This is a genomic window from Salegentibacter haimaensis, from assembly GCF_054121495.1.
In genome coordinates this window covers 114,633-209,089 of record NZ_JBSYGH010000003.1, presented here as the reverse complement: position 1 = coordinate 209,089, position 94,457 = coordinate 114,633, and the positions used below count along the sequence as shown (strand labels likewise).

At 39.9% G+C, this 94,457-nt stretch carries 78 protein-coding genes, 2 tRNA genes and 1 pseudogene (1 of these 81 only partly in view); 43 read left to right on the top strand and 38 right to left on the bottom strand.

Annotated elements, in window-relative coordinates; translation table 11 throughout:
- A pseudogene (locus ACW6QP_RS05445) lies at positions 1 to 183 on the top strand (IS110 family transposase); the annotation flags it as partial.
- Positions 184 to 500: 317 nt separating this feature from the next.
- Here the strand turns inward: ACW6QP_RS05445 and ACW6QP_RS05440 are convergent.
- The 11 genes from ACW6QP_RS05440 to ACW6QP_RS05390 all read right to left on the bottom strand — a co-directional run bounded on the left by ACW6QP_RS05440 (position 501) and on the right by ACW6QP_RS05390 (position 13,046).
- Positions 501 to 1,145, bottom strand: a complete 645-nt coding sequence (locus tag ACW6QP_RS05440; protein WP_457909841.1) for an alpha/beta hydrolase — start codon at positions 1,143 to 1,145, stop codon at positions 501 to 503.
- A gap of 479 nt (positions 1,146 to 1,624) precedes the next feature.
- Positions 1,625 to 3,007 (bottom strand): alpha/beta hydrolase family protein, encoded by a 1,383-nt coding sequence (locus ACW6QP_RS05435; protein ID WP_457909837.1) that lies wholly within the window; start codon positions 3,005 to 3,007, stop codon positions 1,625 to 1,627.
- A gap of 553 nt (positions 3,008 to 3,560) precedes the next feature.
- Complete coding sequence (locus ACW6QP_RS05430) at positions 3,561 to 3,731, bottom strand: hypothetical protein (protein ID WP_457909836.1); 171 nt, start codon at positions 3,729 to 3,731, stop codon at positions 3,561 to 3,563.
- A 172-nt stretch (positions 3,732 to 3,903) separates the two neighbouring features.
- A complete protein-coding gene (locus ACW6QP_RS05425; RefSeq protein WP_457909835.1) occupies positions 3,904 to 4,389 on the bottom strand; it encodes a hypothetical protein in 486 nt (161 codons plus the stop codon).
- Between the two features lie 145 nt (positions 4,390 to 4,534).
- Complete coding sequence (locus ACW6QP_RS05420) at positions 4,535 to 6,136, bottom strand: AAA family ATPase (RefSeq protein WP_457909834.1); 1,602 nt, start codon at positions 6,134 to 6,136, stop codon at positions 4,535 to 4,537.
- A 48-nt stretch (positions 6,137 to 6,184) separates the two neighbouring features.
- Positions 6,185 to 7,363, bottom strand: a complete 1,179-nt coding sequence (gene xerA, locus ACW6QP_RS05415) for a site-specific tyrosine recombinase/integron integrase (protein WP_457909833.1) — start codon at positions 7,361 to 7,363, stop codon at positions 6,185 to 6,187.
- Between the two features lie 212 nt (positions 7,364 to 7,575).
- The gene (locus ACW6QP_RS05410; protein WP_457909832.1) at positions 7,576 to 8,682 is read right to left on the bottom strand and encodes a ligand-binding sensor domain-containing protein; all 1,107 of its coding nucleotides are present in this window, start codon (positions 8,680 to 8,682) and stop codon (positions 7,576 to 7,578) included.
- A 136-nt stretch (positions 8,683 to 8,818) separates the two neighbouring features.
- A complete protein-coding gene (locus ACW6QP_RS05405) occupies positions 8,819 to 9,196 on the bottom strand; it encodes a VOC family protein (protein WP_457909831.1) in 378 nt (125 codons plus the stop codon).
- Positions 9,197 to 9,255: 59 nt separating this feature from the next.
- Positions 9,256 to 10,752, bottom strand: coding sequence for a glycoside hydrolase family 130 protein (locus ACW6QP_RS05400; protein ID WP_457909830.1), 1,497 nt, complete (start codon positions 10,750 to 10,752; stop codon positions 9,256 to 9,258).
- A 717-nt stretch (positions 10,753 to 11,469) separates the two neighbouring features.
- On the bottom strand, positions 11,470 to 11,634 hold the full coding sequence (locus tag ACW6QP_RS05395; RefSeq protein WP_457909829.1) for a hypothetical protein: 165 nt from the start codon (positions 11,632 to 11,634) through the stop codon (positions 11,470 to 11,472).
- Between the two features lie 1,040 nt (positions 11,635 to 12,674).
- Complete coding sequence (locus ACW6QP_RS05390) at positions 12,675 to 13,046, bottom strand: response regulator transcription factor (protein WP_457909828.1); 372 nt, start codon at positions 13,044 to 13,046, stop codon at positions 12,675 to 12,677.
- Between the two features lie 281 nt (positions 13,047 to 13,327).
- On the opposite strand from ACW6QP_RS05390, the gene ACW6QP_RS05385 reads away from it, so the two are divergent.
- The 5 genes from ACW6QP_RS05385 to ACW6QP_RS05365 all read left to right on the top strand — a co-directional run bounded on the left by ACW6QP_RS05385 (position 13,328) and on the right by ACW6QP_RS05365 (position 24,952).
- On the top strand, positions 13,328 to 19,261 hold the full coding sequence (locus ACW6QP_RS05385; RefSeq protein ID WP_457909827.1) for a HAMP domain-containing protein: 5,934 nt from the start codon (positions 13,328 to 13,330) through the stop codon (positions 19,259 to 19,261).
- Positions 19,262 to 20,266: 1,005 nt separating this feature from the next.
- The gene (locus ACW6QP_RS05380) at positions 20,267 to 20,575 is read left to right on the top strand and encodes a hypothetical protein (RefSeq protein ID WP_457909826.1); all 309 of its coding nucleotides are present in this window, start codon (positions 20,267 to 20,269) and stop codon (positions 20,573 to 20,575) included.
- Between the two features lie 242 nt (positions 20,576 to 20,817).
- On the top strand, positions 20,818 to 21,126 hold the full coding sequence (locus tag ACW6QP_RS05375; protein ID WP_457909825.1) for a hypothetical protein: 309 nt from the start codon (positions 20,818 to 20,820) through the stop codon (positions 21,124 to 21,126).
- Between the two features lie 20 nt (positions 21,127 to 21,146).
- Entirely contained in the window at positions 21,147 to 22,592 is a 1,446-nt protein-coding gene (locus ACW6QP_RS05370; RefSeq protein ID WP_457909824.1) for a proton-conducting transporter transmembrane domain-containing protein, read from the top strand.
- On the top strand, positions 22,589 to 24,952 hold the full coding sequence (locus tag ACW6QP_RS05365; protein WP_457909823.1) for a DUF2309 domain-containing protein: 2,364 nt from the start codon (positions 22,589 to 22,591) through the stop codon (positions 24,950 to 24,952). The genes ACW6QP_RS05370 and ACW6QP_RS05365 overlap by 4 nt, the downstream gene beginning before the upstream one ends.
- A gap of 127 nt (positions 24,953 to 25,079) precedes the next feature.
- On the opposite strand, the gene ACW6QP_RS05360 is transcribed toward ACW6QP_RS05365, so the two are convergent.
- Positions 25,080 to 26,018 (bottom strand): LysR family transcriptional regulator, encoded by a 939-nt coding sequence (locus ACW6QP_RS05360; protein ID WP_457909822.1) that lies wholly within the window; start codon positions 26,016 to 26,018, stop codon positions 25,080 to 25,082.
- A gap of 85 nt (positions 26,019 to 26,103) precedes the next feature.
- Here ACW6QP_RS05360 and ACW6QP_RS05355 point away from each other — a divergent pair, with 85 nt between their 5' ends.
- The 6 genes from ACW6QP_RS05355 to ACW6QP_RS05330 all read left to right on the top strand — a co-directional run bounded on the left by ACW6QP_RS05355 (position 26,104) and on the right by ACW6QP_RS05330 (position 31,299).
- Positions 26,104 to 26,418, top strand: a complete 315-nt coding sequence (locus ACW6QP_RS05355; RefSeq protein ID WP_457909821.1) for a hypothetical protein — start codon at positions 26,104 to 26,106, stop codon at positions 26,416 to 26,418.
- Between the two features lie 316 nt (positions 26,419 to 26,734).
- Positions 26,735 to 27,571: a DUF6671 family protein gene (locus ACW6QP_RS05350; protein ID WP_457909820.1), complete on the top strand. Its 837-nt coding sequence runs from the start codon at positions 26,735 to 26,737 to the stop codon at positions 27,569 to 27,571.
- 14 nt (positions 27,572 to 27,585) lie between these two features.
- Entirely contained in the window at positions 27,586 to 28,539 is a 954-nt protein-coding gene (locus ACW6QP_RS05345; RefSeq protein WP_457909819.1) for an L-threonylcarbamoyladenylate synthase, read from the top strand.
- 39 nt (positions 28,540 to 28,578) lie between these two features.
- On the top strand, positions 28,579 to 29,943 hold the full coding sequence (locus ACW6QP_RS05340; RefSeq protein WP_457909818.1) for a dihydroorotase: 1,365 nt from the start codon (positions 28,579 to 28,581) through the stop codon (positions 29,941 to 29,943).
- Between the two features lie 58 nt (positions 29,944 to 30,001).
- Positions 30,002 to 30,721, top strand: coding sequence for a sodium-dependent bicarbonate transport family permease (locus tag ACW6QP_RS05335; RefSeq protein ID WP_457909817.1), 720 nt, complete (start codon positions 30,002 to 30,004; stop codon positions 30,719 to 30,721).
- Between the two features lie 239 nt (positions 30,722 to 30,960).
- On the top strand, positions 30,961 to 31,299 hold the full coding sequence (locus ACW6QP_RS05330; RefSeq protein WP_457909816.1) for a hypothetical protein: 339 nt from the start codon (positions 30,961 to 30,963) through the stop codon (positions 31,297 to 31,299).
- 531 nt (positions 31,300 to 31,830) lie between these two features.
- Here ACW6QP_RS05330 and ACW6QP_RS05325 read toward each other — a convergent pair.
- From ACW6QP_RS05325 to ACW6QP_RS05310, 4 genes are all read right to left on the bottom strand, one after another.
- Positions 31,831 to 32,280: a hypothetical protein gene (locus ACW6QP_RS05325; protein ID WP_457909815.1), complete on the bottom strand. Its 450-nt coding sequence runs from the start codon at positions 32,278 to 32,280 to the stop codon at positions 31,831 to 31,833.
- Positions 32,281 to 33,223: 943 nt separating this feature from the next.
- Complete coding sequence (locus tag ACW6QP_RS05320; RefSeq protein ID WP_457909814.1) at positions 33,224 to 33,562, bottom strand: hypothetical protein; 339 nt, start codon at positions 33,560 to 33,562, stop codon at positions 33,224 to 33,226.
- On the bottom strand, positions 33,559 to 33,951 hold the full coding sequence (locus ACW6QP_RS05315) for a hypothetical protein (RefSeq protein ID WP_457909813.1): 393 nt from the start codon (positions 33,949 to 33,951) through the stop codon (positions 33,559 to 33,561). The genes ACW6QP_RS05320 and ACW6QP_RS05315 overlap by 4 nt, the downstream gene beginning before the upstream one ends.
- Before the next feature lie 6 nt (positions 33,952 to 33,957).
- On the bottom strand, positions 33,958 to 34,806 hold the full coding sequence (locus ACW6QP_RS05310; RefSeq protein WP_457909812.1) for a hypothetical protein: 849 nt from the start codon (positions 34,804 to 34,806) through the stop codon (positions 33,958 to 33,960).
- A gap of 254 nt (positions 34,807 to 35,060) precedes the next feature.
- On the opposite strand from ACW6QP_RS05310, the gene ACW6QP_RS05305 reads away from it, so the two are divergent.
- The 8 genes from ACW6QP_RS05305 to ACW6QP_RS05270 all read left to right on the top strand — a co-directional run bounded on the left by ACW6QP_RS05305 (position 35,061) and on the right by ACW6QP_RS05270 (position 45,504).
- Positions 35,061 to 35,447 carry a helix-turn-helix domain-containing protein gene (locus tag ACW6QP_RS05305; RefSeq protein WP_457909811.1) on the top strand — a complete coding sequence of 129 codons (387 nt, stop codon included), beginning with the start codon at positions 35,061 to 35,063 and terminating at the stop codon, positions 35,445 to 35,447.
- Positions 35,448 to 35,499: 52 nt separating this feature from the next.
- A complete protein-coding gene (locus ACW6QP_RS05300) occupies positions 35,500 to 35,787 on the top strand; it encodes a hypothetical protein (protein WP_457909810.1) in 288 nt (95 codons plus the stop codon).
- 87 nt (positions 35,788 to 35,874) lie between these two features.
- Positions 35,875 to 37,782 (top strand): ATP-dependent nuclease, encoded by a 1,908-nt coding sequence (locus ACW6QP_RS05295; protein ID WP_457909809.1) that lies wholly within the window; start codon positions 35,875 to 35,877, stop codon positions 37,780 to 37,782.
- 6 nt (positions 37,783 to 37,788) lie between these two features.
- The gene (locus tag ACW6QP_RS05290) at positions 37,789 to 38,814 is read left to right on the top strand and encodes a putative PDDEXK endonuclease (protein ID WP_457909808.1); all 1,026 of its coding nucleotides are present in this window, start codon (positions 37,789 to 37,791) and stop codon (positions 38,812 to 38,814) included.
- 69 nt (positions 38,815 to 38,883) lie between these two features.
- Positions 38,884 to 40,371 carry a DUF3375 domain-containing protein gene (locus ACW6QP_RS05285; protein WP_457909807.1) on the top strand — a complete coding sequence of 496 codons (1,488 nt, stop codon included), beginning with the start codon at positions 38,884 to 38,886 and terminating at the stop codon, positions 40,369 to 40,371.
- A gap of 5 nt (positions 40,372 to 40,376) precedes the next feature.
- The gene (locus tag ACW6QP_RS05280) at positions 40,377 to 40,955 is read left to right on the top strand and encodes a DUF4194 domain-containing protein (RefSeq protein WP_457909806.1); all 579 of its coding nucleotides are present in this window, start codon (positions 40,377 to 40,379) and stop codon (positions 40,953 to 40,955) included.
- The gene (locus ACW6QP_RS05275; protein ID WP_457909805.1) at positions 40,948 to 44,361 is read left to right on the top strand and encodes an ATP-binding protein; all 3,414 of its coding nucleotides are present in this window, start codon (positions 40,948 to 40,950) and stop codon (positions 44,359 to 44,361) included. The genes ACW6QP_RS05280 and ACW6QP_RS05275 overlap by 8 nt, the downstream gene beginning before the upstream one ends.
- A 3-nt stretch (positions 44,362 to 44,364) precedes the next feature.
- Positions 44,365 to 45,504: a Wadjet anti-phage system protein JetD domain-containing protein gene (locus ACW6QP_RS05270; RefSeq protein WP_457909804.1), complete on the top strand. Its 1,140-nt coding sequence runs from the start codon at positions 44,365 to 44,367 to the stop codon at positions 45,502 to 45,504.
- A 47-nt stretch (positions 45,505 to 45,551) separates the two neighbouring features.
- Here the strand turns inward: ACW6QP_RS05270 and ACW6QP_RS05265 are convergent, their stop codons facing one another.
- From ACW6QP_RS05265 to ACW6QP_RS05250, 4 genes are all read right to left on the bottom strand, one after another.
- Positions 45,552 to 46,760 (bottom strand): site-specific integrase, encoded by a 1,209-nt coding sequence (locus ACW6QP_RS05265; protein WP_457909803.1) that lies wholly within the window; start codon positions 46,758 to 46,760, stop codon positions 45,552 to 45,554.
- A 203-nt stretch (positions 46,761 to 46,963) separates the two neighbouring features.
- A tRNA-Pro gene (locus ACW6QP_RS05260) sits at positions 46,964 to 47,041 on the bottom strand.
- 332 nt (positions 47,042 to 47,373) lie between these two features.
- Positions 47,374 to 47,456, bottom strand: a tRNA-Ser gene (locus ACW6QP_RS05255).
- A gap of 148 nt (positions 47,457 to 47,604) precedes the next feature.
- Positions 47,605 to 48,840 (bottom strand): NAD(P)/FAD-dependent oxidoreductase, encoded by a 1,236-nt coding sequence (locus ACW6QP_RS05250; RefSeq protein ID WP_457909802.1) that lies wholly within the window; start codon positions 48,838 to 48,840, stop codon positions 47,605 to 47,607.
- Between the two features lie 378 nt (positions 48,841 to 49,218).
- On the opposite strand from ACW6QP_RS05250, the gene ACW6QP_RS05245 reads away from it, so the two are divergent.
- The 3 genes from ACW6QP_RS05245 to ACW6QP_RS05235 all read left to right on the top strand — a co-directional run bounded on the left by ACW6QP_RS05245 (position 49,219) and on the right by ACW6QP_RS05235 (position 53,091).
- A complete protein-coding gene (locus tag ACW6QP_RS05245; protein WP_457909801.1) occupies positions 49,219 to 50,760 on the top strand; it encodes an HAL/PAL/TAL family ammonia-lyase in 1,542 nt (513 codons plus the stop codon).
- 82 nt (positions 50,761 to 50,842) lie between these two features.
- Positions 50,843 to 51,757 (top strand): sterol desaturase family protein, encoded by a 915-nt coding sequence (locus tag ACW6QP_RS05240; RefSeq protein ID WP_457909800.1) that lies wholly within the window; start codon positions 50,843 to 50,845, stop codon positions 51,755 to 51,757.
- The gene (locus ACW6QP_RS05235) at positions 51,754 to 53,091 is read left to right on the top strand and encodes an MBL fold metallo-hydrolase (RefSeq protein WP_457909799.1); all 1,338 of its coding nucleotides are present in this window, start codon (positions 51,754 to 51,756) and stop codon (positions 53,089 to 53,091) included. The genes ACW6QP_RS05240 and ACW6QP_RS05235 overlap by 4 nt, the downstream gene beginning before the upstream one ends.
- Before the next feature lie 209 nt (positions 53,092 to 53,300).
- Here ACW6QP_RS05235 and ACW6QP_RS05230 read toward each other — a convergent pair whose 3' ends face one another.
- A complete protein-coding gene (locus ACW6QP_RS05230) occupies positions 53,301 to 53,723 on the bottom strand; it encodes a PepSY-like domain-containing protein (RefSeq protein ID WP_457909798.1) in 423 nt (140 codons plus the stop codon).
- A gap of 160 nt (positions 53,724 to 53,883) precedes the next feature.
- Between ACW6QP_RS05230 and ACW6QP_RS05225 the strand changes: the two genes are divergently transcribed.
- The 7 genes from ACW6QP_RS05225 to ACW6QP_RS05195 all read left to right on the top strand — a co-directional run bounded on the left by ACW6QP_RS05225 (position 53,884) and on the right by ACW6QP_RS05195 (position 59,641).
- Positions 53,884 to 54,369 (top strand): acetyl-CoA carboxylase biotin carboxyl carrier protein subunit, encoded by a 486-nt coding sequence (locus tag ACW6QP_RS05225; RefSeq protein ID WP_457909797.1) that lies wholly within the window; start codon positions 53,884 to 53,886, stop codon positions 54,367 to 54,369.
- A gap of 33 nt (positions 54,370 to 54,402) precedes the next feature.
- Positions 54,403 to 55,845 (top strand): acetyl-CoA carboxylase biotin carboxylase subunit, encoded by a 1,443-nt coding sequence (gene accC, locus ACW6QP_RS05220; RefSeq protein WP_457909796.1) that lies wholly within the window; start codon positions 54,403 to 54,405, stop codon positions 55,843 to 55,845.
- A 35-nt stretch (positions 55,846 to 55,880) separates the two neighbouring features.
- A complete protein-coding gene (locus ACW6QP_RS05215; protein ID WP_457909795.1) occupies positions 55,881 to 57,422 on the top strand; it encodes an acyl-CoA carboxylase subunit beta in 1,542 nt (513 codons plus the stop codon).
- A gap of 53 nt (positions 57,423 to 57,475) precedes the next feature.
- A complete protein-coding gene (locus ACW6QP_RS05210) occupies positions 57,476 to 57,619 on the top strand; it encodes a hypothetical protein (RefSeq protein WP_457909794.1) in 144 nt (47 codons plus the stop codon).
- 2 nt (positions 57,620 to 57,621) lie between these two features.
- Complete coding sequence (locus tag ACW6QP_RS05205; protein WP_457909793.1) at positions 57,622 to 58,524, top strand: NAD(P)-dependent oxidoreductase; 903 nt, start codon at positions 57,622 to 57,624, stop codon at positions 58,522 to 58,524.
- A 135-nt stretch (positions 58,525 to 58,659) separates the two neighbouring features.
- Complete coding sequence (locus ACW6QP_RS05200) at positions 58,660 to 59,217, top strand: YeeE/YedE family protein (protein WP_457909792.1); 558 nt, start codon at positions 58,660 to 58,662, stop codon at positions 59,215 to 59,217.
- 10 nt (positions 59,218 to 59,227) lie between these two features.
- Positions 59,228 to 59,641 (top strand): DUF6691 family protein, encoded by a 414-nt coding sequence (locus ACW6QP_RS05195; protein ID WP_457909791.1) that lies wholly within the window; start codon positions 59,228 to 59,230, stop codon positions 59,639 to 59,641.
- A gap of 15 nt (positions 59,642 to 59,656) precedes the next feature.
- Here ACW6QP_RS05195 and ACW6QP_RS05190 read toward each other — a convergent pair whose 3' ends face one another.
- Positions 59,657 to 60,292, bottom strand: a complete 636-nt coding sequence (locus ACW6QP_RS05190; RefSeq protein WP_457909790.1) for a trimeric intracellular cation channel family protein — start codon at positions 60,290 to 60,292, stop codon at positions 59,657 to 59,659.
- A gap of 171 nt (positions 60,293 to 60,463) precedes the next feature.
- Between ACW6QP_RS05190 and trxB the strand changes: the two genes are divergently transcribed.
- The 3 genes from trxB to ACW6QP_RS05175 all read left to right on the top strand — a co-directional run bounded on the left by trxB (position 60,464) and on the right by ACW6QP_RS05175 (position 62,093).
- A complete protein-coding gene (trxB, locus tag ACW6QP_RS05185; RefSeq protein WP_457909789.1) occupies positions 60,464 to 61,456 on the top strand; it encodes a thioredoxin-disulfide reductase in 993 nt (330 codons plus the stop codon).
- 164 nt (positions 61,457 to 61,620) lie between these two features.
- Positions 61,621 to 61,803: a hypothetical protein gene (locus ACW6QP_RS05180; protein WP_457909788.1), complete on the top strand. Its 183-nt coding sequence runs from the start codon at positions 61,621 to 61,623 to the stop codon at positions 61,801 to 61,803.
- A 110-nt stretch (positions 61,804 to 61,913) separates the two neighbouring features.
- Complete coding sequence (locus tag ACW6QP_RS05175; RefSeq protein ID WP_457909840.1) at positions 61,914 to 62,093, top strand: type II toxin-antitoxin system RelE/ParE family toxin; 180 nt, start codon at positions 61,914 to 61,916, stop codon at positions 62,091 to 62,093.
- A 204-nt stretch (positions 62,094 to 62,297) separates the two neighbouring features.
- On the opposite strand, the gene ACW6QP_RS05170 is transcribed toward ACW6QP_RS05175, so the two are convergent.
- The 9 genes from ACW6QP_RS05170 to ACW6QP_RS05130 all read right to left on the bottom strand — a co-directional run bounded on the left by ACW6QP_RS05170 (position 62,298) and on the right by ACW6QP_RS05130 (position 71,317).
- Entirely contained in the window at positions 62,298 to 63,278 is a 981-nt protein-coding gene (locus ACW6QP_RS05170) for a Gfo/Idh/MocA family protein (RefSeq protein ID WP_457909787.1), read from the bottom strand.
- A 1-nt stretch (position 63,279) separates the two neighbouring features.
- Positions 63,280 to 64,983 carry a sodium:solute symporter gene (locus ACW6QP_RS05165; protein WP_457909786.1) on the bottom strand — a complete coding sequence of 568 codons (1,704 nt, stop codon included), beginning with the start codon at positions 64,981 to 64,983 and terminating at the stop codon, positions 63,280 to 63,282.
- 110 nt (positions 64,984 to 65,093) lie between these two features.
- A complete protein-coding gene (locus tag ACW6QP_RS05160; protein ID WP_457909785.1) occupies positions 65,094 to 67,583 on the bottom strand; it encodes a PIG-L family deacetylase in 2,490 nt (829 codons plus the stop codon).
- A gap of 45 nt (positions 67,584 to 67,628) precedes the next feature.
- Positions 67,629 to 68,168, bottom strand: coding sequence for a mechanosensitive ion channel domain-containing protein (locus tag ACW6QP_RS05155; protein WP_457909784.1), 540 nt, complete (start codon positions 68,166 to 68,168; stop codon positions 67,629 to 67,631).
- Between the two features lie 51 nt (positions 68,169 to 68,219).
- The gene (locus ACW6QP_RS05150) at positions 68,220 to 68,810 is read right to left on the bottom strand and encodes a Maf-like protein (protein WP_457909783.1); all 591 of its coding nucleotides are present in this window, start codon (positions 68,808 to 68,810) and stop codon (positions 68,220 to 68,222) included.
- Between the two features lie 4 nt (positions 68,811 to 68,814).
- Positions 68,815 to 69,729, bottom strand: coding sequence for a geranylgeranylglycerol-phosphate geranylgeranyltransferase (locus ACW6QP_RS05145; RefSeq protein WP_457909782.1), 915 nt, complete (start codon positions 69,727 to 69,729; stop codon positions 68,815 to 68,817).
- Between the two features lie 4 nt (positions 69,730 to 69,733).
- On the bottom strand, positions 69,734 to 70,060 hold the full coding sequence (locus tag ACW6QP_RS05140) for a DMT family transporter (protein ID WP_457909781.1): 327 nt from the start codon (positions 70,058 to 70,060) through the stop codon (positions 69,734 to 69,736).
- On the bottom strand, positions 70,057 to 70,572 hold the full coding sequence (locus tag ACW6QP_RS05135; RefSeq protein ID WP_457909780.1) for a KdsC family phosphatase: 516 nt from the start codon (positions 70,570 to 70,572) through the stop codon (positions 70,057 to 70,059). The genes ACW6QP_RS05140 and ACW6QP_RS05135 overlap by 4 nt, the downstream gene beginning before the upstream one ends.
- A complete protein-coding gene (locus tag ACW6QP_RS05130) occupies positions 70,556 to 71,317 on the bottom strand; it encodes a Rossmann-like and DUF2520 domain-containing protein (protein ID WP_457909779.1) in 762 nt (253 codons plus the stop codon). The genes ACW6QP_RS05135 and ACW6QP_RS05130 overlap by 17 nt, the downstream gene beginning before the upstream one ends.
- 113 nt (positions 71,318 to 71,430) lie before the next feature.
- Between ACW6QP_RS05130 and ccsA the strand changes: the two genes are divergently transcribed.
- Positions 71,431 to 74,589, top strand: coding sequence for a cytochrome c biogenesis protein CcsA (gene ccsA / locus ACW6QP_RS05125; RefSeq protein WP_457909778.1), 3,159 nt, complete (start codon positions 71,431 to 71,433; stop codon positions 74,587 to 74,589).
- Between the two features lie 73 nt (positions 74,590 to 74,662).
- Here ccsA and fumC read toward each other — a convergent pair whose 3' ends face one another.
- Positions 74,663 to 76,063, bottom strand: coding sequence for a class II fumarate hydratase (fumC, locus tag ACW6QP_RS05120; RefSeq protein ID WP_457909777.1), 1,401 nt, complete (start codon positions 76,061 to 76,063; stop codon positions 74,663 to 74,665).
- 194 nt (positions 76,064 to 76,257) lie between these two features.
- On the opposite strand from fumC, the gene ACW6QP_RS05115 reads away from it, so the two are divergent.
- Positions 76,258 to 76,434 carry a hypothetical protein gene (locus ACW6QP_RS05115; RefSeq protein ID WP_457909776.1) on the top strand — a complete coding sequence of 59 codons (177 nt, stop codon included), beginning with the start codon at positions 76,258 to 76,260 and terminating at the stop codon, positions 76,432 to 76,434.
- Between the two features lie 161 nt (positions 76,435 to 76,595).
- Here ACW6QP_RS05115 and ACW6QP_RS05110 read toward each other — a convergent pair whose 3' ends face one another.
- The 4 genes from ACW6QP_RS05110 to prfB all read right to left on the bottom strand — a co-directional run bounded on the left by ACW6QP_RS05110 (position 76,596) and on the right by prfB (position 81,130).
- Complete coding sequence (locus tag ACW6QP_RS05110) at positions 76,596 to 79,127, bottom strand: TonB-dependent receptor domain-containing protein (protein ID WP_457909775.1); 2,532 nt, start codon at positions 79,125 to 79,127, stop codon at positions 76,596 to 76,598.
- A 107-nt stretch (positions 79,128 to 79,234) separates the two neighbouring features.
- A complete protein-coding gene (locus ACW6QP_RS05105; RefSeq protein ID WP_457909774.1) occupies positions 79,235 to 79,603 on the bottom strand; it encodes a hypothetical protein in 369 nt (122 codons plus the stop codon).
- A 25-nt stretch (positions 79,604 to 79,628) separates the two neighbouring features.
- Positions 79,629 to 79,970, bottom strand: coding sequence for an arsenate reductase (glutaredoxin) (arsC, locus tag ACW6QP_RS05100; protein WP_457909773.1), 342 nt, complete (start codon positions 79,968 to 79,970; stop codon positions 79,629 to 79,631).
- 61 nt (positions 79,971 to 80,031) lie between these two features.
- Positions 80,032 to 81,130 (bottom strand): peptide chain release factor 2 gene (prfB, locus tag ACW6QP_RS05095; protein WP_457909772.1). Its coding sequence is split into 2 segments (ribosomal slippage): positions 80,032 to 81,066 and positions 81,068 to 81,130, totalling 1,098 coding nucleotides; the frame shifts between segments, so codons are not numbered across the junction.
- 99 nt (positions 81,131 to 81,229) lie between these two features.
- Here prfB and ACW6QP_RS05090 point away from each other — a divergent pair.
- Both ACW6QP_RS05090 and ACW6QP_RS05085 read left to right on the top strand, forming a co-directional pair.
- Positions 81,230 to 83,635 (top strand): zinc-dependent metalloprotease, encoded by a 2,406-nt coding sequence (locus tag ACW6QP_RS05090; RefSeq protein WP_457909771.1) that lies wholly within the window; start codon positions 81,230 to 81,232, stop codon positions 83,633 to 83,635.
- 106 nt (positions 83,636 to 83,741) lie between these two features.
- The gene (locus ACW6QP_RS05085) at positions 83,742 to 84,770 is read left to right on the top strand and encodes a threonine aldolase family protein (RefSeq protein WP_457909770.1); all 1,029 of its coding nucleotides are present in this window, start codon (positions 83,742 to 83,744) and stop codon (positions 84,768 to 84,770) included.
- 35 nt (positions 84,771 to 84,805) lie between these two features.
- On the opposite strand, the gene ACW6QP_RS05080 is transcribed toward ACW6QP_RS05085, so the two are convergent.
- Positions 84,806 to 85,129 (bottom strand): YbaB/EbfC family nucleoid-associated protein, encoded by a 324-nt coding sequence (locus tag ACW6QP_RS05080; RefSeq protein WP_457909769.1) that lies wholly within the window; start codon positions 85,127 to 85,129, stop codon positions 84,806 to 84,808.
- 62 nt (positions 85,130 to 85,191) lie between these two features.
- Between ACW6QP_RS05080 and ACW6QP_RS05075 the strand changes: the two genes are divergently transcribed.
- From ACW6QP_RS05075 to ACW6QP_RS05065, 3 genes are all read left to right on the top strand, one after another.
- Positions 85,192 to 87,321 carry a S9 family peptidase gene (locus tag ACW6QP_RS05075; protein ID WP_457909768.1) on the top strand — a complete coding sequence of 710 codons (2,130 nt, stop codon included), beginning with the start codon at positions 85,192 to 85,194 and terminating at the stop codon, positions 87,319 to 87,321.
- 102 nt (positions 87,322 to 87,423) lie between these two features.
- A complete protein-coding gene (locus tag ACW6QP_RS05070) occupies positions 87,424 to 88,464 on the top strand; it encodes a PLP-dependent cysteine synthase family protein (RefSeq protein WP_457909767.1) in 1,041 nt (346 codons plus the stop codon).
- 137 nt (positions 88,465 to 88,601) lie between these two features.
- Positions 88,602 to 89,861 carry an aminotransferase class I/II-fold pyridoxal phosphate-dependent enzyme gene (locus ACW6QP_RS05065; RefSeq protein WP_457909766.1) on the top strand — a complete coding sequence of 420 codons (1,260 nt, stop codon included), beginning with the start codon at positions 88,602 to 88,604 and terminating at the stop codon, positions 89,859 to 89,861.
- A gap of 58 nt (positions 89,862 to 89,919) precedes the next feature.
- On the opposite strand, the gene ACW6QP_RS05060 is transcribed toward ACW6QP_RS05065, so the two are convergent.
- A complete protein-coding gene (locus ACW6QP_RS05060; RefSeq protein WP_457909765.1) occupies positions 89,920 to 90,873 on the bottom strand; it encodes a transporter in 954 nt (317 codons plus the stop codon).
- Positions 90,874 to 90,975: 102 nt separating this feature from the next.
- Here ACW6QP_RS05060 and ACW6QP_RS05055 point away from each other — a divergent pair, with 102 nt between their 5' ends.
- The 3 genes in view from ACW6QP_RS05055 to ACW6QP_RS05045 are tightly spaced (at most 27 nt apart) and all read left to right on the top strand, a layout consistent with a single transcriptional unit that may run on beyond the window.
- Positions 90,976 to 91,260 (top strand): DUF4834 family protein, encoded by a 285-nt coding sequence (locus tag ACW6QP_RS05055; protein ID WP_457909764.1) that lies wholly within the window; start codon positions 90,976 to 90,978, stop codon positions 91,258 to 91,260.
- Between the two features lie 27 nt (positions 91,261 to 91,287).
- Positions 91,288 to 93,729 (top strand): YfhO family protein, encoded by a 2,442-nt coding sequence (locus ACW6QP_RS05050; protein ID WP_457909763.1) that lies wholly within the window; start codon positions 91,288 to 91,290, stop codon positions 93,727 to 93,729.
- 6 nt (positions 93,730 to 93,735) lie between these two features.
- A protein-coding gene (locus tag ACW6QP_RS05045; RefSeq protein WP_457909762.1) for a glycosyltransferase family 4 protein crosses the window boundary here: on the top strand, positions 93,736 to 94,457 show its 5' portion. 562 nt of this gene lie beyond the right edge of the window; the window shows 722 of its 1,284 coding nt (coding positions 1-722); the start codon lies at positions 93,736 to 93,738; its stop codon lies off the right edge, out of view.

Below are 94,457 nucleotides of genomic sequence, written 5' to 3'. Positions count from 1 at the left end.
TCTTATTTTGTAGAAGCGGCCTGGCAGGCCATCAGGACCGACCCTGTTATTCAGGCGTATTATCGAAAACACCTGGGCAAGGATGTCAAGAAAATAATAGTAAAAGTGGCTCATAAATTACTGAGTAGAACTTTAGCAGTAATAAAAACAGAAACTCCATACCAAATAGGAGTGGTAGAATAGTACTAACAAATGACCAAGCTCAAAACAATAAAAAACCTGTACCACAAAACAACGTAGGTGGCCACTGCGGACCACATTTTGTTAGCAAGTGGACAGGCTTATATAACCAATCATAGAGATGCTGGTGGCGCTATAAAAGTGACCACAAATAGGATGCTGAGCAGGTTATTATAGCATTGAATTTTCACTGAAGCAAAGCTTCAATAAAAATTCAACGCGCTAAAAAATATAAACTATTGAAATAAAGAGAATTAAATATTAAATTTGGAAGAGAATCTGGTTATTGCTTTTCATAGGATATGTTGTTGCCCACAGTTTTACTTGAGTTCGTAATTCCCGTTCGCCCATTTTTTTGTCGGTTCAATCCATTCTTTTAGCGGCTTGAACAAAAATCCGTGTCCCAATCCTGTATTTAATTCCACTTCCTTAAAATGCTTGATTTTACAATTTGAATTTTCTTTTCTTTGAATTGCCGAAACTCCGAAAGGGTCTGAGGTTTCATAGATAGTTAAAATATTCCCGCAATAATTAATTTCAGGTATATTTTCTAAATCGGCATTTCTATAACTTGCCACAAACACAAAATTCAATTTAGGATTATTTGCAAAAGTTGAGATATATTGAGCTATATATCCACCCTTTGATGTTCCAACTATTGTAATTTTTCCAGGGTCAGTTCCACTCAAAATCAAACTATCTATTTGACTTACCATTTCGAGTGCATATTCGCGAGCATTCACATTACCGTTTCTTTTTTCACTGATGACTTTGAATCCGCTATTTTCAAATGCAGCTAAAATTTCTTTGTATTCGGTCCTCCCGAATTCTGGATGCAATTCATCCAGTCCGTGTTCTTCTAAAAAGCGGTTATGTAAAAAGAAAATAAATCGGTCATCGCTTGTTTGTCCGCACGCATAAAGTGTCGAACAAAAAAGAATTCCAGTTAATAAAATACCTTTCATTGAACGACGATTTTTTTTCAAATTGTGGGCAACGTTTTCGTATAAAAGCTTTTGCGCTTTCAAGTTAGTATTTTTTAGCAAAACCGAATCTTAATTTTTTATCGTACCGAATCAGTCGTAAAAATTTCGCCGCAATTGCTTTTATGCAGTGTTGCCTGCTTTTGCCCAACGCCCGGTCTGGCGAAAACCCGTCCGGGGCTTTGGAATTCTACTTTCATTACGGACTGCTATCCGCCGAACTAAAATCCGAATTTTGTCAGTTTTCGAGATCGCTTTTTAAAAGGTCAGGGGAGAAGCGATATCCTCTAATCAAATTCCGTGTCCGTCCGAATCGGTGCAATTGCTGGCAACGTCTCGTATAAAAACTGTGCGAGCGGGCGAGCGTGATTGTCCGCAGGGCAATCCGCTGAGCAAGCGAACACGGACTTTCGATTCGAGACAGGTTCAAGCATTGTTTTTTTATGTTGTTAGCCACCGTTTTATTTACGCTCGAGAATCCAGGTGGAGATAGTTTCTAATACTTTGGGAGAAATGGTTTGTTCTATCTCGGCGTATTCATTTGGTAAACCTGTCGAACTCTCTTGAAAAAGGTGATTTAAATTGTCAAAAACAATTATCTGCACTTCATCGTTTCCAGCTTTTTGCAATGATTCTTTAACAATTTTGGAATTTTCAACCGGAGGCACCTGAAAATCATTTTCACCAAATAAAGCGAGCACAGGAATACTTGTTTCTTCCAGAACTGGAGCAGGATCGTGTTTCAAATAAAATTTTATCCAAGGCGAGGTGATTTGTTGAACCAGGGTATGAATTTGATTTTCATTCAAACGGCCAGCAAACTGTTGCTGAAAATACTCTTTCAGTTTTGTTTCCAGTTCCTCTTCTTTTGAATTCCTAATAAGGTCATATGCGCCGCTAAAAATCTGCTGACCCTGATTTACTGTTAGTTCATCGATTCCGCTCTTTTGTTCTAATATTCTTTTTTGTAATAGTAGATTCTTGTCTCCCGGTAAGCCCTGGCCCGCGAGTAAAATTATAAAATCAACTTCTTTGGAGCTATTTGCAACCATTGGGGCTATAAGTCCGCCTTCACTGTGACCAAGAAGTCCGATTCTATTAAGTTGAATTTCTTGTCGAGATTTTAGAAATTCTACCGCTGCTTCCACATCATTGGCAAGATCTTTTGATGTAGCTTTAGATAAATCTCCTTCTGATTCGCCAACTCCTCTGTCGTCAAACCGTAAGACAGCAATTCCTTGTTTTGTAAGATGGTCTGCTAAAACAAGAAACGGTTTATGTCCAAAAACTTCAGAGTTCCTGTTTTGTGGTCCGCTACCGCTTATGAGGACTACTGCTGGATGTTTTCCTGATCCTGTAGGAATTGTTAAGGTGCCTGCAAGTTCTATACTATCCTTAGTGTTGGTAAAGGTTATTTCTTCTGAACGATAATTAAATGGGGCTTTTGGTTCTTGAGGGCGCAGAGGCGACGAATTCATTGCTTCATCTTTGTTCCTGGAGAGGTTTAACGGAAGATTCATCCCTCCTTGTTTAAAAGTTCCCTCAATTATTTCATCTGCAACATTGTAAGTTCCTTCATATGAAATACCTGCGCTTGGAAAAGCAATTTCTAAAACGGAATTTTCGAAGGCAGTGTGATCAGCCTTTATTCCAAATGCTCCCTGTTTCGGACTGTCCATTGAAGTTGAAAAAGTTGAGTCATTCTTCTCTATATGAAAAATTAGAGGAATCTCCATTCCAGAAACTTTCAATGCTCCGTGCCAATCACCGGCAATTTCTTGAGATTGAGCAAGATTAAAAAATAGAACTACTAAAGCAAAAAATCCAATTTTCATTTTCTTCATATCATTTATTTAAATGGTGGCTAACGTTTATGTATAAAAGCTGTTGCGCTTTCAAGTTAGTATTTTTTAGCAAAACCGAACTTTAATTCTTTTTCGGAACGATTCAGTCGTAAAAATGTCGCCGCAATTGCTTTTATACAGTGTTGCCTGCTTTTGCCAAACGCCCGGTCTGGTGAAACTCCGTCCGTGCCTTTGGAATTTTACTTTTGTTACGGACTGCGATCCGCCGAATCGAAACCCGAATTTTGTCAGTTTTCGAGATCGCTTTTTAAAAGGTCAGGGGAGAAGCAATATCCTTTAATCAAATTCCGTGTCCGTCCGAATCGTAGCAATTGCTGGCAACGTCTCGTATAAAAACTGTGCGAGCTGGCGCGCGTGATTGTCCGCAGGACAATCCGCTAAGCAAGCGAGCGCAGGGTTTCGATTCAAGAACAAATTAAGCATTGTTTTTATATGTTGTTACCTACTTTAGCGACACATCCGAGTAAGAACCTAAGTTACCGCATCCGTTCATAAGGTTTTTATTGCGCCAAATCGGTATTAAAGTCCGTTATCATTTTCTCTTAAATCTTCTCTCAGAATATTGCCCCAGCCAGTAGAAAGCTAAAAAGGCTACCAGTCCGAATTTTGCATATTCTTCCAATAGATCAAGTCGGTGTAAAGTCAGTAACAGGACGGCCATTAAAAGTATCATTAGAAGATCAAAATGTATTTTTTTCATCATATTTTGTTTTTTTTTGGAGCTATTGTAGGTAACGGTTTCGGTTACCGCAAGTTGGCGGAGTAGGGAACACGGACTTGTCGGCTTAGTATTCGTTTGTTGGTCAAGTTAATTATTTTCTTTCTAACGCTGCCGCTTATTTGCGGTGAACCGTTGTTGTAATGCGTTTGCATTCTCAATTTATCAATCGGAGATCAATCCATTTTCTCTTTTGAAAAGTCAGAATATTAATTATAAAAAGGAGATATAACACGAAACTAACTCCACCTATTATTTTAATTATTTCGTAATTATGTTTGAGAATAAAAGTCAGTGAAATGAGTGGAATTAAAGCTCCCGCATATTTTAAATATTTATTTTTAAAGCGATCTCCAGAAACTAATATTTCTTGATCAGATCTCAAATTACCTATAGCTAGCTTTTGGCTCCTTCCTGAATTAATTTTTGCTTCTAAATATTTAGCTTTTTCATTTATCTCAATTATTTTCTCTTCTCCATTTTTTAATCTTGTTATTTGTTCACTATCCACGAGGATTTTGTAATCAATATTTTGATTAAAAGTTTCTTTCTTTCGTTTAATTTTTATCCTTCGCATATGCATTACAACGTCTCGGCTATGGTTAGTACGGGAATTAAAAGTGGTAAACTTTCTATTAAGCACTTAGCCAAAGCTTTTTATTTTGTTTTATCTTTTTCTTTATAAAGCCAAATCAAAAGATTTGGCGGACTTTCTTAAAAGCACGAAACTTTCAGTTAAACACCAAAACCCGTATTAACTATAGCCATTGTTGGCATTTCGTACTTTTTTAATTAAATATTTCATTCTCCAATTCTTGATAAACGGCAGTGTCTTCAGTAACTAATGGTGTCATAGTATCTCTAACAAAAGCACACTTGTTATTTCCACATTGTGTAAGACCAAGAATTCTTTTTATTTCGGTGAAAATTTGTCCGCTAGCAGATTTAATGTCATCTGCTGGATTATTCCGTCCAATGCTGTCTTGAATTGCCTGAGCTTTTGCATCTAAGCAATCTTGTGTGAGTTCTGGTTTACCTACAGATTCACAGAGTTTTGTGATTAGTTCGTCATCAAAGAGGTAACTTTCAATGTGCCTTCTTCCTGAAGTTTTAATTCCCTTATCGGTGTTTTCTTGTACTTCCTGAGCACTTTTATCGTCTCTATCTACGAATTTTATTATAGCAGAAGATTTTAAAATGTTTGCAACAATTTTAACAGACTGATTTTCTATGTTTTCTAACTCAGAACTTGAGCCTACTGAAACGAACTTGGTATCATGATATTTTTGTTCGAAAATCTTACCATATATCTGTGCGTCAAAGTCTTTGTATTTTCTCCCTTGAGAAGTCCCTTCACAGAATACGATTCTATTTGGTGCAATTAATTGAGAAAAATCGGCAAAAGCCAAATCAAAGAATCTATCCCAAATCGCTCTGTTAATTTGAGCAGGTTTCATTACCTCAGTCAAATCGAAGTCTCTATTGTCAAAATCAAGAAATACTACTGTGTTTGGATTGGCTTTTTCAATTTCTTCTGCTTCTTTGAGCATACCAATCGAATGTGTTGAAATCCATAGTTGAGAGTTCTCTGGTGTTAACCTATAAAGTTCCTTTAATACCTTAGATTGTAATCGAGTATGCATATGAGCCTCAGGTTCATCAATGCATAAAATTGCTTCTGGGTAGTAATTTGACTTGATTATTATATCGAGAATAAGGTCAAAAACTGATTTTTCCCCTGCCGAAAGATTTTTATAGTGAAAGTCAGTTGAAACTCCTTTTTCAAAAAAGAAACTTCCGTTTGAAAGAGGGTCTCCGATAGACGTCATATTTAAATCTTCAAAAATATTGGATAACGAAGCTTTTATTTTCCCTATTAATTCATCTCTTAATTGTTCGACAGTTTTAGCGTCATTTCCTTGGTCGTATACTCCCGCTAAGGTTTGGGCAACAAGCCTTTGATAATTTTCGGAAACAGTTATATCATTCTGCATTAGATTTTTCAGTTTTACGGATTGAGAAGGATCATTCTGCTTATTAAGTCCGCTAACTGTAAAGTCAGACTCATTTCTATATGCTGTTCTGAAATAGAATTTGTCTTTTATTATATCTCGATTTAGTGTCGGGTTATCGTGGAAGGTGATTTTGACCTTGTTCTGATACCAACTATCATTCGATGCTCCCCCATCCTTTTTCTCTAAGTAATCCTTATCACCTGTATTTCTAAACCCTGTGAATTTATAGTAATGATATAATGCTTCAAAAATAGAGGTCTTTCCGCTACCATTTGGTCCTACTAAAACAACTAGTTTGGTGGTTTCCGGAATATCTGTCACGGTTAAATCTGTGAATCTCTTAAAGCGGTTTATTTTGATTTCTTGAATTTTCATCTGTTCTGTATGAATGCCAACGTGTTATATCCGCGACAATTTACACTTTTAATCGAAAATGTTGCGGGATAAACGCGGGTTTTCTTGCTTGTTATCGGTTTGAGCCAGCTCCCGTAAAGTAACATCAAGCGGGCTCCTTATCTTTACCAAATCTTTTTGGCTTACCTGGGTATAGATCATTGTGGTCTCTGGCTTCGAATGACCTAGCAACATTTGTATATGCCTTAAATCTATGCCGTTTTCCAACATATGTGTTGCATAAGTGTGCCGCAAGGTGTGTGGCGTTACTCTTTTCTTTATGCCGGCCCGGCGGCAGGATTCTTTTAAAAAACTTCTAACGCTCGAAGCTGAGTAAGCCTTGCCCTCAACCCCCTCAATAAATAAAGTTTTAGGCTCAAATGTGTTTATGTAATTCCATAATAACGGAATAAAACTTTCTGCCATCCCCACAACCCTGTCTTTTCTACCCTTGGCACGCCTTATTAAAATTTGCCTCCTGTCTATGTCAATATCATTTAACTTTAAACTTAGCACCTCTCCAATGCGAAGGCCAGAGGAATATAGCAAAGCTAATATCACCCGGTGTTTTAAATTTCGGGTAACCCGTAACAGGTCAATTATTTCTTCTTTAGAAAGTATAACCGGCAAAGCCCTGTCTTTTCTGGGCCGCTTAATCGTTTCAATACTTACTCCATCTATTCGGTGTAAATCTATAAAATGCTTTAAAGCACTCACCGCCTGCCTATGAGTACTTATAGCATAATCCTTCCCGGCAATTTCGGTTTCACAAAAAATCTCCAGATCCCTGTTGTTAATATTTCTAACTTCCTTGTTCAATTTCAATAAAAACTTCTGAATAAAATTAGTATAAGTCCTTATGGTACTCGGGCTATAGCGAATGCCGAATAGATACTTTTCATATTGCTTTAGCAAGGCCTTTTTTTCTGAAGTTAATACTGAAACCTGGCCTGAAGTACCTTTTTCCTGATGCGCTTTTATCGACCTGAATTCCGAAGAAATTTCCACAAGCAACCCACCGGTCCTTAAATGCTTTACAAGCTGCTGAAGTCTTTCAGCTGAAAAATTTACGTAAAAACACGTGTGGGTTTTCGTCCAGGTTACCCCGGGAAATTTCTTAACATGGGCCTTTATTTCTTCATCATAGCCAAATTTAATCGCTATTTGTGAGCCCCTGTGTCGTAAGCATTCGAGTATTACTTTTTTCATACCCGCCAACATAGCGACAAAATTTAATTTTAGCTATAGGTGAAATTCCCCGGCTTCAGTCCCAGATTTTGCAAACCAACTTTTCAGAAACTAAATAATTCAATTATCTGGCAACGTTTAGGCTTAGGTATAAGTATCTGGAATAGGGACGCCTCCCGACAGCTATCGGGATGTCGGCTTAGCGATTTCCTGCCAGGTGACAACAATTATTTTTAGTTTGTCCAGGGCTCTTTGTTTTTAGCATCCATAAATTTTTCTCCATCGAATATGGATAGTCCCTGCCAACTTCCAAACCAAACTCGTCCTTTTTTGTCCTCTAGAATACTTTGCGTGACATTAGATGTTAAGCCATCTTCAGTGGTGAATTGCTTGAAATTTTTGCCATCATATCGGTAAACACCATAAGATTCAGCCGTAAACCAAATATTCCCTTTGCTGTCTTCATAAAAATTGTACGTTTCTTCACCTTCAATAATTCCATCCTTAGTGAAGTTTGTGAAATTTTCACCATCAAACTTGCTTACACCACCATAAAAAGTTCCAATCCAAATATTTCCCTGGTTGTCTTCCAAAATATCAGCTACATTATTATCGACAAGTCCGTTTTTGGTTGTTAGATGGGTGAATTTTCCGTTGTTATATTTGAATATTCCGTTCCCATCAGTAGCAAACCAGAAAGTTCCATTCCTGTCTTCTTTAATTTTGAATACCAATTTGCTAGATAGCATAGGTTTTGCATTTTCAACTTTTGAATCTGGCAAGGTAAAAGGTATGAATCTCTCTCGGTCAAATTGCTTAACACCTCCTGTCGAACCAACCCAAATAAGACCGCTTTTGTCAATAGTTAAACCCCAAATCTCTTCATTCTGCAAGCCTTCTTTTTTTGAAAATGTTCTAAATTCAATTCCATTATATTTTATGAGACCTTCCGAAGTTCCAAACCATAAATTACCTGCATTGTCTTCTACAATCTCTAAAACTCTAAAAAGTGGATTGATTCCTGCAATAGTGATTTTTTCAAGAATTTGTCCATCATAACGTATAATCCCTTCACTATTTGTTCCAAACCAATAGTTCCCTTTTCTGTCCTGATGCATTGTCCTTACAAACTCTCTTACCATTCCATTTAAGTTGCTGTGAATTTGAGGGAATGTCGTTTTTTGGAGTAAAATCGGTGGTTGGTTTTTTATTTGATTTTCTTCTGTATCAGTAACAGATTTTTCATTTATATGCCCCGTACAGGATGTGAGCTGAATTGTCAGAAATGCTATAATTAAGATCTTTGCAATTAATTTCATCTTATCACTAATTTTCACCATAATATTAGTTTTATAATTGTGGCTTAGGGGTATGTTAACAAGCAATGGCTTTTCCAGGTTAATATTTCCCGGCAAGACTTTTTAAATATAATTCATAGCTCCAGTGTCCTGAGTCACAAAATTGAATATAATGCCATTACTTCTCAACGTGCTGGTCTATTAGAATCGCATTCCCGTCGGGATCCAGAAGCATAAAACTACCGGGCCCGCTTCCGTCTTCCTCCAATTCGCTCATGGGGCTAAGGCCTTTTTCCTTGATCTTTTTCTGAATTTTTCGCACATCGTCAAACTCTGCTAATTTTTCAGCATTTTCATTCCAGCCCGGATTAAAGGTGAGAATGTTATTTTCAAACATTCCGTGGAAAAGACCTATAAGCGCATTGCCGTTCTTCATAATGTAATAATTGCGATCTTCACCCCCGGCAAAAACCTCAAAGCCCAGTTTCTCGTAAAATTCGCGGGATAATTCCAGATCTTTTACACTAAGACTCACCGAAAAGGCACCTAATTTCATAGTTTGGTTTTTTAGTTTTAGTAAAGGTAGCTAAACTTTGAATGAAAATTCTGCCAATTTTAATGTCGTTCCCCCGGCCCGGTTAAGGCATATAATAATTCGCCCATATCCACCACCGCATAAGTAGAACTATAATCTGAAACCGCATAAGGCAAAATCAAATGGTTATTGTGAATTATCGCCCCGCATGAATATACCACATTGGGCACATAGCCCTCGCGTTCGCTCTCTAATGGCGCAATAAGCGGTTCTTTAAGCCTGCCAATTTCCTGCGACGGATCTCCCAGGTCAAAAAGCGAAGCCCCAATACAATACCGCCGCATTGGCCCAACCCCGTGCGTAAGTACCAACCAGCCCTGCTCGGTGTAAATAGGAGAGCCACAGTTGCCAATATGATTAAATTCCCAGGGATATTTAGGTTCCTGTATAAGCTGCGGGTCGTTCCATAAATTGCTTCGGTCACTGTACATCAAATAATTATTTAGCCCGTCTACCCGCGCCAGCATCGCATATTTTCCCTTAATTTTCTTCGGAAAAAGCGCCAGGTTCTTATTCCGTGCACCATTGCCGTGTAAAGGCATCACCCTAAAGGTGTAAAAATCTTCGGTATACATCAGTTTAGGCAAAATCGTATGACCGTTATAGGCCGTATAGGTGGCATAAATTCGGCAGGCCTTGCCATTTTCCTTAAAACAGGTAAAACGCGCATCCTCGATTCCCCGGCTTTCAGAATGTGAGATCGGAAAAATTACCCGCTCGGTGATATCGGCATCGTGATGAAACTTCAGGTCATAAAACGAATCTACCAGCCAGGTGATCTCCTCTAATGCCATTCGGCGCTCAACCCCAATGCTGTTGGTGGCCAGTAAATTTTCTACGGAATTTTTTAAGGCATAATACTCGAATTTCTCCGGAAGCCCCTGCATAATACTCGTCGAATATTTCTTCGGAATATGCATCTCGTGGAGCTTGGCCAGAAAACGGCCCTTGTCGTAGAGTTTTTTATGCGAAATCTCGGGCATATCTATATCGGTGCCCACCTTGCTCAACTGAAGCTCACAATTATGATCCAGCACGCCTCTTCTAAATACCACCGAAGAAATGTGTCCCTCTCCGGTAGCCCTGAAGCTAAACACCACCCGTTTATGCCCCGGCTGCAACATACTTTGATCGAAATCTTCCATCACCGACGGATTAAAAAATGCCGCCGATTCGATAGAATATTCCATCGTACAATAAGCCCCAATGAGCATTTTACATTCCTCGCTTAAAGCCGAAAAATCTACTTCCATCTTTTCAATGATCCATTGAATCTCGTTGCAATGCTTTAAAAAGATTCTTGAAATATTTCGGTGTCTGCTGGAGAATTCCCGTAAACACTGTTCCAGGGCGAGATGAACTTCGGCCTCACTAAGGTTTAAAACCCTAAAGATCAATTTTTGGGTTTTTTCCTCTCCACCCATAAAGAAGCGCGCCAAAATTCGGCTGGCATCGGGAAGAAATGAAATATCCTTGCGAATAACTCTAACACTCATAAGCCCAGGCACCTGATTCATTATAAATTTAAGCAGAAAGCCGGGCCCTAAAGCAAATTCCTACAAATAAATTTTTTCATACAGAAATGATCTGTTCTCAGTTTTCTGTTCTCTGTTCTCAGATTTAAGTTTCCTTGTCATTCCAACAGAGCGAGGTAGGAGGGTTAGAAGTTTAATTAACGACTAAAGACTCACGACTACCAACTGCTAACCTATAAGTTAGAGGTTAGAAGTTAGAAGTGAAAAGTCATTTTTAAAATTTACCTACAACCCGAACCAACCAATTCCCGAACCAACCAATTCCCAATCAACCAATCCCAAATCCACCAATCCCCAATCCACCAATCCCGAATCCACCAATCCCCAATCCACCAATCCCGAATCCCGAACTCCCTTAAACAGATAAAAATATAAGCTTACTCAGATGAGATTTCTCCCGTTGGTCGAAATGACAAATGCCTGTTCTTGTCATTCCGACAGAGCGAGGTACGAGCGACGAGGAATCTCATTGCACATTAGAATAAAAAGCTTGCAGGTTTTAGGTATGCCGTAAAAAAATCAGCGACAATCTGAAGAATCTGCGTCATCAGCGTTCTAAATGAAGCTAGAGGTTAGAAGTTAGAAGTGAAAAGTCATTTTTAAATTTTACCTACAACCCGAACCAACCAATTCCCGAACCAACCAATTCCCGAACCAACCAATTCCCAATCAACCAATCCCAAATCAACCAATCCCCAATTAACCAATCCCAAATCCACCAATCCCGAATCCACCAATCCCAAATCCACCAATCCCCAATCCACCAATCCCGAATCCCGAACTCCCGCAACCAGAGCCAACGAAAAGCTTACTCAGATTAGATTTCTCCCGTTGGTCGAAATGACAAATGCCTGTTCTTGTCATTCCGACAGAGCGAGGCACGAGCGACGAGGAATCTCATTGCGCATTAGAATAAAAAGTTTGCAGTTTTTAAATATGCAGTATGCAGTAAAACAAATCAGCGATAATCTGCTAAATCCGCGTCATCTGCGTTCCAGATGAAGTTAGAAGGTAGAGGTTAGAAGTATAAACCTGATTTTTAGAAAAATACGCGCAACCCGTAACGCGCAACTCGAACCAACGCCTCCCGCTTCCCCAACCAACGCCTCCCGGCTCCCGAACAACCGTCTCACGAATTAACGACTCCCTTAATAAAAATAAAAGCTTACTCAGATGAGATTTCTCCCGTTGGTCGAAATGACAAATGCCTGTTCTTGTCATTCCGACAGAGCGAGGTACGAGCGACGAGGAATCTCATTGTGTATCGATGCCAGGCCGGAACATAAAAGAAATTTAAACAACATCCAGAAAGTTCAAAAAAATTATTCGTGTATTCGTGGCAAAGAAAACAGCGATAATCTGCTAAATAAGCGTCATCAGTGTTCCAAATGAAGTTAGAGGGTAGAGGTTAGAAGTATAAACCTGAGTTTTAGAAAAATACACGCAACCCGAAAGGAAGTTAGAAGTTAGAAGTATAAACCTGATTTTTAGAAAAATACGCGCAACCCGTAACGCGAACCAACGCCTCCCGGCTCCCGAACAACCGTCTCACGAATTAACGACTCCTTTAAAGAGATAAAAATAAAAGCTTACTCAGATGAGATTTCTCCCGTTGGTCGAAATGACAAATGCCTGTTCTTGTAATTCCGACAGAGCGAGGCACGAGCAACAGTTAGGGGGTAGAGGTTAGAAGTTAGAAGTTAGAAGAGAAAAAGTTCCAAATGAAGTTAGAGGGTAGAGGTTAGAAGTATAAACCTGATTTTTAGAAAAATACGCGCAACACGCAACTCGCAACGCGCAACCCAAAATAACCAATCCCCAATCAACCAATCAACCAATCCCGAATCCCGAACTCCCGCAACGCGAACCAACGCCTCCCGGCTCCCGAACTAAGGTCTCACGAACTAAAGACTCCCGGTTTCAGAAATAGTAGTTTTGATACTTTCCAAAAATCCATCGACCTCGAAAGGCTTGGCGATAAAATTATTAGCCCCGGCTTCAAGGCAAATCTCCCTGGCACCATCAAACCCCGACATCATTAACACCCGGGTGTGAGCCACAGCTTCAGTATCTCTTATTTCTCTGCAAATTTCAGTGCCATCTATTCCGCTTAGCAACTTATCCATGATTACCAAATCAAAATTTTCTTCCTGCAATCTTTCCACAGTAAGCCTTGGAGACCTAAGCAGGCTCACTTCATAACCATTCATTTCCAACTGGTCGTTGAGAATAATTCCTAAATAATGATCGTCTTCGACAAGTAAAATTTTATTCATAAGAGTAGGTTTCCTGGATTCACAAATTTCGCTAAAAGTAATCATATTCAATTCCTAAAAGCCTCAATCTTTAGTTTTAATAAATTTTTAGGTTTTTAGAATCCTTTGCTAATTGCTTGCATTTGTTAGGATTTTTGCAAAATTCTACATTAAAACTGATTAAACATTTCACAAAATTTTCACAGTGCCTCTTATAATAAATTGCTTCTTTTACCGCCCATTATTTTGTTTAGTGATTTTTAACATTCATACTCAAAGCGATTTAATACCTACTTTTTAAAATGGCAAAAAAAACTACTACCCCAAAAACTACAAGCACCTCCCGCCGAACTGCGACCGCTAAGAAACCCATCGTAAAAAAATCGAAACGGGTTGCCGATAAAGATATGTTTAAAGACAGCGATTACGTGCACGATCAATTAGACCGGCTCATTTTCGCTCTTGAAGCCTTTAGGGAAGGAGATATTTCGGTGCGGCTCTCCAAAGAACGCAACGACAAATTCGCCGATGTGGCCGAAGCCTATAACACGATGGTTGAAATGATTGGAGGGGTAAGTACCGAGGTATCCCGTATCTCCCGCGTGGGTGGTATTGAAGGTAACCTCGATGCCCGTGCCGAATTCAAGGCTTCCAGCGGGGTATGGAAAGATATGATCGATAACATTAATATTCTTATCGAAGCGATTGCAAAACCGGTACTTGAGGTAAGCCGAATTCTAAATAGTATTGCCGCCGGGAAACTCGAAGATAAATTTAGCCTTACCGTAACCGGAGACTTCCGCGCGATGGCCGATGTAATCAACCGAACCCTGGGTAGTTTGAACATTTTTGCTGAACAGGTAACCCTGGTGGCCCGTGAGGTGGGGGTCGAAGGAAAACTGGGAGGGCAGGCCAGTGTACCTAACGTTTCAGGAACCTGGAAAGACCTTACCGACAATGTAAACCATATGGCCTCTAACCTTACCGAACAGGTACGGGAAATTGCCCGGGTTACCACCGCGGTGGCCGATGGTGACCTTTCCCGAAAAATTACTGAAGAAGGAAAAGGAGGCGAAGTACTTGGGCTTTCGACCACGATTAACCGAATGGTGGATTCCCTGAACATCTTTGCCGCCGAGGTAACCAACGTGGCCCGTGAGGTAGGGGTAGAAGGAAAACTGGGAGGCCAGGCCGATGTGCCCGATGTCGCCGGAACCTGGAAAGACCTCACCGTAAACGTAAACACCATGGCCTCAAACCTTACCGCCCAGGTACGGGAGATTGCCGGGGTAGCTACCTCGGTGGCCAATGGTGACCTTTCCAAGAAAATTTCGATTAATGTAAAAGGAGAAATCGCCGAACTTAAAGATACCATAAACCAGATGGTAGATTCCCTGAACATCTTCTCAGACGAGGTAACCCGTGTGGCCCGTGAGGTAGGTACCGAAGGAAAACTGGGAGGCCAGGCCGAAGTGCCCGATGTCGCCGGAACCTGGAAAGATCTTACCGATAATGTGAATACGATGGCAAGTAACCTTACCAACCAGGTACGGGAAATTGCCTCGGTAACCACTGCGGTGGCTCAGGGAGATCTTTCGCAAAAAATTACTGAACAGGGGAAAGGAGGGGAAGTATTGGTGCTTTCCAACACGATTAACAGCATGGTTGATTCCCTAACCTTATTTGCTGCCGAAGTAACCCGTGTGGCACGTGAGGTGGGAACCGAAGGAAAACTGGGAGGCCAGGCAATTGTACCCACCGCCGCCGGAACCTGGAAAGATCTTACCGATAATGTGAATATCATGGTTAGCAACGTAACCACCCAGGTACGGGAAATCGCCAACGTGGCAACTGCGGTGGCCGATGGGGATCTTTCCCAAAAGATTTCTATTGATGTAAAGGGAGAGATCGCAGAACTTAAGGATACCATTAACCAGATGGTAGACTCGCTAAACATTTTCTCTGATGAGGTAACCCGTGTGGCTCGTGAGGTGGGAACCGAAGGTATTCTTGGTGGCCAGGCGAAAGTACCCGATGTTGCCGGAACCTGGAAAGATCTTACCGATAACGTAAACTATATGGCATCTAACCTTACTACCCAGGTACGGGAGATCGCCAATGTGGCAACTGCCGTGGCCAAAGGAGATTTGGCCCAGAAAATTGCTATTGAAGCCAAGGGGGAAATTGCTGAACTTAAAGAAACCATCAACACGATGGTGGACTCGCTGAATATTTTCTCAGATGAAGTAACCCGTGTGGCCCGTGAGGTAGGAACCGAGGGTATTCTTGGGGGGCAGGCCGAAGTACCTAATGTGGGTGGTGCCTGGCTCGAACTTACCGAAAACGTAAACACCATGGCATCAAACCTTACCACTCAGGTGAGGGAGATCGCATCGGTAACCAAAGCGGTGGCCAACGGAGATTTATCCAAGAAAATTTCCGAAGAAGAAAAAGGGGGAGAAGTACTTGAACTTTCTACCATTATCAATACGATGGTAGACTCGCTGAATATCCTTTCCAACGAGGTGACCCGTGTGGCTCGCGAGGTGGGTACCGAAGGGATGCTGGGAGGGCAGGCTGAAGTGCCAAACGTGGCCGGGGCCTGGCTCGATCTAACCCGAAATGTAAATACGATGGCGAGTAACCTTACCAGCCAGGTAAGGGAGATCGCCAATGTAGCAACTGCGGTGGCCGATGGGGATCTTTCCCAAAAGATTTCTATCGATGTAAAAGGAGAGATCGCCGAACTAAAAGATACGATTAACCAGATGGTGGACTCGCTAAACGTATTTGCTGCCGAGGTAACCCGTGTGGCGCGTGAGGTGGGAACCGAAGGTAAACTGGGAGGTCAGGCTGAGGTGCCTAACGTTGCCGGAACCTGGAAAGGCCTTACCGATAATGTAAACACGATGGCATCAAACCTTACCACCCAGGTACGGGAAATTGCCTCGGTAACCACGGCAGTAGCCCACGGGGATCTTTCGCAAAAGATTTCTGAACAGGGTAAGGGTGGGGAAGTACTTGAACTTTCTACTACGATTAACATCATGGTAGATGCGCTAAACATCTTTGCCGATGAGGTAACCAACGTGGCACGTGAGGTGGGAACCGAAGGTATTCTGGGAGGTCAGGCCGAGGTGCCAAACGTGGCAGGATCCTGGAAAGACTTAACCGATAATGTAAACCAGATGGCAAGTAACCTTACCTCGCAGGTACGGGATATCGCGGGAGTATCAACCGCGCTTGCCCGGGGTGATTTCTCTCGAAAAATTGATGTGGAAGTTAAAGGGGAAGTTCAGGAACTGAAAAACAATATCAATGCGATGGTAGATTCCTTTACTACCATTGTAAAGGCTGCGAATACTATTGCTGAAGGAAACTTCGCTATCGAAATGCCGCTGCGTTCAGAAGATGACCAACTGGGAATCGCGCTGAACACGATGACCGAAAACCTGAAGCGAATTTCGGAAGAAAATGAAAACGAAGCCTGGATTAAAACAGGACAGGCCGGTCTTAACGACAGGATGCGTGGAGAGCAGGATCTTCTTACCCTGTCTAAAAATATCATCTCTTTCCTTACCAAATACCTGGGCGGCCAGGTTGGAGTTATTTACCTGGCTGAGAAAAACAAGGATAAGAGACAGTTAAGAATGACCGGTTCTTACGCCTTTACCAGACGAAAAACCTTAAAAACCACCTTCGATTTCGGGGAAGGACTGGTTGGGCAGGCCGCACTTGAGAAAGAAGTGATTGTGATTTCCGGAGTTCCCGCCGATTACATTAGCGTTTCTTCAGGTCTGGGAGATAAACATCCGCAGAATATTTTGGTGCAACCCTTCCTTATAGACGGGGAAGTAAAAGGGGTGATAGAAATTGGTTCGTTTAAATCCTTTAACGATCACCAGCTCGAGTTGATGCGATCGGTAGGAGAGAATATCGCGATTACCACTAACTCTGCCCTGGATAGGGAGAAAATGAAAGACCTGCTGGAAGAATCTCAGCGACAGTCTGAAGAATTGCTGAAACAACAGGAAAAACTGAAAATTCAGAGTACCGAGCTGCAAATGGCTAATGACGACCTGGAATCTAAAACCAAAGATTTGGAGATGCAGAAAGAAGACCTGCAGTCCAGCCGGGTTGAGGTTGAACGCAAAGCCCGGGAACTTGAACTTGCCAGTAAATATAAGTCTGAATTCCTGGCAAATATGTCTCACGAATTAAGAACCCCGCTAAACAGCCTGCTTATCTTATCTAAAGACCTGAGCGATAACAAAAAAGGAAACCTGTTCAAAGATCAGCAAAAATCGGCCAGTATTATTTATGAAGGCGGCTTAAACCTGCTGAATTTGATTAATGATATTCTGGATCTTTCTAAAGTAGAGGCAGGGAAACTCCAAATTCATCCTGAAGAAGTGCTGGTAGAAAGCGTGGTGAATAATCTTCAGAATCAATTTGAGCCTTTGGCAAAATCGAAAAAATTAAAATTCACCATTAAAACCAAAGCCAATGCTCCCGAGCGCATCATTACCGATGGGCAGCGACTGGAACAAATCGTGAAAAACCTTATTTCCAATGCGATTAAGTTTACAGAAAAAGGATCGGTAAGTGTGGCGATTGGTAAACCCGGTAAAAAAGTAGAATTCCGCGAGATTACGCTTCCGAAGTCACAAATTTTGGAAATTTCAGTAAAAGATACTGGAATTGGAATTCCGGAGGCCAAACGAATGATGATTTTTGAAGCTTTTCAACAGGCCGAAGGGGGAATAAGCCGCCAATATGGAGGTACAGGGCTGGGATTAACCATTTCCAGAGAACTTTCAAGATTGCTGGGTGGAGAAATTCATATAGAAAGCACCGAGGGTGAAGGCAGTATCTTTACGGTTTATGTGCCGGTAGATTTAACCACTGCGCCAATAAAGGAAAAGGAAGATGCCATGTCGTCTTACACCGATTCAAAAATATCTTTGCCCGAGCCTAAAAAGGAAAATCAAATATCCCGCTCAAAACCCGACGATCTTCCTGAAGCTTTTATTCCCGATGACAGGGACACCCTAAAGGTTTCAGAATATTCCATGTTGATCATCGATGACGATAAGTTTTTCGCCCAAACCGTTCGCAGACTGGTTCAGAAATATGGCTTTAAATTGCTTTTCGCCAAAGATGGAAAGGAGGGAATGAAGCTGGCTTCCCAGTTTCAGCCAAACGGAATTTTACTCAATGCCCAGCTGGCCGATATGAAAGGACTTAATGTACTCGATCACTTAAAATTCAATTTAAAAACCAGGCATATTCCGGTACATCTTACCGGGGAAGAGGATTTTAGCCGGGAGGCTCTTGGTAAAGGAGCAATGGGCTTTAGTCTGAAACCGGTATCATCTAAAGAGATCGATAATGCAATTCAGAAAATGGAGAAATTGCATAAGGCCCAGGTGAAAGAACTGCTAATTGTAGAAGATGATGAAGCCGGCTTAAAGGCCATAAAAAGCATACTTGAAAATAAAGGCGTAAAAATTACGGCGGTAACCACCGGAAAAGAGGCATTAAAACAATTAAAATCACGAACCTTTGATTGCATTATCTTAGACCTTAACCTTCCGGATATTTCGGGAGAGGAAATTCTGAAAAAACTGGAATCCGATAAAAAAACCAGTACGATGCCAGTAGTGGTTTATACCGGGAAAGAGCTTACTAAAACAGAGATGAAAGAATTGCAGAAATTTACCGACAGCATTCTTATCAAGGGAGCTTCTTCTCCCGAGATGCTTCTGGAAGAGGTTTCGCTGTTTATTCACTTCGATGAGAGCAAGCTTTCTTCTGAACAGAAAAAGATTATGGCCGATTTACACGACCCAAAACACGTGCTTAAAGATATAAAAGTGCTGTTGGTAGATGACGACAACCGTAATTCGTACGCACTTTCTAAAGCCCTGGTAGATGTGGGAATGGAAGTGGTGCTGGCCGAAAACGGGAAGGTGGCAATTGAAAAATTAGAAGAAGATGCTGATATCGAAATTGTATTGATGGATGTGATGATGCCGGTGATGGATGGTTATGAAGCCACCAGTAAAATAAGGCAAAATACGGCATTTAAGAATCTGCCTATTATTTCTTTAACCGCCAAGGCAATGCCAGAAGATAAGGCTAAAAGTCTTGAAGCCGGTGCCAACGATTACCTTACCAAGCCGGTAAATATCGAGAAACTGCTCAATATTTTGCAGCTGTGGTTACACCAGTAGTCTAAGACAATTAAAACTGCTAATAAATTAAAGGGAAACAATCGGGAGTTGCTCCAGGGGTTGTTTCCCTTTTTTATTGAAATGAATTTGGCCTGAAATTGAATTGATAAAGCAAAGGCTAGCTCACCTTTTAGATAGAACTATTCCGCGGAAATACCTGATTGGAGGGTTGCTAAAAACCCGCAGGCTATCGCCTGCCTGTTCTTTTTTGTTGGTCCTTCGGCTTGAAAGCGAGCTTTCACCTCGCACCAACAAAAAAGCCCCGCACTTCCGTGCAGGGCTTTATTTTGTCGGGGTGGCAGCCCCGTCCCGAATCATCGGGATCGAGGGGAACCTGCGTAACTCTTTGGTAATTTTTTTAAAAAAAAGCCTCACACTTTGCAATGTAAGGCTTCATTTTAATCGGAGCAGGATTACCTCCCTGTAGTCGGTGATCCTAAGTGGCGGGAAGCCAAAATAAACCCCGCAGGCTATCGCCTGTCTGGTCTTTTTAGTTGGTCCTTCGGCTTGAAAGCAAGCTTTCGCCTGGTACCAACAAAAAAGCCCCGCACTTCCGTGCAAGGCTTTATATTGTCGGGGTGGCAGAACGCACACTTATTCCCGTATACCTTGTTAACAGTGAGGTTTCAAAATTTCTATTTTAAAAGGTCACCGAATCGGATTCAAAATGTCATTTTAATTGATTAGAAAATATCAAATCACGCCGATGTAAAAATATTAATTTTTAAGATAAAAATCTATAATTCAAGAAAACTAAATATTCCTAGTTTTTCAATCGGTTAAAATACAATGTTCGAAAATTTTTCGCTTACTTAATATAAAACTCTACAGGTATATTCCATCAATCTTCTTAGAATATCACTTGCTCTTTCCCGCATTTTCCAAATTGACAAATAAGAAAATTCAATACATAAATAATATTAATGCTTATCATTATAAATATAAATAAAAATATATGAGATTGTCTTTTGATATTTGTCCCAATCTTTAAAAAAACATTTTAACATGAAAACAACAGAGAATCCAATTGCACAAACAGAAATGAAAAAAATTGAATTGGTAAGAGGAAGTTTCACAAACTCTGAAGCCGCTCATCTTCTGAGCACTCTATTAAATGAGAAAATTAATTTTTATAAAATCCAAAAATTACAATTGTGGGAAGGCAATCACTCATGTAATACTGAAAAATTCGATAATCGAATAGCAGAGTTGGAGCAATCCACAGTAACCATAAAAAAATGGTTAGCAGATCAAAAAAACAATGGAAGCAATATAAAGATAGAAGGACAACTAAAATTAACTATAGAAGACTAAATCCATTCTTTTCAAAATACTAAATTCTATGAATTTCTTAAAAAATAATTTCCTACCAGTCCTCGGCATGCTTGTCTTACTCGTTTCCCTGGGTTTATCATATACTTTGGGCAACCTGTTTTTCGATAAACTTATGACATGTAGTATTATACTTTCTATGATATTTCTACTTCGTATTGATGCTAAACCTGAGGATAAGAAGGATAACAATGCAACTACTCCAAAACTTCAAATTATTAGAAATGACAGAAAAGTTTAAATTCATACAAGGCAGTTTCAGCCCTCCAGAAGCTGCAGATTTACTCCTCTCCCTGGTGAATTATAAAATTAAATTTCATTCCCTTAAATGTTTGAACATCCAAAATGATGAGAAAAATGTTCATAACTCGGAGATAAGGCTGGCAGAACTAGGCAATTTTAAGCAAGTGGTAGAACGTATGGTAATAGACGCCCATCAAAACAATATGGATGTAAGGATAAAGGGGAATATTGAAGTAGAACTGGTAGATCCAGACCGAAATAATCTCAACATTAATTCCTCTAAAGAATAAACATACAAATGCAAAATGTGATGATGAAAAACAAATTAGTAACAACTTCAGCTAGCAGGCCTTTTAAAACCATCCCTTTTCTTTACTGGTTAATCTTCTTTGCTAACCTGATGTTTATTGTAATCAACTACCCGGATATTCCTAACTATGAATCAGATTTATTCAGATTCAATGGGTTTTCCGCTTTAATCTGGTTATCTGTGAGTTTTTTTAGTGCTGTAATCAGTAGTTACTCATTCAATTACTTAAAGGGATTTGAATATTACAGATCCTATTTTAGAAATTCGGCGTGCTTTACCTTTTCTGTTCTCGTTTTAGTGATCTCTAACAGTATATGGCTATTTATTGCTGCATGGTTTGGAATGGGATTCTTTATGGCAAATCTCATTGGAATAAATAAAAAATGGGGGGAAGCCAGACAGGCTTTTAAATATACTTCCCGTAAATTCCTTCTAAGTAACTTACTTCTGGGCTTTGGTTTACTTTTACTGGCATATATAAACGATTCTTATACCCTTAGTGGGATTTTCAGAAGCCTGGATCAGAATCCCTTTTGGCTGTTATTAATCGCTGCATTATTTATTATTTCTGCAGCCTTAATTCAATCTGCAATTTTTCCTTTTCATAAATGGCTACTATCAGCTATGACAGCTCCAACCCCAGCCTCTGCATTAATGCATGCGGGATTTGTTAATGGATCGGGAATACTGCTCACAATTTGTGCGGTGCTCATATTTTATTCGAACACTTACGACCTTTTATTCATAATAGGAGGTATAACGGCTATCATTGCGCAATTCACTAAACTTTTACAGGTAAAGGTTAAACATAAGCTCGCCTGCTCCACTATTGCCCAAATGGGTTTTATGATCATGCAATGCGGATTAGGTTTCTTTAATGCAGCTATCGCACATTTAATTTTACATGGTTTTTATAAAGCATATCTGTTCCTCTCGGCAGGAGAAGAAGTTAAACATTCCTATCCCTCAAATCCTCTCAAGATCAGAATCAAACCTATCCAGGCTCTTCTGGTAATCGTATTTAGCTTGCTGGGGGCGGGAATGTTTGCGTTCCTCACAGGAAAGGGTTTTAACACGGACAGTGGTATTTTTTTAACGCTCATTGTCGCCATTACAGTTGGCCAAGCCACGTATAATATTGTAAAAGAGAAGTCATGGACCTATTTGCAGCGTATAGGTTTTTCAGGACTACTTTTTATTATAGGGGTTGGGCTGTATTCATTAATTTTTAACTGGACGACCGTAATGATGAGTGATATGCGCATGATTCAGGTTCCAAGAGAACTATCTCCGGTGGAAATCAGTTTCGGCCTTTTGTTTTTCCTTGGTTTTTTTCTGATGAAATTAGGAACGTACAGGAAAATTCCGTGGTTATATGTCAAACTCTTGAATGCATCCCAGCCTTCTTCGAAAACGATTCACAAATACAAAACTAAAGAAATATGAAAATACACTCTATAAATGAAAAAATAGAACAGGCTTCTAAGGTAATAGGCCAGACTTGGCCATTATATTCTTTTGTAACCTCAAATCCTCTTTCTGGCTACGAGAGTCTACCATTTGACGACGCTTTAAAACATGCTGAAATGTTACTAGGGGCAAATGTTTATCCTGATGGGGCTGTCCTAAGTTATGCTTGGACAAACGGACAGATTAAGGAGAGAATTTTACAAAAGCAAATACTTGCCTATGGGATAGATAAAAACATAGAGGATTGTCTTGAAATCCTGCTTGAACCAAAAAAATCATCCATCCAAAACGTTCATGAGGAGCTAGACCGGCAAATGTCGAAATGGCTCGCTAATTTTATGGATGAAGGACAGGCAGAATGGTCTATGCCTTACAGGGAAGAAGGGTTTTATACTTCCTGGAAAAACCTGATAGTATATGATAAGAATCTAGCTGGTATTTTGGGTGAAATTCCTAAAACCAGCCTATTGGCCATTCAAAGAGTTATGGAGAACTACAAAGTGGAGGATCACCTCGATATATTTATCCATCATTTGGCAGCCCTACCTGGTTGGGTGGGTTATATTAAACACAGATTGCATACAGATTCCGAATGGAATAAAAAATTCCCAATAAATCTTCAGGACTACCTAGCAGTGCGGTTGTTACTCGCCGAAGCCATGGACCTGCCAATAAAGAACAGCAATGATCCACATCACCAAACAGAAGAATTACATAAAATAAGTCTGGCTTTTTTGAAAAGCTGGGAATACAGTTTTCAGGAATCATTAATAGGAAATTTGAAAATTAAGAATGACAAGAAAAATGAAGAAAAAGTAAAAAGACCAGATGCACAATTCGTTTTTTGTATAGATACCAGATCCGAACAGATTCGGAAGCATGTGGAAGCTATAGGGAATTACGAAACCTTTGGGTATGCAGGCTTCTTCGGAATAGCTATGGACTATTTGGATGATGAGACTGGAATTAAGAAAAAAAGCTGTCCGCCTATAGTTCCTTCTGCTTACCATGTTAGTGAGATCGCCAGTGAAAACAGAGAGAAAGAATATGAGGAACGACAATTTTCCTTTCGCAAAAGAAAATTCAGAAACCATTTTCTGACGCGTATGAAAAATATGCTTCCCTCCGCTTTTGGATTTGTTGAAGGTGCTGGAATTGCATATGGAACTGCTTTATTAAGCCGAACCCTCTCTCCAGGTATACTCTATAGAAGAAAAAAATCTAATGAAAAACTTCATGAATCTTATTGCGATCCAGAACTATATAATGCTGGTAGTAACCAACAAGAGCAGATACCGGTTATGGACCAGGTATTGATCCTTAAAAATGCATTCGACCTGCTTGGATGGAAAAGTTTTGCCCCACTTGTAATATTCGCTGGCCACGGCAGCCATACCGCCAATAATGCTTTTGGTTCCAGCCTTGACTGTGGGGCATGTGCCGCCAACCCGGGCAGACATAATGCCCGAATGTTGGCCCGTATAGCAAACAATAAAGAGGTACGAGAAATTCTTTCAGTGAAATTTGATATACAAATTCCAAGAGATACTATTTTCTTTGCAGCCGAGCATAATACGACCACGGATGAAATCGTCTTGTTCGAGAATAATAGTTTGCATTCTCACTCCAAAAAGCTTGAGTCATTAAAAAGCGATCTTAAGGAGGTACAAAAAAATGCCACCGCCAGTCGACTTAATATTAGTTCCGGATCGGTTTCCTTAGCCGAATCCAAAGCGAATGATTGGAGTGACACACGCCCGGAATGGGGTCTGGCGAGAAATGCAGGCTTCATAATTGGCCCAAGATCACTTACAGCACATCGCGATTTGGAAAGCCGCTGTTTTTTACATTCATATGACTGGCGAAATGATAAGACCGGAGATGCACTTGAAGCCATAATGCAGGGACCGATGACTGTAACCCAGTGGATCAATAACCATTATTATTTTTCAACTGTTGATAATGACAAATTTGGAGGTAGCACAAAGATTTTTCATAATATAACTGGGCGCTTCGGAGTGGTGGAAGGTAACGGAGGAGACTTAAAAATAGGATTACCCTTACAGTCTGTAAAAATGACCGATGAAAAAATATATCATGAACCTTTAAGGCTCTCAGTGGTCATTCAATCTCCCCTTTCTAGAGTTCAGGAAATATTAAAAAATAATGAAAATTTGATGAAACTTATAAACAACAAATGGATCCATCTTTTGGTTTTGGACCCATTAAAGAATAATAACGTATTTCGATTTAGGGATAAATACACTTGGCAGAATATGTCTGGCAATAAATTAGAAAAAGAAGTTCTTTTATCAGTGTCCGAATTAGCCGATTAATTCCTGATATCATGGGTAATAGTGACCGCTTAAATAAGTAAGTTTAAGCGGTCACTTACTTTCATGGCATGGAATATACTGTAGGTTTTACACAGTTCTTTAAGATTTAATAGTTATAAAAATTTTTTCATGAAAAAGATTTATAAAATTCATTAATCCAGTTAAAACTTTCTTTGATAATTAAATCCTTGTTTTTATCCAGATATTCCAAATAAGCCAGTGCAACAGGGGAAAGGTTTTTTGATTTTACCCATACCAGGTTCCAGTCGGTATGAATAGGTAATCCTCGAACAGGTATTATCTGTAAACTCCCATTTTTCAGTTCATTTTTGATTCCAATTAGCGGCATTATAGACAGCCCCAATCCTGCCACTACGGCTTGTTTTACCGCTTCATTAGACATTAGTTCGATTTTCTTTCGAACAGAATACTGGTTATTAGAAATAAAATTTTCCATAGCATTACGTGTAGCTGAGCCATGCTCTCTATAAATAAGTGGATTTTTTTCAAATAACGCTTTTTTCCTATCACTATTAGATATATTAAACTGCCTATTTCCAATAAGATATAGACTGTTTGGCATTAATGATACAGTATCAAGTTGGAGTTTTTTTGGAAGCACTGATACTAAAGCAAAATCTACTTCATTTTTTTCCAGACTACTTACTACTTTAGACTTATTAGTAACATTTATTACCAACTCTACTTCGGGATGCGTAGATAAAAACTTGGATAGAAAATATGGTATTACATATTTTCCAGTGGAAGCGCTCGCAATTTTTAATTTTCCAGAAAGTTTGCCCTGAAAAGCCATCGTCTTATAATTAATAGCATTCGCCTCATCTAATATTCTTTCTGCGGTAGCTGCTATTTCTTTTCCAAAATCCGTGATGTATAACTGCCTTCCAACTACTTCAGTTAATGGAATTGGGAATTGATCCTGAAATTTTTTTAGTTGTATTGAGACAGCAGGCTGGGTAAGATTTAGCTCTTCTGAAGCCTTGGTGATGCTCCGTAATTCTACGATTTTTTGAAAAATCTGCAACTGGTGTAAAGTATAATGCATAAATATTTTTAATAAACAACATTATAAATATAAATAAAAATATATGATTTTCTGTTTAGATATTTGCCCCAATCAATAAAAATTTTTGATCATGAAATTACAGGTAGCACCATCAATGGAAACTAAATCTACAAAGTTAGATCTTCTCAATGGGATCTTTACTCAATCCGATTCCGCACACATTATTAGCGCTTTGATCGATGAAAAAATCAATTTTCATAAGATTCAGAAATGGCAGATGTGGGAATCTAACCATTCATTTAATTCTGAAAATATCGACTCGAGAATTCATGAATTGCAGAATCAGAAAGAAGAAGTTAAACAATGGTTGAGGAATTTAAATAGTAAGAGTTGTACCATAAAAATTGAAGGGACTATTTACCTTTCCATAGAGGATTAGTCTGTAAAAAATAACCTAAATAATCCCATATATGTCTTTATTAAATAATAAGTTCTTGCCAATTCTTGGTATGTTAATTTTAGCCTTGTTCATATTAATATCTTATCAAAATCACTTTCTTTTTCTGGAAGAGCTCGTGGTTTCTTCCGTGATACTTTCAATAATCTTCTTCTTAAAAATTTTTGAACCCATCGGTATCAAAGACCAGGAAAGAAGTAATAAGAAACAATTCGACTCTAGAAAATGAAATTAGTATTCAGGGCAACTAAATTAATATCACTATTGTTGTCCTTTTCAAGATTCCAATTAAATAATATTGTTTACGAATAGAGATTTACTTATCGCGACTATGCACAGGAAAGAGCAGGTGCTGGCTCCACTTTTAGAGAAGGAATTAAAAGTGAAATGCTTTGTTTCTGAAGATTTTGACACTAATAGATATGGAACCTTTTCAGGAGAAATAGAAAGAAAGGATTCTGCACACCAAACAGTTAGAAATAAATGTCTAGCTGCTATGGCTGCCATTGGCTGTGATCTCGCTGTAGCAAGTGAAGGATCTTTCGGATCTCACCCTATTAGTCCGTTTCTACCTGCAAACGAAGAATTGGTCATTTTCATTGATAAGAAAAATGATTTGGAAATCCTTGGGAGAGTTGTAGAGATAGAAACAAATTTTGCAAAGGAGGAGGTAAAAAACTGGGAAGATCTTAAAGAGTTTTCTGAAAGAGTTCATTTTCCTTCACATGCTTTAATTATGCGTAATTCAAAAAGCTCTGGAAATGAATTCATCAAAGGGATTAACGATATAGGAGTATTAGAAGAATCTTTTAAAAAATTAATGAATAAAGCATCTTCAATACTTGTAGAAACTGATATGCGAGCGCTGTATAACCCTACCCGAATGAAGGCAATAGAAAAAGCAGGAAAGAATCTTATTGAAAATATACTATCCTGTTGCCCAACTTGTAAAACTCCAGGTTTTTCAGTGACCTCTGCAAAAACAGGCCTCCCATGTCAACTTTGCGGCACACCATCCCGTTCAATTTTAAGTCTCGTCTATCAATGTAAAAAATGTCAATTCGAGGTTGAAAAGGAATTTCCCCATGGCAAACAATATGAAGATCCTATGTATTGTGACAGATGCAATCCTTAAATAATAATGCACTAATGAAACACTTAGATCAAGCGGCAGAAGAGTTAGCTAATGATGGAATAGTAGCTATCCCTACAGAAACAGTGTATGGATTAGCGGGTAACGCCATGAGCGAAGCCGCCGTAAAGAAGATATTTGAAATAAAAGGAAGACCTTCCAATAATCCATTAATTGTCCATATTAAATCTTTGGATGATTTAGGAAAGGTCGCTAAAGATATCCCGGATGTTGCTTATACCTTAGCCAAAAAGTTCTGGCCTGGTCCATTAACATTAATCCTGAAGAAAAAAGACCATATAGCAAAAGCTGTAACCGGGGAATTAGATACTGTTGCGGTTAGGGTCCCTAATCATACTTTGACCTTAAAGTTACTGGAAAAGCTAGATTTCCCCTTGGCTGTCCCAAGCGCAAACCCTTTTAGTTCAATTAGTCCTACAACAGCAGCACACGTATTTTCCTATTTCGGCGATAAGATAAAATATATTCTGGATGGGGGAGAGTGTCAAAGAGGGCTAGAATCTACAATTGTGGGATTTGATACAAATAATTCACCAGTGATTTTCCGGTATGGCTCCATATCCGTAGAGGAAATAGAGCGGCTAATAGGACCTACAAAAAAATACATTCATGATAATAAACGCCCAACTGCCCCCGGCATGTTATCACGTCATTATTCTCCGGGAACGGAATGTTACCTGACGCAAAATATTAATAAGATGATTGCCTCTTTTGAAGGTAAAAAGATTGGGTTGCTTCTATTTAAGGAAAAAGTGGCCTCCACTCAATTTATAGAACAGGAAGTTCTTTCTGAAACTGGAAATATGAAAGAAGCTGCTAAAAACCTTTATGGTGCAATGCACAAATTGGATCAAAAGAAACTGGACGTTCTACTATTTCAGGAATTACCGGAAACAGGATTGGGTATAACCATTAATGACAAACTAAGAAGGGCTTCGAGCAAATTCTAAATAAAGATCATTTTCCTAGTATAACCTAAAAATAAGATTTTGAATTCAGATAATAAATATACTGTAATACGAGATGCTACCATCGTTAATGAAGGCAAAAGCTATGAGGCTGAACTACTAATTAAAAATGATAGAATCGAAAAAATTGGAAATTCAGTGACTGTTGCCGGCCCTCTTGAAGAAATAAACGCCGAAGGTTTATATCTTATACCGGGAGTGATTGATGATCAGGTTCATTTTCGTGATCCTGGACTAACTCATAAAGCAGATATCCTTTCAGAGTCTATTGCAGCCGTTGCCGGGGGTATAACTTCATTTATGGATATGCCTAATACGATACCGAATACGCTTACTCAAGAATTATTAGAAGAAAAATATCAGTTAGCGGCAAGTAAATCCCTGGCTAATTACTCATTCTTTATGGGTGTTAGGAAGGATAATCTCGAAGAGGCTTTAAAAACAGATACTGAAAGAGTCTGTGGAATTACAGATGATGGACTCTATTTCCATAATGATGAAGGAATTCTGGCTAACTATCCGGACTTTCTGGAAAAGCTCTTTTCAAGGGCTGAAACACTTGTGGCGCTCCATTCCGAAGACGAAAGCATAATTAAAAGAAACCTTCAAAAATTTGAAAATATATACGGAAAAGAAATTCCTTTTTCATTCCACCCCAAGATTCGGAGTGAAGAAGCTTGTGTAACTGCGACAAAACGGGTTTTAGATTTGGCCAGGAAACACCAAAATCGCCTTCATTTATTTCACATTTCCACATTGGCAGAAGCCAGTCTTTTTGAAATTCAAGAGGATTTAAGAAAGAAACGAATTACAGCCGAAGCTTGCGTGCACCACCTGTGGTTTTCGGAAGATGATTACGAAAACCTGGGATCCCGTATAAAATGGAATCCTGCCGTAAAAGGGAAGCAAGATGCAGAAGGACTACTACAAGCCCTGAAAGATAACAGGCTAGATATTATAGCTACAGATCACGCTCCTCATACCATCGAAGAAAAGAATGGAAATTATTTTAATGCTAACTCAGGCGGACCTTTAGTACAGCACGCATTGGTCGCAATGTTACAACTTTTTCATCAGGGAAAAATAACATTAGAAAAAATGGTAGAAAAAATGAGCCACCATGTAGCCGAAATTTATAGAATAAGAGATAGAGGATATATCAGGGAAGGTTACTATGCTGACTTAGTCTTGGTAAACCTCAATGATTCATGGAAAGTTAAGCGGGAAAATCTGCTATATAAGTGTGGCTGGTCACCATTTTTAAATCAATCATTCCAGAGCCTTGTCACCCATACTTTTATTAATGGGAATCTCATCTATGAGAACGGAAGTATTAAAAATCACAAAAAGGGAATGAGACTTTTATTTGAAAAGATTAGAACCTAATTCTATAAACCTAAGGTAGTAATACGATAGGCAGTATTAATACAGAAGAAACTATATTATGAATATTAATCTACTTTTAGATAATTTAACTAGTCCGGTCCTATTATTCTTCGTGATGGGGATTTTAGCGGTACAATTAAAAAGTGATCTGGAAATCCCTAAAAGTTTATCCAAATTGATATCACTATATCTATTATTTTCGATTGGTTTTAATGGAGGAAGAGAACTGGCTCATAATACTTTTTCAATGGAGATCATCTGGACTATCTTATTTGGTGTAAGCAGTGCTTTAGTAGTTCCGATTTACACTTTCTTTCTCCTAAAGAAAAAATTAAGTATTGAGAATTCGGGAGTGATTGCAGCTGCATACGGCTCAATTACTGCTGTAACTTTTGTCACAGCAGCTTCATTCCTTGAAATACAACAAATTTCCTACAGCGGACATATGGTTGCATTCATGGCCTTAATGGAAGCACCGGCGATCATAGTGGGAGTAATCTTAATTTCACTTTATGGAAAAAAAGACAATAATTCCCCAAAACTCCGTAATCTAATCGGGCACTCATTTACCAATGGCAGTGTGCTAATGATTCTGGGAAGCTTAGTAATAGGTTTGTTAGCTAGTGAAAGCCAGGCTCTGGGAATTGCTCCGTTCACTACGGATATTTTGAAGGGATTCCTGGCGATCTTTCTTTTGGACATGGGAATAGTGAGTGGCCGTAAATTAGCTGATTTCATTAGAAATTACAATGGTACTAGCTGTAACTTTCCAATTTAACATCACTTTTGTTATGCCATTATATATGTTTTTGATAGTTCCTTGATTACCATAATAATATTTTCCAAATTCACCTTTATGAATATCACAACATTGGAGCTTATGACATACACAGGCTTTTTTTATAACTAGTTAACATGTAAATTTCACATTTAATGAATTATTTGAAAGCGACTTGTTTTTAAATGTCTTTAGTCATAATATACTTTGATACCAACTGATTTTTTTAAAACCAAACTATGAAAAAACAAAAAAGATACGATTCTCAAGATCCTAGATTCACTTTGTTGAGAAAGACCTTTTTTAATCATCTTCAAAAAAGGAATAATTTATATATACCCAGGGAAGACGCAGAGGATATTATTGAAGCTCTCTGGATTTTTGTAAATAAGAGAATGGCTGATATATTGGAAGTAAATAATCAGGCGATCAATAAAAAAAGTGCGGAGGAGCTTTGGACATTTATACAGGAAAATAATATCGCTAAGCAATACTTTTATAATTTATTAAAATCGTATACAACATATTCCCAAATAAAAACACTAAAAATAACTCCCAGTCCTTATTTAACTGAATAATATTAGCCATATCTAAGCACTCTTTTCCACTCAACCTATGTTTTCAAACTATTAGGATCTGAAAATGAATTTCCTTTTTAACTATAATTGATATCATGGTATCTTATGCCTACGATAGGAAGGAGCGTTGGAAAATTCGATCTAATATCCGTAAAAATAGAGAATATTAAATCTTGGTTTATAAATATTTTCCGGTACTTTAATTGTCTAAATTGTTATATGAGAATTTTTCCAGGCTCAGTTGTATATTGTAACCGGGTATCAAATAAACACTTTTCATTGAGACTTTTGGATTGACTATTGAATATGGTTTGTTTATTCAGGTGATTTGAAACAAGAAGCTATGACGAATCATGTTTTGCCAAGATGATTTTTTTGAAAATTATATGTGAAATGATAGATTAGTAGAAACCTAAAAGATCCCAATTGCACACGATTATTATAACTAAAAATAGGTCGTCTAAAAAATTAAACGACCTTTCTAAAAAAGCAAATGTGTTAGACTAAAAAGAGATTAATTTACCTCACTCATTAGTTCCCCTCACTCAAAGAAAAGCTTCCGTCTCCTTTAAAATTGGTTAAGCTGATAGTTACAGACCATACTCCCGGGGTACCCGTTTGGGTAACACCTGAAAAAGAATCTGGTTCTGATGCACCTGATAAAGACCTGTCAAGAACAGAATTATTATTTGCATCTCTAACAACCATTTTAAAAGAACCATCGGTAGTAGCGGTGATGTCGGCATTATAATCTGCCGTAGGTTCAGCATTACTCCATGTAAATGTTCGGGTAGTAGATCCTCCATTGCCGGTAAAATCTCCGTCAATGTCACCATCAAAATCACTAGTGTCATCAAACAATACAGAATTATTGACACTAACTTCAGCGACTACAAGATTCTCTTCATCATTATTACTTGAACACCCAATAATTAGGGTTGTTAAAAATAAAATAGAAATTACAAATTTCATTGATTTCATGGGATTACATTTTATTAGTTCTATCCAAAAATACATAAACTTTACAATTCCATCTTTATAAATAATTAATAGGGATATTAAGATCCATTTTTTCAGGTAAATTTTGGAAAGGTAATTTCAAAAAATTCAAAAGTTTTTTTAATATCAAAATCCCTTAATAAAGTTGTTTTGTAAAACCAAGGACGCACAGCAAGGACGCACAGCAAGAGGATAACACGCTGCGCGATGTTATGGTCGATCCCGCCTTAGTTTTTAGCTAGTTTTGTAGTCATTTAAAATTAAATCCAATGATTTCAAAAATTCGGAAAAAACTTTTTTAGGAAAAAATGCTCTCAGCCCAGTAAAACCGGCAAATTTTTTACGAAAAAATATCATTTTTGGAAGTGAAATCCTACAAGTTATAGAGACTTTATTATTAACCTACCTGAACAAAGAAATTGTATAGAATAACACACTCACCACTTTTTTATTCAATATGCAAAAGCTCCATTTTTAAAAAAGAGGTAAGCTGAATCTATCTTGGACACAAGTCAAAAAAGTAATTGAACCATTCTATAAAACCTGAATTGAAAACTTTTTTACCTTAAGTCCGCTTGAATTCTTTTCATTACTAACTTTGCCTATAAAAGAGTAATCATTCTTTCAATATTCCCGCAACTTTCATAGCCTTACCTTTTGATGCTAAAGAAAGAGCGTTTGAAATTAGCGGCCTGCATAAAGCCGCGTTGCTTTTTATAAGGCCTATCTAATTTCAAACCCTAAACATAAATTTGCATCAAAAGGTAATGCAAACAGCTCTGAAAGAAGTAAATGGAATTAAGCTGAATATTTTCAATCTGACCGGAATATCATGTTCCATTGAAAGCAAAAAGGAAAATGCACCAGATAAAAAAAGTAAATGGGTTTTTGGAAGTAGTGAAAAGAATATTTTCCTAGTAAGATATTACTCTTTCTTCGGTTGATTTTCTTTGGCCATAAGTAAGGGACGAATCTCATCAAGTAATTCTGCTTCATATTTAGGAAGTAATTGCATTACTAATTCCAAGATATACTGAATATTCGGGTCTTGTTTTATTCTGGATGAGGCTCCTTCCGCTCCATAAACCATCTCTTCAATACATACTTTTAATAAAACATCAATAGTCTCTATTAGATCAATATAACTTGAAAATTCAAGTTTCGCTTCATAGGTGTGCTTTCGATCTGTGGCTTTTAGCGTGTTGAAATAGGTAACACTATTTTTTTTAAGAAATTTAAATCGGTCTATATCAGCTTTTTTCATAACTCTGTTTTTTCGATCTTTTCTTTCAACCGTTTTGGATAATTTGGATGTTCGAGATCATTCTCAATAATGGCTTTTAATCTTCTCATGTTAAACAAATCATCATGCGGTAAGAGTTCAATGGCCATTTCGATGGTGAGCCTTACGCTATCCTGTTTACTTTTATTAGAAAGCATTCTAGAATAGAACTCCCCATTTCCATCTAAAGCCAGTACGGCCGTTTCTAGAAGCGCTGAAACTCTGTTCAAATAATCCTCATGATCCTCAAAACGCACTTTTGCAGTAACAAACTTTCGTCTTCCGCATACCTCCGGTTGTAAGCCGTACGGGCTTTTTAAAATTTTCCTGAGCTCCTTCAGCTTTAGTTTATTTAGTTTTCCGGTTTTCATAACTAATCAGTTTTTCCAATGTTTTCTTTTCAGTTCTATTAATTGCTGCTCTGCCAGGGCTTCGGCTTTCTGAAGAAAATGAGATACAACCTTTTCAATGTGCCTGGCATATTCATCCTTCTGAAATGTTGATGGCTGGTTATTCATTAAATAGCGGGCATGACATAGTTTATGATAGGCATCCTTAGACCGGAAAGAATCTTTTGGATAAATGATATTTGGAAGATCTGTAAACTGACTGCAAAGGTTTAAAAGAAAAGGGATTGCGAAAAAGTTAGGCTGGAACTCCCAGAACAGGTACAGTAATCCAAGACAGGTCTGCCTGACTACTTCTTTAAATAGTAAATACCTTGAACTATCGTCTGTTTTATCTTCACAAATGGTCGTTTTCTCAAAAAAGTATCCTGCACGTTTATATCTTAAATCCCAAGCTTTTTTCACTTTATTATATACGGTTGGATGATACAATATGGAATGGGGAAGATGTTGTAAATTCTGATTCTCCTGGTAAGCGATAACTGCTTTGCTCAGTACAAGGCTTAGGAAATTATTTCCTTCGGTAAGTCTAAAGCTTACTTCATTATAGGTGTAATGAATGGAATAAATTTTAGAAGACTTTTGTGTCTTATTATACACCTTGTTCATAAATTTTTGTGGATCTTCTACCAGATCGTGGGAAATCACAAGCAGGGTATACACGTGAGTTATTTTGCGATGTTTTATATTCGTTTGAAGAGAGCAACATGTTTTAGTGTTGTGAACCTGGTGACCGATCATGAAAATAGAATGGATTTTCGCCATTTCCCGAATCGCTTTGACAACTGCGGAAAGACTTTTGGAGTTACTTACTAGCATAATCTAATATTTTGGTTATCGAAATAACTGTTCACAACAGGTTGAAGAGTTTTCTTTCTTTGAGCATTTTCATTTAGAGAAAATGGTATCTTTGAAGAAGGCTCTATAATTCGCTGTTTAAATTCATTAGAAAGTTAGAAATAGGTGGAGCCGTACCGAACCAGAGGCTTTGGTATTTTACCCAAAACGGTTTGTTTTTTACCTGTAAGGGTTAACCGTAAATTTTTAAAGAAAAACTACTTATATTTGAGATTATGACAACTACAACCAAACCTAATCATATAGGCCGTAAGATTGCCCGTATTCGGGAATTACGAGGCATGAAACAGGAAACCCTTGCCGAAGAATTAGGCATTAGCCAGCAAAGTGTTTCACACATGGAAAAAAGCGAAAGTGTTGAAGATAAAACTCTTCAAAAAGTTTCTGAAGTATTAAAAGTTTCTCCAGAGGCCATTCGTCATTTTAGTGAAGAGGCTGTCTTTAATATTATTAATAATACTTTTAAAGATAATAGTGCCAATAACAACAATTATTTCTGCACGATTGATCCTGTAGAAAAAATTGTTGAACTTTATGAACGTCTGGTACAGGCGGAGAAGGATAAGGTGGCATACCTAGAAAAAATGAAAAATAAAAATTAATCAATTTTCATAAATCCTGCTCACGCAGGATTTTTATTTAAAACTAAATATCATGAATCAATCAATTATTGAAGCAATTGAAAATAGAGAAATACTTGAATTTTATTACGATGGAGAGCTGAGAGTTGTAGAACCACATTGCTATGGTGAAACTACTGCAGGTAATGAAGGGTTAAGAGCATATCAAGTGGATGGCTATTCATCTTCTGGAAGAATGGGATGGAAACTTTATAATTTAAGCAATGCTAGGAATATCCAATCTACCGAAGAAAATTTTAATGTAAGGCACGATTATAAGAAGGGAGATAGCGGCATGTCTTCAATCTATGCTGAAATTTGATAGAATTAAGTCATTTTTTTCTTGAATCGTTATTTACAGAGTTTATAAAAATTTCACCATTCATTTATGAGGTCTAAGTTACTAAGTATGGAAATAAAGAACCTTGGTTGTATTGGCAATGAAGGATTAAAAGTGGATTTAGATAATATACTTTGTCTTGTAGGGGATAACAATTCAGGTAAATCAACAGTTCTTAGAGCTTATGAGCTAGCAGTGGGTACGGTTAGATATGATCCCACAAAAGATCGATGTAATTATTCGGAAAACGATACTGTTATCGAAATTTCAGTTCATATTCCCGACGGGGTTGAAAATATAGCTGAAAAGTGGAAGGAAGTAAATGGTGATTTAAGAATTGTAAAAAGTAAATGGACATGGGATATTAGTGGTACTAGTATACGTGAAACTTATGATCCTGAACAAAAAGATTATTCCCCTCATGGTAATGCAGCAGGTCTAGATAATGTTTTTGCTAGTAGATTACCTAAACCTCTTAGAATAGGTGCCCTGGAGGGGCCACACTCAGAATTTAATGAACTTTTAAAGCTTATTGTAGAACCTATTTCTGATAGACTAAAAAATAGCCTCGAAGATGCCGAATCAGAAATTAGCAAAGCTTTAAAAATCTTTAATAATGAAGCTGAGAAGCCGGTGGCCGATGAAGCTAAAAAAATTGAACATTACAATAAAGAAATTTCTAATAGCCACGCTTCTATTTTTCCAAACTTGGAAATTGATTTATCAATAGGAATTGGTGAGTTTAATTTTGATCCAGTTAAAGCTTTGATACAGGGCTCAAATCTTAATGTAAAGGAGTTTGGACAAACCGTTGTTTGGCAGCAACAAGGAACAGGTTCACAAAGGGCATTATTTTGGTCTTTGCTCCAAGTTAGATCTAAGCTACAATCCTTAAATGAGTTTAAAAATGATCATCAGAAGAATATTATTACTGCTGAGAAAGCTATTAAAAAATTAGAAAGGGAAAAAGAAAGGGCTAAGACGACAAAAACCATTGAAAGTAAAGATGCTGAAATCGATTTAAAACTTCAAGAAATTGAAGAATTGAAAAAAATGGATTTAGAAGCAGAATGGAAAAGTAAAGAAGGTGAAGTTTTACTGCCTGGTTATATGCTATTAATTGATGAACCGGAAATAGCATTGCACCCTAACGGTATTAGAGCAGCTTCGAACTTTCTATATGATCTCGCAAAAGATAAATCTTGGCAAGTAATGTTATCGACACATAGTCCTTTATTTGTAAATCCTTTTGAAGACAATACAACTATCGTTAGACTATCCCGAAATAACAATAGCCCAACTCCTAAAACATATCGTTCAGATACCATATCATTTTCTGAAGAAGAAAAAGATCAACTAACCTTACTAAATACTTATGATCAAAATTTAGCAGAGATGTTTTTTGGTCAGTATCCAATAATTGTTGAAGGGGATACAGAATTTGCCTCATTTCAAAAGGTTATGAGTTTGGATCTGAATGAATATCCATTAGCAACAAGACCTTTAATAATTAGAGCTAGAGGAAAATTCACTATAAATCCAATTATAAAAATGTTAACTCATTTTAAGGTTAATTTTTCTGTGTTACACGATTCTGACTATCCTACAAATAAAGCTGGAAATAATAATTCTGTTTGGAAGGCCAATAAGCAAATACTGGATAACATTTTAGAGGCTAGAAAAAAAGGATTGAAAATTATTCATAGAATTTCAGTTTATACGTTTGAAGTAGAACATGGTGAAGTTTCTTTAGCCGATGATGGTACTGTTAAGATACCATCTTCTAAGAATAAACCATTTATAATGTACGACCAAATAGGTAAGGATAAAAATTTAAGAAATAGTGTTCATGATATTCTACAAGAATTAATTGATCAAGAATCCACAGAAGAACCTTTTGAAACTGATTTGGATTCTACCTTTGAATCATGGAGAAATCTTAATAATATTAAAGATCCTAGATTTATTAAAAATTAAAACAATATGCTCAAACTAAATCAGCAATTAAAAAGAGTTGAACTTAAGGAGTTTGAAATAGAAAATGATATTGTTTTCAATTATTTCAATAATATTCCCGCATCTGATAGGGATGACAAATTAATTCGTGCCATCTACATAGGTGTGTTGGCATTAATGGAAGATCGCATATCAGCTTTTCTTTCTAAAACTAGCAATGAACTAGGAACGGAATTAGAGAGTTTGAAAATGATCTTTGAAATGAAAAAGGAGCTTTTCTATAAATCAGCCATAAAAGGAAATCTAGCCGAGGAGGAAGTAGCAGATTTTTTAAATCAGTATTTTAAAGAAAAACGATTAAAAGACCAGGCATTTTTAACGGGAAATTCTTCAGGCTCACTTCCTAAAAATAAGACTGGGGATATAGTTTGCGAAGTTGAGGGAACTTCAGAGTTGAAAATTGTAATTGAATGTAAATTCGATAAAAGTGTGAAAATAGGAGATATAGAATCTAAGAATGTTTTCACAAGAAAATCTGATACGGCATGGAGTCAGTTAATAGAATCCCAAGCCAATCGAGAAGCTAAAGTTAGTCTCATAGTTTTTGATATTTCATTAATAGATAATTCAATATTAAAAAGTTTTGAAAATGTCGGATATATACCTGGAATTGGTTTTATAGCAGTAATAGATTCTCAAAAGGGAGATTACTCCAACTTAGCCATTGCCTATATGTTAGCAAGGGATATTGCCTTAAATGCCAGGGAAGTTGAATTAGATAAAGATCTATTAGCAATTTTGGTGAATCGTATAATTAAAGATCTTAATGAAATAACTAGTATTCGCAACCTTGTTCAGAATAATATCGATAATAATAAAGCTATTCTCAAACAACTAGAAAAGTCGATCCTTCTCATGGAATTTAACCAAGAGTATATGCGAAAATTTCTTTGTGATGGTACCTTGACAAAAGAAGATTTATTGGAATATTATATGGGAGACCAAATTAAGGATAGATTTAAATTAATTGAGAAAGAAATAAATGAAATGTGATGGTATTTAAGGTGTCACAATATAATAGAATGTAAAATCCGAACAAATTAAACGGTTACCTCAGATATTATGATTGGAAGTTTTAACTCAATATTGAAAGTCAGATCGGTTATAGATTCCTCAATAACTCTAAAACTTTTAAGAGCGAAAAACTTACATTTAATAATTACTTTCTTATACCAAGAGTACAAGATAGGTGAACAGATCTCAATACCTTATCAAATTTTAGTTCAAAAGTTGTCAGATTTCCTAGAGAATATTGAATATCAGGAAGTGGATGACGAAATCATGTCTGACCATTTGGTTTTAGCCTTTGATGAAATAGCCAAACGCTACATTGATAAATGGATTGATGACCATTACCTACGGAATATAATGGACGATGCGCAAAAGGAACCCTTAGTATTTTTATCCAAACATGTGGAAAAAGTAATTCAGGTTTTTGAGCTTTTACAAGACCGTGAATTTGTTGGAACCGAATCTAAGTTTAAGGATATTTTCACAAAGCTTCGAGACATCATTGAAAATGCTAACCCAGATAAAGAGAAAAGGCTGGCTGAATTAGAAAAGAGAAAACAGACCATTGATGAAGAAATTCGAAAGATCAAAATTGATGGTTATGTACCCACTTATGAAGATTATCAAATTAAATCTCGCTATGAAGAAGTAAGCCGATTGGCCAATGAGTTGATCGGAGATTTTAAAGAAGTGGAAGATAACTTCAAAGAAATCACACGGAGGATATATGAGCGGCAACAGCAAACCGATCTCTCCAAAGGAAAATTAATTGCAGAGACATTTGACGCTCTTTATGAATTACGCAGTACCGATCAGGGAAAAAGTTTTTATGCGTTTTGGCAATTTATGCTGGATGATATCAGTCAATCTGATTTTCAAAAACTGACCAGAGAAGTTTACGAGGTAATGGAAGACCGTGGTATAAACGTTTCTTCGCGTTCCCTAAGAAAGCTAAAAACATTGCTTCATTTGGCCGCTAGAAAAGTTTTAGATAAAAACGGTGTATTGGCTAATAAACTAAGTAGGGAGATCGTTGCAAAAGACCAACTAGAATCACGAAAAGCAAGAGAATTGATATCCGAAATACGGCAACACGCTATCCACCAAGTGAATCATTCACCCTCTCGGGAATACTATCTTGAAATTCAGGGAAACCCCGATATTTATCTTCCATTAGAAAGGAAACTGGGTGAGAAACCCGAAATCAACACATTTACCACTAAGGCTGAACAAGCCAATATCTCTTTAGAAGATCTTGCAGATCTCACCAAAATTTATAATGCAGATTTGATAGACAAAAAACAGCTATTGGCAAATATCAATGATTTACTGCAAACTAAAAATCAGGTATCTCTTTTAGAAGTAGTAAACACCAAAGGCTTAAATGAAAAAAATGGCTTGGCTGAATTACTAGCATATGTTACCCTGGTGAATACCGGCACTAAATATTTCGTCAATGATAATATTAGAGAAATCATCCCTTTTAATCAGGCCAGCAAGAAATACCTGGATTTGCCCCAAATCATTTTCACGAGATAATCGATATGGAATATGAAAATAGAAATATAGCCTCCTATGCAAAATCAGCAGTAAAACTTTTACAAGGCCCCGTTTTTGAGGATCAGGTGGATGTTTGGAATGAGGTGATCCAATACCAAGTAGAACTCATCCAATATTTTGAAAAAATTGCCTTGGCACTCATCATTGATAAAAGAGATGGATATGCATTTTTAAAGCAAATAGAGTTAGATGCATCTGGCAGTACAATCGGTCTGATTCGGAGAATGCCGTTGACCTATGATATTACTCTGGTTTGTGTTTTGTTGAGGGAATGGTTGTTGGAATTTGAATCGAATGATTTGGAAACAACCAATCTTTATATTACTCCAAAACAATTTCGGGATCGTATGGAAATGTTTTTTAAAGAGAAGGCCAACGAGCTAAAATTCATTAAAGAACTCAACAGACATTTTGATCAATGTGTAGAAATGGGATTTCTAAAACTAGTTCATAGAGACATAACAAATACTGATGAAAACAGGTATGAGGTAAAACGCATTATAAAAGCAAGAATCACAACCGAAGAATTGTCGAGGTTCAAAAAACAATTAGAAGATGAATAATCTTAGCCTGTTCAGCACCAAGCCAAGTGAATCTGGCTTCCGATTGTACACATATGAAGTCCTTAATTGGGGAACTTTTGATAAAAATATTTTTTCAATTGAGCCAGGAGGAGAAACGTCACTTCTCACAGGAGGAAACGGGTCGGGAAAAACAACCCTTGTAGATGGTCTGTTAACACTGCTATTGCCAGAACGCAGACCAAGGTCATATAATCAAACCGCGGGAGAAAAAAGCGAACGGACAGAAGAAACCTACTTACTTGGAGAATATGGTGAAACAGAAAATACCGATCCCAATACGATAGGAATTAAAAAACTAAGAGGAGAAAAATCAAAGGTACAGTCGGTATTGATAGCCGTGTTTCAAAATGAATCGCAATTCGTCTCCTTGGCTCAAGTTAGATGGTTCTCCGGTGGCGAATGGAGAAGAAATTTCATTATAGCATTTAGAAAGCTGTCAATAAAAGATGACTTCATGCCTCTTGATAGCAGTGGAGATTGGAGAAAGAGATTAAAGCAAAAATATCCTAAACACGGAAACAAAGATTTAATTTTATTCACCGATGGCCCAGGCCAATATAGCCATCGGATGCGTAAGGCATTTGGAATGAGATCAGAAAAAGCCCAAACGCTTTTCAATAAAACCATTGGTCTCAAAGTACTAGGAGATTTGAACGAGTTTGTCCGCCAACAAATGCTTGAAGAACGGGACACTGAAGCTGAATTCCAAAAAATAAAGGCCTACTTCAAGACACTAAATGATGCTCACCGGGCAATTGAAAAAGCACATAAGCAAATAGAATTGTTATCTCCCATAAGAGATAAGGCACAAAAACTTTCAAGCCTAAAAGCAGATCAAAACCATCAGGAAGATTATCAGCAAACTGCACCACTTTGGTTTGCTCAAAAGCAGAAAGACCTAATTATCAACTATAAAGATGAACAATCTTCCATAATAACCGCTCTTTCTCAGGAACTAGATGAACGCAACAACCAAATAGAGGACCTGTCCAATCAGGAACGAGATCTGGATATTCAGATTAAAAGTGATAAAGTCGGATCGCAGATAAGTATGCTGGAAAGACGAAATAAAGAGCTGGATGATTCAAAACAAGAACGGGAAGAAGAGCTCAAAATTTACAACCAACTTGCCGCTAGTCTCGAATTTCAATCTAATCCTCAAAGCAAGGAACTTTTTGATGATCAGAGAAAAGCTGCACTAGAAAAAAAAAGTAAGGCCATTGAAATTTTAGAACAGAATGAGTTCGAACAGGACGAAATAAAAATTGAGAAATACAATTTGGATAAAGAATTCACCACTCTTTCTGATCAACTTAGTGTTTTACGTTCTCAGAAAAATAATATAACCGGATCTCCGGCCCGTATTCGGGGTGAAATTTTGGATACCGTAGGTGCTACAGAAAAGGAAATTCCTTTTGTCGGTGAGCTTATAAAAGTGCATGAAAATGCTCGTGAATGGGAATCTGCCATTGAACGTTTACTTCACCATTTTTCATTACGCCTTATTGTACCAGAAGAATATTATCAAAAGGTCAACCGGTACGTGAATGAAAATAACTTAAGGGGGAGGATTGTCTATCAACGATTCAATAAGGCGCAAATAATTCCACAAATTTTTCAGCAGTATGATGAGGACGAACTGATTCATAAGTTAGATTTCAAGACTTCAAGGTATTCCGAATGGATTAAAAATGAGATTATTTCCAAATTTAATTACTTGTGTGTAGAAGATCTGGAAGCCTTTAGATTGGCAAACAAGGCTGTTACCAAAGAAGGATTAATTAAGAATATAAACCGTCACGAAAAGGATGACCGCCCTGAAATTAAAAGCCGTCACAAGTATGTGCTTGGATGGGATAACAAAGAGAAAATTGCCTTGTTGAGAGAAGAAGCTACTGAACTGGATAAGGAAATTAAGGATGTTAAAAACAAGCTCAAATACCTACGAAATCATCAATCGAGGATTCGTAAAGAGGACCTGAACCTTGATAAATTCATTGGTTACCGTACCCATAGAAAAATAGATTGGTGGTCAATTGCGAATCAAATTCAAGAAAACAAGCAAAAAATTGAAGAACTTGGAAAAAGTAATGACCGGGTAAGAACCCTCAAAAAGCAACGAGATGAAGTTCTTGATCAAATCAAGTCTAAAAGGGAAGTTGTTAAGAGTTTAGATAAAGAGATTAATAACATTGAATCAAACTTAGAGATACAAAAACAAAAACTGTGTGAGGCAGAAGAGATAATTAACAGATATAATTTTCACAATCACAAGGAAAAGTTGAAGGAATTTGAAAAGCAATTCCTTAGTAATAAAGAATATACAATTAATTCTATTGAAAAGGTAAGGGAAAAACTTCAGGGTGAAATCAATATAACCATTGATCATCTGAAAAATAAGATCAGAAAAGAAGAAAGTGCCGCAGAAAAATTAATGCGCGATTTTATAAATCCAGACAAAGAAATTACCAAAAAATTTAACGACTGGAATTCGGATACACATCGTTTGAGTGAAAATGCAGAATTTATCGATGAATTTGTGGCCCTGTTGAAGCGCATTGAAGGAGAAGAGTTGGCTGAGTATAAGCAGCAATTCAAGCAATACTTAAATGAAGAAATGATAACTAAAATGTCTGATTTCCAAACTTGGTTAGAGCGTCAGGAAGAAGATATAGAAGAAAACATTGACACGCTCAACCGATCCCTCGAAAAAATTAATTTTAAGAGTAACCCGCCTACATTTATTAAGCTACATGTGGATAAAGACTATTCCCCAAAAGTTAAAGATTTTAGGTTCCGACTCAATGAATGGAAACCTAATTTGGTTGAGTTTGAAAGAACCAAAGATGATCATATTTTGGAAGACAGTTTTGGCAAAATAAAAGCACTTTTAGACAACCTTACGGATGATGAAAACCTAAGAAAAGAAGTATTGGATGTAAGGAATTGGCTCAAGTTTAAGGCTGTTGAGCACCATCGGGAAGACCCGTCAAAAATATTCCGTAGCTATACGGGAACAGCTAAACTTTCCGGGGGGGAAGGGGCTCAATTGACCTATACAATTCTAGGTTCAGCCATAGCTTACCAATTTGGAATACATAATGAAGGTTTGAATACTAATTCATTCCGGTTTATTTGTGTTGATGAAGCATTCAGTAAACAAGATGATGAAAAAGCACAATTCCTAATGGAATTATGTAAACAACTTCACCTGCAAGTAATGATAGTGTCTCCGGCCAAAGCTGAGGAGGTTGCCATCGTGGAACCCTACATAGCACGGGTTCATTTTGTTCAGCGAAAAGATAATCGGCATTCGGTCGTTTACGATATGCCGATTAAGCAGATGCAGGAACAAAGGGAAGAATATTTACAATCCGCAGAATAAGCAATGATTACGGTAAGTGAAATACGAAAAAAGTCCGAAAGGAAATATGATGAAATACTCAGGAAAACATTGAATGAAGAAAACTGTTTTCCCTTAAAGATTAGAGCCAATAAAGCCCTTTCCAAAGACTTTGTTCAAATGAGCAAAGAAATTGCTGATGTATTAGGCGGATCCAAAGATAGAAAAGGTTTTGGATACTCCGTGCTTTCAGAGACTAGAAAAACCCGCCACCATGCTTCTCAAGACATTCCTAATGCAATTGTATTTGAAACGCTTTTTGATTTCCTGAAATTCATCAATAAAGAAAAGGAATTTCATTTGTTGATAAAGAATTATCATTTCATCAAATCAGAGCTACCTCAGCTTGAACCGTGGTTAAAGATAAACCCTAAAATCATTATTAATAATGCAAAACTGTGGCCACAATTAATTGAAGTTTGTCAATGGTTCCTAAATAATTTCGAACCACACATCTATTACATTCGGGAACTACCTATTGCCGTCCATACTAAATTCATAGAAGAAAATAAAGGTACGTTAAGGCTTTTGCTTGATGAATTGGTTCGTGGAATTATCAATATCCGTGAAAATGTGTTTGAAAAACGGTTTCACTTGAAATATGACCAACCTCTTGTTCGGTTTCGGTCATTGGACGAATCTTGTTGGTCCGAAATTAATTATGATGATATCACTGTTCCAATAGAGCAATTTATATCCACTGAGCTTAAATGCCATAGACTTTTCATTATTGAAAACAAGATGAACTTTCTGACATTTCCTGAAGTGCCTCATTCCATAGCCGTTTGGGGAAAAGGGTTTGGCATACAATCACTTAAGAATATTGATTGGTTACATGCAAAGGAAATTTATTACTGGAGTGATTTAGATGTACAGGGATTTCAAATGCTATCTCAATTGCGATCCTATTACAAACAAACCAAATCTTTTTTGATGGAAATGGAAGTTTTGGAGAAGTATGAATTATTTATAGTGACCGGAACTGTATCTAAAGTAGATTCTATAGATCACTTGTCGGAAAAAGAACTCAAGGTTTTTGAATATCTCTCAGAAAATAATTTAAGACTTGAACAAGAACGTATTACCCAAGAAACTGTATATAATAGTTTATTTCACATTACTTAGAAATTTTTTAACTGACTTAACTGGTTTTTGACACTACCTGAATTTAATTATATGTTCATCAATTTTTTTAAATCCTCACTCAATTTACTTTCCAATACCCTAGCATAAATTTGTGTTGTAGAAAGTTTCGAATGCCCCAATAATTTTGAAACCGATTCAATGGGAATTCCTTTAGAGAGAGTTACCGTCGTAGCAAAGGTATGCCTGGCTACATGAAAAGTTAGCTTTTTCTTTATTTTAAGCTCTGTTGCCAGTTCCTTTAAATACTGGTTTGTTTTCTGGTTAGAATATACGGGGAGAATATAGCCAGAACATGCGCATTGATCTTTATATTTTTCAATGATCTCCATTGCCTTTGGCAGAATTGGGATTTTCACCGACTGCTCCGTTTTTTCTCTTGCAGTAAATATCCATTTTCGGCCATCGATGCCAATAACTATATTTTCTGGCTTTAGATTTTTTGCATCTACCCACGATAAACCAGTATAACAGGAGAATACAAATACATCCCGGGTCTGCTGATGGGTGATTCGGTCAAATTGATACTGCTCTAGGTTTTCTAATTCTTCTTCGCTTAGAAATGCTCTCTCGGCCTTTTTAAATTTCAGGGAGAATTTAGAAAAAGGATCTTTTTCCACCCATTCTAATTTCTGGGCGAGGTTTAACAATTTCTTTAATCGCTCCAAGTGCTTCATAACACCATTATTAGTGGGAGCCTTTCTATCTCTTTTCGGTTTATAATTTCTAAGGAAATGCTCAAAGTCAGTGATAAACTGATAATTGATTTGTTTCAGGAAAATGTCATCCGCTTTAAATTGCTTTTTAAGGAATTTATAAAGATAGCGCTCTGTAGTATAATAGTTCTTCATGGTGCCATACTTCAGCACATCTTTCATATGCTCGGTATGGTAATTCAGTAGCTCTGACAGCTTTTTAAAAGAATCGTCCTTTCCTAAATATCTGGCTTTAACTGCCTGGGCAGATAACAAAAGGTTCGAATCATTTAATTGGCGGAAGCATTCATACAGCTTATTATAAATGCGGTCTAAAGATTTATTGACCTGCTGGCTTTCTATGCTGCTGCCTTTCAATCTGCTTTTTCGCTCGTCCCATAGATTCAGGGAGATTCTACGTTGCAGGCTAATTTCTACCCGCTCTCCGTTTAGGGTAATTCTGGTATAAAGAGGAGCCTTGCCATTTCTGGCTTTACTGGATTTGGGAAGGAAGACAATCCCAAAGGTCACCGAATTTCTCATAATATTCGTTTTCAAGGTTAAACAAAATGCGTGAAAACGAAAGACAAATCAACTCTTAAGGCAAATAGCCCTAAATAATAATAAGGTCACCGAATCGGACTCATTTTATATGATTTTATATCAAATTCTATGAGCGACTAAAAACTACAAAACCTTGATAATCATTCGGTTAACAAGGTTTTGTAGCCATTTGATAATGGTCTTGGTCGGGGTGGCAGGATTCGAACCTGCGGCCTCCTGCTCCCAAAGCAGGCGCGATAACCGGGCTACGCTACACCCCGAGGCTTACAGCTTAAGCTGTAGTTCAATGTTTCAATGTTCAAAGTTCAAGGTTACTTTTTTAAAAAGTAGACCGGGAACCGGGCGGAGTTTATCCCGACCTTGCGTCGGGGCTTCACACCCCGAGGCTTACAGCTTGCGCTGTAATTCAAAATTTCAAAATTCAAGGTTCAAAATTACTTTCTCAAGTAAACCGGGAACTTTTCAATTTTAATTTTTAGTCTTTTCCGGTCCAAATTACTCTTTTTACAAAGCAGTCCGGGAGACGGAGGAAATTTATCCCTGTCTTTTCTAAAGAAAAGGAGAATAAATAAACCACAGACTAAAAATCTTGCGGAGAGACCGGGATTCGAACCCGGGCATCCAAAAAGGATGACAGCTTAGCAGGCTGCTGCATTACCACTCTGCCACCTCTCCTAAAAATTATGAACGTCGCAATTATTTTGCGGTTGCAAATGTAACTTTTACTTCAGTAGCTTCCAAACTTTTTTAGGGCAAAACCCGATGCGGGATTTGACTTAAATTTTAAAGACTTTGCACTCAATATTTTACTTGCTAAAAAAAATTAAATTTTTTGTCCTTCCATTTCAATCAGGCGGGCTATATTGCCTAAAATGCGGCTGTGATTTTTTACAAATGGATTGCTTTTATCCCAAACATAGCCGGCCAGTACTGCACAAACCTGTTGTTTGACGAGAGGGTTGGGTTGCTCGTGAAAAAAGATCTTTTGCAAATTGCCGTTATACCATTCGCGCACATAACTGCCAAAAACATCTGTGCCTTCTTTCATATACCCGGCATAATTTTTATTCCAGTCTACCTGTTCCCCTTCCAGTTGCCGGGCCAAAAGCTTTGCTGCCTGTAATCCCGATTCGGTCGCAAAGGCTACTCCCGATGAAAATACCGGATCCAGAAACTCGGCAGAGTTTCCGGTGAGCACGAATTTATCTCCATAGAGCCGATTTACGTTTTTAGCCAGGTTCTGTAGCATTTTGGGCGTAAATAAAAATTCATAGCCATCAAACCTACCCCGATAATATTCAAGCCGCCCGAGCATTTTTTTAAACATTTCGTTTGGGGAATAATTTGAATATTGCTCAAACCAGGCATTGGAACCTACAAAGCCCAAACTGGAATTTCCGTTAGAAAAGGGGATATACCAAAACCAGCTTTCATTCCCCAGAACTTCGAAGGTGATCAACTCGCCTTCCTTGCCTTTAGGTCTTTGAGTTTCGTTGATATGAGTGAAAATTGAAGAATTTTCCCCAACCTGAGCGCGGGTCTCCAGGCCTAGGTGGCTGGCCAGAACCCGACCGTTTCCGCTTGAATCGATAATGAATTCAGCCTCTATTTCTATCTTTTCTTCAGAAGCCGTTTTTAGGCTTATCACCGGATTTTCCCTTTCAAAATCGGCTGAAACCACCTCGGTTTCGAACAGGATTTGAACCCCCATTTGTTGCACTTCTTTGGCCAGAAGCTGATCGAAGTCGGCGCGGGGTACCTGCCAGGTCCAATTCCAGCCCTCTCCAAACTTATCGCTGAAATCGAATTCTCCCACCCGGTCTCCTTTGATAAAACGCGCTCCGAATTTTTTTTGGAAATCACCTTGCTTAAGTGCCTCCAGCAACCCGGCTTCCTCAAAATTATCCATACAACGCGGAATAAGACTTTCCCCAATGCTAAACCTGGGAAACCGCTGTTTTTCTACTACCAAACAGTCTATTCCCTGATTTTTCAAATAAGCCGCCGAAACCATTCCAGATGGCCCTGCACCAATAATTAAAACCCTGGTTTTTTTCATAAATAAGTAGGCATCAGAAGGCTAAAAATCCCAATTTTAAAAGCGCGCTAAATATACTACATTTGTTAATGAATCCCCACTTCGAGAAGCCAAAGGCGCACGCGAAGTGGCTGGATGAGTTAATACCGACGAAAGTCGGTATCTTTTGAGGTTGAATTTTGTAACAAAAATCATTCAATTTTGAAAACAATGTCAGCCCGAGCGCAGTCGAGGGCTTGGTTCAAACCCGGATTTTGTTTCGAAACTGAAGCAGTTTTTAAAATGTTGTAAGCCCGAGCGCAGTCGAGGGCCTGGTTCGATACTCAGTTCATTATAAAACACAATCATATCAACCCTAACGGGGTCAATTTTTTAAAAATATATTAGTCTTTTAGCTGTATGCTCCAAATCAATAACCCGCTTAACCTGAATGATTTTTACCAGGTTCTTTTTAATCTCAGCAAAGTTTCCTTAAGTCCCGAAGCTCAAACCCAACTGGAGGAGAGTTTCGACTTTTTGAAAGAATTTTCAGAAAATAAAGTGATCTACGGGGTGAACACGGGCTTTGGCCCTATGGCCCAATATAAAATAAAGGATAAAGACAGGCTTCAACTGCAGTATAATCTAATTCGAAGTCACGCTTCAGGCTCGGGAGAAGCTATGAGTCCGCTTTATGTGAAAGCCTTAATGCTGGCGCGGCTCAATACGCTTTCCCTGGGGAAATCTGGGGTGCACCCATCGGTTGGAGACACTATGCTGGAATTGATCAACAATGATATCACTCCGCTAATTTTCGATCACGGCGGGGTAGGGGCATCAGGCGATTTGGTGCAGCTTGCCCACCTTGCCCTGGTACTTATTGGAGAAGGTGAGGTGTTTTACAAAGGCTTCCGAAGAAAAACTTCTGAAGTATTTGCTGAAGAAAACATCAAGCCCATACAGGTGAAAATTCGCGAAGGCCTGGCTTTGATGAATGGAACTTCAGCAATGACGGGAATTGGGATCGTGAACGTGATTTATGCCAAACGCCTGCTCAACTGGTCGGTGTTTTGCTCGTCGGCGATCAACGAGATCGTGCAGGCTTATGACGATCACCTTTCCGAAGAACTCAACGGGGCCAAGTTGCATAAAGGACAGCAAAAAATTGCTAAGCTAATGCGGACGCATCTAAAAGACAGCCGGCTTACCCGCGACCGCAACGAACATCTCTACAACGAAAATGCCGATAAAAACACATATTTTAAAGAAAAGGTACAGGAATATTACAGTTTGCGCTGTGTGCCACAAATCCTTGGGCCTGTCTACGATACCATAGAGCATAGCTCCCGCATTTTAATCGAGGAAGTCAATTCGGCTAACGATAATCCTATTATCGATGTAAAAACCCGGCACGTTTATCACGGCGGGAATTTTCACGGCGATTATGTGGCCCTGGAAATGGACAAGCTAAAACTGGGCATCACCAAACTTTCGATGCTGGCCGAACGCCAACTCAACTATATGCTAAATTCCAAACTCAATGAAATTTTGCCGCCTTTCGTGAATCTGGCAAAACCGGGCTTAAACTTCGGAATGCAGGGTGCTCAATTCACCGCGGTTTCTACCACAGCCGAAAACCAGGCTTTATCCAGTTCTATGTATGTGCACAGCATTCCGAATAATAACGATAATCAGGATATTGTGAGTATGGGTGCCAATGCTGCCAATATGACCAAAAAAGTGATCGATAATGCGTTTGAAGTTATGGCGGTAGAAATGCTTACGATCGCTCAGGCCTTGAAATACCTTGATTTTGATGAAAAGCTCTCCGGCCCAACCCGCGACTTTCTAAAGCAAACCAGCGATTTGATTCCTGAAATAAAAGAGGATTTCCCTTTATATGAAATTTTGGCCAGGTTAAAAACTTATCTAATGGAACAGGATGCCTATAGTTCCCGTTAGTAGAATCCCTTAACTGTAACAAAAGTTACTGCTGTAAGCAAATGAAACCTATATTTTTGCCCTGTAAAATTAAAAAACCAGCTTGAAGAAATACCTCGACATAGCGACCGATTCTTTTTCAGGATATTTTAATTATTTGATTGATGAAATCGCCAACCCGTCCTGGACCAATTATTTTTATTGGCTTATTGGCCTGTCTCTTTTGGTGTGGGTGTTGGAGGTAATTTTACCCTGGCGGAAGAATCAAAAGTTATTTCGAAAAGATTTCTGGCTGGATACGTTCTATATCTTATTTAATTTTTTCCTTTTCTCGCTCATTGGCTATAATGCGCTCTCGAATGTTGCCGTAGAATTATTCAATGATTTTCTTGGCCTGTTTGGGATCACCAACATTGTGGCCATAGAGGTGCAAAGTTTCCCGATGTGGGCGCAGTTGCTAATAATGTTTGTTATCGCCGATTTTATTCAGTGGAACGTGCACCGGCAATTGCATAAACAGCCCTGGCTTTGGGAATTTCACAAATTGCACCATAGCGTAAAGGAAATGGGCTTTGCCGCGCAATTCAGGTTTCACTTTATGGAAACCATTATTTACAAAAGTGTTCAGTATATTCCTTTGGCAATGATTGGCTTCGGAATCCAGGAATTCTTTGTGGTGCATATGTTTGCCGTTTTGGTGGGGCATCTTAATCACGCTAATGTTGGTTGGGATTATGGAATTTTCAGATATATTCTGAATAATCCGAAAATGCACATCTGGCACCACTCAAAGGCCCTGCCCGAAGAGCATCCCCACGGAATGAATTTTGGCCTAAGCCTTAGCATTTGGGATTATTTGTTCGGTACCGCCTATATTCCCGAGGAAGGAAGAGATATAGAACTGGGCTTTGAAGGAGACGAGGATTTTCCTGAAGATTTCTCAGGACAACTGGCTTTTCCCTTTAGAAAAAGAAAGGACACAAAAACGGAAAATCAATTTAAAAACGCAGTAAGATGAATATAAAACAATTTAAAGACGATCCTTTAGCGCATTATTCCTATGCCATTATTAGCGATGGGGAAATGGCCGTGGTAGACCCGGCCCGTAACCCGAAGCAGTATTATAAATTTGCCGAAGAGAACAACGCAAAAATTGTGGCGGTTTTTGAAACTCACCCGCACGCCGATTTTGTGAGTAGTCACCTTCAAATTTACGAAGAAACCGGCGCCACTATTTATGTAAGTGAAATGGTGGGAGTAAGCTATCCGCATAAGCCTTTTGACGAAGGAGATTCGGTAAAAGTGGGTAAGATCAATTTCAGGCCTTTACACACTCCCGGGCATTCCCCCGATAGTTTGACTTTTGTTGCTGAAGAAGATGGCAATACGGCTCTTTTCACTGGAGATACCCTTTTCATAGGAAATGTTGGCCGACCCGATCTTCGCGAAAAAGCCGGAAATATGAAGGCAAAACGCGTTGAACTGGCCAGGCAGATGTACAATACTATGAAGACAAAATTCAACGATCTTCCCGACGGAGCACTGGTATATCCCGCGCACGGTGCAGGTTCTCTATGCGGAAAAAATATGAGCGATGCGGCTTCAAGTACTTTAGGGAACGAGCGCCAGAGCAACTGGGCTTTCCAAGAGCAATCCGAAGAAGAGTTCGTGGAAGAAATTCTAAAAGATCAGCCTTTTATCCCTTCCTATTTTGGATTTAACGTGGATATAAACCGCGAAGGCGCGCTAAATGTGCAGAAAGCTAAATATGGGGTGCCATTAAAACTTTCGGTAGACGAAGTAGAAGAGGGAGTGACGGTGGTAGACGCCCGTGATGGAGATGCCTATAAGGAAGGACATTTGCCAAATTCTATCAATATTATGGCTCGTGGACAGGGCGATAAATACGAAACCTGGTTAGGGGCTATTGTAGAGCCTAAAGAAGCTTTTTACCTGGTGGTAAATAGCGTGGATGATATCGACGAATTGCTGGAGAGAACCGCAAAAATCGGTTATGAAAAGCAAATGAAGGGAGTGATAACTCTTTCAGAAAAAGTTTCTAAAAAATCTGATGAATTCGATTTGCACGAGTTCAAGGAAAACAAAGATAAATTCACCATCGTCGACATTAGAAACGAAAGCGAAGTAAACGAAGGTAAGATCTTTGAATCTGCGAAAGCGATTCCCCTAAATGAGCTTAGAAACCGTGCCGATGAGCTTCCAAAAGATAAGCCTTTGGTAGTGCATTGTGCAGGAGGTTACCGCTCTGCAGCCGGTAGCAGTATACTCGAAAATAAATTCAAAGACCTTAAGGTTTATGACCTTAGTGATGATATCAATGATTTCAAATAGGTTACTTATTTGAATTTTAGTTCGAAAGCTCCATTGGTTCTGCCGGTGGAGCTTTTTTGATTATCAGGGAACGACCCTTCGTCTGCGCTCAGGGTGACATTCCCTTCGTCTGCGCTCAGGGTGACATTCCCATCGTCTGCGCTCAGGCTAAATTTTACACAAAAAAACCCGGAAATAAATCCCGGGTTTTGAGTTTTAAATAAAGGAAATTAGTCGTCTATTTTCATAAAATTTCCCTCCAGGTCAAAATCGAGGCTGGTACCATCTTCCAGCTTCAGCTCGATCTCATCTTCTTCTTTTTCATATTTCATTACTTTTTTTCCTGCATAATTGGTATTCAGGTAGGCAGCGATATTTGCTGGTAATGCCTGAGCCGGCACTCCTTTTTCACTTTTGAACTCGGTGGCTTCTCCATCACTGTTAAAAGTAATTTTTGATCCGTCGGTAAGTTTTACCTCATACATTTCATCCATATCTCCTTCATTGAGGCTCATTTTCTCAACCTTTGCTGAAGAAAAATAGGTTTGCACCCACAAATCGGCTGTTGAATGCAGCTGTTGTTCGTTGGTTTGTGCTGAAGTGAGCCCAAACGCAAAAATTCCTGCTATAGAACTTAAAATCAATTTTTTCATAACTCGTTTATTTATGATTAGTAGGTTAAATATAAATTTGTTGAAACGGGAGTTGCTATAAAATTTCGTGAATTCACCTAAGATTAACGGGAATTTTCAAAGTTTTAAGAGATAAAAAGCCTTCAGGATTTTCTATATTTACACGACAACTTGAAATTTTATGGAAAAACGATATAAAGTAAAGGTAAATGACGCCTTTGATTTCGAATTTAGCAAAGAAGAGATCACTGCCCTGGACACCCAGGTATTGTCTGAAAAAAATTACCATCTTTTACAACAAAATCGGGGTTTTACAGCGCAAATTCACGAAAACGATTTCTTAAACCGCAGTTATACAGTAAAGATCAATGCTAATGCCTACAAGGTTCAGATTTCCAATGAATTGGATTTGCTAATAGAAGAAATGGGACTTTCTCTTGGTTCTGCTCAAATGGTGAATGATATCAAGGCGCCTATGCCGGGGCTTATTCTTGAAGTGAATGTTGAAGAAGGTAGAGAGGTAAAAGAAGGTGATTATCTTTTGGTGCTTGAAGCGATGAAGATGGAAAACACCCTTACCGCACCAAGAGACGGCGTAGTGAAAACGGTAAGCATTAAACAGGGAGAAACCGTAGAGAAAAATCAGTTGCTCATAGAAATGGAGTAAGGGGAATTCAACCAAAAAATCATAACATTCAGAATGAAGAAAATATTAGTAGCCAATAGAGGAGAAATCGCTTTGCGGGTGATGAAAACCATTCAGCGAATGGGTATAAAAACCGTGGCCATCTTTTCTACTGCCGATCGCAATGCGCCCCACGTAAAATTTGCCGATGAGGCCGTTTGCGTAGGGGAGGCTCCCTCTAATCAGTCTTACCTTAAGGTCGAAAAGATTATAGAAGTCGCTAAAAAATTAAAGGTAGACGGGATTCATCCCGGCTACGGATTTCTTAGCGAAAACGCGGCCTTTGCCGAAGCCGTTGAAAAAAATGGAATTACCTGGATAGGCCCGGGCTCTAAAGCCATAGAAATTATGGGGAGTAAGCTCGCGGCGAAAGATGCGGTAAAAGAATACGATATCCCGATGGTACCCGGAATAGACGAAGCCATAACCGATCCTGAAAAAGCTAAAAAAATAGCCAAAGAAATTGGCTTTCCTATACTTATTAAAGCCTCGGCCGGAGGTGGGGGAAAAGGGATGCGAATTGTTGAAAAGGAGAAAGACCTGGAAGACCAGATGAAGCGAGCCATAAGCGAAGCCGAATCGGCTTTTGGAGATGGCTCTGTTTTTATTGAAAAATACGTTTCCTCTCCCAGGCATATCGAAATCCAGATCCTGGCCGATACCCACGGTAATATACTGCACCTGTTTGAGCGGGAATGCAGTGTGCAGCGTCGCCATCAAAAGGTAGTTGAGGAAGCCCCCTCTGTAGTGCTAAGTGATAAGATGCGAAAGCAAATGGGGAAAGCTGCCGTGAAGGTAGCCCGCTCCTGCGATTATGTAGGAGCCGGTACCGTAGAATTTCTGTACGATGAAAATGATAATTTCTATTTCCTGGAAATGAACACCCGCTTGCAGGTTGAACACCCCGTGACTGAACTTATCACAGGAATAGACCTGGTAGAACAGCAAATTAAAATCGCCAGGGGAGAAAAATTAAAATTCAGCCAGGAAGATTTAAAAATTTCGGGCCACGCCCTGGAATTAAGAGTTTATGCTGAAGATCCTTTAGACGATTTTCTGCCCAGTGTGGGAACTTTAAATAGATACCGAATTCCGCAGGGGCCGGGAATTAGAGTGGATAACGGATTTGAAGAGGGAATGGAAGTTCCTATCTATTACGACCCGATGCTTGCTAAATTGATCACCTACGGAAAAACCCGGGAAGAGGCAATTCAGTTAATGCTGCAGGCCATTAAAAATTACGAGGTAGAGGGGGTGATGACCACATTGCCATTTGGAAAATTCGTGTTTGAACACGAGGCCTTCAGAAGCGGAAAATTCGATACCCATTTTGTGAAAAAGTATTATTCCGCAGAAAAACTCGAAGATGAAATTAAAGAGGAGGCCCGCCTGGCAGCCATCATTGCTTTGAAGCAGTATTTAAAAGACCAGGAAGCATTAAGACTGCCTTATAAATAAAAGCGTCGAAATTATTACAAAAAGTAAAACTGAAGATGAGTCAAAATATAGAGAAGCTTAACGATAAAATTAAAAAAGCCCAGCTTGGCGGCGGCAAAAGTCGAATTGAAAGTCAGCACGAAAAAAAGAAATTAACCGCCCGCGAGCGAATCGATTATTTACTGGACGAGGGCTCTTTTGAAGAAATTGGAATTCTGGTCACCCACCGCACCACCGATTTTGGAATGGCAAAGCAAAAATACTACGGCGACGGCGTGGTGACCGGCTACGGCACCATTAACGGGAGAATGGTCTACGTATTTGCGCAGGATTTTACCGTTTTTGGAGGTTCGCTTTCTGAAACCCACGCCGAAAAAATCTGCAAGGTGATGGACCTGGCCGTGAAAGTAGGAGCTCCTATCATTGGGTTGAACGACTCGGGTGGAGCCCGAATTCAGGAAGGAGTTCGGTCGCTTGGAGGTTATGCCGATATTTTTCATCGCAACGTAAAAGCTTCAGGGGTAATCCCTCAAATTTCAGCTATTATGGGACCCTGTGCCGGGGGCGCAGTTTATTCTCCCGCGATGACCGATTTTACACTTATGGTTGAAGATACCAGCTATATGTTCGTAACCGGTCCCAATGTGGTGAAAACGGTGACCAACGAAGAAGTTACTTCCGAAGAATTGGGAGGGGCGAGAACCCACGCAACCAAAAGCGGGGTGACCCACCGAACTGCGGTGAATGATATTGTTTGCCTGGAAGATATTAAGAAATTAATCAGCTATTTGCCGCAAAGCAATAAATCGGCTCCTGAAAAATTGCCTTTTAAGATTGGAGACGAAAAGCGAAAACAACTCAACGAGATTGTGCCCGACAGTTCTACCAAACCCTACGATATGCACGAGGTGATAAACGGGATAATCGATGAGCAATCCTTTTTTGAAATCCATAAAGATTATGCCGATAATATAATTGTAGGTTTTGCAAGGCTTGGCGGTCGAAGTATAGGAGTTGTTGCCAACCAGCCTATGAGCCTGGCCGGGGTGCTGGATGTAGATTCTTCGAAAAAAGCTGCCCGCTTTACCCGGTTCTGTGATTGTTTTAATATTCCGCTTTTAGTGCTGGTAGATGTGCCCGGCTTTCTCCCGGGAACCGACCAGGAATGGAATGGGATTATTCTTCACGGAGCCAAACTGCTGTATGCCCTGAGCGAAGCCACCGTTCCAAAAGTGACGGTGATTACCCGAAAAGCTTATGGGGGTGCGTATGATGTGATGAACTCAAAACATATTGGTGCCGACTTGAACTTTGCCTGGCCTACTGCAGAAATCGCCGTGATGGGCGCCAAGGGTGCCAGCGAGATTATTTTCAGAAAGGAAATTCAGGCTGCCGAAGATCCTGCAGCTAAACTGGCCGAGAAAGAACAGGAGTATGCCGAAAAATTTGCCAATCCGTTTGAGGCCGCCCAACGCGGATTTATTGACGAGGTGATTATGCCTGAAGATACCCGAAGAAAATTGCTGAAAGGCTTTAGTATGTTGGAAAACAAGAAGGTGTTGAGGCCGGAACGCAAGCACGGGAATATTCCACTTTAGGTGGTTTGAAGATTTATTTCTATTTTAAACGCTATTAACCAAAACTTCTAAATATGTCTAAGAATTACAATCTGTCTAATTTAAACGAACAACGCAAAGACCTCGAATTCGAGTTCGCCCGCCAGAAAAAGAAAAAAGAAGACGAGTTACTGCTGGACCAGGTTTTCGATGAAACCGAACTGCCCGACTGGGAATAGATTTGAAGAAATTTAATAAAATCGTGTGCCTGGACAATACCAAACTCAATTCCCGGGCAATAGAAGAATTGCAAAAATTCAGCGAAGCCGATATTTCAGATTTTCGGGATGCGCCTGAAACTGATGAGGAAATCCTTAATCGTATTGGAGATGCCCAGGCGGTTATACTTTCCTGGCGAACCCAACTTGGAGAGGAAATTCTCCAAAAATGCCTCGACCTAAAATATATTGGCCTGGCCTGTAGCTTATACGACGATGAGTCATCGAATGTTGCCGTGAAGTATGCGCAGAAAAATGGGGTGGAAGTGACGGGAATTTTCGATTATGGCGATCCCGGGGTGGTAGAGTTTATTACTTCAGAATTAATTAGACTCCTGCACGGCTTTGGAAAGCAGCAATGGAAGGAAGACCCGGTAGAACTCACCAATAGAAAAATAGGTATTGTGGGACTGGGCACTACCGGCCAAATGCTGGCCGAATGTTTACTTCCGTTTAATGCCAATCTTTACTACTATAGCCGAACGCGCAAACCAGGGTGGGAGCAAAAGGGCTTAAAATATCTCGAATTAGCCGAATTACTAAAAACTACAGAAATTCTAAGTTTTCATCTTCCGAAGAATACCAGTCTTATGGGAACTGAAGAATTTGAATTATTCGGAAATGACAAAATACTTATAAATACTTCTCTGGGAATTCCCTTCGAAGAATCGGCCTTCCAGAAGTGGATCAAAAAAGAAGGGAATTTTGCCATTTTTGACGGAGATGGAGGAGCCGAACTTTCGGAAGAAACAAAAGCGCTTCCCCGAGTGATTTCAGGAACTAAAAGCGCCGGCTGGAGCGCCGAAACCCGGGAACGTCTTTCTAATAAGGTAGTGGAGAATGTAAAAGCCTTTCTGGGTAGCTGAAATGTGTTTCTTTTTTTTGCTGAATAATTTTTACATGAGCTATGACGCCGGTCATATTTTTGGTGAATCCTGTAACAATTGTTACTGTCTTCTTTTGTAAATTCAGCTTTCTTTGCACGCAAATAAAAATAGACTATGGATTGGATTTTTGAACCCTGGCCCTGGTATGTGGCCGGGCCGCTTATAGCAGTGGTAATGTTTTTACTCATTTTTTTCGGAAAAGGTTTTGGAATGTCTTCTAACCTAAGAACCATTTGTACCATTTGCGGTGCCGATGCACATTCCGATTTTTTCGATTTCAACTGGCGGGCACAGCGCTGGAATCTGGTGGTGGTTCTGGGAACCATAATCGGAGGATTTATTGGCGCCAATTTACTATCGGCCGATACTGCGGTGAATATAACTCCTGAAACAGTGAATATGCTGGAAAACCTGGGATTCGATTCGGCCGGGGAAGCCTACCTGCCTACCGAAATTTATAGCTGGGAAGCTGTTGGAGGAATCAAAGCGCTTATCATTTTGCTGGTGGGTGGATTCCTGATCGGATTCGGCGCACGCTATGCCGGAGGCTGTACCTCGGGTCACGCGATTTCCGGATTGAGCAACCTTCAGTTGCCTTCTTTGATCGCCGTGATTGGCTTTTTTATTGGCGGATTGGTGATGGTACACCTGTTATTTCCATTAATTTTTTAAATTCTGAATGATGAGATACTTTATATATTTTGCAATAGGATTGCTTTTTGGAGTGGTGATGTTTAAGTCTGAAGCGGCCTCCTGGTTCAGAATTTACGAAATGTTCCAGTTTCAATCCTTTCATATGTACGGGATTATTGGCTCTACCGTTTTAATTGGGATCCTTGGAGTACAATTAATCAAAAAGAAAAGCCTGAAAGATTTTTGGGGAGAGCGCATAAAATTTATTCCGAAAGATAAAAGCTTTAGCCGCTATATGTACGGCGGGATTATCTTTGGTTTAGGTTGGGCGCTTGCCGGGGCCTGCCCGGGACCTATCTTTACCTTAGTTGGCGCAGGATTTTATCCTATATTAATCGTATTTATCGGGGCGCTTTTAGGAACCTTTGTATATGGTTTGATGCGGGATAAACTGCCACATTAACAGCTACTCCGGGATTTATTCCCGGGGTTTTTCGGCTGCTGAAATATAAAAATTCGGAAGCGAAATTTGCCATCTTACCACTACCAGGCGAATGATGATCACTATAGAGGAGGTGGTTACATAGATAATATCGCGGGGAACATTAATTTCGTGCATAATTACAAAGACAAGTCCGCCAACAATGCAGGCGGTGGCATAGATTTCTTTTCTGAAAATCACAGGAATTTCATTACAAAGTATATCCCGAATCACCCCTCCAAAGGTACCGGTCATCGCCCCAATGGCGATACAGATTATTGGATCCAGCCCGGCCCGAATCCCAATCTCTACGCCCGTAATGGTGAAAATTCCCAGTCCTATAGTATCGAAAAGGAAAAGCGATTTTTTGAGATATATGATGTTGTTTCTAAAGATGATAGCCAGTATGGTGACCACACCTATAAGGTAAATATAAACCGTATTTTCCATCCAGGTCACCGGGGTGTTTCCTATGAGAGTATCCCGAAGGGTTCCCCCGCCAATGGCAGTAACGAATGCGATTATAAATATTCCGAAGAGATCAAGGCGACGATCCATAGCCGCCAGTGCCCCCGATATGGCAAAAGCCACGGTCCCCAGGATATCCAGAATGTTAAACAGGCTAAGTTCCATTAAAACAAAGGTATATATTTAGAGTTTAGCGAAGAATATTTCCAAAAGATTAAGCCTGAAATTTTAAAAATTGATACCTTCAAATTATTGACAAATAGTAAATGCCAATCAAAATTTAGGGAGTTTTTTAACTAAACTTCCTACTTTTACAAAATCAAAAAATCAACTACAATGAGCGACAACATAGAACGAATAAAATGCCTTATCATAGGTTCGGGTCCTGCAGGATATACTGCAGCGATTTATGCAGCCAGAGCCGATCTTAAACCCGTTATGTATACCGGGATGGAGCCTGGAGGCCAGCTTACCACTACTACCGAAGTAGATAACTTTCCCGGTTATCCCGATGGAGTTGATGGTCCCAAAATGATGATCGACCTTCAAAAACAGGCCGAGCGTTTTGGCACCGAAGTTCGAATGGGAATGGTTACTGAAGTAGAATTTAGCGATAAACCCGGCGGAATTCACCGGGCCTGTGTAGATAATGCTACCTGGGTAGAAGCCGAAACCGTAATTATCTCTACCGGGGCAACTGCAAAATACCTGGGACTGCCCAGCGAACAACGCCTTCGTGGAGGTGGGGTATCGGCCTGTGCGGTTTGTGACGGATTCTTCTATAAAGGCCAGGATGTAGCTATTGTTGGTGGGGGAGATACCGCTGCCGAAGAGGCTACCTATCTTGCCAATATTTGTAATAAGGTAACTATGTTAGTGAGAGGAGACCAGATGCGGGCTTCAAAAGCTATGCAGCATCGGGTGACCAGCACCAAAAATATTGACCTGAGATATAATACCGAAGTAGATGAGGTAATCGGGGAGCAGGTCGTGGAAGGTTTGAGGATGCTAAACAACCAGACAGGAGAAAAAGAAGAAATAGCAATCACCGGATTGTTTATCGCCATTGGGCACAAGCCCAATACCGATATTTTCAAAGGAAAACTGGATATGGATGATACCGGGTATCTCATTACCCAGGGTAAATCTACCAAAACCAATATTCCCGGGGTATTTGCCTCTGGAGATGTACAGGATAAAATCTACCGCCAGGCCGTAACCGCTGCCGGCACCGGTTGTATGGCAGCATTGGATGCTGAACGTTATTTAGCCGAGGTGGAAAGCGAAGAAGGAGAAGAGGTGAAAACCACCAAAAATGTGGAAGCTTAAATCTTTGGAATTATATTATATAACAAAGCTCCAGTTTTACGGCTGGAGCTTTTTATTTTTCAACTTATTACTAGCTTATATCCCCTAAATCTTTCAAATTTAAACTTTATTAGAAGGAAGAAACGTGATAAATATGTATATTTCATATGCAAAATTTTTAGGCTATGTTAACCAAAGCTACCTTAAAACAACAAATTGAAAGTTTACCAGAAGAGTTCTCTATAGATCAACTTGTGGAACGCCTTATTTTAATTGAAAAAATTGAAGAGGCTAAAAAACAATCGGATAATGATGAAGTTATTTCTGAAACTGAACTCTATAATGAAATTGAAAAATGGTTCAAATAAATTGGACCCTTCAAGCTAAATGCGATTTGCAGATTATTGCCGAATTTATCTCAAAAAGTTCAAAAAAATACGCTAAACTTCAAATCTACAGAATAACTCAGCGTACTTAGATTTTAAAATCTCAGCCTTTCTCTGGTAAGCTTGTTCAAGAAATTAGGAGAGAGGATATTAGAGAAATAATCGAAGGTAATTATCGAATAATTTATAAAATAATAAATTCTAAAAGGATTGATATTCTTACCATTCATCACTCAGCCAGAGATTTATCTAAAAGAAAGATTCAGGTTTAAATCTCGTTTTATTTTTCCCGATGATATTCGAAGATTGAATCCAGCTGCTTTTTAGAAAACTCCGGCCAGATTACTTTAAATTTCATTTAATTATATTTCGATAACAACTGAGAGGAAGTTTTAAATCTTTCATTTTTAAAATCATCTTCTGAAGCCTCTATACAGGGTTTTCAGTTATTGTTTTGGGTAGCTTAAAATATTTGCTTACACCTCATACTCCAGCCCAATCTTTTCTCTGATTTCATCGAGCAACTCGATAAGTTCCAGGCTTTTTTTCCAGCTCATTTCTGTGCTCTCAATGCGGCCCTGGCTAAGCATTTCCTGCACGTGTTGGGCCTCGAAATTGTAGCCATTTGTATTGACCTCGAATTCTTTTAACTCTTCCCCGTTTGGAGTTTGAATCCGAACACTGGAAGGTTCGTGAAACCTGGAATTGATATGAATGCTTGCCTTTTCTAATTGAATAAGCGCTGTGGTTGGAGTTTTTTCCAGAATACTGCTGCTTAGTTCGGCCTCGACCTTTCTGTCATATTTAAATAAGACCTGGCATTTTTCATCGACGCCTGTTTTTCCGATTTTTGCGGTAGCATTGATTTTATTTGGCTTGCCCAGTAAACTCAGGGCCATAAAAACAGGATAAATTCCAATATCTAAAAGACTTCCGCCGCCAAGATTTTTATTGAACAAACGCTTTTCAGCATCAAATGGAGCCGGAAATCCAAAGTCGGCTTTAAGATTTCGAATTTTGCCATATTTGCCGCTGTTTACCACTTGCTGCACATATTTAAAATGCGGCAGAAATTGCGTCCACATAGCCTCCATCAAAAAGCAGTTTTCAGCCTGGGCCGTTGCGATCATTTCGGCTACCTGCTCGCGATTCATTGCAAAGGGTTTCTCGCATAGCACGGCTTTTTTAAATTTTAAACAAAGCAGGCTTTGCCGGTGATGAAACACGTGGGGAGTCGCGATATATACGATGTCCAGGGCATCGTCCTGCAGCATTTGTTCATAGCTTCCAAAATATTTTTCAGCCTCATTAGTTTTCGCAAATTCCTGTGCTTTCTCTTTGCTGCGGCTGGCTACAGCATATAAATGAGCATTTTCTACATTTTTTAATCCTGTGGCGAATTTTCCGGCAATTTTTCCGGCACCAAGGATTCCCCAGTTGTATATTTTCTGCTTCATTTTAGTTCGTTTTTTGAATCTCCTTTTTTCTTCTGAAGAAATTAGTGAGAATTATAGAAAGTACCATCACCAAAACGCATCCGGTTAAATTTAACCAGAGGTAGGGCATCACATCCAGAAGATAGATTGCAATTATGATAATTTGTGTAAGTATGGCGGCAATGAAAACCGAATTGCTGCTCACCCAGCGAACAAAAAATGCCAGTAGGAAAATCCCCAGCACGTTCCCATAGAAAATGGAACCTATTATATTGACCAGCTGTATCAAATTATCAAACAAATTGGCCAAACTGGCAAAGGCAATGGCAATAAGTCCCCACATTAAAGTAAACCACTTGGAAGCCTTGAGAAAATGCACATCAGAGCGGTTTCCCCGAAGGTTGCGTTTGTAAAGGTCCATTGTTGTGGTAGAGGCCAGGGCGTTAAGTTCTGAGGCCGTAGAAGACATTGCAGCCGATAGGATCACCGCCAGCAAAAGGCCAATGAGGCCCCGGGGAAGATTATTCAGAATAAAATGGATGAAGACATAATCCTTATCGTTGCTTTCGGCATCCTTATGAGAGGCGTCGATGAGTTCCCGGGCGCGGGCCCTGGTTTCTTCTCCCGCCCGGTCCAGTTGGGTTATTTCAGCTTTTAGGGCTGTTTTTTCTTCGGAAGAAAGCTGGTCAAAGTCGGCAAAATTCAGGCTGGCTTCCTGCTTCTTTCCCTGGAGATCGTCATATTCCTGCATTAGGTTTTGATAATCTTCGGAATATTCTGAAGAAAGCACCGTTTGGGTAGCCGCCGGATTAAAATTCAGAGGAGCATTGTTAAACTGATAAAAAACGAAAACCATCACGCCTACCAGCAAAATAAAGAACTGTAAAGGCACTTTCAGCATTCCGTTCATAATCATTCCCATTTGACTTTCCCGCACCGAGCGACCGCTTAAATAGCGTTGTACCTGGCTTTGATCGGTTCCAAAATAGGAGAGAGCCAGGAAACTGCCGCCAATAATCCCGCTCCAGAAAGTATACCGATTTTCCAGATCCAGGGAGAAATTTAGAATTTCCATTTTCCCGCTGGCACCAGCAATCTCCAGCGCATTGCTGAAGTTGATATTTTCAGGTAGGTAGCTTATTATGATAAAGAAGGCCGCAATCATCCCCGTGAGTATCACTGCCATTTGTTGTTTGTGGGTCACACTTACCGCTTTGGTGCCACCCGAAACCGTATAAATAATTACTAATACCCCGATTAAAACGGTTAAACCGGTTAAATTCCATCCCAAAACAGCCGAAAGAATAATAGCCGGAGCAAAAATGGTAATTCCCGCTGCCAGCCCCCGCTGAATTAAAAACAGAATCGCCGTAAGTACCCTGGTTTTTCGGTCAAACCTGCTTTCCAGGTATTCGTAGGCGGTATAGACTTTAAGTCGGTGATAAATAGGAATAAATACCAGGCAAATAATCACCATTGCAATAGGCAGGCCAAAGTAGAATTGTACAAACCCCATTCCGTCGTGAAAAGCCTGGCCCGGGGTAGATAAAAATGTGATGGCACTGGCCTGGGTAGCCATAACCGATAGCCCTATAGTCCACCACTGCGCCGAATTTCCAGCTTTTATATAATCCTGAACATTCTTGCTGCCACGGGATTTATACACGCCGTAAATTACGATGAACGCAAGTGTAAGTCCCAGTACGAGCCAATCGGTAATATGCATTTATACAAAAGATTTCATAATGAGATAAAAAAGGACGATATAGATCGCATTGGCAAGCAGCACCCAGGTATAGGATTTTTTCCAGTGATATTTTTCGGGTTTTTCCTGCATTATTTTCCCAGCGATAAAAGGTTAGCAAACAGCCTGAAAGCTCCTGGTACCCCAGCCGGTAATTGTCTGAAAAAACTTAAACCTGTGTATACAAAATAACCCTTCCCGTAAGGAGCCACCAGTAAACTGCCGGTTTTTGGCTCTTCGCCGCTGTCGTGCATAGAAAGCAAGGCGGTGAAATCTTCGCTCCATTGTGAAGGGAAGTAGAGCCCACGTTCCTGTACCCAGTTTTCAAAATCGGTTTTTTCAATTTTGTTAGGTGAATTCAGGGCCGGATGTTCGGGTGCGAGAAAACTTACTTCGGAATCCTCTTCGGTAACTCTGTCGCGGGATAATTTGATTTCGTAAGGTGCTAAATTGCCGGTGAGCAAAGCCTGGCTGGTATTGTATTGTACTATAAGAGTTCCTCCATTTTTCACATAGTTGAAAAGTGCATTCTGGCGATATCTTAATTCTTCTATGGTGTTATAAGCCCTGATTCCAAGTACCACTGCATCAAAACGCCTGAGATTAACTTCAGAAATAGCAGCAGGATTTATTTTGCTTATTTTATATCCAATTGCTTCAAGACCTTGTGGCACCGCATCTCCGGCTCCGTCAATATAACCGATATTTTCTCCTTTTTTCTGAATTTCAACCCGGCTGGCTTTTATCGCGGCTGGTAAAACCAGATTTTGCAGCGGGATATGTTTATAGTCTATCTGCACCAGTTTTTCTGAAAAGGTTTTTTCTCCTATCCTGGCCTGGGGGGTGATTTCGGTTTGGTCCTGTTGTTTTGGGGGTTGAATTTCAAATTGAAGCCTGGTCGAACTTCCTTTTTGTGCAAGATTGAATGGAATACTGGCCGGACTAACTTTCCAGTTATCCTTTACATTAAGACTTAGTTCCCCTGAAACATTTGCTTTTCCAGCGCTAAGAGTTACCATAACTTTCTTTGCATCGATATTTGGGAAAATCATTACCTCTTCATCAAAACTCAGGGAAATTTCGGGGATAATTGTAAAGGGTCTATATGTTTCTCCAAAAACCGCATCTGTATATTTATAAATCACTGGGCGCTCAATTTCAAAGGGCTCACCCAAAATTTCCAGATTAAAAACAGCCCTGGTTTGCTGCGGGGTTTCAGGTAAACCTATTAGATCGGGATTTTCGACTTTGTAAAGACCGTTCTCAGGTTTATTTTGTAACCAGTAGGGCGAGGTGTAAGCTGCATTTTCCGGAATTTTAAGCGCGATACTTTGATTCCAGAGCTTATTATTTTCAAGAGCCTCATTTAACGAAATGCTTGAGTCATTTGGAAATAAGGCCACCTGCTTCAGGCTTACAGGAGATTCGCTTCGGTTTATGGCCTCCAGATTCACCTGAATCTCCTGCCCCGGAGTAGCCGAAATCTCCTTGGCTACCGCCTCAAGGAAAAGCCCCGAACAGGCTACGATTATCCGTTTTATCTGGTTGGTTTTTAATTCTTGCCAATGCGGGTCTTCAAGCTGCTGAATAAGCTTATAAGCTTCTACCAGGCCGGGTAAACTTGCTGAGGGATCTTTGAAATCGTATTCTTTTTCGACTTTAGTTAATATTTCTCCAATTTCAGCTCCTCCTTCAAGCCGACTCCAGGAGGTATCGATGCCTTCAAAAATATCGCCGCTTTGAGGCATATCTCCCTTTAGCAATTCCAGATATTCTGCAGCATCACCACGGGTACCAGTGCTTCCAAAACCCTGACTTTGATGCTGGCTTCGGCTTAAGGCTGCAATTTCAGGATTGGAAAGTCCCAGCAGCGGAAAGTATACTCCTGAATTTAATTCCAGCAAATTCGATTTATCGGCCTGTTCGAAGGCTTCCCGACTTCCGTAGAACCAATAAGAAGTATTAAAAAACAAACGTTTAGGTTGGAAGGTCTCAAATTGCTCCAATTGCCCGGGATATGCGTTAGTGTCACCGGCCAAATCAAAGGCTTCCATACTAAGTATGGCCGAAGAGGTATGATGCCCGTGAGTGCTTCCCGGCGTGCGATGGTCAAATCGGTTAATGATCACATCGGGCCTGAATTTTCGAATAGTTCTTACCACATCGCTTAAAACCTCTTCCCGGTTCCATTTTTTAAGAGTTTCTTCCGGAGTTTTGGAATAACCAAAATCGTTGGCCCGGGTAAAGAATTGTTCGCCCCCATCTATTTTTCTGGCCTGCAGCAGTTCCTGTGTTCTTATAAGCCCTAGATAAGCTCCTAATTCGGGCCCTATGAGGTTTTGACCTCCATCCCCGCGGGTTACAGACAGATACCCGGTGCGGGCGTGAATTTCGTTAGAGAGGTAAGAAATGAGCCGGGTGTTCTCATCGTCGGGATGGGCGGCGATATATAAGGCTGAACCCAAGAAATTCAGTTTTTGAATTTCATTATAAATCTGTGCTGCATTGATTTTTTCAGGATTTTGGGCTTTAGCATTCAGGCCCAAAATAATAAGGAAAACCAGGAATAGAATTTTGTGCATAGCAGCTGGGTTTCTTCAAATATAAAAACTTAATTGAGATTTGGTTTAAAGCGCATCTTTCCCTTCGTCGGGAATTCCTGTTTTATGAACTAAAGAAACCGCTTTCTGCAGAATTAAATTGTTGGGGTAGGTTACCAGTTCTCCTTCTAATGTTCTGAGGTGTAAATGAAAAGCCTTGATGTCTTCAATAACAGCTTCAATAGGATAGTCTTTATCGTGAATTTTAATGGTGTCGCCAATTTTATATGGAAAGCTAAAAAACAGGATAATGCCTGAAGTTATATTGCTAAGTATAGACCAGATTGCGAAGAGGGCAACCCCTATCACCGCAAAGACCGATGAAAAAATGAGTCCGATTTGATTTAGACCGAAATCCCAGGCAAAACTTAGTAGAAAAGCTGCGACCAGGATCATTAAAATATTGATGTATTTAAACATCAATTTTATACGGGTAAGATTAATCTCCTGTCGTTTGCCCACACGATGGGCAGCTTTCTTCAGTATAAACTGAATAATAAGCAATACGATGATGGTGATTAGGGTATAGGTAAGTTGGGTCTCGTATTTCAGTAAAAAATCGATCATAGCTAAAATTTACAAGGCTAAAGTTATGCATTAAAGAAATGCCCCGGCCAACTATTTTCTACCCAGATCCAGCAAATGATCATATACCAAATGCGTGGGTAGGCCTACCACATTCACATAACTCCCCTCAATACGGGTGATTCCAATAAGCCCAATCCACTCCTGGATGGCATAGCCCCCGGCTTTATCGAAAGGTTTATAATTGTCTACGTAATAATCTATTTCTCCGGCGGTTAGTTCCTTGAAATAAACTTTGGTTTTTTCATTAACAGTGCGCTGTTCTTTGGTGGTGGTAAAGCACACCGAAGTGATCACCTCGTGGGCGTGGCCCGAAAGGCTGTGCAGCATTTCTTTGGCTTCAGCTGCATTTGTAGGTTTTCCAAGGGCTTTGCCCTGGTGACAAACAATAGTATCGCTGGTGATAAGAATTTGATTTTCCTTGATTTCCTTCTGAAAGGCTTCGGCTTTTAATTCAGCGAGGTAATCTGTGATTTGTTCGTTTTCGAGATAATCGGGGCAAACCTCCTTTACCGGGCGTACGTCTATGGTGACAGGAATTTGAAGCTGTTCAAAAAACTTTTGACGCCTGGGTGAGCCAGAAGCAAGTATGATTTCCTTATCCTTTAGAAAGTCTTTCAGCATAATTTTAGTTTAAAATAAAAGGTAAAAAAGCGATGGATATTAATCCGAAAAATAAGATAATTTTCAGGATTAGGCTCAGGTGTTTATAGTCCTTTTTTCCTGAGGCCGCCCAAATTCGAACCATTACATAAAGTAGAGGTGCAATAAGCAACAACAAAACGTATAGCACCGCTACCAGGTTATGAAACAGGTAAGTGTACATATAATGCAGAATAAGCAGCAGCGGAATTAATGCCACAAAAAATATCAATTTATTATTGCGATCATTGCCTAAAATAACCGCCAGGGTTTTTCTGCCGGTGTTATGATCGCCCCGTACATCCTGTTGGTCTTTCACCATTTCCCGTAAAAGATTGATGAGAAAAGCAAAAATTGCATAATCCAGAAGTATGGAAAACAGCAGGGATTGTACCTGTTTGTTCTGCGCATTTATAGGCGGTAACAATTCAAATAAACCTACAAGTATTACCACGCCGCCTACAAAACAGCTCACCAGAATATTTCCCATTAGGGGAACCTGTTTCAGGTAAGCTGCGTACAGATATAAAACCGCAGAGCTAAACACGAAAATTCCTGAAAATACCGGGTAGCCTACCATATTGGCCAGGTAAAAGCCCAGGCCAACTCCAATAATATTCAAGGCGAAAAACCAGTTAAAGGCGGTATTTTCTGAAATATACTTTCCAACGATGAGTTTTTCGGGTTTATTAATGCGATCGGCTTCCTGGTCGTAGATGTCATTAATAATATAACCGGCTGCAGCCAGGCATAGATTGGCCAGAACCAAAAGGCTAAAGCCAAAGCCATTAAGCATGATACTGGCTCCAAAATTATGCAACAGGGCATATTTTATTAAAATCTGGGTAAGGGCTATGAAGAGAAGATTAGCGGGTCGAATGAGTTTAAGGAGGGCTGGCATAAATTTATTCTGAAACTATTTTTAATCCGATTATTGAAATTATGAGGCTGGTGAGAAAAAAGATTCGCCAAAAATGAGCCGGTTCTTTAAAAATGATAACTCCCAGTAAGGCAGTACCCACAGCACCGATTCCGGTCCAAACAGCGTAGGCTGTGCCTATAGGCAGCGTTTGGGTGGCTTTGTACAGAAGGCCCATACTCAGCGACAGGCAAACCAGAAAACCCAGCAGCCATAACTTTTCGGTATTGCCGCTGCTAAATTTGGCTTTGCCCAGGCAAAAGGCGAATCCTACTTCAAAAAGTCCGGCAAGAATGAGAATTAGCCAATTCATTCTTCAGAAGAGATCCATTTTCCCTGAACTTTCATCACCTGCTCGATCACATCGCGCACGCAGCCCTTCCCGCCTTTTTTATGGGAAATATATTTTGAGATGGCTTTTACCTCGGCTGCGGCATCCTGGGGGCAGCAGGGAAGACCCACATCCTGCATTACATAATAATCGGGGATATCGTCGCCCATATATAAGACTTCATCCCGGGAAATATTATAGATGTCGAGAAACTCATCTAATTGTTCCACCTTATCATCAACACCTAAATAAATATCGGTTAGGCCCAGGCCTCTTAAGCGGGAGCGCACGCCTTCATTTTTCCCTCCTGAAATTATGCATACCGTGTATCCTGCCTGCTGGGCGGCTTTCATCGCGTAACCGTCTTTCATATTCATTGTACGCAGCAACTCGCCCTGAGTGCTAATCTGAATGCTGCCGTCGGTTAAGACCCCGTCTACGTCGAAAACGAAACATTTAATCTGGTTGAGATATTCTTTATAGCTTTTTTCCATGAAATTCGATAATCGATTTTGTGAGTAGTTTATATATTTCATTTTTAGTGCCCCCGAGTTGGGAAAGGTGCGATTCTATGGTTTTTTGATCTCCTCGTAAAGCAGGGCCCGTTTGGGCTTCTCTGGGATTTAATTCTTCCAGTTTTGCAGTTGTTTCTGTAATTAGCGGTTTTAGGATTTCAAAAGGAAGCTGGTTTTCTTTACAAATTTCAGCTCCCAGGCTAAAGAGATGATTGCTGAAATTATTTACAAAAACGGCCGCGACATGAAGGCTTTTCCTTTGCTGCGAATCTACCTCATAAATTGGGGCCTGCAGGCTTATGGCCAGCTGTTTTAATTTGTCTAAATTTTTTTCTGAATTGCTTTCCAGGCAAACGGGAATTTTGCTGAAATCTACCGCTCTTGATCTCGAAAAAGTTTGAAGCGGATAGAAAACTCCATAATTTCTTAAATGCGCCAAAACTTTCATCTCTACCCCACCGGAAGTATGTACCACCAGTGCCTCTGAATTTTCAAAAAATCGGGCTGTTGCGCTAATGGCGTCATCTTTTAAAGCCAGGATATATATATCGGCATTGGCCAGGTCTTCGATTTTAGAACATACCTGAACTTTATTCTCAAAGGCTTTTAAACTCTCTGGCCTGTGGTTGTAAACCTGCTTCAGCTGCAGGTTGGGGGCCTTTAAAACTGCATCTACTAAATGGGTGGCCAGGTTACCCGCGCCTAAAATTACCAGCTGAATCATGCGGCTAAATTATTAAAAAAAACGCTGTCCTGAAATTCGGGAGATTGAAGTCCAAATTCCCCGGTTAACTGGTTTTAAATCCCTAAATTTGCAGCCGATTAAAGTTTATCTTCATGCAGAAAAAAATTGCCTCTGTTATCTTCTCCACCCGCATTATGGCGGTTCTTTTTATAGTTTTTGCCGTTTCTCTTGCCCTGGGAACCTTTATAGAAAATGAGTATAGTATTGAAACTGCCAGAGTTATGATCTATAACACCTGGTGGTTTGAAGGGATTATGCTCTTCTTTATGATCAATTTCCTCGGAAACATCAAGAGATATCAACTTCATAAAAGAGAAAAATGGTCTTCTTTGGTGATGCACCTTTCCTTTATTTTAATTCTGCTGGGCGCTTTTATTACCCGTTATATTAGTTATGAAGGGATGATGCCTATTCGGGAAGGGGAGACCACCAATGTATTTCTTTCAGAAAAAACCTATCTCACTACTTTTATAGACGGGGAGATTAATGGCGAACCCCGCCGAAGATTTCTTGAAGAGCCCGTGCTTTTTGCGGTAGAAACCGAAAACGATTATAGCCTAAATACCGATTATAACGGCCAGCCTGTTAAAGTTGAAGTCCTGGAGTTTCTGCACGGAGCAAAGGAAGATCTAGTTCCCAGCCTTGACGGGGAAAACTATTTAAAGATTGTAGAAGCAGGCGATGGCGATCGGCACGATCATTTTCTCAAAGAAGGCGAGGTAGAAAACATTCATAATGTGCTTTTCACGCTAAATAATCCTACTGAAGGTGCCATTAATATTGAATATGATGAAGCCTCGGGAGATTATACCATTACCTCTCCATTTGAGGGAGACTATATGCGTATGGCCGATCAGGCCCAGGGAGAGCTTTTTAAGGACAGTACTCAAAATTTGATGCTGAGATCGCTATACAATATCGGGAATATGCAATTTGTGATTCCTGAGCCTGTGGTGAAAGGGAAGTACGAAATTATTCAAACTCCGCAAAAAGCCGAAAATCAGCCCGATGGGTTGCGATTAAAAGTAACTTCTGAGGGGGAGAGCGAAGTAGTTAGCCTGCTTGGCGGCCAGGGGTTTGTGAATGAGCCGAAAAAAGTTAGCCTGGCCGGGCTCGATATTTATGTGAATTACGGGTCTAAGGAAATAGAACTTCCCTTCAGTATTAGATTGGAAGATTTCATCGCCGAAAGATATCCTGGAACCGAAAAAAGTTACTCATCTTTTAAAAGTGTGGTGGAAGTAGTGCAGGAAGACGAGGAAAACTTTCCTTACGAAATCTATATGAATCACGTTCTGGACCATAAGGGATACCGGTTTTTCCAGTCCAGTTTTCATCCCGATGAGAAAGGAACTGTGCTTTCGGTAAATCACGATTACTGGGGTACCTGGATCACTTATATTGGATACACGCTTTTATACATAGGACTTATGTGGCTGTTGTTTGCCAAAGGTTCCCGTTTTGGAAACTTAAAAGATATGCTTGAAAAGGTAAAAGACAAAAAGAAGAAATTGAGCACTGTAATCGCATTTTTGCTTATTTCTACTGCCGGTTTTGCTCAGGATACTCGCGACCACGAGCACATTCAAACCGCTCAGCGGCAAATAGACTCGATGATTCAGGCGAATGCTGTGGAGAAAAATCACGCAGCCGAATTCGGGAAACTGGTAATCCAGGATGCCGGGGGTAGGATGAAACCCGCTAATACCTATTCTTCTGAATTGCTTCGGAAGCTGAGTAAAAAGGATGAATATAAGGATATGAGCTCAGACCAGGTGCTCATCTCGATGACCGAAAACCCCGCGGTTTGGTATACAGTACCTCTAATCTATGTAAAACCAAAAAATGATAGCATCAGGCATTTGGTTAATGTTCCTGAAGATCAAAAATATCTTGCCCTAACCGATTTCTTTGATCAGGAAGGGAATTATATGCTGGCGCCTTACCTTGAAGAAGCTTATCAGGCCGGGGTGCCCAATCAGTTTCAGAAAGATTATATAGAAACCGATAAAAAGGTGAATTTGCTGTACCAGGCTTTGCAGGGAAAAATTTTACGAATTTTCCCCATTCCTGAACACGAAAACAATAAATGGGTTTCCTATCCCGAAGCTGCCGAAAGTGGTTTTAAGGGGATGGACTCTGTCTATACCCAGCAGGTGCTTCCGCTTTATATGAGCGCTTTGGAAGAGGCAAGAAAATCGGGAGATTATACCAAAGCCAATCAATTTTTGGAAAGTATAAAAGGCTTTCAGAAGAAATATGGTTCAGAAGTATTGCCTTCAAAAGAAAAAATTGAAGCCGAGATCGCTTACAATAAGTATGACATTTTCAGGAATTTATTCTGGATGTATATGCTTGCCGGGCTGTTTATGTTGATCGTGGTAATTCTGCAAATTTTCTATGATAACAAACCTATAAGGCTTATTATAAACGGAAGTATAGTGGTAATCGCTTTGCTATTTGCGCTTCACACTTTTGGGCTTATTGCCCGCTGGTATATCTCGGGTCACGCGCCCTGGAGTGATGCCTATGAATCTATGATTTATGTGGCCTGGGCGACTATGTTCTTCGGGTTGGCTTTTGGTCGTAAAAGTGATCTTACCATCGCCTCTACAGCCTTTGTAACTGCGATGATCCTTATGATTGCTCATTGGAACTGGATGGATCCGGCAATAGCGAATTTACAACCGGTTTTGGATTCTTACTGGTTAATGATACATGTTTCGGTAATTGTTGGAAGTTACGGCCCTTTTACGTTGGGAATGATTTTGGGTGTGGTAGCACTTATTTTAATGATACTTACCAATTCCAAGAACAAGAAAAAAATGGAATTGAACATCAAAGAAATCACTATTATTACTGAAATGGCGCTAACCGTTGGCCTGGTAATGCTAACTATAGGAAACTTCCTGGGAGGCCAATGGGCTAATGAAAGTTGGGGCCGTTACTGGGGTTGGGATCCAAAAGAGACCTGGGCGTTGATAAGTATTATGGTTTATGCCTTTGTAATTCATATGCGACTGGTACCCGGTTTAAGAAGCCGCTGGTTCTTTAATTTTATGGCGATTGTTGCTTTTGCGAGTATACTTATGACCTATTTTGGGGTGAATTTTTACCTTTCAGGCTTGCATTCTTACGCCAGTGGAGATAAGGTGATCACGCCGAGCTTTGTTTATTATTCCATCGCTGTGGTAGGAGTTTTAGGAGCAGTTTCCTACTGGAGGTTTCAGAAATATTATTCGAAGAAATAAGGTTTTTTCGATATTAAACATAAAAAAATCCTGCCCGGGAGCAGGATTTTTTTTATTTGCTGGTCTGAGCATATTATTTTAATCCTCCAACCATATCTTTTGGGTTCACCCATTCATCGAATTGCTCTTCGGTTACATAACCCAGGCGGGCTGCTTCCTGCTTTAGGGTAGTGCCATTTTTGTGAGCTTCGTTTGCGATCTCTGCTGCTTTGTAATAACCAATTTTGGTATTAAGGGCAGTTACCAGCATGAGCGAATTATTTAAATGCTCCTGAATTCTTGGAGTATTGGCTTCTATTCCACTGGCACAATTTTCTTCAAAGGAAACACAGGCGTCGCCAATTAATTGTGCACTTTGAAGCAAATTAGCTGCCATCACCGGTTTAAACACATTCAATTCGAATTGTCCCTGCATTCCACCCACGCTTAGAGCAACATCATTGCCCATTACCTGGGCGCAAACCATAGTTAAGGCCTCGCACTGGGTGGGGTTTACCTTTCCGGGCATAATGGAAGAACCGGGTTCATTGGCGGGAATATTGATCTCTCCGATCCCGCTTCGAGGTCCCGAGGCCAGCATTCTAATATCATTACTTATTTTATTTAGTGCCACCGCAGCCTGTTTTAAAGCGCCGTGTGTTTCTACAAAAGCATCGTGGGCAGCAAGGGCTTCAAATTTATTGGCAGCCGATATAAAGGGCATTTCGGTAAATTTCGCGATAAATTCGGCTACTCTTTTTGAGTATCCTTTAGGTGTGTTAAGACCTGTCCCGACCGCAGTTCCTCCCAGAGCCAATTCGGCAAGGTGTGGCAGGGTGTTTTCAAGCGCGTTGATTGCGTAGTCTAACTGAGCTACGTATCCGCTGAATTCCTGACCCAGGGTTAGGGGAGTGGCATCCATAAAGTGGGTGCGGCCAATTTTTACTACCTGCTTAAATTCTTCAGATTTTTTCTTTAAGGTATCTCTTAGTTTTCGGAGCCCCGGAAGCGTATTTTTAGTCACTTTTTGATAGGCCGCGATATGCATTCCGGTAGGGAAGGTATCGTTTGATGACTGAGATTTATTCACATCGTCGTTGGGAGAAAGCGTTTTTTCACCTTCTTCGCCCAGATTTTTACCTGCAAGTTGATGCGCACGGTTGGCGATTACCTCATTTACGTTCATATTACTCTGAGTACCGCTACCGGTTTGCCAGATCACCAGGGGAAATTGATCATCGTGTTTCCCGGCCAGGATCTCGTCGCAAACCTGTGCGATAAAATCCCGTTTTTCGACAGGTAAAACTCCGAGTTCGCAGTTGGTGTAAGCCGCAGCTTTTTTAAGGTATGCAAATCCGTAGATGATTTCCAGGGGCATAGTGGCCGGTGGGCCAATTTTGAAATTATTTCGGGAGCGTTCGGTTTGTGCCCCCCAGAGTTTATCGGCGGGGACCTTAACTTCTCCAATAGTATCCTTTTCTATTCTGTATTCCATAATTATAATATTGGTTGTGCTACAAATTTACAAGTTAGCGGCTTTTTTAAGCTCTAAAAAGCATTAAAATTTTAGGCTTTAAATACAATAAAACCAGCGGGAAAGCCCTTGATTGCGTAAATAAAGAAGAATTAATTGTGATAAGCCATCAAGACTTTATATCTTTGAAGCCTATTCAAAAATTTCTGGAAGTTATGTTCGAATTCGATCAATACCTCGGTTTTTTGGCTTTTCTTGGCATAGCCACTATAGGCTTCTGGCTAATGATTTTCCTAATGGCCTTTGTTCCTTACTGGATTGGCGGTTCTGTTGCCGAACTTATTAAAGAGAAGAAAGAAGAAAGGAAAAGAGCCAAAGAAGAAAAAGCATAAAAATAACCGTCCTGAAAGTAATTTTTGGACGGTTTTTTTATTCCTTAATTTTTATCATTAAACTAATCTTCGTTTGAAGTTAGTTCTGAAAAGTTATTTTAGTTCAATAAAAAATGGCTGCTCGTAAAGGCAGCCATTTTCTATTGGAATATATTTTTGGGTTATCCATCAAAACCCTCGTCATCCATATCGCCATCGCCGCCATTTCTTCTGCGACGATCCTGCTCACGTTTTTGCTGATTAAATCTATAGATCAACGAAACGGTAATTTGTCTAACTCTCCATTGAAATTCGCTTTCCCGGTTGAAAAATTCGGTATTGGTAAACGAATTTCTTTTTCTGGAATTTAAAAGGTCTCTTACGTTAAGTGATAGAGTGGCATTATCATTTAAAATATCCTTGCTCAATGCGAGGTCTATGCTGAAGATGCCTTCGGTTTTGGTTTGCGCATTTTCCTGAGGCCCGCGGTAAAAGGCGTTGGTTTGCCATTCTATTTTCGCCGGAAGGCTCACCTTAGAACTAAATCTACCAAAATAACTGGTATTTTTTGCACCATAATCTACCCCGTTAAACTCTCCTGAAGTATTGAACTGGAAAAAGTTGAAGCTACCATTTAACCTAAGCCATTTTGCAGGATTATAAAGCAAGCCTAATTCTGCACCAATGCGCTCGTTGGTAGAAAGGTTAATAGGTATGGTTCTTATAATGTCTATCCCATCGGTAGTTACCTGGCCGGTATTTTCTTCTACGCGCTCAAAACTATCGGTTTCATACTGATAATACACCGAGGTATTGAAAGTTAATTTGTCCCAGCGTTTTAAGTATCCCAAATCGTAGGCGCTGGCAAAAGCAGGTTGCAAGTTGGGGTTACCCTGCCAAACGTTGGTACGGCTGCTTCGTGATGGGAAGGGGTTAAGGAACCAGCCTCTGGGGCGGTTGATTCTTCGGTTATAGCCCAGGGTGATGTTTTCTCTTTCTCCTAATTCATAAATTAAATTCACCGTTGGAAATAAGCCCAGGTAATTATTGTCAAAATCGGTTTCTATAGGAAAGCCGAATTCTTCACGAAGCTCCTCCTGGCTAAGCATAGAATCGATATTACCTTTAAGCTGGGTATTTTCAAGCCTTAAGCCAAGTAGGAAAGAAAAATTTTCGCCAAATTTTGAGCCATATTGAGTGTAGAGTGCATTTACATTTTCAGTAAAGGTGAAAATATTGGTTAGAAAGGGGTCTACAATTTCTCCCCCTGTTCCAATCTCTTCAAATCTCAAGGTATAATCGGTTTCATCGGTTTCAAAAGTACCGCGGTAACCGGCTTCAAATTGAGACTCTTCTCCAAACGGCAAAACGTAATCGGCCTGGAAAAGGTAGTCCCTACTTTTTTCTTTGGCCGTCACCCGTTCGTAAGGAATAGGTTCAAAATTGGGACCGGCTATTATGGCCTCCTCTTCAATAAAAGTCCTCCCATTTTCACGACGGTTGTCAAACTGGAAATCGGCGGTAAGTTCGTGACCTTTATCATCGAATCTATTGATATAATTAAGAGCTACCTGGTAACGATTGTCATTTTCTCTTTGCTCTTCGGTTCTAAGAGTTTCTTCGGTTAAACTTCCCGAATTAAACCTGCGGCTTTCATTTTCGGTAAGATCGGCATCTTCTCCATACCGATAGAACAGGCTGGCGGTAAGAGAACTACTTTCGGTAAGAAAATATTCCATTCCTACATTGGCATTGTAGTTACGGTTTAAACGCTGGGTGTTTCGGTCTTCAAATATTCGGTCGAACTCAGGTTCGATGAGTTCTCCGTTCCGGTTAAATCTGTTGAGATATTCGGTGTCATTAAAACCTCTTTGTGGAGCATCGAAATATCTCCAACCCAGGTTAGAGAAAAGGTTGAAATTTTCGGTACGGTAGTTAAGGTTGGCTGAAACTCCATAATTATCGGGATGACCGGCATTTAGATTTAAAGAGCCATTAAATCCAAGGGTTTCCTGCTGGCGTAGGATGATATTTAAAATACCTGCGGTACCTTCAGCATCATAACGGGCAGAAGGAGAAGTAATCACTTCAACGCGTTCAATAGCTTCAGCGGGAAGCTGACTCAAAACATTAGTATCTCCAAACCCGGCCATAGCCGAAGGTTTTCCGTTGATTAAAATTCGAACATTTTCATTTCCGCGAAGGCTAATTCCGCCTTCCACATCAACAGAAACAGAAGGCACGTTATTAAGGGCGTCGCTAACGGTTCCTCCCGAGGTGGTGAGATCTTTTCCGATATTATAGATCTTTTTGTCCAGCCGCACATCTACCTCGGTAGTTTCTGCCCGAACCACCACTTCATCTAGACTGTCTGATGCTATTCCCAACCTTATAGTGCCTAAGTTTACATCGGCATTTACACTGCGGTTGTTGAAATTTTTCTTTTCGTAAGAGATGAATTCTACTATGATATTATAATTGCCCTCGGGAACTTCAACTTCAAAATTTCCTTCAGCATCGGTAACCGTCCCGGTGAGATCCTGGGGGTCGTTTGCATTTACCACAGAGATTGTGGCATATTCTAAAGGAACTTCAAGATCGTCGTCGATTACTTTTCCAGAAATGGTGTATGGGTTATTTTGAGCAAGCCCCGGGATACTGAAGGCTAAAAAAAACAAAAGCGCGGTTAGCGACAATAGATTTTTGGAGGTCATAGAAAATTTTATAGGTAGGACATCAAAAAACCCCAATGGTTTAAAGCCATTGGGGTTAATTTTGAGTTAAAACGCCAGAAAAATCTCAAATTCCTGTGAAACAGAAATTAAGCTTTTCGGGTCATTTTTTTATTGGTTTGAATATAGGCATCAAATTGCTCTTCGCTAAGGAATTCCCTAAGATCCCGGTGCTCCTCTTCACGAATAGCCTTAAGTTTGGTGATGATCCTATCATCGCTTAAGGCCGAATTGATGATCTCATTCTTTTTAATAGTATATTCTATAATGATATCTTCCAGTAAAAACATTTGTTCTTCGGTAAGTCCCAGTTCTTTTTTCCAGGTATAAGCTAATTCGTGAGCTATTTCCTGTAATTCTTTTCGGGTTTTTTTATCGGTATAGATTTGTGTGAGAACATATCCCGTAACCAGCAATCCTGCTAATCCTATAAGTGCTATGCTGTTTCTGGTCTTCATTTTTTACTAGCTTAAATTTATTAATTTATAAGATTTCCTTTATATCGGTTGGCGGTCGCCCAACTACCGCCTGTTTTTCGGTTTCAACTATGGGCCGTTCAATAAGTTTTGGATGTTTAACCATAATGCTAATTAACTCCTCTTCACTCAGATCTCTGTCCTTATAATTTTCTTTCCAGATTTTCTCGGTTTTTCTCACCAGTTGAATAGGACTGAAATTCAATTTGTGTAAAAGTTTGGAGAGTTCTTCCTCAGTTAAGGGGTCTTTTAGATATTCCCGTACCTTATAATCCCGGCCAGATTCCTGAACAATTTCCAGGCCTTCCCGTGACTTTCTGCAGCGTGTGTTATGGTATATCGTAATCATTTTTGAAAATTATTTTTTCCGATTTAAAATAAACAATATTCTTTAATATTAAAAACCATTATCAATCTTCATGCCGTTGGCCCATCATCATAAGATAAGCCTTTAAAAACTGGTCTATATCTCCATTCATCACAGCGTCTACATTCCCTGTTTCTTCGGCTGTTCGCACATCTTTTACCAGCTTATAGGGATGCATCACATAATTTCTGATCTGTGATCCCCATTCAATTTTCATCTTGGAGTCCTCGATTTCCCGGCGTTGTGCCTGTTGTTTCTGAAGCTCAATTTCATATAACTGGCTCTTAAGCAACTGCATAGCTTTGGTTTTATTCTCCAGTTGTGAGCGGGTTTCAGAATTTTCAATAACAATCCCGGTAGGGGCGTGGCGAAGGCGCACGGCTGTTTCTACCTTGTTCACATTTTGACCTCCGGCTCCTGAAGATCGCATAGTTTCCCAGGAAATTTCAGATGGATTTATGTCTATCTCGATGGTATCATCGGCCAAAGGATAAACGTATACTGAAGCAAAAGAGGTATGTCGCTTGGCATTACTATCAAATGGGGAAATTCGCACCAGGCGATGCACCCCGTTTTCACCTTTTAGCCATCCAAAAGCAAATTCGCCTTCAATTTCCAGGGTAACGGTTTTAATTCCTGCAACCTCCCCGGCCTGGTAGTTGAGCTCTTTGATTTTGTAGCCACGCTTTTCGGCCCACATCAAATACATACGCATAAGCATCTCTGCCCAGTCACAACTCTCGGTTCCACCGGCTCCGGCGGTGATTTGAAGCACGGCACTAAGGCTGTCACCTTCTTCAGAAAGCATATTTCTGAATTCCAGGTCTTCGATTAAACCTGTCGCATTTTTCTCTTTCTCCTCAACATCGGCCGCATCGGCTTCTCCCTCTTTGAAAAATTCGAATAATACCTCCAGGTCTTCTACCTGAGCTTCGGCATCGAAAAAATCCTGAACCCATTTCTTTTCGGCATTGAGTTCGCGCATAAGCAATTCGGCTTTTTGCGGATTTTCCCAAAAATCGGGGGCAAAGGTTTTTTCTTCCTGGTTGGTGATTTCTATTTGTTTGGCATCAATGTCAAAGATACCTCCTTAACGCACCAAGGCGCTCTCTGAGGTCTTTAACCCTTTCAATCGTGACCATTTTTATCTCAATTTTGAGCGTAAAAATAGAATTAAAGGGCCCTACAGGAAAGTATTTAACGATAATTTTATAGTTTTAGACCTCTGCAAAATTATTTCAATGAATCGACTGCTGCTTATTGTCTTGTTCTTCAGTATTTCACAATTTGGAAATGCACAATTCTTAGAGGAAAAAGAAGATTTAAAATCCTATGAAGGCTTTTTTGATTTTTACTATAATGAAGAGGAAGACGAAATCTACCTGGAAGTCGATAAACTCGATACCGAATTTTTATATACACATTTCCTGGCCAGTGGCGTAGGTTCTAATGATGTGGGCCTTGACCGCGGACAATTGGGTGGCGGCGTGGTTGTTAAATTCATAAAAGCCGGGAAAAAATTATTGCTGATTCAACCCAACCAGAAATACAGGGCAGAAACTGAAAATTCTGCTGAAAGAAAAAGCGTGGAGCAGGCCTTTGCCCAATCGGTGCTCTTTGGCTTTGAGATCAAGGAGGAAAAAGACGGAGCACAAATAATAGATTTTACACCTTTCTTAATTGAGGATGCGCACGGAGTAGCCGAGAAATTAAAGAAAGGGGAGTATGGCACTTATAAATTAGACAAAAGCAAAAGCGCCCTTAGCCTGGAGCGCACCAAAGCTTTTCCTGAAAATGTAGAATTTGAGGCCCTACTCACTTTTGAGGGCGAAGCCAAAGGAAGAACCTTGCAAAGTGTAGTTCCCAATACCAAAAATATAAGTGTGGTGCAGCATCACTCATTTGTAAAACTTCCCGACGATGCCTATAAAAGAAGAATTTTTGATCCCCGAAGCGGTGCGATTCACATTTCTTACCTGGATTATGCCAGCCCGGTTTTTGAACCTATAGAGAAGCGTTTCGCCATTAGGCATCGGCTAGAAAAGAAGAATCCCGGGGCAGAAAAAAGCGAGGCAGTAGAACCCATTATTTATTATTTAGATCCCGGAACTCCCGAGCCGGTAAGATCAGCCTTACTTGATGGGGCGAAGTGGTGGAATGAAGCTTTTGAGGAAATTGGCTATAAGGATGCTTTCCAGGTAAAAATGCTGCCCGAAGATGCCGACCCGTTAGATGTGCGGTATAACGTAATTCAATGGGTACACCGGTCGACCCGCGGGTGGAGTTATGGAGCCAGCGTGGTAGATCCCCGAACAGGAGAAATTATTAAAGGTCACGTGAGCCTTGGAAGCTTACGTATTCGTCAGGATTTTATGATAGCCCAGGCCTTGATGAACAGGCCTTTTGCTGAAGATGATAAGAACCATGAAAAAATGATGGAGATGGCTTTGGCCAGGATTCGTCAACTTTCAGCACACGAAATTGGGCATACCATTGGTTTTGCTCATAATTTTGCGGCCAGCCCCTCGGGCAGGAGTTCGGTTATGGATTATCCGCACCCGCAATTCAGCATAAAAAATGGAGAAATAGATTTTAGTGATGCCTACGCTACCGGAATGGGCGAGTGGGATAAATTTACAGTGAAATATTCCTACGCCGATATTCCTGGAAATACTTCGGAAAGAGATTTTTTGAATTCTGTTTTGACTGAAGCTCACGAAAAAGGTTTGCAGTTTATCTCAGATACCGATGCCCGGGCGCAGGGCGGCGCTCACGTAAAAGCTCACTTATGGGATAATGGAGAAGATGCCTTGAAGGAATTGGAAGAGGTTTTAAAAATTAGAAATAAGGCCATTGAGAATTTTTCTGAAGAAAATATTCGCACAAACGAAGCCTACTCGGTTCTTGAAGATGTTTTTGTGCCGCTTTATTTTTTCCATAGGTATCAAACCGAAGCGGCTGTAAAACTGATAGGTGGGATGGATTATAATTACGCAGTAAAAGGCGGAAATGAAAAAATTTGGGAAAACCTCGATCCCAAAACTCAGAAACGTGCTTTAGACGGAATTCTAAAAACTCTGGATGCCGAAGTTCTGGCTATTCCAGAATCTAAATTGAAGCTTTTTCCGCCTCGGGCATTTGGCTTTAGCCGAAGCAGGGAATCTTTTAAAAGCAATACGGGTGTAGCTTTCGATGCTTTGGGAGCGCCTGCTACAGCTGCAAAGATGAGCCTTGAACTTCTATTGCATCCCGAACGGGCCGCCAGGCTCGTTCAGCAAAAGGCTACCGATAAGAAACAGCCGGGCCTGGATGATGTTCTTAAAGAGCTGATTTCAAATACTATAAGACTATCCCATCGCGATAATTATCTCAATGCAGTGCAGGAGGTGGTAAATTATGCAGTTTTTGAGCAGATGCTTTCACTGGCAGCCAATAAAAAAGCCACTCCACAGGTTCGAGCCCTTACAAATGCCGAAATTGATAATCTGGAAGGCTGGCTTTCGGGTCGCGCATCGGCTTTGCACAAACTAATGCTGCGCGAGATCAAACAATTCAGAGAAAATCCTGAAGATTTTAAAATTGAAAGCATAACACCTAAAATCCCCGACGGGAGTCCTATTGGGAGTTTTAGTGAAAGATTAGAATAAATAGATTTCCGCCGGAGTTTATCCCGATTTTGGGAGGGGCAGAAATGAAAGGATATTAGAATAATAAATAAGATTTCCGTCTTCACGGAAATGACAAAGTTTTTTTATGAAAGAAATAGATTTAAGAAGCGATACGGTTACCAAACCCACCAGCGGAATGTTGCAGGCAATTATGAGCGCTGAAGTAGGCGATGATGTGTATAAAGAAGACCCCACGGTTAACGCTCTGGAAGAAAAACTGGCCTCTATGTTTGGAATGGACGAAGCCCTGTTTTTTCCAACCGGAACTATGGCTAACCAGGCCGCTATAAAATTACATACCCGCCCGGCCGAGCAATTGATTTGTGATAAATGGGCCCATATTTATAATTATGAAGGTGGTGGTGTTTCCTTTAATAGCGGGGTTTCCTGTAAATTAATAGATGGCAGCCGCGGAATGATTACCGCCACCCAGGTGGAGGCCAATATCAATGCCCCCGATTTTTATCATAGTCCGTTAACTTCTTTGGTTAGCCTTGAAAATACCACGAATAAAGGTGGGGGAGCCTGTTATGATTTTGAGGAAATCAAGGCGATTAGAAAGGTTTGTGATGCACATGGCCTTGGGCTGCATTTGGATGGCGCAAGATTATTCAATGCACTGGTCGCAAAAAATGAAGATACTAAAGCCTACGGAAAGATATTCGATACGATTTCGGTGTGTTTATCTAAAGGTTTGGGTACCCCTATGGGTTCGGTTTTAATCGGTAAAAAAGAACTGATGAAAGGTGCAATGAGAGTTCGTAAAGTTCTTGGAGGCGGTATGCGCCAAATGGGCTTTATGGCTGCGGCAGGAATTTATGCGCTTGATAATCATATAGACAGATTATCTGAAGATCATAAAAGAGCCAGGGAGATCGCACAAAAACTTCAGCAGCAATCATATATTGGCGAAGTAGAAGAGGTGGAAACCAATATCATAATCTTCTACCTTAAAAATGCTGAAGATGAAAAAGCCCTGATGGACCAACTCCAGAAAGAAAATATAAGAATAAGCAATATGGGGGAAGGGAAATTACGAATAGTAACCCATCTGGACTATACAGAAGAAATGCATCAAAAATTCCTGGAATTTTTAGGCCAGATAAATCTTTAAAAAATAACCCCTGCCGTTAAGACAGGGGTTATTTTTTATTTAAACATATCCAATCCCGGGATATCGGGCATTCCGTCTTTGGCTACGGCGGCGAGCTCGGCTTCGTTCATTTCAGAAGCTCTGGCAATGGCTTTGTTAAGGGTAAGCACCAGGTAATCTTCTAATTGCTCTTTGTCTTCAAGCAAAGTATCATCTATATTGATATTTTTTATTTCCCGGGCGGCGGTGATTTCTACCCTTAGCAGGCCGTCTTGCGATTTCTCCTCAATACTTACAGTTTTTAAGCGCTCTTTTGTGGCTTCAACTTTCTCCTGGGTTTCCTTGATTTTATTCATCATACCCATCATATCTCCAAACATACTTTTCGGTTTTAAATTTCCAACAAACAAATTTACTAAATTACCGCTTCAATGAGATAGATATGAAATTACATTTATTATGTTTTTTGTTATTAAACTTTACCTTTGCGCTCGCTCAAAATAATTCTGAATTGAAAAAAGAAATCATACCTCCAATTGCCAAGAAAATCCCTAAGATCCTCGATTTTCACGGGGACCAGCGCCGGGATGATTATTACTGGATGAATAACCGGGAAAACCCCGAGGTTATCGAATATCTGGAAGCCGAAAATAAGTACAATGAGCAAATGACTGCTCATACAAAAGATTTTCAGCAGAAATTATTCGAAGAAATGAAATCCCGAATTAAGGAGGATGATGAATCGGTGCCGTACAAGTTGAATAATTACTGGTATATTACCCGTTTCGAAACCGGAAAGGATTACCCCATATATTCCCGCAAAAAAGAAAGTCTCGAAGCAGAGGAAGAGGTAATGTTTGATGTCAATCAAATGGCCGAAGGTTTTGAATATTATAGTTTAGGCGGGCTTAATGTGAGTCCCGACAATAAACTGGTTGCTTTTGGAGTAGACACCTTGAGTCGAAGAAAATATACGATTCAGATTAAAAACCTGGAAACCGGCGAAATTTATCAGGATAAAATTGAAAATACCACCGGCGGCTCTACCTGGGCAGCAGATAATAAAACGCTTTTTTACACTAAAAAGGATGAACAAACTTTAAGATCTTACCGGGTTTATAAACATATTCTGGGTACCAATCCCGAAGATGATCAATTGGTGTTTGAAGAAGAGGATGAAACTTTTAATACTTATGTATATAAGTCTAAATCGAGAGAATATATAATTATTGGTTCGCATAGTACTTTAACCACCGAATATCGCATCCTGAGAGCCGATGATCCCGAAGGGAAATTCAGGGTTTTCCAGCCGAGACTAAGGGGGCTTGAATATAGCATTTCGCATTTTGGAGATCATTTTTACGTATTGACAAATCTGGATGGGGCTACCAATTTTAAATTGATGAAAACCCCGGTTGATCAAACCGAAAAGGAGCATTGGGTAGATCTTATCCCTCACCGCGATGACTATATGCTTGAAGACATCGATATTTTCAAGGATTACCTGGTAGTAAGCGAACGGCATAACGGCTTAAACCTGCTTAGAATAATTCGTTGGGAAGATGATTCAGAATATTATTTGCCTTTCGATAATGAGACCTACACGGCTTATTCTTCCATAAACCCTGCTTTCGATACCAAAATTCTGCGCTATACCTATAACAGTCTAACCACGCCTACCCAGGTGGTAGATTTTAATATGGAAACCAAAGAGAAAACGGTATTAAAAGAGCAGGAAGTTCTTGGAGGAAACTTTGATAAAAACAACTATGAATCCCGCAGAATCTGGGCAGTCGCCGAAGATGGTACTCAAATCCCGGTGACTATGGTATATAGAAAAGGTCTTGAATTAAACGGGCAGAATCCCGTTTTGCAATATGCCTATGGCTCTTACGGCTCTACCATAGACCCTTATTTTTCTTCAGTAAGATTAAGCTTGCTCGATCGCGGGTTTATTTACGCCATAGCCCATATTCGTGGAGGAGAATACCTGGGAAGAAGCTGGTATGAGGATGGGAAACTTTTCAAAAAGAAGAACACCTTTACCGATTTTATCGACGTAAGCAAACACCTAATTTCTGAAAATTACACCTCTCCACAGCATTTGTATGCGATGGGAGGTTCGGCCGGGGGGCTTTTGATGGGTGCCGTGGTAAATATGGCCCCCGAGCTTTATAACGGGGTAATTGCCGCTGTGCCTTTTGTAGATGTGGTAACCACTATGTTAGATGATAGTATACCACTTACCACCGGGGAGTACGATGAATGGGGGAATCCTAATGATAAGGATTATTATGAATATATGAAATCCTATTCTCCCTATGATAATGTAAAGGCTCAAACTTATCCGAATATGCTGGTGACTACGGGCTTACACGATTCGCAGGTGCAGTACTGGGAACCCGCAAAATGGGTGGCACGTCTTAGAGAGTTAAAAACCGATAATAATATTTTGCTTTTCCACACCAATATGGATGCCGGTCACGGAGGGGCTTCAGGAAGGTTTGAAGCCTTAAAAGAAGTTGCCGAAGAATATGCCTTTTTACTGGATTTGGAGGGAATCACCCATTAATTCAAAAATTTGCCTTAAATTTGACCGGTTTTGCAATCATGATTTTTTCAAAAAGTGAAGCCTGAAAAAATCAAGAACCTAATTTTGTAAAGAACTTCATTTATGAAAGAAGAATTGCAGGTGTATGATAACGTGTTACAATTAATTGGGAATACGCCCCTCATACAGCTTAACAAAATAACCCAGGGTTTTAAAGGAAACTACTTTGCAAAGGTAGAAGCTTTTAATCCCGGGCACTCCACTAAGGACAGAATCGCACTCTACATCATTGAAGAAGCCGAAAGGAAAGGAATTCTTAAACCCGGCGATACTATTATAGAAACTACTTCTGGTAATACCGGGTTTAGTATAGCTATGGTGAGTATTATTAAGGGTTATGAATGCATCCTGGCGGTGAGTTCAAAATCTTCAAACGATAAAATCGATATGCTGAAGACAATGGGAGCCAAGGTTTATGTGTGCCCCGCACATGTAGCTGCCGATGATCCCAGGTCTTATTATCAGGTTGCAAAAAGATTGCACCAGGAAATTAAAGGCTCGGTCTACATCAACCAGTATTTTAATGAGCTGAATATGGATGCTCATTTTAATTCTACCGGTCCTGAAATCTGGAAACAAACCGAAGGTAAAATCACCCACCTGGTAGCCTGTAGTGGTACCGGAGGTACGATTTCGGGAACAGCAAGATTTTTAAAACAACAAAACCCCGATATTCGGGTGATTGGAATCGATGCCTATGGCTCGGTGCTTAAAAAATATCACGAAACCCGTGAATTCGATGAAGCTGAAATTTATCCGTACCGTATTGAAGGATTGGGTAAAAACCTTATTCCATCGGCTACCGATTTCGATATGATCGATAAATTCGTAAAGGTAAGCGATGAAGAAAGCGCGCATACCGCACGAGAACTGGCAAAATCCGAAGGTTTATTTGTGGGTTACACCAGCGGTGCGGCTACCCAGGGACTTAAACAACTGGCCGAAGAAGGAGAATTTAAGCAGGATAGCCACGTAGTGGTGATCTTTCCCGATCACGGTTCCCGATATATGAGTAAGGTATACAGCGACAAATGGATGACCGATCAGGGCTTTTTTGACACTAAAAATGAACTGGAGTCACAGGGAATAGAAATAATTCGATAAATGCTTCAGAAGAAATAATATAACAGGCATCCTTCTTTTGCAGGATGCCTTTCTTTTTTATAGATTTCAGGCTGGGAAAATAAGCTTGTACAATTGAGCCATTTTTAAGTATTTTTGCGGCTCGTAAAAAAATATCAATGAGAGATTTATTTGACAAGATATACAAGGATAAAGGACCTTTAGGAAAGTGGGCAGAGCAGGCAGAAGGATATTTCGTATTTCCTAAACTCGAGGGGCCAATTTCCAACCGTATGAAATTTCGCGGAAAAGATGTGATTACCTGGAGTATAAACGATTACCTGGGGCTGGCGAACCATCCAGAGGTAAGAAAAGTTGATGCTGAAGCAGGTGCTAAATACGGTTCGGCTTATCCTATGGGAGCCCGAATGATGAGTGGTCATACCGATATGCACGAGAAACTTCAGGATGAACTGGCCTCATTTGTGAAAAAAGAAGCTGCTTATCTTTTAAATTTCGGGTACCAGGGAATGGTTTCAACCATTGATGCACTGGTTTCAAAAGCCGATGTGATTGTATATGATGTCGATGCTCACGCCTGTATAATCGATGGAGTTAGACTTCACCTGGGGCAACGCTTTACCTATAAGCATAACGATATGGAAAGTATCGAGAAGAACCTGCAGAGAGCAACCAAAATCGCCGAGCAAACCGGAGGTGGAATTTTGCTTATTTCTGAAGGTGTTTTCGGAATGCGTGGTGAGCAGGGAAAACTTAAAGAAATCGTTGAGCTTAAGAAAAAATATAATTTCCGCCTGTTTGTAGATGATGCTCACGGCTTTGGAACTCTTGGAAAAACAGGAGCAGGAGCTGGTGAGGAGCAGGGAGTGCAGGATGAAATAGATGTATACTTCGCGACTTTCGCCAAGGCTATGGCAAGTACCGGAGCTTTCATCGCTGCCGATAAAGAAATTATCGATTATCTGAAATATAATTTGCGTTCGCAAATGTTTGCCAAATCGCTACAAATGCAACTGGTAGAAGGAGCATTAAAGCGTTTGGATATGTTGCGTACTATGCCTGAGCTTAAAAACAAGCTCTGGGAAAATGTAAATGCACTGCAAAACGGATTAAAAGATCGCGGATTTGATATTGGAACCACTCAAAGCTGTGTAACCCCGGTTTACTTAAAAGGAAGTATTCCTGAAGCGATGGCTCTGGTAAAAGACCTTAGAGAAAACCACGGAATTTTCTGTTCAATTGTGGTGTATCCTGTAATTCCTAAAGGCTTAATCTTATTGAGGTTAATCCCAACAGCTACTCACACGCTTGAAGACGTCCAGGAAACCCTGGAGGCTTTCTCTGCGATTCGTGAGCGTTTGGAGAATGGTACTTATAAACGCCTTTCAGCTGCGGTTACCGCTGCGATGAAAGAATAATTATTTCAATACAAATTAAAAAGGGTCGAAATTTTCGACCCTTTTTTTATACTGTTCTTTAAAAATCATTCTGATAATTTCGCTGCCTGTTAGACCTTTCCTGCCTTTCAATTCCGTCCAGGGATTCGCCTGAAATATCATCATCTTTATGAAAATCCAGCCTGTAGGAAACTCCCGCAGCTACCTGCCATCGGGAAGGAGTGTCTTTGAAGTTCACCAGGCCAGAGACATCCACCTGAAAGTTTTTGCCGAATAGATAGGCTGCACCTCCCCTTAAAATATCGTCGGCATAAAAGTCACTAATAGTCCCCTGGTATTCTCCGAAAATGGCAAATTTCGGGTTAAAGGCGTGGGTTAGGGTTACGATGGCTGCATAGGTATCATATTCTTCGGTAAATTTATCGGCTATGAAATTGGCGATTAAAACCCAGCGACCCCAGTTGTTTTGAGTGATTATAGCTGCTTTTGGGGAAATAACCGACTCGCTCTCTGGCACCAACGGATTTTCCCAAAAATTCAGATTGGCACCACCATAAATGGCAACAGCCGGGATTAATTTTTTCCATTTAAACTTTTGGTTCGCTTTCCAGCTGTATAAATTCACTTCGTCTTCGGGCAGGCTCTTCGCCGGATCGAAAAGCAGAAATTTGGCGCCAAAGGTAGATTGAGGGAAATTTCGGGTGTTGTATTCAGTATCAGTGTTTCCTACCAAATACCGTGTAGTTTGATCCTGGAAACTTCCGAAGAAATTCAACTCCAGAATTTCGGTTAAAAAACCAACCCTAAGGCCGTATTGCGTGCCCAGGATATCGGTTTCGTTTTCAAATAAACGATGCTCGTCTTTTCCCATATAAGCTCCCGCTTCGAGTTGGTAAACTCCGGGGCCAACAGCAAAAGCCCCCTGGGATTCACCCGGGCGGTTGGAGTTGATGGTTTCGGTATATTGACTATGTGCCGGCAAGATGGCGGCTATAACAAGAAGGCTGAATAATAGTGATATTTTTTGGATCATTAGATTCTGGGTTATACTCAAAGATATAAGATTTATTAATTTTTTAGGAGCCGCCCGGGGCGTTTCTGCCGGCTTATTTTTATTTTTGCAAAAAGCAATTCAATGTTGACAGCATCTTTTTCCGGAGTACTGAAAACGATTCTTATTATCCTGTTAGTATACTTCGGTTTCAAAATACTTATTCGCTGGTTTGGCCCATTAATTCTGAAATGGTTCTTGAAAAAGGCCGGGAAACAATTTCAAAGCCAGTTTGACCAGTTTCAGCAACAAAGTCGTGGCCGAAGCTCTCAACCCGAAGGAAAGGTGAGCATCGATAAAAAACCGAAGAACAACCGAAGAGGGAACAAAAAGGTAGGTGAATATATCGATTACGAAGAAATTGATTAATTTCGGCTGTAATAAAATTCCTATTTAATGGCTAATTTCAGGCAGTTCATCCCGCATCTTCTTGTATTGTTGGGATTTGTGATCATTTCCTTAATTTATTTTCATCCGGTGCTTCAGGGAAAAACAATTTTCCAAAGCGATATTGCACAGTATACCGGGATGGCCAAGGAGCAAAATGATTACCGGGCCCAAACCGGGCAGGAATCCTACTGGACCGATGCTGCTTTTGGAGGTATGCCTACCTATCAGCTAGGAGCTTATTATCCGCATAATTATATCAAAAAACTCGATTCGGCTTTACGGTTTTTACCACGTCCTGCCGATTATTTATTTCTCTATTTCATAGGTTTTTACATCCTGATGCTTAGTCTGCGATTAGACTATCGCCTGGCCTTTTTAGGAGCTTTAGCTTTTGGGTTTTCAACTTATCTTATCATTATTCTCGGGGTGGGGCATAATGCCAAGGCCCACGCCATCGCCTATATGCCTATGGTGCTGGCCGGTATTATTCTATGCTTTCGACAAAAATTCCTTTTTGGATTCCTTCTCCTGGCGGTAGCGATGGCCCTTGAAATTGGTGCCAATCACTTTCAAATGACCTATTATTTGTTGTTACTGGTGGTGGTCCTGGGAATTGCGTATTTGATCGATGCTTTTAGGAAAAATAAAATTCCGCAGTATTTCAAGGCTCTGGGAGTAATGGTTTTGGCTGTGGTGTTGGCCGTAGGTGCCAACGCAACCAATCTATTGGCCACCCAGGAATATGCTGAATTTAGCACCCGTGGGAAATCTGAACTAAATATTAACCCAGATGGTTCGCCTAAAACCGGCTCGGGGCTGGATTATGCCTATATCACAGAATACAGCTACGGAATTAAAGAAACATTTAATCTCTTTATCCCGAGGTTTATGGGTGGCTCTAATGCCGAAAATCTCGGTACAGACGCCCATATTTACGATACGATAATACAACTGGGAGCTTCCCCTCAACAGGCCGCCGAATTTTCAAAAAATGCACCTACATACTGGGGAGATCAGCCCATAGTTGCCGCACCGGCGTATATTGGAGCCAGCATTATCTTTTTCTTTGTCTTTGCTCTTTTTCTGGTGCGCGGCCGTTTGAAATGGTGGGTTGTAGGAGGAAGTTTACTTGCCCTTACTCTATCCTGGGGTAAAAACTTCGATTTTCTTACACGGTTCTTTGTAGACTTTGTGCCTTTGTACGATAAATTCAGAGCGGTCTCTTCAATCCAGGTTATTTTGGAGTTGGTGGTACCACTTATGGCTCTGGTTGGGATTGCAAAGCTGTTTTCGGCGAAGTTTTCTTCAGAAGAAAAGATTAAGGCTTTAAAATCTTCAGGAATTATCACGGGAGGGCTGGCCCTGGCATTTTTACTGTTTAAGTCGGTATTATTTGATTTTAGCGGTGCAGGCGATGCCGGGTTGAGAGAGCAACTTGGAATGGATTTTATGCGGGCTTTAAAAGAAGACCGCAAAGCTATCTTTACTGCCGATGCTATAAGAAGCTTCGTACTGGTAGCTCTTTGCTTTGGTCTTGGGTGGTTCTATTTAAAAGGCAAACTCAAACAAAACGCTTTTTTGGTGATTTTTGGGATCTTGCTCCTGTTCGATTTAGTAGGAGTAGCCAAACGCTATGTTAATGCCGACGATTTTGTGCAGGCAAGACAAATGGAAGAACCTTTCAGAATTCGGGAAGCCGACAGGCAGATTCTTCAGGATGAAAGTCGCTATAGGGTTTTTGATGTTTCGGTAAGTCCTTTCAATACGGGGCAAACCTCTTACTGGCATCACTCCATTGGAGGTTATCACGCCGCAAAACCGGGCAGAATGCAGGATTTATATGATTTCTATATCTCCAACAACGATATGGAGATCCTCAATATGCTCAATGCGAAATATTTTATAATTCCTACTGAAGAAGGAACTGTAGCCCAGCAAAATCCTGAGGCTTTTGGCAATGCCTGGGCGGTATCGAATATCGAATGGGTGAGCAGCGCCGATGAGGAAATTCTGAAGCTTGAAGAAGTAGATCTAAAGACCACGGCGGTAATAAATGAAAGCTTTAAGGCAGAGGTAAATCAGGAGTTTGCGGCTAAGGGCACAGCCCAGGTGGAGTTGATTTCCCAGCAACCCAATGAATTAATCTATGAAATTTCTGCGGAAGAGGATGACCTTGTTGTATTTTCAGAAATGTACTATCAGCCGGGCTGGCAGGCTTATTTAAACGGGCAGGAAGTGCCGCATTTCAGGGCTAATTATTTGCTTAGGGCGATGAATATTCCGGCAGGAGAACATCAACTCGAATTTCGATTTGAGCCGCAGGTTATCAAAACCGGAAGCAGTATTGCATTGGGCAGCACCATTCTTCTGGCCTTGATTTTAATCGGTGGACTGGTATATAAGCTTAAGGAAGAAAAGCGAAAGGAAGTTAAAGAGACTTCTAAATAGGTTTAGATGAAAAAAGTCCTCATTATATGTTATTACTGGCCCCCGGCCGGAGGACCCGGGGTGCAGCGCTGGCTCAAATTTGTGAAATACCTCAGGGAATTCGATATTGAGCCGGTTGTTTATGTGCCCGAGAATGCCCATTATCCCTTAATCGATAAATCTTCTGAAAGCGAAATTCCGAAGGGAATAAAGGTTATTAAAAAAAACATTTTTGAACCCTATGCATTTGCTTCTTTGCTTTCGGGCTCTCAAACCAAAACTATAAGCACCGGGATTATTGAAGATGAAGCCAAACAGGGATTTCTGCAGAAATTAATGCTCTACATTAGAGGGAATTTCTTTATTCCCGATGCCCGTAAATTTTGGATAAAGCCATCGGTAAAATTTCTATCAGATTTTCTGAAGGAAGAAAATATCGACACAGTTATAACTACAGGGCCTCCTCATAGTGTTCATCTTATAGGCTTTAAGTTAAAGGAAAAGTTTAATGTTAATTGGCTGGCCGATTTTCGCGACCCCTGGACCAATATTGGTTATCATTCCAAATTAAAGCTTACTGAAAAATCTAAATCGAAGCATCTGGAACTGGAAAGAAAGATTCTTGAAGCTGCTAATGAAATTATTGTGACCAGTTATACCACCCGGGAAGAATTCAGCAAAAAAACTTCCAAACCTGTGCATTTAATCACCAATGGGTTTGATGATGAAAAGATTGGAGAAGTACAGCC

What these genes read in the sequence shown, in the direction of transcription:
- ACW6QP_RS05055 (WP_457909764.1), top strand. Translation starts at nt 90,976, where the DNA reads ATGTTGACAGCATCTTTTTCCGGAGTACTGAAAACGATTCTTATTATC.
- ACW6QP_RS05180 (WP_457909788.1), top strand. Translation starts at nt 61,621, where the DNA reads ATGTTAACCAAAGCTACCTTAAAACAACAAATTGAAAGTTTACCAGAA.
- ACW6QP_RS05160 (WP_457909785.1), bottom strand. Translation starts at nt 67,583, where the DNA reads ATGCACAAAATTCTATTCCTGGTTTTCCTTATTATTTTGGGCCTGAAT.
- ACW6QP_RS05390 (WP_457909828.1), bottom strand. Translation starts at nt 13,046, where the DNA reads ATGAATAAAATTTTACTTGTCGAAGACGATCATTATTTAGGAATTATT.
- ACW6QP_RS05110 (WP_457909775.1), bottom strand. Translation starts at nt 79,127, where the DNA reads ATGACCTCCAAAAATCTATTGTCGCTAACCGCGCTTTTGTTTTTTTTA.
- ACW6QP_RS05145 (WP_457909782.1), bottom strand. Translation starts at nt 69,729, where the DNA reads ATGCCAGCCCTCCTTAAACTCATTCGACCCGCTAATCTTCTCTTCATA.
- ACW6QP_RS05050 (WP_457909763.1), top strand. Translation starts at nt 91,288, where the DNA reads ATGGCTAATTTCAGGCAGTTCATCCCGCATCTTCTTGTATTGTTGGGA.
- ACW6QP_RS05135 (WP_457909780.1), bottom strand. Translation starts at nt 70,572, where the DNA reads ATGGAAAAAAGCTATAAAGAATATCTCAACCAGATTAAATGTTTCGTT.
- ACW6QP_RS05245 (WP_457909801.1), top strand. Translation starts at nt 49,219, where the DNA reads ATGCTCCAAATCAATAACCCGCTTAACCTGAATGATTTTTACCAGGTT.
- ACW6QP_RS05410 (WP_457909832.1), bottom strand. Translation starts at nt 8,682, where the DNA reads ATGGTGAAAATTAGTGATAAGATGAAATTAATTGCAAAGATCTTAATT.
- ACW6QP_RS05420 (WP_457909834.1), bottom strand. Translation starts at nt 6,136, where the DNA reads ATGAAAATTCAAGAAATCAAAATAAACCGCTTTAAGAGATTCACAGAT.
- ACW6QP_RS05280 (WP_457909806.1), top strand. Translation starts at nt 40,377, where the DNA reads ATGGAATATGAAAATAGAAATATAGCCTCCTATGCAAAATCAGCAGTA.
- ACW6QP_RS05250 (WP_457909802.1), bottom strand. Translation starts at nt 48,840, where the DNA reads ATGAAAAAAACCAGGGTTTTAATTATTGGTGCAGGGCCATCTGGAATG.
- ACW6QP_RS05130 (WP_457909779.1), bottom strand. Translation starts at nt 71,317, where the DNA reads ATGATTCAGCTGGTAATTTTAGGCGCGGGTAACCTGGCCACCCATTTA.
- ACW6QP_RS05080 (WP_457909769.1), bottom strand. Translation starts at nt 85,129, where the DNA reads ATGTTTGGAGATATGATGGGTATGATGAATAAAATCAAGGAAACCCAG.
- ACW6QP_RS05290 (WP_457909808.1), top strand. Translation starts at nt 37,789, where the DNA reads ATGCTCAAACTAAATCAGCAATTAAAAAGAGTTGAACTTAAGGAGTTT.
- ACW6QP_RS05295 (WP_457909809.1), top strand. Translation starts at nt 35,875, where the DNA reads ATGGAAATAAAGAACCTTGGTTGTATTGGCAATGAAGGATTAAAAGTG.
- ACW6QP_RS05085 (WP_457909770.1), top strand. Translation starts at nt 83,742, where the DNA reads ATGAAAGAAATAGATTTAAGAAGCGATACGGTTACCAAACCCACCAGC.
- ACW6QP_RS05315 (WP_457909813.1), bottom strand. Translation starts at nt 33,951, where the DNA reads ATGAAAACCGGAAAACTAAATAAACTAAAGCTGAAGGAGCTCAGGAAA.
- ACW6QP_RS05370 (WP_457909824.1), top strand. Translation starts at nt 21,147, where the DNA reads ATGATGAAAAACAAATTAGTAACAACTTCAGCTAGCAGGCCTTTTAAA.
- ACW6QP_RS05060 (WP_457909765.1), bottom strand. Translation starts at nt 90,873, where the DNA reads ATGATCCAAAAAATATCACTATTATTCAGCCTTCTTGTTATAGCCGCC.
- ACW6QP_RS05400 (WP_457909830.1), bottom strand. Translation starts at nt 10,752, where the DNA reads ATGAATCAGGTGCCTGGGCTTATGAGTGTTAGAGTTATTCGCAAGGAT.
- ACW6QP_RS05230 (WP_457909798.1), bottom strand. Translation starts at nt 53,723, where the DNA reads ATGAAAAAATTGATTTTAAGTTCTATAGCAGGAATTTTTGCGTTTGGG.
- ACW6QP_RS05235 (WP_457909799.1), top strand. Translation starts at nt 51,754, where the DNA reads ATGAATATAAAACAATTTAAAGACGATCCTTTAGCGCATTATTCCTAT.
- ACW6QP_RS05170 (WP_457909787.1), bottom strand. Translation starts at nt 63,278, where the DNA reads ATGAAGCAGAAAATATACAACTGGGGAATCCTTGGTGCCGGAAAAATT.
- ACW6QP_RS05325 (WP_457909815.1), bottom strand. Translation starts at nt 32,280, where the DNA reads ATGAAATCAATGAAATTTGTAATTTCTATTTTATTTTTAACAACCCTA.
- ACW6QP_RS05380 (WP_457909826.1), top strand. Translation starts at nt 20,267, where the DNA reads ATGAAAACAACAGAGAATCCAATTGCACAAACAGAAATGAAAAAAATT.
- ACW6QP_RS05345 (WP_457909819.1), top strand. Translation starts at nt 27,586, where the DNA reads ATGAAACACTTAGATCAAGCGGCAGAAGAGTTAGCTAATGATGGAATA.
- ACW6QP_RS05395 (WP_457909829.1), bottom strand. Translation starts at nt 11,634, where the DNA reads ATGACAAGAACAGGCATTTGTCATTTCGACCAACGGGAGAAATCTAAT.
- ACW6QP_RS05155 (WP_457909784.1), bottom strand. Translation starts at nt 68,168, where the DNA reads ATGATCGATTTTTTACTGAAATACGAGACCCAACTTACCTATACCCTA.
- ACW6QP_RS05335 (WP_457909817.1), top strand. Translation starts at nt 30,002, where the DNA reads ATGAATATTAATCTACTTTTAGATAATTTAACTAGTCCGGTCCTATTA.
- ACW6QP_RS05330 (WP_457909816.1), top strand. Translation starts at nt 30,961, where the DNA reads ATGAAAAAACAAAAAAGATACGATTCTCAAGATCCTAGATTCACTTTG.
- ACW6QP_RS05275 (WP_457909805.1), top strand. Translation starts at nt 40,948, where the DNA reads ATGAATAATCTTAGCCTGTTCAGCACCAAGCCAAGTGAATCTGGCTTC.
- ACW6QP_RS05265 (WP_457909803.1), bottom strand. Translation starts at nt 46,760, where the DNA reads ATGAGAAATTCGGTGACCTTTGGGATTGTCTTCCTTCCCAAATCCAGT.
- arsC (WP_457909773.1), bottom strand. Translation starts at nt 79,970, where the DNA reads ATGATTACGATATACCATAACACACGCTGCAGAAAGTCACGGGAAGGC.
- ACW6QP_RS05405 (WP_457909831.1), bottom strand. Translation starts at nt 9,196, where the DNA reads ATGAAATTAGGTGCCTTTTCGGTGAGTCTTAGTGTAAAAGATCTGGAA.
- ACW6QP_RS05195 (WP_457909791.1), top strand. Translation starts at nt 59,228, where the DNA reads ATGAGATACTTTATATATTTTGCAATAGGATTGCTTTTTGGAGTGGTG.
- ACW6QP_RS05215 (WP_457909795.1), top strand. Translation starts at nt 55,881, where the DNA reads ATGAGTCAAAATATAGAGAAGCTTAACGATAAAATTAAAAAAGCCCAG.
- ACW6QP_RS05075 (WP_457909768.1), top strand. Translation starts at nt 85,192, where the DNA reads ATGAAATTACATTTATTATGTTTTTTGTTATTAAACTTTACCTTTGCG.
- ACW6QP_RS05285 (WP_457909807.1), top strand. Translation starts at nt 38,884, where the DNA reads ATGATTGGAAGTTTTAACTCAATATTGAAAGTCAGATCGGTTATAGAT.
- ACW6QP_RS05305 (WP_457909811.1), top strand. Translation starts at nt 35,061, where the DNA reads ATGACAACTACAACCAAACCTAATCATATAGGCCGTAAGATTGCCCGT.
- ACW6QP_RS05210 (WP_457909794.1), top strand. Translation starts at nt 57,476, where the DNA reads ATGTCTAAGAATTACAATCTGTCTAATTTAAACGAACAACGCAAAGAC.
- ACW6QP_RS05165 (WP_457909786.1), bottom strand. Translation starts at nt 64,983, where the DNA reads ATGCATATTACCGATTGGCTCGTACTGGGACTTACACTTGCGTTCATC.
- ACW6QP_RS05360 (WP_457909822.1), bottom strand. Translation starts at nt 26,018, where the DNA reads ATGCATTATACTTTACACCAGTTGCAGATTTTTCAAAAAATCGTAGAA.
- ACW6QP_RS05435 (WP_457909837.1), bottom strand. Translation starts at nt 3,007, where the DNA reads ATGAAGAAAATGAAAATTGGATTTTTTGCTTTAGTAGTTCTATTTTTT.
- ccsA (WP_457909778.1), top strand. Translation starts at nt 71,431, where the DNA reads ATGCAGAAAAAAATTGCCTCTGTTATCTTCTCCACCCGCATTATGGCG.
- xerA (WP_457909833.1), bottom strand. Translation starts at nt 7,363, where the DNA reads ATGAAAAAAGTAATACTCGAATGCTTACGACACAGGGGCTCACAAATA.
- fumC (WP_457909777.1), bottom strand. Translation starts at nt 76,063, where the DNA reads ATGGAATACAGAATAGAAAAGGATACTATTGGAGAAGTTAAGGTCCCC.
- ACW6QP_RS05150 (WP_457909783.1), bottom strand. Translation starts at nt 68,810, where the DNA reads ATGCTGAAAGACTTTCTAAAGGATAAGGAAATCATACTTGCTTCTGGC.
- ACW6QP_RS05440 (WP_457909841.1), bottom strand. Translation starts at nt 1,145, where the DNA reads ATGAAAGGTATTTTATTAACTGGAATTCTTTTTTGTTCGACACTTTAT.
- ACW6QP_RS05430 (WP_457909836.1), bottom strand. Translation starts at nt 3,731, where the DNA reads ATGATGAAAAAAATACATTTTGATCTTCTAATGATACTTTTAATGGCC.
- ACW6QP_RS05090 (WP_457909771.1), top strand. Translation starts at nt 81,230, where the DNA reads ATGAATCGACTGCTGCTTATTGTCTTGTTCTTCAGTATTTCACAATTT.
- ACW6QP_RS05105 (WP_457909774.1), bottom strand. Translation starts at nt 79,603, where the DNA reads ATGAAGACCAGAAACAGCATAGCACTTATAGGATTAGCAGGATTGCTG.
- trxB (WP_457909789.1), top strand. Translation starts at nt 60,464, where the DNA reads ATGAGCGACAACATAGAACGAATAAAATGCCTTATCATAGGTTCGGGT.
- ACW6QP_RS05385 (WP_457909827.1), top strand. Translation starts at nt 13,328, where the DNA reads ATGGCAAAAAAAACTACTACCCCAAAAACTACAAGCACCTCCCGCCGA.
- ACW6QP_RS05320 (WP_457909814.1), bottom strand. Translation starts at nt 33,562, where the DNA reads ATGAAAAAAGCTGATATAGACCGATTTAAATTTCTTAAAAAAAATAGT.
- accC (WP_457909796.1), top strand. Translation starts at nt 54,403, where the DNA reads ATGAAGAAAATATTAGTAGCCAATAGAGGAGAAATCGCTTTGCGGGTG.
- ACW6QP_RS05115 (WP_457909776.1), top strand. Translation starts at nt 76,258, where the DNA reads ATGTTCGAATTCGATCAATACCTCGGTTTTTTGGCTTTTCTTGGCATA.
- ACW6QP_RS05365 (WP_457909823.1), top strand. Translation starts at nt 22,589, where the DNA reads ATGAAAATACACTCTATAAATGAAAAAATAGAACAGGCTTCTAAGGTA.
- ACW6QP_RS05200 (WP_457909792.1), top strand. Translation starts at nt 58,660, where the DNA reads ATGGATTGGATTTTTGAACCCTGGCCCTGGTATGTGGCCGGGCCGCTT.
- ACW6QP_RS05225 (WP_457909797.1), top strand. Translation starts at nt 53,884, where the DNA reads ATGGAAAAACGATATAAAGTAAAGGTAAATGACGCCTTTGATTTCGAA.
- ACW6QP_RS05270 (WP_457909804.1), top strand. Translation starts at nt 44,365, where the DNA reads ATGATTACGGTAAGTGAAATACGAAAAAAGTCCGAAAGGAAATATGAT.
- ACW6QP_RS05310 (WP_457909812.1), bottom strand. Translation starts at nt 34,806, where the DNA reads ATGCTAGTAAGTAACTCCAAAAGTCTTTCCGCAGTTGTCAAAGCGATT.
- ACW6QP_RS05065 (WP_457909766.1), top strand. Translation starts at nt 88,602, where the DNA reads ATGAGAGATTTATTTGACAAGATATACAAGGATAAAGGACCTTTAGGA.
- ACW6QP_RS05190 (WP_457909790.1), bottom strand. Translation starts at nt 60,292, where the DNA reads ATGGAACTTAGCCTGTTTAACATTCTGGATATCCTGGGGACCGTGGCT.
- ACW6QP_RS05375 (WP_457909825.1), top strand. Translation starts at nt 20,818, where the DNA reads ATGACAGAAAAGTTTAAATTCATACAAGGCAGTTTCAGCCCTCCAGAA.
- ACW6QP_RS05070 (WP_457909767.1), top strand. Translation starts at nt 87,424, where the DNA reads ATGAAAGAAGAATTGCAGGTGTATGATAACGTGTTACAATTAATTGGG.
- ACW6QP_RS05300 (WP_457909810.1), top strand. Translation starts at nt 35,500, where the DNA reads ATGAATCAATCAATTATTGAAGCAATTGAAAATAGAGAAATACTTGAA.
- ACW6QP_RS05140 (WP_457909781.1), bottom strand. Translation starts at nt 70,060, where the DNA reads ATGAATTGGCTAATTCTCATTCTTGCCGGACTTTTTGAAGTAGGATTC.